Below are 111,948 nucleotides of genomic sequence, written 5' to 3' on the forward strand. Positions count from 1 at the left end.
CCCTGAACCAACACCTTGCGCGCGACGACAAGGGCCGCTTCTACTTGGTTCGCATCAACCCTTACCGGGACAAAGGCGGCAGCATCCAGGGCGTGGTCGTGACCCTGATCGACGTGACGACGCTGGCGCAGGCTGAAGAGCGTCAGCAGGTGCTCATCTCGGAGCTGAACCATCGTGTCAAGAACATGCTGGCGGTCGTCGCCAGCATCACCAACCGGACGCGTGAAAACTCGGCCTCGAAAGACGAGTTCGCCGAAGCCTTGATCGGCCGGCTGCAGGCGATGTCACGAGCCTACAGTCTGCTCTCGCGAGAAAGCTGGACGGAAGCCTCCGTCGAGGAACTGCTGCGCCATGAACTCGATCCCTTTGGGGCCGAACGGTTCGAGCTCGATGGCAAGCGGGTAAGCCTCAAGCCTGTGCAAGGGCTCTCCTTCGGCATGGCAATTCATGAGCTGGCGACGAATGCCGCCAAATATGGCGCACTGTCGAAACCTGCCGGGCGGATAGTTGTCAAATGGTCGGTGGCGGATGGCACCTTCAAGCTCGTCTGGCGCGAGAAGGGCGGCCCCCGCATCAAGGAGCCAACCGACAGCGGCTTCGGCCTTACCCTTCTGCGTGGAGAAATCGGTTACAGGCTGGGCGGAAAAGTTGAAACAAGTTTCCGCTCAAATGGTTTGGAGGTGGAAATTGCATTCCCTCTGACCCGCGAGGGCTCGTCGTGACCGGAAAGGTGCGTGTGCTGATCGTCGAGGATGAATGGCTGATCGCCGACGACGCGGCGGCTTACCTGCGCAAGGCCGGCCATCAGGTGGTTGGGCCGGTTTCGTCGGTGACGGCGGCCCTCCGGCTCGTTGGCGAAGGCGGGATCGACGCGGCGCTATTGGATATCCAGTTGAACGATGAAACCAGTTATCCGGTCGCGGAGGCATTGCGGGGGCGAGGCGTGCCGTTCGCTTTCCTCTCCGGGTATGGCGAACGCGAGATTCCGGCCGGGTTCCGCGCTTGCAGGATCGTGCAGAAGCCGGCGAGCCAGAGTGCGATCCTGAATGCCGTGGATGAACTCGCGCGAGCCGGCTGAGGTCATGATTTGAACCAAGCCACATCCGCATAGTGCGTGCCTGCCGCGAACAACGAACGCCTAGGCAACAATCCGCACCGGTACCGATTTGGCGGCCGGGACATGAGCCTTCTCGGCTCTGTGCCAGAGAGGAATCAGCGGGTTGAGCTCGGGATAATAACCGGCGCAATTTCCCTCCGGCACTGAGAAAGGCGTGATGCGCAGCCCGCGCACGCGGCGCTCCACGCCATCCTGCGCATTGGCTTCGAGATCGACCTCCTGTCCCGCGCTCAAGCCGAGGCGCTGGATATCCTTCTCGTTCATCAACAGCACCATGCGTGTGCCGCTGATGCCGCGCAGCCGGTCGTTGTAGCCGTAGACGGTCGTGTTGAACTGATCGTTGGAGCGGACCGTGATCAGTGTCAGCACATCGCGGCCGACGACATCGATGTCAGGATCGGTTTCAAGGCCAGTTGGCAGCTTGAAATTGGCCTTCTTGTTCGGCGTCTCCCACACCCGCTTGCTCGCCTTGATGTCGCGATGGAAGCCGCCGGGCGTCAGGAAGCGCTTGTTGAAGTCGCGGAAATGCTGGGGGTAGCAGCGCTCGATCTCGTCACGGATGCGGGAGTAGTCGCCAACCCATTCATCCCAAGGGATCGAACTCCTGCCCGGCACCGTCGCCTTGGCAAGTTCGGCGACGATCCTGGGCTCGGAAAGCAGATGCGGCGAAGCCGGAGGTCGCGATCCGAACGAACCATGGATACAGGCAGTGGAATCCTCTATCGACACCCTTTGATCGCCACTCGCCTGATGATCTCTTTCCAGCCGTGACAGGCAAGGCAGCAGATAGGTTGTCCGGCCGGCGATGAGGTGGCTGCGGTTGAGCTTGGTCGCGATCTCGACATGCAGGTCGAGCCCACGCCAGGCTTTCTCGACCAGGCCGGTTTCCGGCACGGCCCGCACGAAATTGCCGCCGAGCCCGACGAAGCCCTTGACCGATCCGTCCATGACGCCTTCGCAGGTCTCGACCGTATCGAGACCTTTCTCACGCTTCGGTTCAAAGGCGTAGAATTCGGCGAACTTGTCGAGCGGGACGAGCTCGGGTTTTTCCGATATGCCGACGGTGCGCTGTCCCTGGACATTGGAATGGCCGCGCAGCGGCGAAATACCGGCGCCGGGTTTTCCGATATTGCCGCGCATCATCAAAAGGTTGCACAGCATCTGGACGTTCTCGGTGCCGTGCCGATGCTGGGTCAGGCCCATGCCGTAATTGCCGATCACCGCGTTGGCATGGCTGTAGACCTCGGCGACATGCTCCAGATCGGCCTGCGCAATGCCCGATCGGGCGACGATATCGCTCCACTGGGTGTTGCGCAGGAAGGCTTCGAACTCGGCGAAGCCATGCGTGTGCTCGGCGATGAAAGCCGTATCGAGGGCACGCGTCCTGCCGCTTTCGCGGGCGGCATCGTCGAGCGCCAGCAACGCTTTGGCGATACCCGTTATCGTGGCGATGTCGCCGCCCGAACGGACCTGGAAGAAGTCGCTGGACATTTTGGTGCCCGGTCCGGGCGATAGCATGTCGATGGGGTTTTGCGGATTCTTGAAGCGCTTCAGTCCCCGCTCGGGCAAGGGATTGAAAGTGAAGACGGGCACGTTGCGTTGACGTGCCTCTTGCAGCGGATGCAACAGGCGCGGCGCCGTCACCCCGGTGTTGTGCCCGAAGAAGAACATCATGTCGCATTTCGCAAAGTCTTCGAGCTGCACGGTCCCGACCGGCGAGCCGATCGATTCCGGCAAGCCGACCGAGGTCGATTCATGACACATGTTGGACGAATCGGGCAGGTTCGAAGACCCGTAGATCCGCGCAAAAAGCTGATACATGAACGAGGCCTCGAGCGAGGCGCGGCCGGACGTGTAAAATACCACCGATTTGGGATCGAGCCGTCGCAATTCGGCAGCTATGTCGCGGAATGCATCGTCCCAGGAAACCGGTTCGTAACGGTCGACGGCGGCATTGTAGCGCATGGGCTCCGTAAGCCTGCCCTGTTTCTCCAGATCGTGGTCCGGCCAATCGAGCAATTCCGCCACCGAATGCTCGGCGAAGAAAGCGGGTTCGCAGCGCAGCTTGGTCTGGTCCCACATCGTCGCCTTGGCGCCGTTTTCACAGAATTCGAAAGGCCTCGGCTGAGCTGGCTTCGCCCATGAGCAAGACACGCACATATAGCCGTCGGCCTTGTTCTGCTTGAGCAGCGTGCTCCATATCCCGGACAATAGCAGGCCTTCGCCACGCGCCTTGCGGACCAGCGATTTGAGCGATCCCCAGCCGCCTGTCGGGTGGTCGTATTTCTTGGTTTCAATGCGATCGGTTACCGCGGGTTTCATGCAAGCCACTCCCTGTAGAAGAGCACTCACTTACGAACCCGCCGTGAGGCTGAATGTTCCCGGCCGGCTCCGTCCCGTCACGCAGTCCGTCTAACCGGAACCATTTCCGCCATCGTTTGTTCGGCTCAAAGAAAGGAGCCGTGCGAAATGGAGCGACGTAACGCGTTAATTGCAATGGTGATTTCGGCCATCATCATCGTCGGCTTCCTCATAGGCTTTTTGTACGGCGATATGGGCTGGCAGACTTCGCCGCTCAAAAGAGCCGCTGAACAGAACCAGGGTGGCAATGCTCCGGCCGATACCTCGCCTGCCGCCGGCATCAAGAAGAACCCCAAGGAAAATACCGAAATGCCGGGCCAGCAGTGAAGGCGAGTCCAGCCATGAAGTTAGCCAATGCCACGAACTGAAACGGGTTCCTGTTTTTGCGGCGCCATAACGGCGCAAATGCGCGGCGAGCCGTTCTGGGTTTGCTCCGATCACGACGACGACTGTCGCAAGGCGATAGGAAGCCCGCTAACGGTGTGGGTCGGTTATCGGCCTTCTGAATTCACCTTGCTCACCGGCATACCGAAGACCTTTTCGAAAACCCCCGGTGTGCTCCGGTCCTTCTGCGCGGATTGCGGAACATCGATCGGCTATGTCGACCAGGGCCTGCCCGACGAACTCTATCTGGCGATCGGCTTTCTCGATCACCCCGAACGGTTTCCGCCACAGGCCCACGCATACTGGGACATGAGGTTACCCTGGGTCGACTTTCCAGACGAGCTGCCGCGGGTGGGGATGTATTCGAGGCGGCGAGATCCAGCCTTCGGAAATCCGGCGGAACGCTAGCTTTCGATCCCCTTGCTGGTTGGAAAACGCGCCATTCGGGCTTCGTACGAAAACAACAATTGGCGCGCGGCTGAAAACGCGCGATCATGTGTCAATGGGCCGCCGTTTGGATGACAAGCTCGATTGCAAGGCGTGCGGGACGATCCTGATGGAGATTCCCGACAACCCGAAGGATTCCACACCGATCTATTGCAGCAATTGCGGCGCCTATCTCGGCGAATGGGGCGATCTGCAGGAGGACTTCTTCAGGCAGGCGTTCGGTGCCCAGGCCTTCGATCTGAACAACGGAAACATCATCAAGAAATAATCCTGGATTGTGCGGGCACCCCGCCGGCCCCAAGCCACGGCCTGTGGACCCGGCTCGTTGCGGCAATCGCCGTTCGTATCGGACCCTCGGGAACCTTTCTCCCGAGCCGCTTGTTTGGGTGGCGGAAGGAGAAACGCCATGAGCACGAAACCTCCCCCTGTGCCGCCGAAGAATCTGAGCCCAAAGGGCGCCGGTGACAAAAAATCGGTAGCAGCCGACCAGGCACCGCAATCCACCGTCCCCGATCCCGACAAGCAGGGTCAGCAAGGCAATACGAAGGTCAACACCACTCATCAAGGCAACGTCCAGGATCGCTAGGCCATGTCCACGTCGAAGAAAACTCCTGCCAGCATCCGCCAGGGCGGTCCCGGCGCCGCGCACGAAAACGCCAAGAAGCCGCTGAGCGTCGAAAAGCCGCCGGCCGATTCAGACCTGCGCAGCCACAGCAAGGTCTCCGGCGGCGGCGGCGAACGCGACAGCCACCATACCCATGACCCCGAAAAGAAAGGCGACACTCGGCCGGCGCATCAGGACAAGTGAAGTCGGGCGGCGACGCGACTACCGATGGGGCTCGAGCGAAATGTCAGCGGGGACGGCGCGCCAAGGCAATCGGCACGACGTCGTCGACATTGATCACCGGCAAATCGAACAGCATCGGAAGCCCCCGCGTCGCGGCCATTTCCACGATCAGCTCCTCGATGGAGTGATCGGTCAGAAGGGTTTCGACGCCCAGCCGGATCATCGCCGCCAGCTTGTGCACCGGCACCGGCACGGACTTCGCCCGGTCGTCGAGCAACTTGCTGATTTCGATCACGACGTCGGCGTCGATATTCCTGGGCAAGTCTCGCATAAGCGCCTCCCCGCCAAACGAAACGAAAAGCCCGCCGCACCTTTCGATACGGCGGGCGATCCAGTAATGCGCACCGGCGAGGGGATCGGGGGTGGGCGTGCCGGCGCGCGCAGATCGCAAGTAATTTTAGTTAAATCCGCCAACTTCGATGTGTCACGGAAAAACGTCTGTACGTTTTTTACCGAACCGCGCGGATCGTTAGCTGTCCCCGCCGTCGCGCGGCGCGGCAGCACAGACGGCGCGATCCTCTGCCCTCCGGACAGCGAGCTCAAACAGTATACATTATAGACTTGAAATATCTTGCCAGGTGATCCAGCCTGTGCTCCACTTGAGCCGGGAACATGGCTGACAGGTCGATTTCTGCCGATATATGGCTGCATTTCAACGGCACGACTGCGAGATCACAGCCTCAAACGATATACGAAATCTTCGCATGGGAAGGCGTGGATGACGGAAACGATAGAGCTCAAACGGGTTGGCGATGGCAATCTGCGTGCCCAGGTCTATCAACAAGTCCGGCTGACGATACAGCATGGCGAATTGGCGCCTGGCCAGAAGCTGGTCGATGTCGATATTGCCGCCCGGCTCGGCATTTCCAGAATGCCTGTCCGGGACGCCTTGATGCAGTTGGTGCATGAGGGCTATCTCGTCGGCACCACACGCGGCTTCACGCTGCCCACGCTTACCGCAACGGATGTCGCCGACATCTTCGAGGTCCGCCGGTTGCTCGAGCCGCGGGCCGCCGCGCACGCCGCACGGACACTTGACGCCGCTGGCCTCAAGACCCTGGCAGCCGCGCTCCGGGAGGCAGAGGCTGCGGCCGCAGATGGCGATGCCGACCGCTTTTTCCAGGCCAATTCGGCATTCAGGAATTGTTGGCTTGGCGCGGTCGCGAACGAGCGTCTTTCACAAACGATTGCCCGCTTCGCCGACCATGTACTCGTCGTCCGTTTAAGGACGCTGTCGCACCAGCCGACGCAGGCCGTGATCGTGGCCGGCATGCGCGCCATCTACGAGGCATTCGTCAAACGCGACGCCGTCGCCGCTTACGACTGCATGACGCACTTCATTCAGAACGCCGAGGAGCGTTTCATGAAGCTGAGCCCACCGTTTCAAAACTCCGACGGCGAGGGCAAGAGCATGTCACGGCGGGGGAAATCATGATCAGGAAGCAGCACCCGCTGAAAGGGCCGAACAGGTTCAAGCTCGGCGTCTTTTCCATGAACGCCGATGGCGGCCTGGCAATGACCACCGTCCCCGAGCGCTGGCGTGCCCGCTGGGAAGACAACCTCAACTCCGCCTGCATCGCCGATCGCGCCGGCCTCGAGTTTCTGCTGCCGATCGCCCGCTGGCGCGGCTTCGGCGGTTTGACGCATGTGCGGGAATGGTCGTTCGAGACGTTCACCTGGGCGGCGGGTCTTGCTGTCGCCACCGAAAACATCGGCCTGTTCATGACGGTGCATGTGCCGCTGGTTCATCCGCTGCAGGCTGCAAAAGCGCTGGCGACGGTCGACCACATCTCCAACGGGCGTGCCGGCTTGAACATCGTCTGCGGCTGGAACCCGGACGAGTTCGCCATGTTCGGGCAGACGGTCGGCGAGCGGACCTACGATCAGGCCGAGGAATGGATCAACATCATCGTGCGTGCCTATCAATCGAGGGAGCCGTTCGACTTCAGCGGCGAGTTCTACGATCTGAAGGGGGTCGTCAGCCGCCCGCCAAGCCTGCAGGCGCCGCGACCGGTGACCATGAACGCCGCCTTCGGCGCGCCGGGGCGCAACTATGCGGCGCGCCACTGCGACTACCTGTTTTCGACTTTTTCCGAAATTGCCGACGGCCGTGTGCATGTGGTCGACATCACCAACCGAGCGGCCGAAGTCGGACGCGAAGTCGGCGTCTATACGGTTTGTCACGTCGTCTGCCGGGAAACCCAGCAGGAAGCCGAGGATTATTACCGGCATTACGCGCTGGAATGCGCGGACGAGGGCGCCGTCAACGAGCATATGCGCAAGAAGAAGGAATTCGCGAACTCGCATGATGCGAAGGCCTTCACCGAATATCGGCAAAGGTTCGCCGGCGGTGCTGGAACTTTCCCGCTCATCGGCACGCCGGAAAAGATCGTCGACGACCTCACTGCGATCATGGACCAGGGTTATTCCGGCGCCGCCCTCACATTCGTCAACTATACCTACGAATTGCCCTTCTTCTGCGACCGCGTGCTGCCGCTGATGCGCCAGGCCGGGCTTCGAGTAAATTGATGCCGGCGGCCGCCATTCCGACGCCATGGGTGGATGGACACGACGCCATCAATCCGCGCGCCTTCAAGCAGGCAATGCGGGCCGTGGCGGGCTCGGTCGCCATCCTCGCGTCGGAACATGACGAGATCGGCTTTTGCGGCATCACGGCGACGGCACTCTGCTCGTTCAGTGCCGAGCCGCCTTCGCTGCTGGCCTGCGTCAACCGCAGCAGCACCTTTGCCTCGGCCATTCGCGAAGGCTTGCCCTTTTCGGTCAATCTGCCAGCCGGCGACCAGGAGAACGTTGTGCGTGCCTTTGGCGGCATGACCAAAGCCAAGGGGGCCGCGCGGTTCTCGTCCGGATCATGGGTGCGTGGCGAAACCGGCGCGCCCTTGCTTGTCGGCGCGCGGGCAATGTTCGAATGCCGGGTGGCCGAAATCATTGTGCGGGCGTCGCACATGATCGTCATCGGCATCGTCTCAGGCGTCGCGCTGGACCGCGCTGACCGATCGCCGGTCTTCTACGCACATGGACGGTTCCTGACAGTAGGAGATGATGCCAGTTAACCGCCGTTCGCGTGGCGGCGCAGCGATTGTAATTTTCAGATCGGCCCGATCATGGGCGAACTATCAAAGGGAACACGGCAATGCGCATTTGGAAATCCCTTGTTCTGGCTGCACTCCTGTCGGGTGTGGTGGGTATCGCCGCGGCCGAGGAGGTCGTCCTCAACGCCGTGCATTTCACGCCGACGCAGAACGGCTACGCCCAGAGCTTCCTGAAGTTCGTTCAGAAGGTGAACGAAAAGGGAAAGGGCGTGGTCCAGATCAACGTGCGTGGCGGGCCGGAGGTCATTCCGCCGATCCAGCAGGGCGCGGCGCTCAGGAGCGGCCTGATCGACGTGATCGACACGCCGGCAGGGCAGTTCCTCGAACTCGTGCCCGAAGGCGAGGTGTTCTCCGCATCGACAAAGACGCCGTGGGAGGTTCGCGAGAATGGCGGCTGGGACTTCATCAGCGGAATTTTCGAGAAGAAGGCCAATGCCCATCTGCTGGCGCATGTCGACGCGGGCTCGGGCTTCAACGTCTTCACCATCGACGAACCCAAGCTCAACAGCGAAGGCAGCATCGACTGGAGCAGCCTGAAGATCCGCTCGTCGCCGCTCTATCGCGATTTCCTTGAATCCCTGGGCGCAACGGTGATCGTGCAAGCGCCAGGGGACGTCTACACCTCGCTCGAGCGCGGCGTCGTCAATGCCAACGCCTATACCGTGTTTGGCTATGCGTCGTTCGGCTGGGACAAGTTCACCAAATACCGTGTCGACCCGCAATTCTTCAAAACCGACGTGCTGATCTCGATCAACAAGGCCAAATGGGACACGCTGTCGCCCGAGGCGCAGAAGCTGCTTGCCGACACGGCCGTCGAATACGAGCGCGCGAGCTATGACGCCAATCTTGCCGAGTCGGAAAAGCAGGCACAGGCGATGATCGACGGCGGGCAGAAGGTGATCAGCTTGACCGGTGCCGGCCGCGACAAATTCCTGGCGGCTGCCACGCAGGCGAGCTGGGCGAGAATGGCCAAACGCGATCCCACCAACATCGATCAGTTGAAGAAATTCTTCCAGTAGCCGAGCGGAGGCTGCCTTGTAAGCCCTCCATCAAAGCTGGGCAAAAGCGGGGCAACGGTGGACATGAGGGTCGTCGGACATGGACAGATTGTTTGCAGCGATTGCGAAGCTGAGCCTTGCGTTGGCGGCGACGGCAAAAGTGGTGCTTGGCCTCATCATCGTCGCGGTGGTTGCTGATGTATGCGTCCGCAATCTGGGCCTGAGGCCGCTTGCCTGGGCAGTATCGGCGACGGAATACGGCCTGCTTTACGCGGCATTCCTGCCGATGCCCTGGCTGGTCCACAGCAAGGGCCATGTCTTCGTCGAGTTCCTGCGCAAGGCGCTGCCGATGCGGGCTCGGGCGGTGCTTGAAAAACTGGTCTATCTCGCCTGCATCGGCGTCAGCCTCTACCTTGGCAGCGTCGCCTTGTTTTCCCTGACAAGCGCCGTGGCGGGCGGCGAATATGAAACGCGCAGTTTCGACATGCCGAAATGGCTGGTCTTTCTGCCCATCATGCTCGCCTTCTACCTCTCTGCGCTGGAATGGCTCAGATATCTCCTCGGCCGTGACACGCTGTACACGCTCGATCCGCTGGAAATGGAAGGGCTCTGACCGGTGGCCTGGCTGTTTCCATTCGCCGTGCTTGTTGGCACCATCCTCGTGTTGATGGGGCTTGGGCTGCCGGTCGCCTTCGCTTTCTTCGTCACCAATGTGATCGGGCTGTACCTGTTCTTCGGCGGTTCGATCGGCGTGACGCAGATGGTCGCCAACTTCTCCGACGCCGTCTCGACCTATGCGCTCGCTCCGCTGCCGATGTTTCTTGTCATGGGCAGCCTGTTCTTCCGCTCCGGCCTCGGCGAGAAGGTCATCTACGCGCTCGACCTGTGCATCGGCAATCTGCGCGGACGCCTCGCTTATGTCGTTCTCGCCGCCGGCACCATCTTTTCCGCGCTGTCGGGCTCGAGCCTCGCCAATACCGGCATGATGGGTTCGCTGATGGTGCCGGAGATGCTGAAGCGGGGCTACAAGCCGCATATGGCCTACGGCCCGGTGCTTGGCGCCGGAAGCCTTGCCGTCATCATCCCGCCATCCTCGCTGGCCGTCTTGCTCGGCTCGCTGGCCCAGATCGACGTAGGCGCGCTGCTCATAGCGGGGGCTTTGCCCGGGCTGCTCCTCGTTGTCATGTACGCGGCGCTGATCTTCGCACAGACGAAGATCGATCCGGACGCCGCTCCGCACTATCCGGTGCCCGCCGTTCCTGCGGCCGAGAAGGTGAGGGCAGTTGCCGTCAACATCATTCCGATGAGCGTCATCGTGTTCATGGTGGTTGGCACGATCATCCTTGGAATAGCGACGCCGACGGAATCGGCGGGGCTCGGCTGTGCCGCCGTGTTCGCCTTGTTGTTTGTCTACCGGCGGTTCAGCTGGTCGGTTGTCTGGAAGTCGCTGGACGATGCGATGAAGGTCACCGGCATGACCTTCCTGATCATCTCGGCTTCGACGACGTTTTCGCAGATATTCGCCTTCTCCGGCGCCTCCAACGGCTTTATCCAGTTCATCGTCGGCTATGATCTTGGACCGTATCCCATGCTGCTCATGATGGTGCTCGTCATCCTGCTGCTCGGCATGTTCATGGATCAGGTCTCGATGATGCTGATCACGCTGCCGATCTTCCTGCCGATCGCCCACCAATTCGGCTACGAGCCGGTATGGTTCGGGCTGATCCTGCTGCTCGCCTACGAGGTCGGCTTCACCACGCCGCCGTTTGGTCTGCTGCTGTTCATCATGATCGGTGTTGCGCCGAAAGGCACATCGCTCAAGACGGTTGCCATGTCAGCGGCACCCTACATCGCGCTGACGCTTTTGCTGATCCTGCTGATTGTCCTCTTTCCGCAGATCGCTCTCTTTCTTCCGAATTTGATCTAGTCGAACTCGATCCAGCAGGTGTCCAAATGCGCTTTGCCTATCTTGCTTTCTTCCATGATGACCGCGAGGCAAATTTGGCCATCGCCGGTGAAGACGTTGATGCCGTGCGGCGGGTGATTGCATCGACGCCGGGCCTTGCGCTTGCAAACATCTATCTGCCCGAAGTGGCGACGGACATGTTCAACAAGGATGGCCCACCGCCGGTCTTTGGCTTCCAGCTCTATTTCGACGAATTGGCGGACATGGAGGCGGCGCTGGCGCCGTCCGGCCATCTGCAGGCGCTTGCCGCACCGGGTATGCTGTCGAGCGTCGCCGGTTCGAGGCCGACGCAACAGGCTATGTGCGTGCGTCCGTTTCCCGTCGACGACGCTGGCGTCCAGACGTCGGGGCTCCCCTGCAGCTATCTTGTCCACTATCCCGGGCCGGCCGAAGACATGAATGTCTGGCTCTACCACTATGTGACGCATCATCCGCAATTGATGCGGGGCTTCCCCGGCATTCGCCACATCGAGGTTCTGTCGCGACTGGATTGGTGCGGCTCGCTGCCCTGGCCGCGCATCGACCATATGCAGCGCAACCGGGTCATGTTCGACAGTCCCGCGGCATTGACGCACGCGCTGCAATCGCCGGCGCGGCTGGAGATGCGCGCCGACTACAAGACTTTCCCGCCGTTTTCAGGCGGCAGCCGGCATTTCCCGATGTCGACGGAAGCCGTGCATCCTTTGCCGCGGGCCACATAGCGCAAACAGGTTTTGCCGACGTCGAAAAATCTCTGGAGATTTCATGTACGACTTTCGCAAGAAATGTGTCTCTCTCGATCGCCTCATCGGCACGTTCTGCGCCATCCCGCACCCGGTGGCGGTCGAAGTGGCGGCCGCCAGCGGGGTCGATTTCCTGTGCATCGACTGGGAGCATTCGCAGATCGGCCGCGAACGGCTCGAGGATCTGGTTCGCGCCGCCGATGTCCACAAGGTTCCCGCGATGGTGCGCGTTCCCGGCCACACGCCGGAATGGATGGCGGCCGCGCTCGACGCCGGCGCGTCGGGCGTCCTGGTACCCCGCGTCTCGACGGCCGAGCAAGCCCGCATGGTGGTCATGGCCTGCCGTTACCCGCCGGTCGGCGCACGCGGTGTCGGCCCGGGCCGCGCCGCCGGCTATGGCTACAGGATTCCGGACTACCTCAAATCGGCCAACGAGGTCCTGACGGTCGCCATCCAGGTCGAGACGGCAGAGGGCCTCGCCAACATCGACGACATCGTCCAGGTCGACGGCGTCGACGTGGTCTTCATTGGCCCCGGCGACCTGTCGGTCTCGATCGACGCCATGGGGCCGGCCGGCCAGGACAAGCTCAATGCCGCTATCGTCAGGATTGCGGCCGTTGCGCGCGCGGCCCGCAAGGCCGTCGGCATCTTTCGCCCTTCGGCGGATGATGTCGGCAAATGGTCGCGGCACGGCATCAGCTTCTACATGCTCGCCAGCGACACGATGTTTCTCGGCGCCGGCCTTGCCGCCGGTGTCGTCTCGGCGCGCAACGCCTCATAGCAAGAGTCCGGCATGAAGATCATCAAGACCGACGGCGTATTGTCAGTCGAGGAAGAGCAGCTACGCTACCTCGACGGCTTGAACGCCGAGTTTGTCGAAAAGACGCTGCTCACGGAAGATGCCCTGATCGAACACTGCCGCGACGCCGATGCATTGATGGTATTGCGGGAGCCGATCACGGCTCGCGTTTTGGCCGAACTGAAGAACCTCAAGGTCATCGGGCGGTTCGGCGTAGGGCTCGACTCGATCGATGTCGAGGCCGCCAGCCGTGCCGGTGTTCAGGTAACCTACGTGCCGGATGCCAATCTGGTGGAAGTCAGCACCCACGCCATGGCCCTGATCCTGGCCTTGGCGCGCAGGCTGAAGCAGTTCGACAGCGCGGTGCGCGCCGGCCGCTGGGCGGCGATGACCGACGGTGCCGGCATCACGCGGCCGGACAGGCAGATTCTCGGGCTGATCGGCTTCGGCCAGATCGGGCGCCTGACTGCCGAGCGGGCGCGGGTCTTCGGCTATCATATCATCGCCTACGACCCGCATATGCCGGCAGAGCGCATCACGGCCGGCGGTGCCGAACCGGTCGGCTTCGACGAGCTGCTGGCCAGGGCCGACATCGTCTCGCTGCACGTTCCAGCGACACCGGAGACCAGAAACATCATGTCGGCGGATGCCCTGTCGCGGATGAAGGAAGGAGCGATATTCATTAACGTGTCCCGCGGTGGCCTCGTCGACGAGGTCGCGTTGGCGGATCTGATCCGGCGCGGCCATCTGGCAGGCGCGGGCATCGACACGTTCGAGCAGGAGCCGCCTTCGCCCGACAATCCGCTGCTGGCGCTGGACACCGTCCTGGTCAGTCCACACGCGGCGCACTACTCGACGCAGTCTTACGCGGAGGTTCGCAACAAGGTGTTTGCCGACGTCGCAGCGGTCCTGCGCGGCGGCAAGGCGGTATATCCGGTCAACCGGGTGTGACCAATTCCCGATGCCGGCACCATCCGCTGCCTGCCGACAGTTCCACCTTAACGTTCCGGGGCAGGCAGCCTTGAGCGCGACCTCGGCAAGCGGATAAAGACGGGAACGGGTGAAGTGAATTCGCATTTTTTTGCGGACAGCGCCACATTTTGTTCTTGCTTTGTGCCGGCAGCTATGCTACTAACTTGCGTATGGTGCCGATTCGCACCGAGGACCCGCCGCAAGGCGGTTTTTTTGTTTCAGGTTTCGGGGCCGTCCGTCGAGGCCCTGCTCGGCTTGTCGCGACGCTCGACGATGTAGATGTGGTCGGCGACCAGCACCACGTTGCCATGCTGGTTGATCACCTCGCAGCGCTCGACGACCCGGCCTGAATCGGGCCGCTTCGGGTCGTCTTCCTTGGCCGAGATGGTGGCGCGGGTCCTGATCGTATCGCCGATGAACACCGGCTTGATGAAGCGCAGCCGGTCGTAGCCATAGGAGAAGGCGACCGGGTTGACGACGCTCGCCGTCAGCCCGACGCCGACCGAAAAGACCAGCGTGCCGTGGGCGATGCGCTGGCCGAACGGCGTCGTCTTCATGAACTCGGCGTCCATGTGGTGGGGAAAGAAATCGCCGGTATGGCCGGCATGGACGACGAAGTCGGTCTCGGTGATGGTGCGCCCGCTGGTCATGCGCGACGAGCCGATCTGGTAGTCCTCGAAATAGACAGTCTGCTCCATGTCAGGGCCTCGCCGCTATCGGTGTTGCCGGCGCCGCGCTCGATTGGTAGGCGGCTTCGACCAGCGCCATAGTGTTCCAACCGTCCTCGACGGAACTGACAAACTCGGCGTCCTCGCCCGATGCGTAGCGCTGGACATTGGCCATGCGGCCGACAAAGGCGTCCGGAAACCATGCGCCGACGAGTGGAACCGCAATCCAGTCCTTGCCGCCTTTGGGGTAGATTTCGAGGATGTCCGGCTCGCCGCGCGGATAGTCGAGGTTGACGCCTAATTTGAGGTAAGCGGCGCCCTCGGTGCCGCAGATGCGGAATTCGCAGGCCTGGTGTTTTCGGCCGAATTTGTGATCGTGGTTGATTGACAGCGCACAGCGCACCGTGTCGCCATAGTCGAGGATCGCGCTGGTGCGCGTTTGCGCAACCTTGTGGCCGGGGTGGCCGAGCGTCTTGGCGTGAACCCCCTTGGGGTCGCCGAGTAATTGCCGGATCAGGTCGAGATAATGGATCGAATGCATGGCTATCTCGACGCGCGGCGCCTGCAACAGGAATTCCCAGAGCTGCCAGGGTGTCGCCAGCGCCAGCCATGCGTCGAAATCGACCACGTCGCCCAACCAGCCCTTGGCGATCGCATCCCTGAGCGCCAGCATCATCGGTGCAAAGCGGAGCTGGAAGTTCACCGCCGCTTTGAGGTCTTTGGAGCGGCAGATTTCGAGGATCTCTGTCGCCTCGCTGAGATTGCTGCCCATCGGCTTCTGGATCAGTGCCACCGCACCATCCGGCAGCGCCCTGAGCACGCCGGCATGATAGGCCGGCGGTGTCGCCAGATCGAAGACGGCGTCCTTGATTGACGCAGCTTCCTCGACCGACCGGTAAGCGGTGACGCCCCATTTCTGCGCCAGTTTTTCCGCCTTGGCCAGGTCGGGGTCGAACAGCCCGGCAACCGGGAAGCCGGCTTTCCTATAGGCCGGGAAATGCGCATCGCCGACGATCGAGCCGGCGCCGAAAATCACGATCGGCCGGGGCTTTGACGGCTGTGCCCAGGCCTGGGAAAGCGAGGCAGGATCGAAAATGTCATCAGTCATAATGGAAGACTTCGTCCATCGACGCCCACCACTCGCCCTCCTTGCGGGTCGGCAGCGGCTCCTGGCACGGCATGCAGAGCGCCCACCATTCCTGCGTCGTGGGATCGGCGGCCATCTTCGCCATGTCGGCGGCATAGTCGGTGCCGTGGTACTCGAAGGTGCTGAACAAAAGGTGCTCCGGCTCCCTCAGATAAATCGAATAATTCTTGATGTTGCAGGCGGAAATCCTCTTGAGGACGTCCGGCCAGACGGCGGCGTGAAGCCGCACATACTCGGCGACCTTCTCCGGCTTGAGGCCGAGCACCATTCCCATTCGCTGCATGTCCGCCTCCTATTTCACTATCGTCGTGGTGAATTCCGCGATGCTCTTCGCCTTGATCGCATCCCAGTCCCAGTCGATGCCGATGCCGGGCTCGTCCGGCGCCAATGCATGCCCGTCCTCGATACGCATTTTCTTGCCGGTCAGCTCGTCGAGCTGGGGAATATACTCGACATATCTGCCGTTCTGAACGGCGCATGTCAGGCTGACATGCAGTTCCATCAGGAAATGCGGGCAGACGGGGATGTCGAACGCCTCGGCCGCGTGCGCCACCTTCAGCCACGGCGTGATGCCGCCGATGCGGCCGACATCGACCTGCACGATCGAGCAAGCGCCCTTCTGCATATATTCGCGGAAATGCCGGATCGAATAGAGCGACTCGCCGACCGCGATCGGCGTCGACGTCGCACTCGACAGCCGCACGTGGCCGTCAATGTCGTCGGCCGGCAGCGGCTCCTCGATCCAGGCGAGGTCGAGGTCGCGAAAGCGTTCGGCCCGGCGGATTGCCTCGTCGACCGAAAAGCCCTGGTTGCAGTCGGTCATGATCTCGTAGGAGTCTCCGACCGCCCGGCGCACCGCCGTCAGCCGAGCAAGATCCTCGGAACCGTGCGGCTTGCCGATCTTGACTTTCGAGCCGCGAAAACCCTTGGCCTTGGCGGCCAGCGCATCCGCGACCAGCGCCTCGGTCTCGATATGCAGCCAGCCGCCTTCGGTCGTGTAAAGCGGGCAGCGGTCCTTGGCGCCGCCGGCCAGCTTCCACAGCGGCAGCCTCTGTTTCTTCGCCCGCAGATCCCAAAGGGCAGTGTCGATGGCCGCCAGCGCGATTGCCGTGATCGCGCCGATCGTCGTGGCATGGGTGGCGAACTCCAACTCGCGCCAGACCGCCTCGATCATGTCGGCGTCGCGGCCGATCAGCCGCGGCGCAAGGTGGTCGGCCAGCAGTCGCATCACCGACGAGCCGCCGGTGCCGATCGTGTAGCTGTAGCCGGAGCCGACCGCGCCGTCGGCATCGGTGATGGTGACGATCGGTGTTTCCTGGCTGACAAAACTCTGGATGGCATCGGTGCGCTTGACCTTAGGCACCAAGTCGACCATGCGCAGTTCGACTTTCTCGATCTTTGCCATGATTTTAACCTCGCAATGTCTTGCCCGTTTCAGCAGAAAACAGATGGGCCTGCGACAGGTCCAGGCTCATCTTGACCCGGTCGCCGGCTTTGAGCGGCTTTGGATTGAGCATCCGTGATACCCAGTCGCTGCCGTTGAATTCGGCGAACACCAGCGTCTCATTGCCGAGCGGCTCGGTGACGGTCACCGGCAACTCCACCTGATGGACGTCGACTTCTTCGCCGGAGCTGATGCCGTGTCCGGTCGGATAGATGTCGTCGGGCCTGAGGCCGAACACGACCTTGTCGCCGGCCTCGACGTTTGCCTTGAACTGGCTGGGCAGAGGCAATCTCTCGCCGCTGGCGAACAGCAGCTGTCCGTCGTCGACGACCGCCTCATGCAGGTTCATCGGCGGCGAGCCGATGAAGCCGGCCACGAAGCGTGTCTGCGGCCGGCGGAAGACCTCGTCGGGTGTGCCGACCTGCTCGATGAAGCCGTCGCGCATGATGACGATGCGGTCGGCCAATGTCATCGCTTCGACCTGGTCATGGGTGACGTAGATCACCGTCGACTTGACCTTGGCGTGCAGCTTCTTGATCTCGGTGCGCATCTGCGTCCGAAGCTTGGCGTCGAGATTGGAAAGTGGCTCGTCGAACAGGAAGACATCGGGATCGCGCACGATGGCGCGGCCCATGGCGACACGCTGGCGCTGACCGCCGGACAGCTGCGACGGCCGGCGGTCGAGCAATTGGTCGAGGCCGAGAATGCCGGACGCTTCGGCGACGCGACGGTCCATTTCTTCTTTCGCGGCGCCCGCGATCTTGAGCGAGAAGCCGAGGTTTTCGCGCACCGTCATATGCGGATAGAGCGCGTAGGACTGGAACACCATCGAGATGTTGCGCGAGCGCGGCGGCAGGTCGTTGACCATGCGGCCGCCGATCTCGATGACGCCGTCGCTGATCGCCTCGAGGCCGGCGATCATGCGCAGGGTTGTCGACTTGCCGCAACCGGACGGCCCGACCAGCGCGATGAACTCGCGGTCGGCGACCTCGAGATCGATGCCGTGCACCACCGCCACCGGGCCGTAGCTTTTGGTGAGATTCTTGAGCGATACGGTTGCCATGTCAGCCTTTCACCGCGCCGGAAGTGAGGCCGCCGACGAGGTGTTTCTGGACGATGAAGGTAAGCGTGAGCGCCGGTATGACCATGACCACGGCGAGCGCGCACATGCCGCGCCAGTCGATGGTGAATTCGGCCGTATAGTCGAGCAGGCCAACCGGCAGGGTCTTGGAGTTAATCGAGCGTGTCAGCTGCGAGGCCAGCGCGAACTCGTTCCACGAGGTGAGGAAGGCAAAGATTCCGGCCGAGGCGATGCCGGGCCCGGCGAGCGGAAACTCGACCTGCCAGAAGGCCTGCCAGCGCGTGCAGCCGTCGATCTGCGCCGCCTCGGCAAGGTCTTTCGGTACCTGGCGGAAAAAGCCGTCGATCAGCCAGATGGTGAAGGGCACATTGAGCGCGACATAGACCAGGATCAGCCCGAAATGCGTGTCGATGATGCCGAGCCGCGCAAAGACGAAGAACAGCGGCAGGGACAGTGCGATGCCGGGCACCGTGCGCGTCAGCATCAGGCCGAGAAACATCGCCGACTTGGCGTGGAAGCGATAGCGCGCAAAGGCATAGCCGCCCGCCATGCCGATGGCGATGGCGATCAGCGTCGAGGTCACCGAGATGATCAGCGAATTGCGGAAATAGTCGAGCACCGGAATGCCGCCCTTGCCGACGCCGCTGAACATGGCGACGTAGGCATCGAGCGAGAGTTGCTGCGGAATCCACACCGGCGGCTTGGCCATGATCTCGACAGTCGGCCGCAGCGACGACAGCACGATCCAGATGCCGGGCAGGCAGATGACCAGCATGGCCAGGAACAGCCCGATGCCATGGACGATCCGAAGCGCTTTGTTGCCGGCGCGATGCAGGCTGTTCTGGTCCATCCTCACCACTCCGCCGCGATCTGCGTGCGCGCCGCGGCGAGCTTGCGGTAGAAATAGACGGTGAACAGGATCGACAGCAGGATCGAGAAATAGGCCATGGCATTGGCCATGCCCATTCTGGCATCGCCATAGGCGGTGCGGGCGACCAGCGTCCAGACCAGCTCGGTGCGGCCGGCAGGGCCGCCGTCGGTCATGATCTTGACGATGTCGTAGGCGCGCGCGACGTCGAGCGAGCGGATGGTCATGGCGATGAAGGCAAACGGCATGATGAACGGCCAGGTGACATAGCGGAATGTCTGCCATGGCGTGCAGCCGTCGACGCGGGCCGCCTCGACCGGTTCGCGCGGCATCGCCAGCAGCCCGGCCAGGATGAGGATCGCGAACACCGAAGTCGACGACCAGATCTCGGCGGTCAGGATGGCGATGAAGGCGAGATTGCCGTCGATCAGCCACGGGATGGCGCGATCGGTCAGGCCGAGCGCCTGCAGGGCGTTGTTCACCAGGCCGATATTGTCGTTGAACATGAATTTGAACTGGAAGCCGACGAGGATCGGCGAAAACATCATCGGAAACATCATGATGGTGCGCAGGACCCGCTGGCCGCGCGAGGCTTTTTCCACCAGCAGGGCCAGCCCGAGCCCGATCAGCATTTCCAGGTTGAGCGCCACCGTCAGCAGCACCACAGTACGGGCAAAGGCGATCCAGAAATCGCGGCTGGTCAGGATGGTGACGTAGTTGCGGGCGCCGATGAAGACCCAGAACGTCTCAGGCCTGGTCAGCCGGAACGGCGTGAAGCTGGAGTAGAGCGACAGCAGCAACGGCACCACCACCACGGCCGCCAGCACGATCACCGCCGGCAGCAGGAGCAGCAATGGTGGCGAGGGTCTCCAGCCTTTCATGGCGATCCGGTTCTGGTTGGTGCCCGGACACCGAAGCCCGCCATCGGCGAGCTGGGATCAAGACAAAGCGGGTTGCGCATGGTTCGAAAAAAGTTCGGGGGCGCCGCTCTTCAATGAGCGCGGCGCCCCCTTGGGAGAATGGTCAAAGCTTGCCGGCGTCCTCGAGGATCTGGGTGGCCTTGGCGGCAGCGTCGTCCAGCGCCTGCTTGGAGGTCTTGTCGCCAAGGATGGCGGCCTGCAATTCGGGATAGACGGCGTTGGAGATTTCGATCCATTCAGGTGTCTGCGGCACGGCGAAAGCGTGCTTTGCCTCTTCCTGGAAAGCCGCCAGCACTTCCTTCTTGTAAGGATCGTTTGCCGCCTGCTGGATGTCCCAGTCCCACACCGCCGTGCGGGTCGGCAGAGGTCCGCTTGCCGCCTCGAGCTTCTGGCTGTCCTCATTGGTCAGGAACCAGACCAGCGAAGCGGCCGCTTCCTTGCTGGCGCAGTTTTCGGTGACCGAAAACCCGTGGTGCCCCGACCAGCCGGTGCGAATGCCGGCCGATCCCTTCGGCGCCACTTTCACGCCGACATTGCCGGCGACCTTCGACGACTTTGGATCGTTGAAGAAGCCTGCCCAGCCAGGCCAATCGAGGTTGATGGCGACGGTGCCCGAGGCAAAACCCTGGCCGAGATCGTCCCACAGATAGTTGGTGGTGCCGGCCGGCACCGCCTTGGCCTTGTAGAGATTGACGAACCAGTCGAGCGCGTGCACGCCGGCCTCCGAGTTGAAAGCGGGCCTGCCGTCCTTGTCGAGGTACTCGCCACCGTCGGCGATGAGCATCTCGTAAAAACGGCCGTTGATCGCCTCTTCCTTGCCGGCGAACTGGGTGCCATAGAAATCGGGCGGGCTGGCGAAGAATTCCGCCTGCTGGGCGACCTCGTCCCAGGTGTCGGGTGGTGTCAGCTCCTTGCCGTACTTGGCCTTGTAGGCGGCCTTCTTGGCTTCGTCCTGGTAGAGGCTCTTCTGGTAATAGAGCGCCGAGACGTCGAATTGCGCGCGCGGCAGCATGACCAGCTTGCCCTCGAGCGTCGAGGCCTTGATCGTCGACGGCACGAAGGCGTCGATCTCCTCCTTCGGCAGCAGCTTGTTGAGATCGGTGTAGATATCAGGATATTGCGGCGCGAAGGACGAGTGGTTCGAGCCGACGCACCAGTTGATGCTGCCGGAGGCGATGTCCGACTTGATCTCCTTGTCGAGCTCGAAGTGGTTCTTCTTCGAGATCACGTTGACCTTGGCGCCGGTCAGTTTTTCCCATTCGCCGATCCGCGCGTAGAGCCCTTCATATTGCTGGCCGCCGATCAGCTTGGCGTCGATGGTGACGCCGTCAAATTTGCCGGGCAGTTCGGCAGCAAGGGCAGCACTAGCACCAAATGCGAGTAGCGTTACGCCGGCCGACAGGCCGCAAAACAGTTTCGTCATTGGTATCCTCCCAAAGAGCCTGCATCGATCGCGTAGCGAGGTCGATCGGCAGCTTCATTCATATACAAACAAAACATTTATAGGATCGTCAAGCCGAAAGTTCTTTCGGAAGCAAGGCTGTTGCGTATATGAAAAGTGAAATTCACTGGAGAGGCGCAATGGCAGAGGACGAGGAAGACGACCGGTATCGAGCCCCGGCGCTGGACAAGGGGCTCGACATCCTCGAGCTGCTGGCCGGCGTCGACGGCGGCTTGACGCAGGCGGAAATCGCCAAGAAACTCGACCGCAGCCCGAATGAGTTCTATCGCATGCTGGATCGGCTGGTGCGGCGCGGCTACGTCACGCGGCCGGATGGCGACCGTTATTCGCTGACGCTCAAGCTGTTTGGCCTGGCGCAGCTGCACGCGCCGGTGCGCCGGCTGGTTTCCTATGCGACGCCGCTGATGCGCGATCTGGCCGAAACCTCACAGCAGGCAAACCAGCTCGTCGTTTTCGATCGCGGCTCCGCCGTGGTGATCGCACAGCAGGAAGCGCCGGATTACTGGGGCATCTCCATCCGCGTCGGCTCGCATATCAGCCTGTTCGACACCGGCTCCGGCCATGTGTTGCTGGCGTTCCGCCCGCCGGAAGAGCGGCAGATGATGATTTCCGAACATCTGCGCAGCACCGACAAGCCGCCGCAATCGCCGGAGTTTTTCGCCCGCCTCGACCAGATTCGTGAACGCGGCTACGAGATGATGGCGTCGATGCAGACGGCCGGCGTGTTCAACCTGTCGACGCCCGTTCTCGGCTCGGACGGCAAGGCAATCGCCGCACTGTCGATCCCGTACATAACCCTGGTCAACGCACCCAAGGCGCCCGACATCACCAGGACGATAGAGCTGTTGCTGGCAGCGACCGAAAAGCTGTCGCAACTGGCGGGATCGACTGTCAAGCAATCGAGATGAATTCTTATTTGAATGAAGAATTTCTCCGTGAGATGATCTCGAGTCGCCAAGGAGGAGCGCGCCACCATGATCTTTGACACCCATCTGCACCTGATCGACCAGTCCGCCCTGCGCTACCCCTGGCTGGCCGGCGTGCCGGCGCTCAACCGCGATTTCTCCTACGACGAATATGCAGTCCAGGCCCGTCGCGCTGGCATCGAGGCGGCGCTGCACATGGAAGTCGATGTCGATCCAGCCGACATCGAGGCCGAAACCGGCCATGTCAAAGCGCTGTCGCGGCAAAAGGGCAGTTTGTTGAGGGGAGCGATTGCCTCCTGCCGTCCGGAAGAGCCCGGCTTTGCCGCTTATCTGGAAACGCAGCGCGCAGATCCTTTCGTCAAAGGCTTTCGCCGCGTGCTGCACGTCATGCCGGATGAGCTGTCGGAGGGCGCGCTGTTTCGTGAAAACATCAAGCGGCTAGCCGGCACCGGCCTGACCTTCGATCTTGTCGTTCTGCCCCACCAGATCCCCAAGGCGATCGCACTCGCCGATCTCGCGCCGGATGTGCAGTTCGTGCTCGACCATTGCGGCGTGCCCGACATCAAGGGCGGTGCCGAGCACCCCTGGCGCGAGCACATGGCGGAGATCGCGCGGCGCCCGAACGTCGTCGGCAAAATTTCCGGTGTGGTCGCGTATGCGGATGCCGGATCCTGGACTGTCGAAACGCTGCGTTCCTACGTCGAGCACACCATCGAATGCTTCGGCTGGGACCGCGTCGTGTGGGGCAGCGACTGGCCGGTCTGCACGCTCGGCGGCGGGCTTGCGACCTGGATTGCGGCAACGCACGCGCTGCTCAGCGGTGCCAGCGCCGATGAGCGGCAAAAACTGCTGTTAGGCAACGCCAAGCGGCTGTGGAGGTTGTAAGCGGCTCAGATCGTCGCCGACACGTGCCGCTCGCGGCCGTAGAGCGAAACCAGGAGCACGATGACCAGGCCAAGTGCCGCCTGCACGGTCGAAGGCCGGAAGCCGAGCCCGATCAGCAGCGTGTTGATCTCCGTCAGCACCAGCACGCCGGCAATGGTGCCGAAATAGCTGCCGCGGCCGCCGACAAGGGCGGCGCCGCCGACCACCACTGCCGCGATCGTCTGGAACAGATAGGGCTGGCCGACATCGCCATAGGCAGAGCCGGTGAAGCCGAGCAGCAGCACGCCGGCCGCGGCGGCGAAGAAGGCGCTCGCGGCATAGGTCGCGGTCCACATTCGGACCGGATCGATCAACGCCAGCGGCGCAGCACCTGGATTGCTGCCGAGCGCGTAGAGACGGCGGCCGTATGGCGTGCGCGCCAGCACCAGCGCCACCAGCAAGGTCAGCACCGCGACGCATGGCACCAGCCCCGGCACCGGCAGCGGTCCGACCGAACCGCCGATCGAAACGAAGGCGGAAACCGCTTGCGGCGCCGATCCGGACGGAAAGCCACCGGTCCACAACAGGACGGCACCTTGCACGATCATGCCGGTGCCGAGCGTGACGATCAGCGGGTGGATGTCGAGCCCGCGCGAGATCAGGCCGTTCAGCGCCCCGATCAGTATGGCGAGCGCGCCGACGACCGCGCAGACAAGAGCAAAATTCCAGCCGCCGCCGTAGAGCTGTGCGGCAACGACATTGGCAAAGCCGATGATGAACGGGATCGACAGATCGATACCGCCGAGGATGACGACGAGGGTCTGGCCGATCGATGCCACCGCCAGCAGCGAGGCGATCACCAGCAGCGCCCGGATGGCGAACGGCTGGGAGTAACCCGGGATGAGCAAGGTGCCAAGGAGATGCAAGGCGGCAGCGACGGCAAAGGCACCGGCGACACGGGCATTGGTGGATTGGAACCAGGTCTGGCGCATGCTTCTCAGCCTTTCCGTCCCGAGAGCCGCTCCTGCAGCGCCGTCATGATGACGGCCACAACCAGGATCGCGCCATAGGCGATCTGCAGCACATAGGTGGAGACGTTGAAGGCGGTCAGCACGCTCTGCAGCAGGAAGATGTCGACAGCGCCGATGGCGGCACCGGCGAGCCCGCCGCGTCCGCCGGCAAGGCTGACGCCGCCGAGCGCCACCGCGGCAATCGCGATCAGCGTGTAGGTTGGCCCGATATTAGGGTCGGCCGAACCGATCAGCGCGGTCAGCATGAGGCCGGCACAGGCGGCAAGTATGCCGGTCATGACATAGGCTATGAAACGTACTTTCGTCACCGGAATGCCGGCCGTGTAGGCGGCGCGGTCGTCGCTGCCCACCGCCATCAGCTGGTCGTAATAAGGCGTCTGCCGCACCAGCCACCAGAACAGCAAGATCAGCGCCAGCGGCAGCGCCGACCAAGGTCCGGCCATTGCCTTCAGCCAGCCAGGCGCCGGGCCGATCGGCGCCGGCAGGACGGTCAGCGTCATGCCGGTGAGGATCAGATAGGTGCCGAGCGTTGCGACGATCGGCTGGATGCGGACGATGGTCGCCAGAAAGCCGTTGGCGGCGCCGACGATCGCGCCGATCAGAAGTGCCGCCGGCACGATGACCAGCGGCGAAGATATGCCGAGCTTGAGAAACAGCAGCTGGATCATCATCGCATTGACGAAGCCCATCAATGGCCCGACGGAAATGTCGATGCCGCCGCGCCCGGCGAGGATCACCGGAGCCGAGGCGACCGCTGCGCCGATCAGCGGCGCGGCGAGCCCGATCAGCGCGCCCCAGGCGGCAGGATGGAAGCGCGCCGGATTGAGCAGCAGATTGACCGCGATCAGGATGGCCAGCAGCACTGCCGCAAAGCCCGCGCCGCGCCATCGCGCCGCCATGCGCCGAAACCCGCTCATGCCGCGCGCCCGAACATGGCGGCGATCACCGTATCGCTTTTCATTTCGTCTCCGGTGATTTCGGCCGCGACCTGCTGTTCGCGAAATACCAGCACGCGATGGCAAAGCAGGAGGATCTCCTCGATCTCGCTCGACAGGATGACCAGAGCCATGCCGTCCGCCGCCAGTCCACGAAACACATCGTAGAGGACATGGCGCGTCGCCACGTCGACACCGCGCGTCGGATCGTTGAGGAGCAGGATTGCCGGTTCCAGCGCCAATGCGCGGGCCAGCAGCACCTTCTGCTGATTGCCGCCGGAAAGCGTGGTGATCGGCGCGTCCGGTCGCGGCGCGATGATGGACAACTTGTCTCGGTAGCTCTCATAGCGCTGCCGCCGCCCGGCGAAGCTGAGCAGGCCGTACCGCATGTCGCGCGACAATGTCGAAACGGCAAAATTGTCGAGGACGGATTGGGTCGGAAAAATGCCGGTAGTGCGCCGGTCGCGCGGCAAATAGGCGATGCCGCCGGCGACCGCCTTGCGGAAATTGGTGATCGCGCGCGCGCCGGTTGGCGCCTCGACGGTCACCTCGCCGCCAGCCGGGCTTTCCAGACCGGCCAGCACTTTCAGGAACCGCTCCTGTCCATGGCCGTCGAGACCGGCAAGGCCGACGATCTCGCCTGGCGCAATGGTTTGCGTCATGGGGCTTGCGCCCGGCGCGATCACCAGGCCCCGCACCAAAAGGCTGGCGCGCTCAGCCATGCGCCAGCTCCGCCGCCGTACGAGGCGCCATCGCCCTGAGAAGTTCGGATGCGGTGGACGTGCCGCGCTCCTCAGTCGTCACCACGCTGCCACCGCGCAGCACGGAAATCCGATCGGACAGCGCCATCACCTCGTCCATGCGATGCGTGATGAACAGGATCAGGCAGCCTTCCGAAGCAAGCTTGCGCATCATGGCGAAAACCGCCTCGCGATCGGCAAAGTCGAGCGCCGCCGTCACCTCGTCGAGAATGAGAATGAGCGGGTTGCGGACCACGGCGCGGGCGAGCACTATCAATTGCTGAACCGCCAGCGGCAATTGCCCGGCCAACTGGTCGAGCGGGATCTCGGTCACCGCGAATTGTTTCAGCACCGCTTGGGCGCGTTGCCGCCGCTCGGCGCGCGGCACGGTGCGCGTCAGCAAGCCGTCGAGGCCGAGCAGGATGTTGTCCGTCACCGAACGGTCAGGCGCGATCAGCACTTCCTGGAATACGGTGGCCAACCCGGCGGCCTGGAACGCCGCCGGCGAGAGGCCGGCAAAGGGCGCTCCGTCGAGCAGGATCGCGCCGCTGTCCGGCTGGACGATCCCGGACAGCAGCTTGACCAGGGTACTCTTGCCCGAGCCGTTCTCGCCCAGGATGGTGTGGATCGTGCCGGCGCGGAACGCGATGGAGGCATTGGCCAGCGCAATCGTTTCGCCGTAGCGTTTCGAGATGGCCTGGACTTCCAGCATGAGCAATCCTGATGGAGAAAGCCGGCACCGCTGGTGCGGAGCCGGCCCTCATAAATGCTACTTGGCGCAGGCGTCCGGCACCTTCGAATAGTCCCAGCCCTTGGTCGGTGCCGGATTGGCGAAGTAGGCATCGAGCCATTCCTCCGGCATCGGATCCTTCGGCGGGACCGGGAAGATCGAGACGGCGTCCGGCGTCATGCAGTCCTTGTACCAGGCCCCGAGGTCGGCATTGTGCACCGGCGGAATCGGGATCAGCAGCGTGTTGAGCTTCGGCTTCTGCCCATCGAGCATGCGCACGCCGACACGAAACAGCGTCTCGGCCGTCCAGTGCGGCAGAACCGCATGGCCTTCGAAGCGGTATTTGTCGGGATTGGCCTTCCAGTAGCCGAGCGCATCGCCGGTGATCGAGCCGGTGATCAGCGGGGCAGGGCGGCCGGCTTCGGCAAAGGCCTCGGCGACGACTCGGCTTTCGCTGCCGGTCGTCCACACCGCATCGATCGGCGCCGGATTGGTGGCGATCGCCTGCAGCACCGCGGTCTTGGTGACATTGGCCGTCCAGTTGCCGTTGACGCTGCGCGAGACCTTGAGCTTTGAATTTTCGGCCAGCGCCTTGTCGCCGCCCTGGCGCTCCTGCACGACGATCGGATGGCCGGCGATGCCTTCGACCATAAGCACGCTGCCGCCGTCCGGCATCGCCTTGCCGATCGCGGTCATCATGTCGTAGCCCCAGCGGGCATAGTTGGAATCGACATTGATGGCATTCGGGCTGGTCACCGAGCCAGCCGCCGTGATGAACGGGATGCCGGCTTTGGCTGCGGCATCGATGGCATCGTCCAACGCCGTCGCCGAGCCGGGGATCGAGGTGATGATCGAGCATTTCTTATCGATGAAGGCGCGGATCTGGTTGATCTGCTGACTGGCGTCGTTGTTGGAATCCGACACTTCGAAACTCGCCACCGTGCCGTCGGCGATCAGCCCGTCGACCAGCCGCTTCAACTCCTTGGTGACGGTGACGCGCCACGGATTGCCCTGGTAGGACTCGGAGTGGCACCATTTCCACGGCTTTGGCGGCGGCGTGAAATTGTCCCAGGCCGACGGCAGCATCTTCTGCGGCGCGCCGTCATATTGCGCCTTCAGTTCGGTCGGCAATCCAGCAATCACGCCCGAAACGTCTTGAGCGCAGGCTATGGTCGTGAGCGATGCAAGTGCGGTTGCGGCCATAAGGCCGCGGATCAGGCTGTTCATGTTCTCCTCCGTTCGGTTGTTTTCAGGCTCCTCCGCCGGCAACGCCGGACACCTGCGTCGAAAGGCTTTCCCGAAACAGGCGATTGAGATCGGCAACGACGCGAGCGGCATTGTGCCTTTCGCTCAGGCCGAGATTGATGCGATCTGACGCCGCCTGCTGGAAGGACATGTAGCCGTCGTGCCGCGGCCTGACCCAGGCACCTTCGAGCGTGGCTCGGGTGTCCTTGTAGAAATTGCCGGTGGCAGCGTTGACAGCGGCATCCTCCCAGGCTGCCGCATGGCCGGGCTGGCCGCCGGCCGAGGCGTAAGGGCCGCGCTGCACGTCACCGCTGGCGATCCAGTAGGCGAAGTCGATGGCCGCCTGCCTGGCCTTCGAAAAAGCTGACACCGCAATGCCGGTCCCGCCGAGCGCCGAGCCTTTGGGGCCGGCATTGCCCGCGGCCGGGATATCCGCGAAAGCCAGGCGGTTGGGTCGAAACCCGGCGATGGCATAGGAGACATAGCCATAGATCAGCGGTGCACAGGCGATCCGTGATCCCGATCCGGCCATTTGCTCCAGAACCGCAATCGGATCCATGCCAAGGCATGCCGGATCGACGAGGGCCGCGATCTCGCGCATCATCTCGAAAACCTGCTTGCCCGTTGCCGGATCCACATGGTCGCCGGGGCCTTCGCCGGCGGGCCGGCCGAGATTGCCGGCAAGCGTGTAGAACACCATCAGCGCATGCGGCGGCCTGAGCGGCAACAGCACGTGGCCTTGCCGGGCCAGATCGAGCGCATCGGCCCAGTTCGCCGGTGCAGCCGAAAGCATGTCCGGCCGCCAGGCCTCCACCTGGCTGGCCGCGTCGATCGGAAACGCCCACTGCCTGCCTTGCCAGTTGTAGCTCGGATAGGACCGGCCGACGCTGCCCGTCGCAAGTGCTGCACGTTCGGCGTCCCGGCCGGCCGCATCGAGCGGCGTCAAACAATTCTCGGCGGTGATCTGGCCGACATGCGGATGGTCGATGACGATCAGATCATAGGCACGGGCCAATTCCTCGACCGGGAAGGATTCGAAATCCTGCAGCGAGCGCTTGTCCCATTCGATGGCGACGCCGGTGCGTTCCGTCCACAGCGCCGAACAGGCGACCATCGGATCATAGCCGCGCGGATGGCTCCAGGTCATGCCTTTGAGCGTCACGTCGCTCACAGCCCGAACTCCTCGCGGATTTTTGCGCTGTGCTCGCCGATGCGTGGCGCGGCCCGCTCGACCTTGGCGCGGATGCCGTCGACCCTGAGCGGCGAGCGCGTGGTGAGGATCGAAACGTCATCCTCGCGCGTCACCGTCTGCAGCATGTCGAGAACTTGGAAGCCTTCGCTGGCCATCATCTCCGGCCAGGTCAAAACCTTGGCGCACCAGATATCGGCGGGCTCGAGGATCGTAAGCCACTCATCGACCGTTTTCGTCGCGATCTTTTGCGCGATGATCGCCTTGATCTCGTCGCGGGCGGTGAACCAGGTCGACGGCTGGTCGCGATAGGGCGCAAGCTCCTCGAGCCCGAGGAGATCGGCGAGTTTCGAGATCGGCGTCATGGCGATCGCCAGATAGCCGTCCTTGGCCGGATAGACGCCGTAGGGCGCCGAGAGATAGGCGTGCGCGCTGCGGAAGCTCGACCGCCGCGGCAGCCGGCGCCCGTCATTGAGATGCGTCGTCAGCACCTCGAACTGGAAGTCGACCAGCGCTTCGAGCAGGCTGGTCTCGACATGGCTGCCCTTGCCGGTCACGCCGCGCCGCACCAGTGCGGCGAGGATGCCTTGCGCGGCGGCGGAACCCGCCAGCATGTCGGCGATCGCCAGGCCGAAGGGCACCGGCCCTTGGTCCTCGTCGCCGTTCAGCCACATCACGCCGGAGCGGGCCTGCGCCAGCAGATCCTGCCCGGGCCGCTTGACCCACGGGCCTTCCTCGCCATAGCCGCTGATCGAGGCATAGACCAGGCGCGGATTGATCTTGCGCACCGCCTCGTAATCGAAGCCCAGGCGTTCGATGACGCCGGGCCTGAAATTCTGGATCAGCACGTCGGCCTTGGCCAGCAGGCCGCGCAGCGCCGCAAGATCGGCCTCGTCCTTCAGGTCGATGGCAAGGCTTTCCTTAGCGCGGTTGATCGCGTGGAAAATTGTGGAATCGCCGCCGATCTCGGTGTCGCTGAGATAAAGCCGGCGCGACAGGTCGCCGCCATCCGGCCGTTCTATCTTGATGACGCGGGCGCCGAGGTCGAGCAGTCTGAGCGAGCAGTAAGGCCCGGACAGGAACTGGCTCATATCGACGACGATGAGCCCGATCAGCGGCAGTTCGGCAATGGCAGCCATTGCCTATTTCTCCGTCTTGCCGGCGAAGTCGGCCGGATTGCGGTACTTCACCGTCTGCAGGTGCTCGCAATAAAGCACGAGTTCGCCTTCGCCCTTGAAGACTTCATAGCTGGCGCGGATCAGCCCCATTTCCTTGTATTTCGGCTTCTTGTCGAGGTTGGAGCGGATCGAATAAATCGTGTCGCCGATGAACACCGGCTTGATGAAGCGCAATTTGTCGTAGCCATACGAAAAGGCGTTGATGCAATTGGTGGCGACGAGCCCGAGCCCGGCCGAGAACACGAAAGCGCCGGCGACCAGCCGCTTGCCGAAGATGCCTTCCGTTTCGGCGAACATCTGGTCCTGCACGTATGGATGGATGTCGAGCACCAGCGTGTTGAAGAGATGGCTGTCGCCCTCGGCAATGGTCCGGCGCAGCGTACGGATCTTCTGGCCGACCGGCCAGTCTTCGTAGAACCAGTTCTCCGCGTTCCAGACGGGAAGGTCGGCGTGTTCCCTCGGCATGTTGGCGGGGTGTGTCGATGCCACGCCAACGGTTGGCGCGAAGCCGCTCATGACGACTTCCCCGGGCAGCGGGAATCGTCCATCAGGGCGCGCCGCAGACCAGCGAAATGCATGATCGATCCTCCCGTCAATCTTCTTTTGTGAATAGTATTTTCACATATGGGGTTGTGTTGCAAGCGAGTCTCGGCGAAATTTTGCTGCGATCCGCGGCGGCCAACGCCGGCGGAACAGGAGGAAATGATGCAGAATGCCTGTCTGGTTTTCGTCGGCAGCCTCAACCGCGACGCCCCATATTTTCAGGGCGCGCGCGGTGTCGGGCTGGGCGTCTATAGTTTCGACGAGGGGACGCTGGAGACGAAGAAACTGGCCGAGACGGGAGGCATCGACAATCCGACCTTCCTGTCGGTGACGCCGGATGGCTCCTACATCTACGCCAATTCCGAAGTGTTCACCTGGCGCGAAGGCGTGGTCTCGGCCTACCGTTTCGACAGGCAGGCCGCCACGCTGTCCTACATCAACAAGCAGCCGACGCTGGGCAGCATCACGGCGCACAACACCATCACGCGCGACCGGACGAAGCTGCTGGTTGCCAATTACGGCATGGGCGATGGCGGCCCCGACCGCTCGGTCGTGGTCTTCGGGCTGCGCGACGATGGCGGCCTGACCGCGCCATTGTCGAGCGTCGCCCATAGCGGGACCGGACCAGACCTCGCACGCCAGGAGCGGCCGCATGCCCATAGCGTAACCGAGACGGTTGCCGGCGGTGTTGCGATCGTCGCCGACCTCGGCATCGACCGGCTGGTGTCCTATCGCATCGGCTCAGACGGCAGCCTGACCAAACTGGCCGAGTCGGCGCTTGCGCCGGGTGCTGGTCCGCGCCATCTCGCGCTGCATCCGGGCGGCCGCTTCGTGTTCGTCATGAACGAGCTGGATTCGACGGTCGTCTCGCTGGCGCTGGACGAAGCATCAGGCAAGCTTACAGTGGTCGACAGCAAGCCGGCCGTGCCGCCCGAGGCACGCGACGGCAATCACTGCGCCGATATCCAGATCTCGCCCGACGGCCGCTTCCTCTACGGCTCCAACCGCGGCCATGACAGCATCGTGGTGTTTTCGATCGACCAGCAAACCGGCAGGCTTGCCCTTGTCGACTATACGCCTTGCGGCGGCGCCACGCCGCGCAATCTGGCACTGACGCCCTCGGGCGGCCATCTGTTCTCGGCCAACCAGAATGCCGACCGCATCTCGATTTTCGCCCGTGATGCCGCAACCGGCCGGCTGACCGACACCGGCCGATCCATCGGCATTGGCACGCCGATGTGCGTGAGGATCGTGCGTTGACGTGATCTCAGAACTCGAGCGCCTGCCTGAGTGCCGGGCCGCTCCTGACGCGCAGATCGAGGTCGGCCTCGATATGGTCGATGTGGTGCAGCATCAGCGCGCTGGCGCGTTCGGCATTGCCATTTTCCAGCGCATCGAGGATCTGCGTGTGCTCGTTGTGGCCGCAGCTCGAGATACCCGAGCGGCCATAGAGCGCGATCACCAGAGATGAACGAGCGACCAATTCCTCCATGAAGCGCTGCAGGATGACGTTTCCCGCGACCGACGCCAGAAGCAGGTGAAAATCCCCCGACGCCTTGATCTCCGATCGCCTTGCGTTCGGTCCGCGTTCGGCGATGAAACGGCCTTCTTCGTCGAGCTGGGCTTTGAACGCGGCGACATGCGCCGGCGTCATCCGCCCGGCGGCGGCAATCGCGATGCCGGGTTCGATCAGCCGGCGCGAAGCAAAGACCTGCCGCGCTTCCTCCGGCGACGGATTGGCGACGAAGGCGCCGCGATTGCGCTCGGTGCGCACCAATCCCTCGAAGGAGAGCATCTGCAGTGCGGCGCGCGCCACGGTGCGGCTGACATCGAACAGCGTGCCGACTTCGCCTTCGGAAAGCTTGGTTCCGGGCGCCAGCCGGCGATCGACGATCGCGTCGCGCAACTGGTCGCGGATCGCCTGCGCGCGATCCTCGTTGGCGGCCTCGATAGCAGGGAAAGTCTGGTCGGCAATGTTCATGGCGGTGATCCTGCGTCCTTCTACCCTGAATCGCATCGCTTGGACGAGAGACAAAGTGAATACAGGGATGAAAAAGATTGCATGCGATTTTTGCGAGGATCGGCGGCAATCGCCTATAATTTGTGCATTGCACAAGGATGCCATATCGGCAGCCATGTCGATGCAGCCCTGATTTCTTCGAGGATTCAGTCGGTTGGTGCGGCGGCGCGCAACTGGCACGCATGATGCTTTGGCTAATCCGACCAAAGGGGAAGCTGGATGTCCAAAGCCGCCGAAATCGACATTGTGTCCGTTTCGAAAGTCTATGGCGCGACGACTGCCGTCGAAGGCATCAGCCTGAAAATCCCTGCGGGAACCTATTGCTGCCTGCTCGGTCCGTCCGGCTGTGGCAAGACCTCGACGCTGCGCATGATCGCCGGGCACGAGAGCATATCGAGCGGCGATGTGCGGCTCGGCAACACAGTGGTCACCGACCTGCCGCCGGCCAGGCGCGGCACTGCCATGATGTTCCAATCCTACGCGCTGTTTCCGCATCTCGACCTGATCGACAATGTCGCGTTCAGCCTGAAGATGAAAGGCGTCGGCAAGGAGGAGCGCCGCGCCAAGGCACTCGACATGCTGAAGCTGATGCAGATGGAGGCATATGCCAGCCGCCGTCCGGCGCAGCTTTCGGGCGGCCAGCAGCAGCGCGTTGCTCTTGCGCGCGCACTGATCACCGATCCCGAGGCGCTGTTGCTCGACGAACCGCTTTCGGCGCTCGATCCGTTCCTGAAGATCCGTATGCGGGCCGAACTGAAGAAGCTGCAGACGTCGCTCGGCATCACGTTCGTCCACGTCACCCACAGCCAGGAAGAGGCGATGGCGCTGGCCGACCTGATCGTGGTCATGAACGACGGCCGTATCGAGCAGGCGGCGCACCCTCGCACGGTGTTCGAGCGGCCGGCCACGGCCTTCGTCGCTCGTTTCATGGGCGACCACAATGTCATCTCCGGCCGCGTCACCGGTAGTCGTGACGGCATGGTTGTTTTCGATGTGCCCGGCGGTGTCACGCTCGCCGCCAGCGGGCAGGGCAGGGAGATCGGCCAGCCGATCGATATCGCCATTCGCACCGACCATGTGCGGATCGGCGACCCGCCGGCCGCAGGGCTCGGGTTCACCGGCATCATCGCAAATGTCGAATACCGCGGTTCGACCGTGAAACTCTCGGTCAACGGCGCCGGCATCGAGGATTTCACGGTGATCGTCAACGACACCAGCTTCTTCGCCAAACCGGTTGCCGTCGGCGACGCAGTGCCGATCGCCTGGGACGCCGAGGACGCGATCGTCCTTGGCCGTCTCGATTCCTGAAATCCAGCATAACCAACCAAAACAGGGGAACTGAACATGACCAACACCACAGACAAGAAGACTGGAATATCGCGCCGCTCGCTGCTCAAGACAGGCGCCGCCGCCGTCGGTTTTGCCGCCGGTTCCGGCGCCATATCAGGCTTTCCGACCATCTGGGCGCAATCGAACATCACGTTGCGCCAGTTCGGCACCGGCGTGTCCAACCTCAATGCCATCGCCGACAAGTGCAAGGCGGATCTCGGCATCACGCTGGAGATGACGGCAACCGATTCCGATGCCGCCGCCCAGCGCGCGGTAACGCAACCCGACAGCTACGACATCGCCGATATCGAATACTGGATCTGCAAGAAGGTGTTTCCGACAGGCGTCCTGCAGCCGATGGATGTCACCAAGCTGAAATACTACGACGAGCTCGTGCCGCTGTTCAAAACCGGCAAGCTGACGCCGGACAGCGTCATCGCCCAGGGCACCGCGCCGCACACGGTCGGTTACGTCGAGGCGCAGGACAGCAAGGTATTCGCCAAGGCGCCGACCAATTGGTTCACCATGGTGCCGACGATCTACAATGCCGATACGCTCGGCATCCGCCCCGACCTCGTCGGCCGTGACATCACCACCTGGGCCGACATCATGGATCCGGCCTTCAAGGGCAAGACAGCCATCCTCAACATCCCGTCGATCGGCATCATGGATGCGGCGATGATCATGGAAGCCACTGGCAATATCAAATATGCCGACAAGGGCAACATGACCAAGGAGGAGATCGACAAGACGATCGATTTCCTCATCAAGGCCAAGCAGGACGGCCAGTTCCGTGCCTTCTGGAAGTCCTTCGACGAAAGCGTCAACCTGATGGCTTCAGGCGAAGTGGTGATCCAGTCGATGTGGTCGCCGGCCGTGGCCGCGGTCCGCTCCAAGGGCATCGCGTGCCGGTTCCAGCCGCTCAAGGAAGGCTACCGGTCCTGGGGTGGCGGGCTTGGCCTGGCAGCCCATCTCTCCGGCGCCGAACTCGATGCCGCCTATGAATACATCAACTGGTACACGTCCGGTTGGGTGGGCGGCTACCTCAATCGCCAGGGCTACTACTCGGCCAACATGGTGTCGGCCAAGAAGTTCATGTCCGAGGACGAATGGGGCTACTGGATCGAAGGTAAGCCAGCAAAGGGCGATATCCTGTCGCCGGACGGCAAGGTCATGGAAAAGGCAGGCGCCGTGCGTGACGGCGGCTCGTTCGAAGAGCGCATGGGCAAGGTCGCCTGCTGGAACTCGGTCATGGACGAGGACCGCTATATGGTAAAGCGCTGGAACGAGTTCATCGCTGCTTGATGCCCTCTGCCTTCTCCCCTTGTGGGAGAAGGTGGATTGGCGCGCAGCGCCAAGACGGTTGAGGGGTGCTGGACGGAGCACTGTTGGTGCCAAGCTGGAACACCCCTCATCCGACCGAGCTTCGCTCGGCCACCTTCTCCCACACGGGGAGAAGGGAACACCCCTCAGTCGCATCGCCGACTTGGACCGAGAGATAGATGGCAGTAGCGCTCGAACAATCCACGCACGTTACGTCTGCGAAGCCGGCCAGACCTAGGCGCTCCTTTGCCGGCGTCGCACCCTATCTCCAGGCGGCACCGCTGGCGCTGATCCTCGGCGCGTTCCTCCTGTTGCCGATCCTGATGATCGCCGTGGTCTCATTCTGGGACTACGATTTCGCGGCGATGTATCCGGATTTCCTGACCACCAACTATGCCGACACGCTCGGCTCCTGGGTCACCTGGAAAACCTATCTGAACACGCTGAAATACGCCGCCATCGTTTGGGCGCTGACGCTGTTCATCGGTTTCTGGGTCGCCTATTTCCTCGCCTTCCACATCAGAACCACAGCCATGCAGATGGTGCTGTTCCTCGTCTGCACCGTGCCGTTCCTGACCTCCAACATCATCCGCATGATCTCGTGGATTCCAGTGCTTGGCCGCAATGGCCTGGTCAACTCGACGCTGGTGCAGATGGGGCTGATCCCGAAGCCGATCGAATGGTTGCTCTATTCCGAATTCGCCGTGGTGCTGGCCATGGTGCATCTCTATACGCTGTTCATGGTGACGCCGATCTTCAACACGCTGATGCGCATCGACAAATCGCTGATCGAGGCCGCGCGCGACGCCGGCGCTTCCGGCTGGCAGGTTCTGTGGAACGTCGTCATCCCGCTTGCCAAGCCCGGCATGGCGATCGGCACCATCTTCGTCGTCACCCTGGTGATGGCCGACTTTTCGACGGTGCAGGTGATGTCCGGCGGCCAGAGCGCCTCTGTCGCGCTGATGATGAAAAACCAGATGTCGCTGCTGCAATATCCGGCAGCCGCCGCCAACGCCGTCGTGCTGCTGGTGCTGGTGCTGTTGATGGTCGCGGGCATCCTGCGCATCGTCGATATTCGCAAGGAGCTGTGAGGCGATGAGCCACGACAAGCGCACCTTCGAATTCTACGTGCTGGCGGCCTTCTTCGCGCTTTTCGTGCTATTCCTATACGGCCCGCTTTCGGCGATCCTTATCCTGTCCTTCCAGGGCGAGAATGGCGGTCTGACGTTTCCGTTGAACGGCGTTTCGCTGCACTGGTTCGCCAATCTGTTCGAGCGCCAGGCGGTCGGCGATTTCGGCGGCAGTTTCAAACGCTCGCTCGTCCTTGGCCTGATGGTGATGATCGTCACGGTCGTCGTGTCGCTGCTTGCCGGCCTTGCCTTCCGGCAGAAATTTCGCGGCGCAACTGCCTTGTTCTATCTGGCCGTCGCCAGCCTCGTCGTGCCGTCGATCATTATCAGCCTCGGCATCGGCGTCGTCTTTCAGCAGGTCGGCTTCCGCCCCGCCTGGTACACGTCTGCTTTCGGCGCCCATCTGACCTGGACCTTGCCTTTCGGCGTGCTGATCATGTTCGCGGTCTTCAACCGGTTCTCGCCGGCCTATGAGGAAGCCGCGCGGGATCTCGGAGCATCGTCGTGGCAGACCTTCGCCCATGTCGTTCTGCCGATGATCGCGCCCAGCCTGATCGGTGTCGGCCTGTTCGGCTTCACTCTGTCATATGACGAGTTCGCCCGCACGCTGATGACCTCGGGGACCTTCAACACGCTGCCGCTCGAAATCTACGGCATGACGACGAATGTGACGACGCCGGTGCTCTATGCGCTCGGTACAGTGACGACCGTGTTTTCCTTTCTGGTGATCCTGCTGACGCTCGGCGCAATCGTCTATGTCGGCCGCCGCCGGGAGCGTGCCTGACAGTGCAGATCCTCGTCGTCAATCCAAACACCACCGCCAGCATGACCGAGACTATTGCGGCGGCGGCCCGATCGGTCGCTGGTCAATCGACGAAGATCGTTGCCGTCACCTCGACGATGGGCCCGGTTTCGATCGAAGGCTATTACGATGAAGCGCTTGCCGTACCCGGCCTGCTGGTCGAGATCGCTGCCGGCGAGCGCTCAGGCGCGCAGGCTGCGATCATCGCCTGTTTCGACGACACCGGCCTCGACGCCGCACGCGCCATGGCCAACATTCCGGTCATCGGCATTTGCGAGGCAGCGCTCAGCACGGCCTCGTTCATCGCCCAGCGCTTCACCGTCGTCACCACCACCGGACGCTCGCACGTGCCGGTCGAAGGGTTGGTGCAGCGCTATGGCATGGCGGGGCGCGCGCGCGTGCGCGCTGCCGATATCCCGGTTCTTGCCCTCGAAGATCCGGCATCCGATGCGCTCCTGAAGCTGCGCAACGAGATTGCGCGCGCCATCGACGAGGATCGCGCCGAAGCGATCGTGCTCGGCTGTGCCGGCATGGCCGACTTGGCGGCCGCGCTGCAGCGGGAATTCGGGCTTCCGGTCATCGACGGCGTCGGCGCCGCAGTCAAGCAGGCCGAGGCCTTGATAACGCTTGGCCTGACGACATCCAAGCGCGGCGCCTATGCAAGCCCATTGGCAAAGCCCTATCATGGTGCGTTGAAGTCCTTCGCGCCTGATGCCGCCGAGTGATCGCAATGCCCCGAACGATCCGAACGCTCGCACGTGAAGAAATGCAAACCCTTGTCGATTGGGCGGCGGCGGAAGGCTGGAACCCCGGCCTCAGCGACGCAGCGCTGTTCCAGACAGCCGACCCGCAGGGCTTCATCGGCGCCTTTATCGACGGCGAGATGGCGGCCGGCATTTCAGCCGTTGCCTATGGCGAGGAATTCGGCTTCATCGGCCTGTATATCTGCCGGCCGGACAGGCGTGGCCAAGGCCATGGTAAGGCCGTTTGGGATGCCGGCATGGCGCGGCTCGACAACCGCACGATCGGCCTCGACGGCGTCGTCGAACAACAGGCCAACTACCGCAGCATGGGTTTTGCGCCGGCCTACCGGACGATACGGCTCATGGGGTCGTCGAATGCCCCGGCAGCCGCCGGCAGCGACATTCGCGCCGTAGGGCCGGAACTCGTGCCGGACATACTGGACTATGACCGCCGCTTCTTTCCCGGCCCGAGGCGATCCTTCCTGGAGCACTGGCTGCGCCCGCCGCATATGGCCCAGGCGATCGTCAAGCACGGCGCCATTGCAGGATATGGCGTCGCGCGCCAATGCCGGGACGGCTGCAAGATCGGCCCGCTCTTTGCCGACAGCCTGGATGCAGCGAGCCGTCTCTTCGCCGCACTCGCGCACATGTCCGGTCCCGGAAACGTCCATCTCGACGTGCCCGAGACCAGCGGGCAATTTGCAGATTTGCTGTCGTCCGCCGGCCTTCAACCCGGCTTCGAGACAGCTCGGATGTACAAGGGAAGGGCGCCGCAGCTCATGCAGTCCGGGGTTTTTGCGATAACGACGTTGGAGCTTGGCTGAAACGGTGCAAGCCGACGTCTAGCGTAAAGTCGGGCAACACGAATATCTGGTCTATTTTTCCTGAACCGAAATGCCGGAATCGTCGATACGAAGTTCCACGCCTTTCGGCTTAGTCTCCTCGCGATAAACATAGATGCCCAAGGCAATGACGGCGACGGCCAAAGCGCCGATGATGAGATAAAGATAGTTCTGCTTCATCCGCTGTCGTTAACAACATGATGTGAGCGAGTCTAGCAGTTCGGGTATCAGGACGACGGACGGACACGCGCGTCGATCAGCCATCCAGCCGGTCGCGCAGCATGCTCCAGGGGAGCACCATGTTTGGTGCATGCCGCATCAGGCTGTGGAACGGGATCGGCGACGACGGTCCAAACGGCAGCGGCAAATCCTGAGGCTTTGTTCCATCAGCCCAGTCGGCAAGCACCTTGCCCATGGCAGTCGTCATGGCGATGCCGCGCCCATTGCAGGCAAAGCCCGCAACCAGGTCGGGGCCGAGATCGACGAGGCGCGGCAGGAAGTCGGGCTCGACTGCAGCCATGCCCGACCAGCTGTAGTCGATCGGCGGCATTCCCGGGAGATCGAGATGCCTGGCAAGCCGTCGCCAGATCGCCCGCGGCACCCGCGTGTCGGCACCGGGGCCAAAAACATGCATGCCGCCGGTTATCAGCCTGTTTTCGCCATCGAAGCGGAAGGTGAAAAGATTGCGCCTGGTGTCGCCGACGCCTTGCCCGCCCGGAAGCAACCGGGTGCGGTATTCGCGCGGCAGCGGCGCCGTCGCGATCTGGAAGATCTTCAGTGGGAAGTAGGTTCGCTGGAGCGTACGCTCGAGCTGTCCGCCATAGGCGTTGGTGGCGACCAGCACTTTTTCGGCACGGACCGAACCGGAGGCCGTCTTCAGAGTCCAGCCACCCCCTGTCCGCTCGATCGATTTAACCCGCGTATGTTCGAAGATGCGCGCACCGGCCTTTTCCGCCGCGTCGGCCAATCCGCGCGCATATTCGACCGGATTGAGGACGCCACCCGATCTGTCGATCCAGCCACCGAGATAACCGCGAACCCCGGTCAGCTCTTCGACCGCCTGTCTGTCCAGCGCGACAGTCTGTCTTCCGCGTTGTGCCCATTGTTCGGCGCGCGATCTGGTCTTTTGCAAAGCGGCCGGTGAATGGGCTGGTTGTATCCAGCCGCTCTGGACGGCATCGCATTCGATGGCATGCCGCTTGATCAGGGCAAAGACGAGGTCGGCGCTGCCGGCGGCGAAATCGACAAGGCGTTCGCCGCGTTCGGGCCCAAGCTGGGCAATGATATCGTCGGGGTCTCTTTTCGCGAAATTCGGCACGACGAAGCCGGCGTTCCTGCCGGTTGCCCCCCAGGCGATGATTTCCGCCTCGAGGACGGCCACCGAGATGCCTCTTTCGGCGGTGTGCAGCGCGGTTGAAAGGCCCGAAAATCCGCCGCCGACTATCGCCAGATCGACATCGAGTGCACCTTCGAGCGCCGGCCGGTCGCGGCGGTTGCGGCCGACGGCGTGCCATAGCGAAAGGCCGCGTGGCACGGCAACGTTGCTCATGACCGTGCAGCGCTCTCGTCCGGAGCCGCTTTCGCGCCCTTGCCGAACCTTGCGCGTCGCGGCCTGTCGCCGAACAGGCCGTTCGGCCTGACCAGAAGGATGACGCACAGCATCACGCCGATGGCGACGATCTGCAGTGAGGCGGCGCGGGCCTGCTGTTCGGGCGAGAACAACACACTCGTCAAGGCTCCTGATCCGGCCCAGATCGCCCAGACCAGGATACTGCCGATGACGGCGCCGATATTGCTGCCCGAGCCGCCGACGATCAGCATCACCCAGACCTGGAAAGTCAGCGCCGGCAAATAATTGTCCGGGGCGATGAAGCCGGTGAAATGCGCCTGCAGCGCACCGGCCAGCCCCATGATGGCGCCGCCGACGGCAAAGGCCTGGACCCGGTAGAACCGCGCGCTTTTTCCCAGGGATATCGCGGCCCGCTCATCCTCGCGAAGCGCCTTCAACACGCGCCCCCACGGGCTGCGCGACAGATGCTCCAGCGCGAGATAGACGATCAGCGTCACCACCGAGACGACGGCAAGATTCGACAGGTTGAACAGTAATGGGGTTTCGGCAAGACCGCCGAACGGACGCGGAATGAAGCCGATGCCGAACGGGCCGCCGGTCAGCGTCTGGGCATTGAGAGCCACCAATTGCACGACGACGGCGACGCCAAAGGTGGTGATCGCCAGATAGTCCGATCTCAGGCGCAGCGTGGCGATGCCGGTGATGGCGGCGGCGACACCGCCCACCAGCATGGCGCCGAGCCAGCCGACAAGGATCGGCAGATCGAAGCCGCCGAGTCGCGCGGCATCGTCGGGCGTGGTCAGCAGTGCCGAGGTGTAGGCGCCGATGGCAACGAAGCCGGCGACCCCGACATTGAAAAGCCCGGTCAGCCCCCATTGCAAATTGAGCCCGAGCGTGACGAGCGAAAAAATCAGCGCGGTGGTCAGGAAGAAAGCGCCGTAGCCGAGCAGATCCATCAGCGTTCCCCCACTCCGAAAAGGCCGATAGGCCGCACGAACAGCACCGCCATCAGGATGATGAAGGAGATGGCCGCCCGCCATTCGGCGCCGATCAATTGCACCGCGCCGGCTTCGGCCAAACCGATGATCAAGCCGCCGAGAACGGCGCCGGGCACACTGCCGATGCCGCCGAGGATGGCGGCCGCGAACATCGGCAGCAGCATCTCGAAACCCATGAACGGGCGGATCTGAATGAGAATGCCGATCATGACGCCGGCGACACAGGCCAGCCCCCCGCCGATGATCCAGGTGACGCGCACGACTTTGGCGACGTCGATACCGACAATGCGGGCAAGTGCCGCGTTCTGGCTCAACGCCTGCATCGAGCGGCCGGTCTGGGTACGCGTCATCAAAAGATGTACGCCGAGCACCAGAACGGCGGTCAGCAGCAGCAGCGCGATTTGGTCCGGGGTGATGCGAATGCCGAAGCCTATCGGCATGGCGATCTGGATCGCCCGGCTGAAATAGGTCGGACGCGAGGTGAAGATGAATTCGAGCAGGCTTCTCAGCGCCATCGAGGCGCCGAAGCTCGCCATCACCACGATGATCGCCTGGCCCTTGGCGCGCAGCCGCGCGAACAGCACCATTTCGAGCGCCAGCGCCAGCAGGCCGGTGGCCGCCATGCCGATGATGAGCGCGACGATCAGCGGCCAGCCGAAGGAGAGGGGTGCGATCGGCGCGATCTTGCCGAACATCGCGCCGATAGCGCCAACCACGGCGAGCGTCGCATAGGCGCCCCAGGCCATGAAGTCGCCATGGGCGAAGTTCGAGAAGCGCAGGATTGAATAGGTGAGCGTCACGCCGATGGCGCCGAGGCCGATCATCGAGCCTGCCAGCAGCCCGTCGGCGACGAATTGCAGGTTCATGCCGCGCCTCCTTTTCCAAGGTCGGGGCGGCGCTGGCCAAGATAGAGCTCGGCGACGACAGGATCGTTCCAGAGCTCGGAGGCGATGCCCTGGTGCCGGTCCTTGCCCTCGACCAGCACGTAGGCGCGATCGCCGATCGCAAGCGCTGCCTTGGCGTTCTGTTCGACCAGCAGAATGGTGACGCCGGATTTGCGGATACCGGCCAGCATCTCGAACACCATCGCCACGAATTTCGGTGACAGGCCGGCCGACGGTTCGTCGAGCACCAGCACCGTGGGATGGACGATCAACGCCCGGGCGACGGCCAGCATCTGCCGCTGTCCGCCCGAGAGATTGCCCGCGGCCGTTCTGCGCTGACGGGCGAGATCGGGAAAGGCCGCATACATTTCCTCGATGCGGGCAGGGATCTCGCGCGGCCTCAGGATGCCGCAGGCGACCTTCAAATTGTCCTCGACCGACATCAGCGGGAAGATGTTTTCGGTCTGCGGCACGAACGCAAGGCCAAGGCGGACCATGGTGTGGGCGGGCGCCGCCGTGATGTCCTTGCCGTCCAGCAGCACGGTGCCGCCGGTGATCGGGACAAGGCCGGCGATGGCCTTGATAAGGCTCGACTTGCCGGCGCCGTTGGGACCGAGGACGACGACGATCTCGCCCTGGTCGACGGTGATCGAAGCGCCGCGCACGATCGGCACGCCGGGCTCATAGCCGGCTTCGAGACCGCGGACGTCGAGTACCGTTTGGCTCATGCAGCGCCTCCGAGATAGGCCTCGATGACGCGCGGGTCGCGCGCAACCTCGTCCGGAGTGCCCTCGCACAGCAGCTGGCCGCTTGCCATGACCAGCACCCGGTGGCAGAGCCGCGTCACCATGTCGATATTGTGCTCGATCAGCAGGAAGGTGATGCCGCTTCTGTTGATATCGCGGATGCGGTCGATGATGACTTCAAGAAGCGTCGCATTGACGCCGGCCGCAGGTTCGTCGAGCAGGATGATTGCCGGATCGGCCATCATGACGCGGGCCAGCTCGAGCAGCTTGCGCTGGCCGCCCGAAAGCACGCGCGCCGGCTCGTGCGCCAGGCGGGCGAGCGTGACGAGCTCAAGCAATTCGATGGCTCTCGTCTCGGCCGCCCGCTCTTCGGTGGCGACCCGCCGCGGCGTCAGGAAATTGGCGAGCAGTCTTTCTCCGGCCTGCCCCTGCGCGGCCAGCATGACGTTTTCGATCAGTGTCAGATTGGGCAAGGGCCGGGGGATCTGGAACGTGCGGCCAAGGCCGCGGCCGATGCGGCGATGGGCAGCTTCCCCCGACACCGATACGCCGTTGAGAAGGATTTCGCCGCTGGTCGGCAGGATGCTGCCGGCCAGCAGGTCGAACATCGTGGTCTTGCCGGCGCCGTTCGGACCGATAAGGCCAAGTATTTCGCCTGGCTGGACGTCGAACGAGACATTGTTGACCGCGACAAGGCCGCCGAAGCGTCTGACGACGTTCCTGGCCGTCAGAACCGGCGTGCGGATCTCCTCCTGCCGTTCCGTCGTGTCGCTCATCAATCCCTCTGGCCGAAAGCGATCTTCGGTTGCCTATGATTTGATTTGTGATCACACTTGCTTTGATCACGCTATTCGGCTTTAATTTCTTCCGCAAGCCGAAAACGGGCCAAGACCGGGACTGCCCATGCAGAAGGCCGCCATCGAACGGAATAACGAAACGATCGCAGCCCAGCTTACGCCGGTCGGCCGCGAAACCGTGCAGGATCGCGTCTATTCGGAGTTGCGCCGTGCCTTAATCGGCGGCCTTTTTGAGCCGAGTCAGGTGCTGACCATCCGTGGCCTCGCCGACGCGCTGATCACCAGTACCATGCCGGTGCGTGAGGCGCTCGGGCGGTTGATCACCGAGAAGGCGCTGGAGGCGCTTCCCAACCGCTCGGTGCGCGTGCCGCCTATCACGCTGGAGCGTATCGACGACCTCTTGCGCGCCCGCTCCCTCATAGAGGGCGAAGCGATAGCACTTGCCGCTACACGCATGAATTCGCGCCAGATAGCCACGGTCGAAGCCATGCTGGGCCAATGGGACGAGATGCGGGCGCTGAAGCACAAGAAGGATATCGACCGCGAGGCGACGCTCAACCAGAGCTTCCACTTCGAGATCTACCGATGCTGTGGCTCCGCCGTGCTGATCCCGATGATCGAGAGCCTGTGGCTGCAATCCGGGCCGTGCATTCGCGTGGCCATTTACGCATTTTCCGATGCCGGTGAAGTCGATACCGCCCACTACCATCGTAGTATCGTCGCAGCGCTTTCCAGGCAGGATGCCCAGGCAGCGCGCGAGGCGCTGGTGGCGGACATCAGCCGGCCCTTCGCCTTCCTGCGCGACAAGCTCCAATCCGCAAGCAAAGAAGGATTGAGGGCATGACGACGCCTGGCATCAGGATCACCGAGCCACGCTCGAAGCTTTCCGTGACCGCGCTGCTGTTGCCTGAAAAGGCGCCCGACAACGCCGCCTTCCTGCTGGCCTATCTCGAGCAGCCGCGCGTCGTTGCCGGCATCCATGCGATGTGGACCGGGCCGGAAATCTCCTGCCCGGTTCCATCAGCCGAACTTGAGGGCCAAACCTATGCCAGGCCCTTGCCGGCGGAGAACGCAACGCTAACGCCGCAGCCGGGTGACATCGTGTTGTCCTACGTGCCGCCGCGCATGTGGGGCGGCAACCCGAATGCCATCTTCGACATCGGCTTGTTTTATGGACCGGGCGCGCGCTTGCTGTTCCCGATCGGCTGGCTTGCCGGAAGCGTCGTCGCGCAGGTGCGTCCCGAAGAGCGCGATCAATTCGCTGCCGCCTGTGGCGCGATCCGCCGCAACGGCGCCTGTGACATCACCTTCACCCGGGTGGAGATCTGAATGGCCGACGACAGTTTCGAACTCTTCGACCTTCGCGTCGAGGCGGTCGTCCCCGAGGGCAAGCCGATCTATTGCGGTGCCAAGGCCGGCGACTATTTCGAGTTGAAGGGCGAGATGCTGTCGATGCCGACGGGGCAGGGCTTCTCGATCTATTCCATTGCGGCAGTGTTGCCGCTTCTGGCCGCAAAGCAACGCCCGACCCACAGGAACGACTGGATGACTTCGGATGCCGAGATCGCCTGTCCAGATCCCAATTGCGCCAGCCGGCTCAGGATCGTCAGGACCGGCAAGCGGTGGTTCAGTCATTCAGAAACCACGGCTGTGCCGCTGCCCAAGGAGACTGACCAGAGATGACCGCCAAGGCGTTCGAGCTCAGCCCCGGCTACACGATCTCGCGCGTCATTCGTGGCGGCTGGCAGCTTGCCGGCGGGCACGGCGCGATCGACCGCCAACAGGCGGTAACCGACCTGATCGCCACGTTCGACGCCGGCATCGGGACCTATGACTGTGCCGACATCTATACCGGCGTCGAGGAACTGATCGGTGCCGCGCGCCTGCGGCTTGCCAATGAGCGCGGCCTCGACGCCGCCGCCAAGATGAAGGTGCACACCAAGCTGGTGCCTGACCTCGAAAGGCTTTCCAGCATCAGCCGCGACTACATCAGCAGCATCGTCGACCAGTCGCTGCGGCGGCTGAAGACCGAGCGGCTCGATCTCGTTCAGTTCCATTGGTGGGACTATGCGCTGCCGGGCTACGTCGATGCGATGGGCTGGCTCAACGACCTGCGTCTCCGAGGCAAGGTGCGCAACATCGGCACCACCAATTTCGACACGCCGCGGCTGGCCGAGATCCTGGCCGCCGGCGTGCCGCTGGTCAGCCAACAGCTGCAATACTCGGTACTCGACCAGCGGCCGGCCAACAGCCTTGCGGCGCTCGCCAGCCAGCACGGCGTCAGTTTCCTCTGCTACGGTTCGGTGGCGGGCGGCTTCCTCAGCGAAAAATGGCTAGGCGTTGCCGAGCCTCAAACGCCACTCGAAAACCGGTCGCTGGTCAAATACAAGCTGATCATCGACGACTTTGGCGGTTGGGAGCTTTTCCAGGAGTTGCTTCGCACACTGAAGGCCGTCGCCGACCACCACGGCGTCGACATCGCCACCATCGCCAGCGCCTGGGTGCTGGAGCAGCCGCAAGTGGCGGCCGTCATCGTCGGCGCCCGCAACCAGGCGCACGCCCTTGCCAATGCCAGAATCATGGACATCGCGCTCGATGCCGACGACCGGGCGAGGATCGCTGCCGTGATCGCGCAAAGCCGTGGGCCGCTGGGCGACGTCTACACATTGGAACGCGACCGTCACGGCCGCCACGGCTCGATCATGCATTACAATTTGAATGCAGGCAGGAAATGAGCGCGGCCATGGACGAGAAGCCCTCCTTGCTTTCCCGCGCCAGTGCCGAAGTGGTCGATCTCCACCGCTTCTTCGTCGACTGGTTCAATGCGGCGAGTGCGGACAATGCAGATTTCAGCCGCTTCGAACGCGTCATGGGCGAAGGCTTCTGCATGGTTGCGCCGGACGGTCAGGTCCTCGATCGTGACGCGGTGCTCGACCATGTCAGGGCAAGCCGCGCCACCTCTGATGGCGATTTCAGTATCTCGATCGAGGATATCCGGGCCGGCTGGCAGTCAGACGACACGATCGTCGTCTGTTACATCGAAGCACAGCAGCGCGGGGGCAAGCACAGCCGCCGCCGCTCGAGTGCGGTCTTCACCACCAGCTCATCGGCGCCCAACGGCGTCGAATGGCGACATCTGCATGAAACCTGGCTGCAGATGCCGGAAGACTGAACAGGCTCAAGGCGTCAATGAGAGTCGTGTAACGAAAGGGGAACAACAATGAAAAAGACCATACTTCAGATCACCACTGCGCTGGCTCTGGTGACAGCGGCCGGTGCAGCGCAGGCCGCGGATTGCAAGATCACGGTCGGCCTCGTCATGGAACTGACCGGTCCCGCCGGCGAATACGGCCAGGCCGGCGCAAAATCGGTCGAAATGGCCTTCCGCGATATCAACGAGGCGGGCGGCGTGCGCGGCTGCGACCTAGCAACCGACACCCGCGACAGCCAGAGCCAAGGCAACATCGCGGTCGATGCCGCGACACAACTCGTGCAGGTCAAGAAGGTGCCGGTGATCATCGGCGGCATCATTTCCTCGGTGTCGATCCCGATCCTGACCTCGGTCACCGCTCCGGCCAAGATCGTCCAGGTGTCGCCTGCTTCCTCGTCGCCGACGCTGACGGCGCTTGGGCGCGACGGCAAGACCAACGGCATCTTCTTCCGCACCATCACATCTGATGCGCTGCAGGGTGTCGCTGCCGCCAAATACGCCATCGACAAGGGTTTCAAGAAGCTGTCGGTCATCCACGTCAACAACGACTTCGGCGTTAACATGGTGGCGGAATTCTCACGCGCCTATAAGGCGCTCGGCGGCACCATCGTCTCCGACACGCCCTACAATGAAAAGCAGTCGAGCTATGCCTCGGAAGTGACCGCGGCGATGGCCGGCGAACCGGACGGGCTTTATCTCGTCAGCACGCCTGTCGACGGCGCGACCATCGCCCGCACCTGGATTTCGCAGGGCGGTGTCCAGAAGTTCCTGCTCAATGACGGCATGAACAGCCCGGACTTCATCGAATCCGTTGGCGCGGATTACCTGAAGGATGCGTACGGCACTTCCTCCGGCACCAGCCCGACCGCATCGACCGAGTATTTCACCAAAAACTACAAGGAATTTTCGGGCATCGAACCCTCGAACCCGGCGGCCGATCGATCCTATGATGCCGGCGCCATCGTCGGCTTGGCCATCGCCATTGCCGGCTCTGAGGATCCGGCCAAGATCAAGGACGCGATGTACAAGGCGGTCGACCCGGCCGGCACGCCGATCTATGCCGGCAAGGACGAGTTCGCCAAGGCGCTCGGCCTGATCAAGGAGGGCAAGCCGATCCGCTACGAAGGCGTCATCGGTCCGGTCGCCTTCGATAAGTATGGCGACATCACCGGCCCGTTCCGGCTCTGGAAGATCATCGACGGCAAGGTGACGACCGACGGCGAAATGACGACGGATGACGTCAACGCCTTGCAGGCGAAACTTCAGTAAGCGCCTATGCCCCGTCCGGCATCGATCCCATTTCATTGAGGTCGATGCCGGACACTTGCAGGTCCTGCTGCCGGTTAGGCCGGCCCGGAAACGACCACCGCACCAGCGGCCGGCATGATCCAGGGGCAGGCATAGTAATCGGTGACGCGATTTATGATCCCGCCAGCGGCTTCGATCCGAACCGGATGGGCCGGCTTCCAACCGTCTTCGCCATGGTGAAGCACGAGCAGCACCGCCTCGCTATCGATTATGCCAATCGCCATTTTCCAGGTCGTCGAGGCTCTTTCGTATTCAACGAAGTAAGGTGATTCCGATAGCCTTCCCTTGAAGCAATCCGCGACTTGCAATTGGGCATCCGCGCTGGTCAGCGCCCGTACCCCGTCCCAGTCGCGGCGATTGAACAGTTCGACATAGCGGCTGAGCAATTCCAGAAGTTCCGGATCGCGCTGGGGCTCCGAACGGACGATTGGCTCGCCTGACAAGGCGGCCAATTTGGAGCGGCCACGGCTCAACGCGGCCTTGACGCCACCCACGGTCGAGCCGACGAGATCGGCGATCTCTTCCAGCGAATAGTCGAAGACATCCTTGAGCAGGACGCAGGCGCGTTCCTTGGGCGGCAGGTGGATAACCAGCCGTTCGATCGCGCGATCCGCGCCGTTGCCCACCGGCTCGACCGGCAGGATGATCTCGTCTTCGACGAAATTGGCCTCCGCATGCTGACGCACCTGCCGGCTTCGCAGGAAATCGATGCAGCGATTATGTGCAATGCGAAACAGCCAGGGGCGAAGAGCACTCGCATCGTCCAGCTTCTCGATCTTCCGATAGGCCTCGAACAGCGCCTCTTGCATCACGTCTTCGGCGTCGAGCGTCGAACCGGTCATGCGTGCACAGTAGCGGTGCAGCCGCCCACGCAAATGCGCGACTGTCTCCAGGAAGCCGGCGTAGCGGACGTCGAAAAGCCCGGTCGGGTCAAGTCTTGGCTGCATCTTCATGGGCATTCAATTCGGCGGCGGATCACAGCGGGACATAGGTCAGCGTAATGACGCCGTTCTTGAAACGGTGCGTATCTATAAGCTCCAGCTTGACCAGGGATGGGTCGACATCCTGGAAAGCGCGTTTGCCATGCCCGACGCGGGTCGGCACGATCGAGAGTTGATACTCGTCGACAAGCCTGTTGGCGAGCAGCGTCTGGTCGAGATTGCTCACTCCATACTTCAGTATGTTGCCGCCGGCCTGTTGCTTGATCCTGGCAATTTCGGCAGCGACGTCGCCTTCGATCAGCGATGCGTTCCAGCTCACCTCCTTGAGGCTGCGCGACGCAACGAGCTTCTTCAGTCCGTTCATGCGGTCCATGTACTTGCTGCCTTTGACCTGCGGCCAGCGCGCCGAAAACATTTCATAGGTGATGCGGCCGAGCAGGAAAAAATCGGCCTCGCCGGCCTTTTCATAGGAGTGCTCCTTCATCTCCTCGTCGAAGAAGGGCGAGGCCCATTCCATTGGCGCTTCGATGACGCCGTCCAGCGAAATGAAGCTGCCCACTATCAATTTTCTCATCGCATATCTCCGGTTGCGCACAGGCGTCCCGTGAGACCCAAGAACCGACGAAAACGAAACGGCCCGATGGATAACCACAGGATGCAGTCTCTAGGACGTTCCCGGTTCGACTTTGGATACGCGTGAGGATCGTTTGAGTTAATAGAGCGGCTTGGCCATGTGCCGGGGCGTCGGCCACTCCGTCGTAATCCCCGGCTGCACTGGCCGCTCCAGATAGGTCGATAGCACCACGTAACTTCGCGTCGAGGTGACGCCGGGTGTTTCGTAGAGGCGCGACAGCAGGCCTTCGAGCGCCCGCGTGTCCTCGGTGCGGACCTTGATCAGCATGCATGTGTCGCCGGCCACCGAATGGATCTCCTCGACTTCGGGATGTTCGGAAATCGCCATCAGCTCCGGCGTCTTTCCCCACCCCTTGGTATCGATATGGACGAAGGCGAGCAGCGGCTTGTGTACCGCCTTGGGATCGATGATGGCCGCGGTGTTGCGGATGGCGCCACTCCGCCGCAGGCGCTTGACGCGTTCATGGACTGCCGGCGGCGAAAGGCCGACGCGGTCGCCGAGCTCGGCATAGCTGATCGTCGCGTCGTCGACCAGGACGCCTAATATTTTTCGGTCGATTGCATCGATATCGCGGGCGGCAGGCCTGTTCTGCGGAATGCCATCTGTTTCTTCATCCATATTAAAATTCCCGATTGAAGCAGAATTTAATACGGCCATTATTGCCATATGTCGAACAGTGATCAAGTCGCCACATTCGCAGCGGCCCCCAAGCCGCCAATCCCGGCACTCGCTTACCTGCTGACCGGGTGCATTGCCGTGATCGGCTCGAACTCGCTTGTGCTCGGTCCGATTGCACCGGCGGTGGCCGCGTCGTTCGGCACAAGCGTGCCGGCGGTCATGATCGCGTCCGCCGCGTTCGGGCTCGGTACGTCGGCAAGCGCCTTGTTCCTGGCGCGCTACATCGACCGGCTCGGCGCCCGCCGCATGCTGCAGGGAGCGTTGCTGCTGCTGGCAATAGCGCTCGTCGCCAGCGCTGCGGCGCCGACGGTGACGGCGCTGGTCGCGGCCCAGCTTCTCGCCGGCATTGCTGCGGGTGTCGCCATGCCGGCAATCTATGCCAGCTCCGCCGCGATTGCGCCGCCCGGTCGTGAAAGCGGGACCATCGGCGTCGTGCTGACCGGCTGGACGCTGAGCATGGTCGCCGGCGTTTCGCTGTCGGCCGTACTTGCCGACCTGGTGCATTGGCGCGCCGTGTTCGCGGCGGTCGCGGTGCTCGCAACACTCGCATTGGCCAGCCTCACGTTGACGTTGCTCAGCGACGTCAGGAAGAGCGGTCCGGCACCGACGCCGCTGGGCGCCTTGGGTATTCCCGGCATAGTGCCGCTTCTGGTCGCCTGCGCCGCCTTCATGACGGCGTTTTATGGCGTCTATGGCTATCTCGGCGATCACCTTCACAACGGCCTGGGACGGCCGGTCAGTGCCAACGGGCTGGCCGCGCTCGCCTATGGCGCCGGCTTTGGCACGGCGGCACTTCTTGACGGCGTCATCGATCGTCTGGGCGCGCGGCGGGTCATGCCGTTTGCCTATCTGCTCGTCGCGCTCGTCTATGTCGCGATTGCTGCGGCAAGTGGCAGCTTCGGCCTGACCATAGCGATGATAGCCGTCTGGGGCCTTGCCAATCATTTCGGGCTGAACGTCCTGGTGATGCGCCTATCGGCGCTCGACCCTGCGCGCCGCGGCACGATCATGGGTTTGAACAGCGCGGTGACCTATCTCGCGGTGTTCGTCGGCACCACGGCGTTCGGGCCGCTTTATTCCACGTTCGGGTTTGCGGCATCGGCGGTGGTTGCAGCCTTGCTCATGCTGATCGCTGCTGCGGCAGTGGCGTGGCGTTCGCCGAAGCTATAGCGCAGCAAGGCTTGCGTCTCGGCCCGGTCCTTCGATAGATGCTCGTTGGATGGACAATACAACGCTTGAGACAACCGCCAATCCCTTGCCGCACGAGCTGGCTTTTCTTGGAGAGCGGCTTGCGGCGTTCAACGACAGCGATGTCGGCGCCTCCGGCAGGAAGACATTGGCCGTGTTCGTGCGCGATGAGCACGGCGCGATTGTCGCCGGCATCTCGGGATACACCGCCTGGGGCTGGCTCTATGTGCAATGGCTCTGGGTCGATGAAAAGCTGCGCGGCCAGCGCATGGCCGGCCGGATGCTCGAGGCAGCCGAGAGGGAGGCGATGGCGCGCGGCTGTCACGGCGCCTGGATCGACACGTTCAATCCCAAGGCCGCCAAGGCCTATGAGCGCCAAGGTTATCGACCGTTCGGTGCGCTCGCCGACTTTCCCATTGGCCGAAGCCGTATCTTCCTGCAGAAGAAATTGGTGGCTTAACTAGCCGGCAAGGCGTCCGCCGCACATCGGCTGTGGCACGCCGGTCGTGCTGGGGAAGCTGATCGGCAAGCCCCTAAGCACGCGCACAGCCAGGAAGGCAAAACACTCCGCCTCCACCGCGTCGCCCTTCCAGCCAAGCGCCTCCGCCGGCACGGCTTCGACGCCGGCGCGGCTGGCAAGCATGGCCATGATCGTTGGGTTGTGGCGACCGCCACCGCTGACCACCAGCCGCTTCGGCCGGCGCGGCAGAAGATCGAGCGCCTTGCCGACCGCGGCCGCGGTGAAGGCCGTCAGCAGGGCAGCGCCATCCTCGGCATTCATCCCTTCCGCCATCGAGGCGCCGAAATCGAAACGGTCCAGCGATTTCGGGTATGGCTTGGTCAAGTACGGGTGCTGCAGGAGCTTGGCCAACCGTGCCTCATCGACCGTCCCGACGCGAGCCAGCGCGCCGTCGCGGTCCATTTCGCCAAGCCCCTTCGACTTGATGAAGTCGTTCAGCGGCGCGTTGGCGGGTCCGGTATCGAAAGCGATGACATTGTCCTTGCCGTCCCACCAGGTGATGTTGGCGACGCCGCCGAGATTGAGCACCGCCGTGTCGCCGCTGGCGTCGGCTTCGCGCAGCAGCGCGGCGTGATAGGCCGCCGACAGCGGCGCGCCCTGGCCGCCGGCGCGCATGTCGGCCGAGCGGAAGTCATAGGCGACCTTGGTGCCCAGGATGGCATGCATCAGCTCGCCATCACCGAGCTGGCGACTCTGGCCCAGTCGGCCTACTTGCGGGGCACGGTGCAGCACGGTCTGGCCATGAAAGCCGACGACGCCGATGTCGGCCATGGTCAGGCCGTGGCTTTCGACAAGATCCTTGACCGCCGCAGACTGGGCGCGCGTCAGCGCCTCCTCTGCCTCGTGGAAGATTGCCGGTTCCGGCCCGGTGAAATTCCAGTTCCTTGCCTGCCTAAGCGTCTCTTCCAGCAAGGTCCGGATCGACTGCGGGTAGGGGGCCAGCGTGTAGGTGCCGAAATCCGCGATCCGCTCGCCGTCGGTCTTGATCAGCGCGACGTCGATATTGCCGTCCAGCACGGTGCCGGTCATCAAGCCGACGGCCCACATTGGTTCGCCATTTTTCATGATTGTCAGGCTCCGTTGACGAGATCGCCGACCGCTTGGCGAAGCGCTGCGATCCCGCTGTTGAAATGACGTGTCGGATGGATCCGGTTGGTGAGCAAGGTCCACGCTCTGCTTTTGTCGAAGTCGACCCAAAGCCCGGTGCCGGTGAAGCCGGTATGCCCGATGGTTTCGGGGCTGCACAGCCGGCCGCCGGACCAGCCTTCGTAGGGTCGCTCCCAGCCATGGGTGCGGGTTGCCGACAAGGGCGTGCGCATCAGCGCTATCGAACGCTGCGACGCGCCGGTCCCGTCCAGCAGCCCTCGCGCAAAGTCGAGGACCGAAGCTGCCGTTCCGAACAGCCCGGCGTGACCGGCCCCTTGCAATGCCGAGCAATTGTCGTCGTGGACCTCGCCTGACAGCACGCGATGGCGCCATGTGCAATCTTCTGTGGCCGCCGCTTGACCCGGTTCGGCGGAGAACGCGAAGCCAGGACCGGGATCCATGTCGCGAATGGTCTTGCCGGACAGGCGCTCCAGGACGAAGCCGAGCAGAATGAAGTTGATATCGGAATAGACCGGCTCCCCGACCTGCCACTCGCGCTGCAAGACAAAGGCGCGCAACAGCTCGGGGTCACGCCCATAGGTGTAGATCGGCGCGACGGCGGGAAACGGTGTCTGATGGCCGAGGCACTGGCGAAACGTCACCGTCCGCTCCCAGGCCTTTTCGTCATATTGGCGAAGATCGGTCAGGACCGAAATCAGCGGCGCGTCGAGGTCGATGACCCCCTCTTCCGCCAGCGCCAAAATGCGCGGTGTGGTGAAGATGATTTTTGTCAGGGATGCCAGATCGAACCATGTCCCGACATGCATCGGCCTTATCTTCGGCACGACTTGGGCTGAGCCGATTGCCCGGACGATGCGTTCGCCGTCCCGGTCGACCATGCCGAGCACGCCGCCCGGAATGCGCGCCGCAGCCACTGCCGCTTCGAGAGGGGCGAATGCGCGGGAGAAGAGATCGGGATCGATCAATTGCGGCGTCCGTCTGAAAGGCAGCGAGGGAGCTGTCCGTCTGCCTCTGCATGCTTTCGGGCGACAATCATCACACTTCCACCCGTACTCTATGATCCGGCCCGAACTGCTGCCATTTTGCCGGGCCCGGCTCAAATCCCAGCGGACGCACGAGCGAGGGAACCTGGCGCGTGTCCAGCTCGAAACGTTCATGCCGCCGGTCTATGGTGGGAACGGCCGCGATAAGCTGTTTGGTATAGGAGTGCTTCGGCTCCGAGAGCACCAATCTGGCATCGCCGATCTCGACGATCTGGCCGGCATAGATGACCGCGATGCGATGGGCGATCCGCTCGACCACAGCCATGTCATGCGAGATGAACAGATAGGCCAGCCCGAATTCACTCTGCAGCTCGATCAAAAGCTCCAGCACTCTGGCCTGCACCGATACGTCGAGCGCCGAAACCGCTTCGTCGAGGACGACAACGGAGGGATTGAGCATCAGCGCACGGGCAATGCACAGCCGTTGGCGTTGGCCGCCGGAGAATTCGTGCGGATAACGCTGCAGGCTGTTTTCCGGCAGGCCGACGCGGTTCAGCAGCGCGGCCATTTTCGCTCGCGTCTCAGCAGTTATCCGCCCGCCCGTGGCGATCACCGGTTCCGCAAGAATGCTTTCGATGGCGAGCCTGGGATTAAGCGAGCCATAGGGATTCTGGAACACCATCTGCACGGGAAGGGCGCTCTGCCCGGCGGCGGCCTTGCGCGTGCTGGCCAAGATTGTGCCGCGCGTCGAGCGCACCAGCCCCAGAATCGCACGGGCGGCGGTGGATTTTCCGGAACCGCTCTCGCCGACGACGGCCAATGTTTCGCCCGGCATCAAGTCGAAATCCACACCGTCCACCGCATGCACGGCACCGCTGGCGCGGCTGAAAAAGCCACCCTTGACGGGAAATCGCACCACGAGGCCATCGACCTTCAGCGCCGGCTCGGTAGCTTTTTGCTTTTCGCGTTGCATGTCTTTGCGTGTCGCACTGCCGCCGGCGAAATGCGGCACCGCATGAAGCAGATGCCGCGTATAGGGATGCTGCGGATCGTCCAATATCTGGTTCAGCGCGCCTTGCTCGACAGCTTCTCCGCTTTGCATCACCATCACCTTGTCGGCGATACCTGCAACCAAGCCGATGTCGTGGGTGATGAAGATCATCGACATCCCGGTTTCCTGCTTCAACTCGGCGAGCAACGCCATGATCTGCGCCTGCACCGTAACATCCAGCGCCGTCGTTGGCTCGTCGGCAATGAGCAGGCGCGGGTTGCAGGCGAGCGCCATGGCGATCATCACCCGCTGCAGCATGCCGCCCGAAAGCTGGTTGGGCGTGTATTTCAGCCGCCGTGCTGCGTCGGGAATGCGCACACGGTCGAGCGCGTCCTTGGCCGCCGCCGTCGCTTGCCGGCCGGTCAGGCCGCGATGCAGGCGAAACGACTCCTCGATCTGCCTGCCGATGGTCAGCACCGGATTGAGCGAGGTCATCGGCTCCTGGAAGATCATGCCGATTTCGCCGCCGCGGATCTTCGTCAGCTGCGGCTCGGCCGCGGCGGTCAGGTCGAACATGCTGCCGTCGGCCCGCTTCAGCTTGATCGAGCCCGCGGTGATGCGGCCGCCGCCATAATCGACAAGGCGATTGATCGAGAGCGCCGTCACCGATTTGCCCGAGCCGCTTTCGCCGACGATGGCCAGCGTTTCGCCGTCAGCGAGATCGAAGCTGACGCCGCGCACGACCTCATTGGCTGACGGCTTTCGGCCGAAGCCGACGCGCAAACCGCTGACGGACAGCAGCGGGATCATGCGATCGATCTCCGCGTCTTCGGGTCGAGCACATCGCGCAACGCATCGCCGAGCAGGTTGAAACCGAGGATGCTGATCATGATCGCCACCCCCGGGAAGATCATCAACCAGGGAGCTGTCTCCATCAGGTTGCGGCTGTCGCTCAGCATCAGGCCGAGCGACGCGGCGGGCGGCTGCGTGCCGAGCCCGAGGAAGCTCAAGCCGGCTTCGGTGAGCAGTGCCCAGGCCAGCGCCAGCGTCACCTGAACGGTCAACGGCGCGACCAGATTGAGCAGCAGATGCCGTGTCACGATGTAGCTCGAGCTGCTGCCGAACGTGCGGGCCGCGTCGACGAACTCACGCGCCTTGAGCGACAGAGCCGGGCCGCGCACCACGCGCGTGAAGATCGGCGTGTAGACGATGGCAATGGCGACGACACTGGTCCAGGTTCCCGGTCCCGCAACCGCGACGATCAGCAGCGCCAGCAGGATCGCCGGGAATGCCAGCAGCACATCCATGATGCGCATCACCAGGCCGTCCCAGCGGCGCCCGAACCAGGCTGCCGCCAGCCCGAGCACGGTGCCGGCCAGTGTCGCGAAGGCGACCGAAAAGAAGGCCACGAGGAAGGACTGGCCGATCCCGGTCATCAGCCGGCTTGCGACATCGCGGCCGAACAGGTCCGTGCCCATCCAGTAAGTGCTGTCAGGCGCATGCAGCCGCTCGACCCGGTGCTGCGTCAGCGGATTGTCCGGCGTCAGCCCCAGCATGCCAAGTACGGCAAGCAGCAGATAAAGCGCAACGATGGCACCGCCGATGCGGCCGCTGGTGTGCGCAAGTATGGCCCGCAATGTCGCCATCAGTGCTCGCTTAGCCGAATACGCGGGTCGAGCGCGACATAGGCGAGGTCGACGAGGAGATTGACGATCATGAAGTTGAAGGCGATGAACAGCACGCTTCCCTGCACCAGCGCATAGTCGCGCTGCAGGATGGCGTCCAGCACCATGCGGCCGAGACCGGGCAGCGCATAGATCTGCTCGACGATGACTGCCCCGCCCAGGAGATAGCCGAACTCTATGCCGCTCAGCGTCACGACCGGGATGAGCGCATTGGGCAAAGCATGCCGCCAGATGACGCCGCGCGCCGAGACGCCCTTGCTGCGCGCGGTCCTGACGTAATCGTCGCTCAGCACGTCGAGCATCGCCGAACGCGATATACGGGTGACCGACGCCGCGAAGGCGAAACCGAGCGTGACGGCCGGCAGCAACAGCTGGCTGAGATTGCGCAGCGGATCCCGCCACAGCGGCGAAAACTCGCCCATCGCCGGCAAAACGCCAAACCCCGCCGACAGCGTGTAGATGATCAGCAGTGCAAGGACGAAGTTCGGCGTCGATTGTCCGATCATTGCGACAACGCGCACGCCGAGATCGGAAAGCTTCTCATTGTGGGTGGCGGCAAAGATCCCGGCCGGCATGCCGACGACAAGGGCGATGATCATCGACAGCAGCGCAAGCTCCAGCGTCAGCGGGAAGCGTTCGAGAATAACGCCGAGCACCGGCCTGCCATAGGTGGACGAAATGCCGAGATTGCCTTGGAAAAGACCAAGCAGCCAACGCCAGTACTGGATGAACCAGGGCTGGTCGATGCCGAAATAGGCCGCAAGCGCGTCGCGCTGAGGAGGCGTCAGCAGGCCGGCTTCGCTTCCCAGCATCGCCGTGATCGAATCGCCCGGAACCATCCGGATTGCCAGGAACACCACGATGGACACGCCAAGCAGGACGAGAGGGAAGGTCGCCAGTCGCCGCATCAGATAGTTCACGCGAAGAATATCCTCTCGTCCGGCATCGAAGCAGCTACTGGATCGTCACCTTGGCGAGGCTGAACAGCGAACCTGTCGGCACCGGTTCGAATCCCGCGATATTCTTCTGCTGGGCCGTGTAGCTGTAGGACGTGTAGAGCCATATCCAGGGCGACATCTCAGTGATGTGCTTCTCGAAGTCGGCGAAGATCGCTTTGCGCGCCGCCGGGTCGGTCTCGGTGCGGCCCTTCTGCATCAGGCCGTCCAGCGTATCGTCGATATAGTTCGCCACCTTCTGCAGATTGCCGGTCTTGGTCCAGTAGCGATTATACATAGTGTAGGGATCGGCCCTGCCGCCGTTCAGCGCGACGGCCATGTCGAAATCGCCCTTCAGCCATGCATCGACATAGACGTTGAGCTCCATCATTTTGATGTCGAGCTTGACGCCGATTTCGGCGAGCTGCGACTGGATGACCTGGGCTTCCGCCGCTGCTGTCGGCGGCTCGCCGGTGGCGCCGATCACGGTCGCCGAAAAGCCGTCGGCATAGCCGGCTTCAGTCATCAGTTGCTTGGCCTTCTCGACGTCGCGCTTGTAGCAGAACAACTGGCTCGGATCGGTCGCCAGCGCCGGGATGGTCAGCGGGCCGGTGACCTTGCCTTCGCCGAGCGAGGCGGTGTCCAGCACTTCCTGCCGGTCGATGGCGCAGGAGATCGCCTGACGCACCTTGAGTTCGGTCATCGGCTTGCGGGACGGATTGAGCTGCAGCACGTGGTAGGCAAGCACCGGCACGCGGTTCAACTGCAGGCTGGCCTCCTTGGGCACCAGCGTGGCGACAAGTGGATCGTTGAGCAGGGCGAAGTCGATCTGCTTGGTGCGCATCGCCGCCAGGATCGCCGTTTCGTCCGGCAGCACGCTGATCTCGATGCCGTCGACACCGGTCGCGCCGCCCGCCCAATCCTTGTTGGCGACAAGCACTTCCTTGGAATTAGGATCCCACTTTTCGAGCTTGAACGGACCCGAGCCGACCGTCGTCGTGCCGATCGAGCCGGCCGTGATTTCGCTTGCCGGGACGATCGCGGCATTGACGTCGCTCATCGCCGTCAGGATCGGCACATCCGGCTGCGAGAGGTGGAACACGACGGTGGCTGGATCGGGCGTGTCGATGCTGGCGATCGAGAGAAAGTTGGCGCGGGCGGCCGCACCGGTCTTCTCGTCGAGTATGCGCTCGAAAGATGCCTTGACGTCGGCCGAGGTCACGGCGGCGCCGTTCTGGAATTTTGCTTTCGGATTGAGCCTGAAGCTCAGCTCCTTGCCGTCCGCCGAGAACTGCCAGGAGTCGGCAATCGCGGGCGTGATCTGCAGATTGGCGTCGAGCCGTACCAGCGGTTCATAGATCAGCTCCAGCAACCGCAGCGAGGAGAATGCCGTCTGCTTGTGCGGATCAAGACCGGTGGCGTCCTGCGACCAGGCCATGTGCAGCGTCGCCGCACTCGCCTGCACCGGTGCCGCGGCAATGGCCAGCATTGCCGCAAGCGTCATCCCGGAAAGCAGTTTCTTGCCAATGTGCCGTACCATTGTCGTCTCCCATTATTGTTAAACCTGATGCCTTGCAGTTCCCCGGACCGCTTCAAAGGGACACACGCCCCGGAACATCGGCCCAGCATCCATGCGGTCTTACACCGTCTTTTCGCCTATCGCCTTGCGCAGGAAACCTCCCGCATTGGCAAGCGCCTTACGTGCTTCTTCGACGCCCATGCCGGTGATCGTCACCAGGATTGCCAGTTTTACGTCATTGCCGGTCTGGTCGAGTGCCTGTCGTGCCTGCTGCGCCGCGCAGCCGGTCGTCTGCATCACGATCCTGACCGCCCTGGCGATCAGCTTCTTGTTGCTTGGATTGAGGTCAACCATCAGGTTCTGATAGCTCTTGCCGATGCGGATCATGCTGGCGGTCGACAGCATGTTGAGCACCAGCTTTTGCGCGGTTCCCGATTTCAGCCGGGTCGAGCCGGTGAGGACCTCCGGTCCAACCACCGGAGAGATGGCAATATCGGCAATTCCGGCAATGGTCGATCGCGGATTGCAGGACAGCGCCACGGTGGTGGCTCCCACCTGCTTGGCATAGGTCAAGCCGCCGATGACATAGGGTGTGCGTCCGCTGACAGCGATGCCGACCACCACGTCGCCGGCGGTCAGCTTGATGTCCTGCAGCGCCTTTATTCCCTGCTTCGGATCGTCCTCCGCGCCTTCCGCGGAGTGCACCAGCGCGTCGACGCCGCCGGCGATCAGGCCCATCACCATGTCCTCGGGCACGCCGAAGGTCGGCGGACATTCCGAGGCGTCGAGGACGCCAAGCCGGCCGCTCGTGCCCGCGCCCATATAGACAAGGCGTGCACCTTTCTGGAACGCGCTCACGATCCGGTCCACGGCCGCAGCAATGTCGGGGATGACCTTCTCGACGGCTGCCGCAACGCCTTTGTCCTCGTCATTGATCTTGCGCAGCACCTCGAGGGTCGGCAACAGATCGATGTCCATCGTCTTCGGATTCCGGTCCTCGGAAACCAATCGCTCCAGCTCCGACATCAACCCGTGTTCGACCACTTGCTTGCTTTCAATCTGCTGTGAGCAGGAATGTGATGCGGTGCCAGCCGACGTCCAGTGCCCGCAGCCGGCGACCGGCAACTTGCTTCTGCTTGGTTAACTTTTTAGAATTCGATATTCCTCGTGTCAACGGATTCTAGGAATATAATATTCCTTAAGGCAGGAGCACTATCGCTGACACAGGGATTTCCTAGCCAGGATTATGGCTCCCGAAACCGCATCGCCATCGGCCGGCTTCAGACGTCGGCGGACGTCGGGAGCGAGCCATGGCTCTAGCGGGCTGGACAGACCGCCGAGCAGCGTAACCCGCGGCGCGCCCTTTTCGAACAGCACCCGCACGAACGTGTCGACCTGCTCGGCAGCACCTTGCACGATGCGCCGTCCGGCCGGATCGCCCTGGTCGGCGTGGCGGATCACCATCGGCGCCAAGGCGGCATAGTCGGTCGCGCTGGCGCGGTCCATCCAGGCCACCGCCTCGAACGGATCGTCCCTGAAGCGCTGCATCACCTCGGTCAGCAGCGCCGTCCGCTCATGCCGGCCGTCATGGGCACGCAAGGCAAGCTGCACTGCCTTTAGTCCGAGATCGGCGCCGCTGCCCTCGTCGGAAATCGGAAAACCGTAGCCGCCGACGCGCAGGTCGCGCCCTTCGACAAAGCCGAGCCCGATCGAACCGGTCCCGGCTATGACGATGGCGCCGTCTTGACCCGAATGAGCGCCAAGGCAAGCCGCGACGCCGTCGCTGACGAAGTCGATGCTCGCAAAGCGATGTTCGATGCCACGAAACGCCTCGAGCACACCCTTGCGGCCGATGCCGGCAAGACCGATGCCGGCGCGGATCCTGGCGATTTCCACCGCCGCGAACCCTGCCTCTTCGATCGCCGCGCCAAAGGCTTTGGCAATCGAGGCCCAGGCCGCCTCTATACCGAGCCGCGTTGTCGCCGGGCCCGACAGGCCTTGCCCGAGCACAGTTCCTGCCTCGTCTTCGATACGCGCCCGGCAGCCGGTTCCGCCGCCATCGACGCCCAGGAAATAATGCGGAGACACCGCGCCGGCACTCATCCACTTATCCGCTCGATCTGGGCGCCACACAGGCGGAGCTTGCGGTCCAGCTGCTCATAGCCACGGTCGAGGTGGTACACCCGGTTGATCGTTGTCTCGCCTTCGGACACCAGCGCCGCCAGCACCAGCGAGACGGAGGCGCGCAGGTCGGTCGCCATCACTTGCGCGCCCTTCAGCTTCTCGCCTCCGCGCACCAGCGCCATGGTGCCTTGCAGCTTGATATTGGCGCCGAGCCGCATCAGTTCGGGCACATGCATGAAACGGTTCTCGAAGATCGTCTCGCGCAACAGCGAAGCGCCCTCGGCACAGCACATCAACGCCATGAACTGCGCCTGAAGATCGGTCGGAAAGCCCGGATAGGGCTCCGTCGTCACGTCGACCGCCTCGAGTGGCCCGTCTCTCGACACGATCAGCCCGCGGTCGCCCGGCCATATTTTCACACCGGCTGCTTCGAGCAGCTGGACGACGGATGCCATGTGCTCGAGCCGCGCGTGGGTCAGCTCGAGCTGACCGCCGGTGATAGCCGCTGCGACGGCATAGGTGCCGGCCTCTATCCGGTCCGGGATGATGTCGTGCGTGGCGGCGCGCCAGTCTGTGCGGCCCGCGATCAGGATGCGGTGCGTGCCGGCGCCCTCGATCCGCGCGCCCATGGCGTTCAGGCAGGCGGCAAGATCGGCCACCTCCGGCTCGCGGGCCGCGTTGAGGATCTCGGTCTCGCCGTGTGCAGTCGTCGCCGCCATCATCGCAGTTTCGGTCGCGCCGACCGACGGCGAGCTCAAAACGATGCGCGCGCCTTTCAGTCCGCCCGGCGCAGACGCGACGATCAGCCCGTTTTCGATGGCAATGTCGGCGCCAAGTGCCGCAAGCGCGGCGACATGCATGTCGACCGGCCGTGCGCCGATCGCGCATCCGCCAGGCAGCGAGACCCGGGCATGGCCGAAGCGGGCAAGCAGCGGACCGAGAACCAGCACCGTCGCGCGCATGCGCCTGACTGTGTCGTAGCTTGTCTCCCTAGAGACGGCAGCACTGGCATCGATTGTGGCGGCATGCGCCGATCTGGTGACTTCAGCCCCATGAAGGCCGACGACGCCAAGCATGTTGTCGACATCGGTCACCTCAGGCAGGTTGGTCAGCTGCAGCGGGTGGGGGCTGAGCAAAGCTGCCGCTATTTGCGGCAAGGCCGCGTTCTTGGCGCCGGAGATCGTCACCGCGCCCTCAAGCCTGTGCCCGCCGACGATCCGCAATCTATCCATGGCTCTGCCCTAATCCAAGGTGTCGGCGAGTCTACGCGCTTGCAGGCGATCTTTCATGTCCGAATTCCCGTGCATGTCCGAATCGTTGGTGTGGGCGAAAGGCCAGGCCGAAACCGCACGGGTCGAGATTTGATAGATCATTCTTGGCTGTCAATCAGGAACGGAATAATTTATTCCTTGGCTTGGCATTGTCGATGACTGGCAACAGGGGAACGCATGTCCGTCCTGAAGAAGATCGAGGCCAAGCTCGAGATCATGGCGCCCGGCGATCGCGAGATCGGGCGGTACATCGTCGACAATCCCGACCAGATGCTGCGCCTGTCGACGGCGGCGCTCGCCGCCGAAATCGGCCGCAGTCAGTCGAGCGTCGTCAAGTTCAGCCAGAAGCTCGGCTATGCCAGCTATCAGGAGCTCAAGCTCGCCGTCAGCGAGGCCAAGTCGCAGGAATGGCACGTGCCGGCCGGCATGATCCACGGTTCGATCGAGGTCGGCGACAGCTATCTGGTCATCTTGCGCAAGCTGATCGGCAGCAAGCTCTTGTCGATGCAACAGACCGTCGCAGCCAACACCGAGCAGGAAATCGGCAAAGCCCTCGAAGCGTTGAACGGGGCGCGCCGCATTCATCTGGCCGGCGTCGGCGCATCCTCGCTCGTGGCGCGCGATTTCTCCTACAAGCTGATGAAGCTCGGCCGCAACGTGCTGCACGACAGCGACAGCCATGTGCAAATGGCCAATGTCTCGACGCTTGGACGAGGCGACGTGCTGTTCGCGCTCTCCTATTCCGGGGCGAGCATCGAAACCCTGCGGATAGCCGAACTGGCTCGCAAACGTGGCACCACCGTGATCGCCGTCACTGGACTTCGCGACAATCCGCTGAGCCGCGTTGCCGACATTCGCCTCCACACGATCGCCGATGAAGAGCGCGCGCGCTCTTCGTCGATAACCGCGCGCGACGCACAACTGACGCTCACCGACCTGCTGTTCATCCTGCTCGTGCAGAAGCAGCCTGACGCCAACGAATACGTCCACAACAGCGAACTGGCCGTCTCGGTACTGAAGGCTTAGTCGTTGGACGCATCTCACCCGCTCTCCTTGAGCCGCGCGTCTATTAGCGGCCCAGAAGGTTGCGCTCGACTGTCTTGAGATGGGCGAGCATCGCCTGGTTGGCGCTTTCCGGGTCGCGGCGCAGCAATGCGTCCAATATTGTCTGATGCTCGTCGCAATAAACGCGCCTGCGCTCCTCCGAGAATGAGCGCTTTTTCATTTCGAACCACGGCGATTGGTTGCGGATCGTGCGCATGAGATTGTGAATCTCTTTCAGGAAGTCATTGCGGCAGCAGGCGAAGACGCAGTGATGGAACTCGGCGTCCCAATGCTCGAAGTCCGGCATGTCCTCGGCAGCGCATGCGGTCTGATGCGCTTCGCGAACCGCGTTTAGTTCCGCCATGCTGGCATTTGTGGCGGCGAAGGCCGCCGCCGCTGGCTCCAGCAACTGCCTGATCTCCATCATGTCGGCGGGGCTGGTGCCTTCCATCCGCGTGACCGTCGCCGCGATGGAATCGGGATTGGTCGCAGTCAGAAAAGTGCCGCGCCCGACATGCCGGACAACCGTTCCGTCCTCCTCCAGGAAGCCGACGGCACGACGCACCGTATTGCGCGCCACGCCGAACTCGGCCGCAAGGTCGCGCTCGGGCGGCATCCGCCCGTCCTGAAGCCACTCGCCGGCCGAAATCCGTTTTTTCAGCACAGTGGCGATGTCGTTAGCGACGAGCTTGGGCATTTGTTGAGAGCTTTTAATCTGATCCAATGTTGAACCAATACTATCAGCCGGCGCCCTGCCGGTCCAGTACCTGATGAGGTCAAGGCCCGATTTACCGCGACAAGTGACGAAAACCCTCTTGCAGCCTAAACCAATCGGCGATAGCGTGTAACGAAAGAGCTTATATTGGCTCATAAAAGGTTCAGGGAGGAACGAATGAAGGTCGCGACGTTTTCGATTGCAGGCGAACGTCGCGTCGGCGTTGTCGATGTCGACAATCAGTCGGTCGCCCCCTTCGATATCCCTGTTGACCAGGCGCTGTCTGGCGTGCTGGCGCTGTTGCGGCGCAACGGCCCCGGGATGCCGCGCACGCTGTCGCCGGTTCCGCTGGCGCAGGTCGAGATCGAGGCGCCGATACCTTTGCCTGCCCGCAACATCTTTTGCGTCGGCAAGAATTATTATGAACACGCCCACGAGTTTGCCCGCAGCGGCTTCGATTCGAGCGCCGGTGCCGGCGCCATTCCGCAACATCCGATCATTTTCTCGAAGGTCCCCGAATCGGTCGTTGCAACACATTCGAACGTGCTGATCGACCCTTCCATATCGATTGCGATCGATTATGAGGCGGAACTGGCGGTCATTATCGGCAAGGGCGGACGCGGCATTTCGAAAGCCGAGGCTTACGATCACGTCTGGGGTTATACGATTGTCAACGACGTCACTGCCCGCGACCTGCAGGGAAAATATAGCCAATGGCTAATCGGTAAGTCGCAGGATACGTTTTGCCCGATGGGGCCATGGGCGATCACCAAGGATGAGCTCGACCTGGAAAACGCTTCGGTACGTTGTTTCGTCAATGACGACCTCCGCCAGAATTCCAAAATATCGCTGCTCATCTTCGATATTCCGACGATCATATCGACGCTTTCGCAAGGCATCACCTTGAAGCCGGGCGACATCATCGCCACCGGCACGCCGGTCGGTGTCGGCATCGGCTTTGATCCGCCGAAATATCTCAAAGCCGGCGACATTGTGCGGGTCGAGATCGACGGCATCGGGACGCTGGAGAACCGGATCGTGGAGCGGGTGCAATGACAACTGTCACCGTCGGTCCGATTGTCGCGGAAGTCGCCGGCGAGGGCGAGCCGGTGGTGATGATCCACGGTCTCGGCGGAACCTCGAACATGTTCCAGCCGCAGCTGGAGGCGCTCTCGGCCTACCGGGTCATCCGCCTCGACCTGCCTGGATCCGGCCGCTCGCCGCGGCCGCTCGATCCATTGACGATCGAGCTAATGAGCGACGCCGTCATCCGCGCCATGGCGGGCATGGGCGTCACCCGGGCGCATTTCGTCGGCCACTCCATGGGCACGATCGTCTGTCAGTTGGTCGCAGCGATGCAGCCGTCGCTGGTCAGGTCGCTGGTTTTGTTCGGTGCTCTCGCCGAGCCGGCCGAGGCGACGCGGCAAGGCCTTGCCAACCGGGCGCGATTGGCGCGATCGGGCGGTATCGCCGACATCGCCGACCAGATCGTCACCAATGCGCTGTCGGCACATACCAGGGAAACCTCGCTGGCCGCCGTCGCCTTCGTGCGCGAATCCATCACCAGGCAGGACCCGGAAGCCTATGCCCGCAGCTGCGAAGCCCTGGCCAAGGCGACGGCTGTGGATACGCGCCGGATTTCAGCGCCGACCCTTTTGGTTACCGGCGACGCCGATACGGTCAATCCGATGAGCGTCGGCCAGGCGCTTGCCGACAGGATAAAGGGAGCGATATTCTTGTCTCTCGATCGGTGCGGACATTGGGCCACGGTGGAGTGCCCCCGCGAAAGCAGCCAAAGGCTCGCCGATTTTTTGAGACGCGTTGATAGGTGAGGATCGGAATTCGGGCGTAAAAACAGTGCGCCCGACAGTTTGGGAGGTTTTCTGATGGCAGACGACGGCTGGAACGGAAACGGTCCGGGCAGCACGCTCTTTACCAATGTGCGCGTGCTCGATGCGACCGGCGAATACCCCTACACCGGCGAAGTGCTGGTTCAGGGCAACCGTATCAAGCAGATCACCAAGGGCTCGTCGCGTTTCGGCTCGCCGGCTGTGTCGTCCTCCTACAGCGGCTTGTCAGGCGGTGTCACAACGATCGACGGCATGGGCGCGACGCTGATGCCGGGCATGATCGACGCGCATCTGCATCTCTCCTGGAACAACGCGCCCGGCATCGACCCGATCCAGATGATGGAGGTGGAAGAGCACATGCTGGTCACCATGGAGATGGCCAAGCTGGTACTCGACGCCGGCTTCACTGCCGGCCGCGGCGCCGCAGCCGCCAAGCCGCGGCTCGACGTGGTGTGCAAGAAATTCATCAATCAGGGGCGTTTTCCCGGACCGCGTTACCTCGCCGCCGGTCCCGAGATCACGACGGTCGGCGGCCTCGGCGATTCCGCGCCTTCGCACATTCCGCATGAAGGCCTCAATCTCGGCATCGTCGTCTCAGGTCCCGAGGAAATCCGCCGCACGGTGCGCCAGCTGATCAAATACGGTGTCGATTCCATCAAGCTCAATCTGTCAGGCGAAAGCATCACCGGCATGGGCGCCGAAGAAACGCCAATGTCGGAGGAAGAGGTCGCCATGGCCGCCTCCGAGGCGCGGTGCCGCAACAAGGTGCTGTCGGCACATGCGCGCTCATCCGGCTCGGTCAAGCAGTGCGTCCGTCATGGCATCCAGAACATCTACCACGCTTCGTTTGCCGACGAGGAAGCTCTGGACATGCTCGAGGCGGCCAAGGACAAGCATTTCGTGGCCCCCGGCATCGCCTGGCTGATCAACACCGCGCGCCATGCCGAGCAATGGGGCATCAAGCCTGGTTCGCCGCTTTCGCTCGAATATGAGCGTGAGCTCGAAATGTGCATCGAGACGATGAAGAAGATGCATCGACGCGGCATCCGCGTCTGCATCGGTGGCGACTACGGTTTTGCCTGGACGCCGCAAGGCACCAACGCCAAGGACATCCAGACCTTCGTCGAGATGCTTGGCTTCTCGCCGATGGAGGCAATCCAGGCCGGGACCAAATATGGCGGACAGATCATGGGGATGGGCGACGAGCTCGGCATGATCAAGGAAGGTTATCTCGCCGATCTGCTGTTGATCGACGGCGACCCGATATCGGACGTGCGCATCCTGCAGGACAAGAACCGCATCCTCGCCATCATGAAGGACGGCAAGTTCCACAAGGCGCCGCGCTTGAATGAGCAGCGCCGCCGGCTGACCGCATGAGCATTCTGGACCGGCCATCTTCGCCCGACATTTCGCGGCCTAAGACTTCGGGGCTCGAGATTTCTGGCGGCGGCATGACGCGCAGACAGGCGTGGGGTCTTTTCTGGCTCCTCGCAGCTGCCGTCATTGCATGGCTGGTCTTTGCCGTCTGGCCGGACTGGCTGAACGCCATCCTGATTTCCAAGAAGGCATTCGTCAGCGCCATCCTCAACGGCATCACCCTGGCTGGCCTTTATTTCCTGGTCGCCAGCGGCTTTACCCTGATCTTCGGCCTGATGCGCAACGTCAACCTGGCGCATGGCTCGCTCTATCTGCTTGGCGCCTATATCGGCTATGAGGTGGCGAACCGCACCGGCTACTGGCTGCTGGGTGTCGCCGCGGGCTTTATCGTTCTGGCCCTTGTCGGCGTCGTCATGCAGATCTTCGTCTTCCGGCGACTGGAAGGCGACGACCTTCGCCAGACCCTGGTCAGCATCGGTATCTCGATCGTCGCCGCCGACCTGATGCTGGCGGTCTGGGCCGGCGGCACCTATCAGATCCCGGTGCCGGAATGGCTCGACGGTGCACTGACCTTACCGGTGGTCACGGCCGTGCGGTCTAACGGCGTCTCGGTGTTTCTCACCTACCCGCTTTATCGCGTCGTCGTGCTGGCGGCTGCGATCGTTATCGGCATCGGCCTTTGGCTGATGCTGCACAAGACGCGCGTCGGCATGATGGTCCGCGCCGGCGTCGACGACCGCGCCATGCTGTCGGCCTCGGGCGTCAACGTACACGCGGTCTTTGCTATCGTCTTTGCCGTCGGCGCCGGGCTTGCCGGCTTTGCCGGCGTCGTCGGCGGCTCGGCATTGTCGGTTGCGCCCGGCGAGGACGTCCGCTATCTCCTGGCCTCGCTCGTCGTCGTCATCGTCGGCGGCATGGGTTCGATTACCGGTGCTGCAATCGGCGCGCTGCTGATCGGCCTCGCCGAACAGATCGGCCTCGTCTATTTCCCGACCTACGGCATCGTGCTCACCTTCGTCATCATGGTGGTAGTGCTGTCGGTGCGGCCGCAAGGCATCATGGGGAAAGCGCGATGAGCCTGACCGTCGCCGTAGGCGCCGCGCCTCGACAGAACTGGCTGGAGAAGCTCGGCGCCGGTCACATCATCCTTGCCGTAGCATTGGTTCTCTACCCGCTGGTGGCATCCGATTTCTTCCTGACGCAGATCGGCGGTTATTCGCTGATCTTCGGCATGCTCGCACTGTCGCTGATGATGCTGGCCGGCTATGGCGGTATGGTCAGCCTTGCCCAGATCACTGTCGCCGGCATCGCCGCCTATGCCATCGCCATCCTCGGCGAGAACAATTCGAACGTGCTCGGCCTCGGCTGGCCGTGGTGGATCGCAGCACCCTTCGCCATTCTGGCAGCTGCGGTGGCATCGGCGCTGATCGGCTGGATCTCGGTGCGCACCGAAGGCATCTATACCATCATGATCACGTTGGCGATCGCCACCGCGACCTTCTATTTCGCCCAGCAAAACTACGCGATCTTCAACGGCCATTCCGGCTATGCCGGCATTCGCGCGCCGGTGTTCTGGGGCGTCAACTGGCGCGACCCGAAGGCCTTCTATTATCTCTGCCTGGGTTCGGCGGTGCTGTCCTACGCGGGGATACTCTACGGCGCCCGCTCGACCTTCGGCATGACCGTGCAGGCAATCCGCGACAATCCGCGTCGCATGCGCGCGCTCGGCTATCACGTCACCGCACACAAGGTCTTCGCATGGTTCCTGGCTGGAATCATTGCCGGTGTCGCAGGCGTGCTTTTGGTCTGGTTCAATGGGCGCGTTTCACCCGGCACGATCGGCGTCGATGCAGCCATCGACGTGCTGATCATCGCCGTCATCGGCGGTTTGCGCCACCCGATCGGGCCTTTTCTCGGCGCGCTCGTCGTTGTCCTGATGCAGACCTTTGCCATCGACCTTGTCGGAGCCGAGCGTTTCAACACGCTGATCGGGCTGATGTTCCTGGTGATCGTCTTCATCTCGCCGGATGGAATTCTTGGGTTGTGGGGGAGGATCAGACCGCAGCTAGCTCAGGAGTCCTTGCGTTCCGGTCCGTGACGCCGGAGCGGAATGAACTGCATCAATCAATCAAAGGGAGGAAAAAATGAGAATACATCGACGCACACTGCTTGCGCTGGCGCTTGCCACCGGGCTGACAGCTCCGTCTCTGGCGCTAGCCGCCGACGACACGATCAAGATCGGCCTGCTCGCCACTTTCGAGGGACCGTTCACGGTGCTCGGCGAAGACGGCGAGCGCGGCGCGAAGACGGCGCTCGATGAGGTCAGCGGCATGGTTGCCGGCAAGAAGATCGAAATCGTCAAAGGCTCGTCCGACGCTTCACCTGATAGCGCCGTGCGCGCTGCGCGCAAGCTGGTCGAGCAGGATGGTGTCAAGGTTTTGGTCGGCCCGCTTTCGGGCGATGAGGGCCTCGCCGTCAAGGACTATGCCAAGACCCAGCCGACCGTGACCTTCATCAATGGCACCTCGGCGGCGCAGGACACGACGCTGCGCAATCCGGCGGAAAACTTCTTCCGCTTCTCGACCGACGGCGCGCAGTGGATGGCGGGTCTCGGCACCTATGCCTTCAACGACAAAGGCTACAAGCGGGTCGCTACGGTCGCCGAGGACTATTCTTTCCCGTATACGCAGGTCTTCGGCTTCATGGCCGAGTTCTGCAAGGCAGGCGGCAAGGTGCCGTCCAAATCCTGGGTGCCGATCGGCAACAAGGATTTTTCGTCGGTTATCGCGGCCATTCCCGATGACGTCGATGCAATCTACGTCGCGCTTGGCGGCGCCGACGCCGTGAACTTCCTGACCCAGTATCAGCAGGGCGGCGGCGCGGCCCCCTTGATTGGTGGCTCGATCACCGTCGACCAGACGGTGCTGACCTCGAAGGGCAAGCTGCGCGACGTGCTGGTCGGCACGCCTTCCGCCGGACCAACCGCCGACACCAACGACGCGCCTAGTTGGAAAACTTTCGTCGAAGCCTACAAGAAGCAGCCAGGTGCCTTTCCCTCGCCGTCGCTCTTCGCCCACGGCTATTACGTCAACATGAAGGCGACATTGCTCGGTCTCGAACAGGTCGGCGGCGATGTCTCCGATGGCGGCGCCAAACTGCGTGACGCACTCTCGAAACTGTCTTTCGACACGCCGACCGGCAAGGTGTCACTGGACAAGAACCGCAACGCGATTGCCGACATCTACCTGACCGAGGTGACCGAGGGGCCGGACGGCAATCTTTTGAACAAGCTCGTCAAAGTCGTGTCGCAGGTCAACCAGACGCTGGGCATTCCCGAAGACGAGTTCACCAAGCTTGGGGCTGTCAGCCGCGACAATCCGAGCTGCCCGTAACCGCGTGGCTTGCGAGTATATCCGCCCGTGACCGAAACTCTTGCCGCGAACCGTCTCCAAAGCTCCGGCGCCTTTGCGCTGGAACTCGATGGCGTTGCGCGGCATTTCGGCGCTTTGGTGGCGCTCTCCGGCATTGATATGAGGATCGCGGCTGGCGAGCGGCGCGCGGTTCTCGGCTCTAACGGCGCCGGCAAGACCACGCTGTTCAATGCAGTGACCGGCGATTTCCTGCCGACGGCTGGCCGCATCCGCTTCTTCGGTGAGGACATCACCGACTTGCCGCCGCATGAACGCATCCGGCGGGGCTTGCGGCGGACCTACCAGATCTCGCAGCTGTTCAAAGGCTTGTCGGTTCTCGACTCGATCTTTCTCGCTTGCCGCGGCGTCTCACGCCGACGGTTCTCGCTGCTCCGCCCAAAGGCCACCGACGTCAACATGGTGCAGGCGGAATCGATCCTCAATGCCGTGCATCTCGAGGCCTATCGCGACCTGCTGGTGGCGACACTCAGCCATGGCCAGCAGCGGCAGTTGGAGATCGCGCTGGCGCTGGCCGGCGCGCCACGCTTCATCCTGTTCGACGAGCCGGCGGCCGGCCTGTCGCCGACCGAGCGCCGCGACTTGGTGGCGATCCTCAATGCGCTGCCCAAGCATATCGGCTATATTATCATCGAGCACGATCTGGATGTCGCGCTGCGCGTTTCGGAATATGTGTCGATGATGCACAACGGCCGTCTGTTCAAGGAAGGCACGCCGCAAGAGATCGAGGCCGACCCGGAGGTCCAGGAGATCTATCTCGGGGGCAAGCATGGCTGAGCGCCCCGTTCCCCTCGGCCGAACGCTCCCTTCTGGCCCAGCCTCTTCCGGCAAAATAGGCAAGGCGATCCTCAAAATAGAGGATCTGCAGGTCTATTACGGCGAAAGCCATGCCCTTCAGGGCGTCTCGCTGGCGCTGGAAAGCGGCGTGCTGTCGGTGGTCGGCCGCAACGGCATGGGCAAGTCGACGCTCTGCAACACCATCGTCGGCCTGAAGCGCGCGCGCTCCGGCTCGATCCGCGTCGACGGCCGCGAGATCACTGCGCTCGAACCGCACGAGATCCATCGCCTCGGCGTCGGTTATGTGCCGCAAGGGCGGCGCGTCTGGCCAAGCCTGAGCGTTGATGAGCATCTCCGTCTCGCTGCCGGCAATCGGCGCGATGCGAGTTGGACCGTCGAACGCATCTACCAGACATTTCCGCGCCTCGCCGAGCGCCGCACCAATGGCGGCTCGCAGCTCTCCGGCGGCGAACAGCAGATGCTGGCGATCTCGCGTGCCCTGCTCAGCGACCCGAAGCTGCTGGTCATGGACGAGCCGACCGAAGGCCTTGCGCCGATCATTGTCGACCAGGTTGAGCGGATGCTGGTCACCTTGGCCGAGGAAGGTGAGATGGCGATCCTCGTCATCGAGCAGAATATCGGCGTGGCGACCGCGGTTTCCAACCAGGTCGCCATCATGGTCAACGGCCGCATCAATCGGCTGATGGACGCGGCAGCGCTCGCGGCAGACCGGGAATTGCAGCAACGGCTGCTTGGTGTCGGACGCCATGCCGACGAGACGTCCGTCACGCCGGCAGCCGCGGCACAGGCGAAGGACCAGTTGGCTGAAGTCTACCGCATCGACCGGACGGCTACCGGTTCCGAACCGATGACCCAGAATGGAACCTACCTTCCGGTCACCGAACTGCCCAACCGCTGGAACGTGCCGGTCACGGCCATGCGGCAAGCGGCTATCGAGAGGGCCGCGCCACAGGACGATTTGAAGAAGGTCTTTGCAATTCCTTTCGCCGAACGCATTGGAAGAACAGTGCTCGTCGCCGGCACTTTCGATACCAAGGGCAAGGAATTGCGGTTCGTCGCCGACCGGCTGAAGTCCCTCGGCATTCCGGTTCGCACCGTCGACCTCTCCACCTCCGGAAAACCGTCGAGCGCCGACGTTCCTGCCATGCAGGTAGCCGGAATGCATATGCGGGGATCGGCGGCCGTTTTCACCAATGATCGCGGCGGCTCGGTGAGCGCTATGGCGGAAGCCTTCGCGCGCTGGATCGAGCGCGAGCCGCGCATTGGCGGCGTCATCTCGGCCGGCGGCTCCGGCGGCACCACGCTGGCAACAGCAGGCATGCGCGTGCTGCCCGTCGGCATCCCTAAACTGATGGTGTCGACCGTGGCAGCCGGCGACGTCGCCAAATATGTCGGCGGTGCCGATATCATGATGTTCCATTCGGTCGCCGACGTTCAGGGGTTGAATTCGATCACCGAACAGGTGCTGTCGAACGCCGCGCATGCGATGGCGGGCATGGTCGCGCAGCTGCCCAATGCCGAAGCCTGGGAGGCCAGGCGCAAGCTGGCGCGCCCCGCAGTCGGCATCACCATGTTCGGCGTAACAACGCCAGCAGTGCAGGCGGTGACCAGACTGCTCGAGGCCGACTACGACTGTCTCGTTTTCCACGCCACCGGCATCGGCGGGCGGGCAATGGAGAAGCTCGGCGATTCGCGGCTGCTCTCGGCCTTCCTCGACCTGACCACGACGGAAGTGGCCGACATGATCGTCGGCGGTGTTTTTCCGGCGACTGAAGACCGCTTTGGCGCCGCAATCCGCACCGGCTTGCCCTATGTCGGCTCGACCGGCGCGCTTGACATGGTCAATTTCGGCCCGCGCGACAGCGTGCCGGAGAAATTTCGAAGCCGCAAATTCGTCATCCATAATCCGAACGTCACGCTGATGCGGACAACCCGCGACGAGAACCGCGCCTTTGGCGAATGGATCGGTGCGCGGCTCAATGCCATGAATGGCCCGGTGCGGTTCCTGTTGCCGGAGGGCGGTGTCTCGACGCTCGATGCACCAGGCCAGCCGTTTCACGATCCGGAGGCCGACCACGCCCTGTTCGAGGCGATCGAGAAGACCGTTCGCCAGACGCCGCAGCGCCATCTCGAGCGTGTGGGTGCGAACATCAATGACGCGCTCTTCGTCGATGCGGCGGTCAATGCGTTCCGCGCGATCACGCCGAAACTGCAGAGGCGAGCATAATGGCTTCGAGCACGCGCAATTGTAAAATCGGTGCCGGTAGCCTGTGGCTGACCGCATTCTATTTGGGAGGGTAGAAAAGATGGCCGCGCAGACCTTGGGCGCTTTCCTTTTGTGGCTAATCATTGCCGCGATCGTCGTGGTGATCGCCGTCTACATACTGCGATGGCTTTATCGCCGGTCGACCAAGGAGACGGCATTCGTGCGCACCGGCTTCATGGGCGAGAAGGTGGTGGTGAACGGCGGCGCTTTCGTCATTCCGGTGCTGCACGAGATCACGCCGGTCAACATGAACGTCCTGCGCATCGAAGTGCGCCGCGAGGATGCCTTTGCGCTGATCACCAAGAACCGCATGCGCGTTGATCTGGTCGCAGAGTTCTTCGTCCGTGTCGGCGCCGGCCGCGATCTGGTCGCCGCCGCAGCCCAGACGCTCGGGCGCCGCACGCTGCAGCCCGACAGCCTGCGCGAATTGCTGGAGGGCAAGTTCGCCGGTGCCATGCGCACCGTTGCCGCCCAGATGACGCTGGAAGAGATGCACGAGCTGCGCGGCGACTATGCGGCCAGGGTCCGGCAGCTTGCCTCGGAATCGCTCGCCGCCAACGGGCTGGAGCTGGAAAGCGTCGCCATCGTCGACCTCGACCAGACCAGCCTCGAATATTTCGATCCGTCCAATGCCTTCGACGCCGAAGGCCTCACCCAACTGACGGAATCGATCGAGACGCGCCGCAGGATGCGCAACGAGATCGAGCAGCGCACGCTGGTCGACATCCGCAACCAGAACCTCGACACCCAGCGCAAGGTGCTGGAGATCGACCGCGACACCGAATACGCCCGCCTCGAGCAGGAGCGCGAGGTCGAGATACGTCGCGCCTCGCAGCGCTCCGAACTCGCCAGGGAGCGGGCGATCCGCGACCAGGAGGCCGAGCAGGCGCAACTGTCGGCGCGCGAGGCCGTCGAGAAATCGCGCCTCAACCAGGAGCGCAACATTACCGAGGAGCGCATCAAGAGCGAGGAAGACACGCAGCGCCGCGAGATTGCGCGCCGCCGCGCCCTCGATGAGACGGAAATGAAAATGCGCGAACTGACCGAGCGCGAGCAGATCGCGCTAGAGCTCGCCCTGGAAAAGGCCAGGATCGAACGCGAAGGCACGCAGAGCGAGCTCGAGATCGAGCGCAGGAAAGCCCTCGAAATCGCCGAGCTCGAACGCCAGATCGCGCTGGCGGAAAAGGCATTGGAGGTTACCAGGGCCGAGGCAGAAAAGCGCCGCGCCGAAATTGTCGAGAACCAGGCGACCGAAACAGCGCGGATCGGGCAGGAGCGTGCCATCGACGAGGTCAGGATTGCACGCGAGCGTCACCTCGAGGCGCTGCAAGTCGCCAAGCGCCAGGCTTTCGAGGAAGCCGAAATATCGGCCGGCGAAGAGGTCGAGCGCGCTCGCATCACCACCGAGCGCGGCATCGAGGAGGCGCGGCTGATCAAGGACCGCGACATCCGCCAGCTCGGCGTCGAGCGCGACCAGAAGATCGAGATAGCCGAAATCCAGAAGGCCATCGACATCGCCAAAAAGACGCAGGAGCGTTCCTCCGCTATCGCGGCATCCGAGGCGGTGCGCGCCAAGGCCATCCAGGCTGAGGAGCAGGCCTTCACAGCGCGCGAGCGCGAGATCGCCGAGCGCCGCAAGCTGACCGACTTGATCGGTGCGGCTCGTGAGGCCGAGCGCGAGGCCTTGCGCATAACCGCGGCCGCAGATGCCGAGATGAAGGCGGCCAAGAGCCTGGCCGAAGCGCAGAAGATCGCCGCTGTTGCCGCGGCCGAGGCGGAGAAGATCCACGCCCTTGCGGCGGCCCAGCGCTACGAGGTTGATGCCGCCGGCCATCGTCAGCTCAACGAGGCCGACAATCTGCTCTCCAACGAGGCTCGTGCCGGTCGCCTGCGCGGCAAGTTGCTCGACCACATGGAAGGCATCATCCGCGAAAGCGTCAAGCCGATGGAGAAAATCGACGGCATCAAGATCCTGCACGTCGACGGCATCAATGGCGGGCAGGGCGGCAACCGCAACGTCACCGACGAGGTGATCGATTCGGCGCTGCGCTACCGGGTCCAGGCGCCGATGATCGATAATCTGATGAAGGAGATCGGCATCGAGGGCGGCTCGCTCGGCCGCATGACCGACGTGCTGCGCGATGCCAAGGACATATCGAGCCTGACCCGCGACAAGAAAGGCAAAGGCAAGGTCAGCAAGGACGACGATGACGACCGCGACCGCTGACCAGGTCCGGTGGGCGGTGTGCTGTGCGAATGAGTGGCGATGCCTCGGCACCGGCCGCTCGTTCGATGCGGGCGGTGGGGCATGACCAAGGTCTATGTGTCCTCGGTCATCCCTGCGCCGGCTGCGGAAGTCTGGAAGCTCGTGCGCAACTTCAACGGCCTTCCCGCCTGGGCGCCATTCGTTGCGGAGAGCCGCGTCGAACAGAACGCACCGGCCGACCAGATCGGCTGCATCCGCAACTTTGTGCTCAGGGATGGCGGGCGGATTCGCGAAAAATTGCTGGCACTGTCCGACTACGATCTGTCGTGCAGTTACGCTATCCTGGAAAGCCCGATGGCGGTGGAGAATTATATCGCCACGCTGTCGCTGACGCCGATCACCGACGGCAATCTCACTCTGGCCGAATGGGAGGCGGAGTTCGACTGTGCGCCTGAGCGCGAAGCAGCACTTATGCATCAGATCGGCACCGGCGTCTTCCAGGCGGCGTTGAGCGCACTCAAGCAGCGCTTCGGGCGCTGACATTCCCGCGATGGTTCAAGTCCGCCAGAGCACCATCATCGATGCGCCGATCGATGATGTCTGGTCGATTCTGCGCGATTTCAACGGCCATGAACGCTGGCACCCGGCGATCTCGTTCAGCGAAATCGAAGGTGGCGACCCGGTCGACGCGGTCGGTTCGGTTCGTCGTTTCCGCCTGGCCGATGGCGGCGAGTTGCGCGAACAGCTGCTGGCGCTGTCCGACAAGGACTTTCGGCTCGCCTATTGCCTGCTCGAAGCGCCGCTGCCGCTGATGGGTTATGTCGCATCGATCCAGCTGAAGCCGGTGACCGACGGCAACGCGACCTTCTGGGAATGGCGTTCCGAATTCCATCCACCTACGCACCGCCGCGACGAACTGGTCAAGCTCGTCTCCGAAGGCATTTATCAGGCCGGCTTCGCGGCGATCCGTAGCCTTTTGCGAGGAAGGGTTCTGACTGCCAAGGCAAGAGCGCCAACGCCGGCACCTCCGTCAGCCCCGCCGCTGATCGCTTCGCCGGTCTCTTCCGCAACAACATCGTTCGGCCAGTCAGCAACAACCAGGGCTATTGTGGTCGAGCGCTATGGCGGTCCGGAGGTGCTGCAACTCAAGGAGATCGGCTTGCCGCCGCCGGCGCCGAACGAGGTGCGGATCCGCCATACTGTGATCGGCGTCAACTTCATCGACGTCTATTGCCGCACCGGCTATTTCGACCTTTTGCAACCACCGGGCGTGCCTGGCATGGAGGCAGCCGGCGTCGTCGAAGCGGTCGGTTTGGAGATTGCCGGTTTCTCGGTCGGCGACCGCATCGCCTATGCCTGCCCGCCGGTCGGCGCTTATACCGAGCGGCGCAACGTGGCGCCCGATCTGCTGGTTCGCCTGTCCGACGATATTCCCGACGAGATTGCGGCCGCGGGTCTGCTCAAGGGCGTCAGTGCGAGTTTTTTGCTGCATGATGTCCATGCGGTGCAGCCGGGCTCCGTCGTTCTCGTCCATGCCGGCGCCGGCGGCATCGGCCAGCTTCTGGTGCAATGGGCACGCCATCTCGGCGCAACGGTCATTGCAACGGTGTCGAGCGACGACAAGGCGCGCATCGTCGAACGCCTCGGTGCCCATCATGTCATCGTCTACTCGCGTGAGAATTTCACTGAGGCCGTCATGCGGCTGACGGGAGGCGTCGGCGCCGATGTGGTCTACGATGCGATCGGCCAGGATACGTTCGGCGGCTCGCTGGCGGCGCTCCGCATTCGCGGTCACCTCGTCAGTTTCGGTCAGGCGTCAGGGCCGATCGGCAATTGGGACATCGACCGCTTTGCATCGAAGTCGATCACCGTATCGCGTCCCAACTATGCGCATTACACCGACACGCCGGAAAAACTAGCCCCGCACGTCGAGCGTTTCTTTGCCGCGCTGCGACAGCGCGTCGTCAGGATCGAACCGCCCAAGCGCTATAACCTATCCGACGCCGGCGATGCTCACCGCGACCTTGAGGCCAGGCGGACAATAGGCGCATTGGTGCTGGTGCCATAGCCGACACTCGTCGAAACAGATGTTGACAATGTCATCTGTTGTTGCGAAAGCGTTCAGCCTCGAATTTGACGGCCGGGCGGGACAATGGACGACCTTGGAGCACAGGAACAAGCGGTTCTCGACCTCATTGCGGCGAACCCGTTCGCCGGCCAGCAGGACATAGCAACGGCGCTCGGCATCGCCCGCTCGACGGTCGCGGCCCACATCGTGCAACTCGTCAACAAGGGCTATATTCTCGGCCGTGGTTACGTCTTGCCGACGTCCAAGCGCATGGTCTGCGTCGGCGGCGCGGTGCTCGACCGCAAATACCACGCCAAGAAGGATCTGATTTTCGAGACGTCGAACCCGGTCGACGGTTATCGCAGCTTCGGAGGGGTCGCCCGCAACGTAGCCGAAAACCTTGCCCGCCTCGGCGTCGACATAAGCTTCGTCTCGATCGTCGGCGACGATGAAACCGGCCGCTCGCTGGTGCGGCACCTGCGCGATCTTGGCGCCGATGTCAGCCAGGTCATCACCACCACGGAACGGCCGACGGCGGAATATGCCGCCATCCTCGACCGCAACAATGATCTGGTGCTCGGCATTGCCGACATGGAGATCTTCGATCTGTTTTCGTCGTCCTATCTCGACCGCTTCTGGCCGCATCTGGCTTCGGCGACATGGGTGTTCATCGACTGCAATCTGCCGGCTTCGACCATCGCAGCACTGATCTCGCGCAAGCAGGGCGCGCGCTTCAAGCTCGCCGTCGACACAGTCTCGTCGCCGAAATCAGCGCGCCTGCCTAAGGATCTGACCGGCATCGACCTTCTGTTCACCAACCATGACGAGGCCAATACGATGCTCGGCATGACGGATGCCGACAAGCGGCTAACGCCGAAGGAAGCAGCAGCAGCGCTGCGCGCGGCCGGCGCCAGCACGGTGATCGTAACCGCAGGCGCGCATGGATTTGCCGTTGCGACCGAGAGCGGTGTTACGACGATGCGCTCCGTCCCGGCGCAGGCCGTCGACATCACCGGCGCCGGTGACGCGATGATCGCTGGCACTTTGTACAAGGTGCTTTCGGATGATCCGGTAGCTCATGCCGTCCGCACCGGCGCACTGCTCGCCACGCTGACCACGGAGAGCGAATCCAGCGTCCACCCCGATCTATCGCCGCGCTTCCTTGCCGCCGGCATGTACCGCATTCCTGCCTGAAAGCGAGATGATGAAACCTTCCCTTGTCCACCTGAACGATGAAGTCGCTGCTGCGCTTGATAAAGGCCGCGCGGTGGTGGCGCTGGAATCGACGATCATCACCCACGGCATGCCCTATCCGGCCAATCTGGAGACTGCTCGTGGTGTCGAGACCGTGGTGCGTGAAAACGGCGCTGTGCCCGCCACGATCGCGGTGGTCGCCGGCAAGATCAAGGTTGGCCTCGACGACCGTGAACTGGAAGAGCTGGCAGCGGCAAAGGGCGTGGTCAAGGCTTCCGGGCGCGATCTCGCCGCCATCATGGTGCACGGCGGCTCGGCCGGAACCACCGTCTCGGCGACGATGCGGATCGCGGCACTCGCCGGCATCGGCATTTTTGCGACCGGCGGCGTCGGCGGCGTGCATCGCGGCGCCGAAGCGACTTTCGACATCTCGGCCGACCTGACCGAACTCGGCCAAACCGGCACGACTGTCGTCTGCGCCGGAGTCAAGTCGATCCTCGATATTGCGAAGACGCTGGAATATCTGGAAACCCAGCGTGTGCCGGTGATCGCCTATGGGAGTGATGATTTTCCGGCTTTCTACACCCGCTCCAGCGGGCTCAAGGCCGATCATCGCCTCGATACCCCCGACGAGATCGCGCGAGCCATGCTGCTGCATGACGAGATGGAATCCGGCACCGGCATTCTCGTCGCCAACCCTATCCCCGAAGCGGACGCGCTCGATCCGGCATTCATCGACGGCACGATCGCAGCGGCGGTAGCCGAAGCGGAGCAGCGCGGCATCGGGCGCAAGGAACTGACGCCGTTTCTGCTCGCCCGCATCAACGAGCTTTCGCAAGGCCGCAGCCTGAAGGCCAACATCGCGCTGGTCCGCAACAACGCCGCGCTCGCCGCCCGCATCGCGGTGGTGCATGCGAAATTGAAAGGCGTGACCAGATAGAGGCAGCACCCGGCCAGCGCTACCGGCCTTCGATTTCAGCCCGTCGCAAGGTCGAAGATGCGCCCGGCATTGAGGATGTTGTTCGGGTCGAAGGCTGCTTTCAGGCGCCGCATGGCCGCAATCTCTGCATCGCTGCGCACCAGATGCAGCCACTCCTTCTTGTCAAGGCCGATGCCATGTTCGGCCGAAACGCCGCCGCCGGCGGCGGCCACACCGCGGTAGACGGTGCCGTATGCGGCTGCCGGATCCACCGTGCGGATCTGGTAATGCAGATTGCCATCGCCGAGATGGCCGAAGACGTAGATGTCGGCGCCGGGGTCGACGGCCTTGATGGCGGCTTCTGTTTCGTCCAGGAAAGTCGCCATTCTCGCCAGTGGGATGCTGATATCGACGCCAATCAGGCCTGCCATCGAAAACAGGAAACGGTTGGCCTCCTCCCGCACCGCCCAGAGCGCCCGGAATTCGCGCGGCGATTGCGAGACGACCACGTCGTCGATCACGCCCTCCTCGACCGCCTGCATCAGCGTCGCGGCAAAGCGTTCGCCGTCGCGGTCGGGCTCGCTGCCCTGTATCTCGGCAAGCACATAGACGGGCGAGCCCGCGGGCAGCGGCGCCGGCGCGTCCATGCCGGCGATCATGGCGCCATAGAGCGGGGCGAAATTCACCTCATAGGCCGAGAGCGAGGGCCCGAGTTTCTGCCTGAGCAGCGCCAGCAGCGCGATTGCAGCGTCGAGCGAAGCAAGCGCGCAGAAGGCGTTGATCTCGGTGGCCGGCTTCGGGTGCAGCCGCAGGCATGCGCGGGTGACCACGCCGAGCGTGCCCTCACTGCCGATGAACAATTGGCTGAGGTCATAGCCGGAATTGTCCTTCGCCAAACCCTTGAGCGAGGTCAGGATGCCGCCGTCGGCAAGCACCGCTTCCAGGCCAAGCACCTGCGCCCGGTACATGCCGTAGCGCAGCACGCGGATGCCGCCGGCATTGGTGGCGACATTACCGCCGACGGTCGCCGCGCCGCGCGCTCCGATGTCGACGCCGAACAGTAAGCCGGCCGCATCGGCGGCTTCCTGCACCGTTTGCAGCGGCGCGCCGGCCTCGGCGATGATGGTTGCCGCTTCACGGTCGAGGGCTTCAACGGAAGTCATACACTCCAGCGACAGCACCGCTTCGCCGGGTTGGACGCGAGCGCCGCCGGCGAGCCCGGTCCGGCCACCCTGGATGACAAGCCTCTGTCCGGCCTCGTTGCACAGGCGAAGTATGTCCGACACCTCGCCGGCCGTACGTGGACGCAGCACGAACTCCGGCGATACGCCGGCTTTGCCGTCGGGGTCTTCCCTGTAACGCGGCCCGGCCTCATCGGCCGAAACGATCGCCGACCGGTCCAGCCGCTTCTCCAGCCGCGACAGGAGTTCGCCGGTCAGTGGGGACAGAGCGCTCACGGATGGTGTCGTCATGCGCCGCTCCTGTAACAGGCAGGACGATAGACACGGACTGCTGTTTGTCAAACCCACGCGGGACTGCCAGTCGTGGCCGGCCTTCAGCCTCGACCCTTCAAAAACTCGATCACCATTGCCGCGGTCCAGGTGAAACGGTTACCGCCGAGCGGCTCGCCGCTGAGGGGATCGTAATATTCGGCAAAGCCGCTCTCGGCGATCAGGTCGAGACTGGACTGGGTGATCCGTTGTGCGATTTGGCTGTGGCCGGCGGCGGCAAGGCCATTAGCGATCATGTAGTTGACCACCAGCCAGACCGGGCCGCGCCAGTAGCGCTTGGCGTCGAAGCGCGCATCGCCAGGATCGTGCGAGGGGACGATGTAACGCGCTTTGCCGGCGATGCGCTCGATCGTTGCGGCGATGGCCGCTGCCCGGCTTTCCGGAATAGCCGAAAACACCGGCAGAATGCCGCCGACCGACGCGCTGTCAACGTGCTTTCCGGCCACTCGGTCGAAACAAATGTACTGGCTATGTGTGTCGCTCCACAGCCGTTCCATCGTCGAAAGCCCGTTTTCGGCACGGGCGCGGTTGGCTTTTGCGATTTCGGTTTCGCCAAGTGCCTCGGCGAGATCGGCAAGATCGGCGGCGGAACGGATCAGAATGGCATTGAAGCCGGGATCGACGACCTGGAACGGCGAGGCATCGTGCAGCCTGGCATTATCCCAGCCAAGCCCGCGGAAATGCTGCAGCAGCCAGATATAGCGGTCATACTGTGCCTTGGTTGGACGATGCGCCGGATCGGCGTGCAGGATGTCGCGGCGGGTGTAGGGCTCGACGCCTTCGGTCGGCACGTGCTCAAACGCCTCGTCCCAGTCGATCGAGTTGTCGCGACCGGACTCCCATGGGTGGATTATGGCGACCAGCCCTTCGCCGTTCGGGTCGCGGTTTTCGTAGAACCAGCGGTGCCAGGCATCGATTTTCGGCAGCAACACCCGGGCACGCTCGGCCGCCAGCGTCTTGTCCTTGGCCTGGTCAAACAAGCGGCGCACGGCAAAGCCGGCGACCGCCGGCTGGGTGATGCCCGAGGTGGCGGTCGGGCGGTCCGTCCGCCAGACCTCCGGTCCCGGGAAATAGCCGTCGCTCCAGACATGGAAGACGATGTGCGGTACCATGCCGTCCGGCCACTGGTGGGCGAACAGCGTGTCGATCTCGGTCCAGGCTCGAGCCTCATCGTAGTGGGCAAGACCGAGCGCGGTCAGGCAGGAATCCCAGTTCCACTGGAACGGGTAGAGGCCCTTGGTCGGTATGGTGTAGGTGCCTTGGTCGTTTTCCCTGAGCACCTCTACGGCGCGGGCGATGGTTTCGTCGACAGCAAGAGATATCATGGGGCGGTCGTACTTTCAGGATCGAAGGGCGTTTGGATCAAAGCGCGTTGGTGGTTTCGGGGTCGAACCAGCGGATGCGGTCGGGTTTGGGCAAGAGCCGCAGGTGATCGCCGACGGCGACCGTGGCATTCGATTCGAGGATGGCGCGGAACAGGCCGCCCTCGACATCGCAGGTGACCAGCGTGTGCGGTCCGAGCGGCTCGACAACGCGCACGGTGGCGTGCAGCCCTTCGGTGCCGGTGTCGACATCCTCGGGGCGAATGGCGAATTCTATCGTCTGCTTGTCCGATTTGGGGCCGGGCAGCGTCAGCCCGGCGACGGTCCAGCTGCCGTCTGCCGCCTTCGTCGCCAGGATGAAATTCATCGGCGGGTTGCCGATGAAGGAGCCGACGAAGCGTGCGGCCGGATTGCGATAGACCTCTACCGGCGAGGCGGCCTGGACGATATGGCCCTGATGCATGACGGCGATGCGGTCGGCGAGGCTCATCGCCTCGACCTGATCGTGAGTGACATAGATGGTGGTGGTCTTGGACGCGGCGAGCACGCCCTTGAGCTCGGCGCGCATTTCGAGCCGCAGCAGCGCATCGAGGTTCGACAGCGGCTCGTCCATCAGGATCACGTCCGGCTCCATCGCAAGTGCCCGAGCGACTGCCACGCGCTGGCGCTGGCCGCCGGAAAGCTGGCCCGAATAGCGCTTCAAAAGCTGCTCGATGTGCATGAGCTCCGCGGTGCGGTTGACGCGCCCCTCGACCTCCTGCTGCGGCAGCTTCTTCATGCGCAGGCCGAAGGCGATGTTCTCGAACACGGTCAGGTGCGGAAACACGGCGTAATTCTGGAACACCATGGCGATGCCGCGTTCGCGCGGCGGCAGATGGTCGACGCGACGGCCGCCGATCCAGACCTCGCCCTGGCTTGGCGTTTCCAGCCCGGCGACCATCCTCAGCAGCGTGGTCTTGCCGCAACCCGAGGCGCCAAGCAGCACCATGAATTCCTGGTCGGCGATGGTCAGGTCGATCGAATGCAGCGCGGTGAAGCCACCGAAACGTTTTGCGACCTGCTTGATGGCGATCTCAGCCATCGGCGTTCTCTTTTGTGCGCGTCATCGGTTGGCGATCCCCCACATGGCGAACAGATATTTGCGAACGGCGAAGATGAAGATCAGCGCCGGGATGACCAGTGCCGCGCCACCGGCGAATTTGAGGTAGAGCGGCGATTCGCCGAGGCTCTGCAGCAGGAAGGCGGTCAGCGTCCGGTTCTCGATGGTGAGCACGGCGGCGGCAAACACTTCGTTCCAGGAGATGGTGAAGGCAAATACCGCCGACGCCGCGATGCCCGGCAGCGCCAGCGGTAGAATGATTTTTCGGAATGCCTGCAATCTCGTGCAGCCGAGCGTCCAGGCCGCTTCCTCCAGCTCGACTGGAATGCCGGAGAAGAGCGAGAACGTGATCAGCACCGCGAATGGCAGCGCCAGCGTGGTGTGGACCAGCGCCAGCCCGATCGCGGTGTCGTCGAGGCCGGTGCGGATGAACATCACCGCCAGCGGTAGCGCCAGCAGCGGCAGTGGGAAGGCGCGGGTCATCAGCACGAGGAAACGGAACGTTTCCTTGCCCGGGAATTCGAAGCGCGACAGCGCGTAGCCCGCGGGTGCGCCGAAGCCGATCGAGAGGAGCATCGTCAGCGTGGCGACGAGAACGGAGTTCCACAGCGCCCTGGCGACGCCGGCGAAATTGATGAAGAAAGAAAGGCTGCCGAAATCGAATGACGGGAAGAAGCGCTTGGGAAAGGCGGTCACCTCTTCCGGCGACGACAGCGCGTTGACGATCAACAGATAGATCGGCAGCAGCACCCAGATGCAAAGCAGGATGACGGTGGCGACCAGCAACCAGTTGCCGGCTTTGCGGGCCTCAGGCGCGGCGATCGACAGCTCCACCGTGCTCATATCCGCGCCTCCTTCGGCACACGCAGCACCCGCAGGAAGAACAGCGTGAAACCGATCGATATGGCGAGGATGAACAGCGCCATGGCGGCGGCGACATTGCGGTCCTGCAGCGTGAACTGCCAATTGTAGGTCTCGCCCATCAGCACCGGCAGATTGGTGCCGCCGAGTGCTGCAACCACCGCAAAGACCTCAAAGGCAAGGATGACGCGCAGGATGATCGCCGTCTGCAGGCTGGGGCGCAGCAGAGGCAGCGTGATCTTGATGAAGCGCTTCCACGGACTAGCGCCAAAAACCTCCGCCGCCTCGTAATATTCCCGGGGGATGAGCCCCATGCCGGCGACCAGAATGACCATCATGATGGCGGTCGCACGCCAGATCTCGGCCAGCGCCACGGCGATGAAGATCGTCAGCTTGCTCTGGTAGCCGAGGAACATGACCGGCCTGTCGATGACGCCGAGATTGGAGAGCAAGGTGTTGAGGAAGCCGGACTGGTCGAAGATGGCGAGCCAGATCAGCCCAGCGGCGAGATCGGAGATGCCGAGCGGAATAGCGAAGATATAAAGCGCGGCGCTGCGCCCGGCCGCAAGTCGCGACACCATCGTTGCCATCAGCAGCGCCATGACCAGCTGGATGGGCACGACGACGGCGCTGAGAAGCAGCGTGTTGCGAACCGTGACCGGAAATTTCCAGCTGCTGGTCATGGTGCGGAAATTGTCGAGCGTAAAGCCGCCGTCGCGGGTGAACGCCTCGAAGGCGACCAGCGCAAACGGATAGAGGAAGAAGACGCAAAGGAACAGCGTCGCCGGCGTCAGCAGCAGATAGGGCAGGGCCTTGCCGTGCATGGAGCTCTCTCTATTCGAAGCTTCAAAAGGGGTGGGCGCCCGGCGCGCTGGAAATCCGGACGCCCGGGGAGGATTCTTAATCGACGGGACAGGCGCCTTGCGATGGTTTGTCGGGCGCCCAGCACGGCGCTTTCGCCTGGTCGATGATCGCCTTCAGCGCCGTCGCCTGTTCGTCGAGCACGCCGTGCACATCCTCGCCGCCGAGCACGATGCGCTCGAAGCTGTCGGTGTAGATCTGATTGAACTTGCCGCCGAGGCCGCCAAGTCCCATCGGCAGCAGCGCCGGCAGCGCATCCGGGGCTCCGGTCATGGTGGCGATCACTGGGCTGAAGGCCTTCACCGAGGCCGGCATGTCGTCGGGCAGCTTGACGTCGACGATGGGGAAGAAGTTTGTCGCCTTGAGCGTCGCGATCTGGGTTTCCGGTTTCAGCATATAGGCGACCAGTGCCTTGGCCTTGTCCATGTCGGGCGAGGTCTTCGGGATAGCGACGCCGGCGACCACCGGCATGTAGCCGCGGCCTGCCGGGCCGGCCGGCGCCGGGAAGGCGACGAAGTCATCGGGTTTCTGGTTGAAGGCGTCGGCGAGGCGCGCCACGTGATCGAATGCCACCCAGACTTCGCCGGTCAACAGCGGCTCCTGCATGAAGGCATAGTTGGTCGAATTCGGGTTGGTGTATTGCCACAATTCCTTGAACTTGTTCCACGCCGTCTCGGCCTCCGCCGAGCGGAACTTGGTCACCATCGAGCCGGTATACGATGGAAGGAGAAAACCCTCGAAGAAACGGTGCTTCAGCCCTTTCGGGCCGGCCGGAAAACCGAATTTGGGCGAACCGGTCTTTTCAGCGATGTTTTTCGCCCACTCGATCAGTTGGTCACAAGTGATGGTGTTGAGATCGGTGCCGGCCGGCAGATATTGCAGCGCCTGCTTGCTGGCCGCCATCAGAAAGGTGGCCTGCATCCATGGCAGGTACTTCTGCTCGCCGGTGCCGAGCATGCCGAGCTTCTTGTAGGTCTCGTTGACCTTGACGCCACCGAGATCGACGCCAGAGAGATCGACAAGGTCCGCGCCGACGGTGGAGAAGTCTCCGTGCAGGCCGCCGAGCACGCCTATGGTGCCGGAGCCGGCCTGCAGTTCGGCCTGAAGGCGGGTGAGCCAGGGCCCGTCCTCGGCGACCTGATAGTCGACCTGGCCGTCAAACCCCTTCAGCACTTCGCTGCGCATCTTCTGTGTCTCTTCCACTGGTCGCGCCTGTGTCGACCAGAACAACACCTGCTGGGCTTGCGCTGCGCCGGCAGCGAGCGACAGCGCCAGCACGGCGCCGGCCAATATCCGCAAAGCATTCATCGTCATCTTCCTCCCTGGGTTGCGCCGCGAAGCGGGCGTCAGTTCTGTCTTGTGGGTGCCGGGCCATGGCTTGCCCGCGAGACAAGTGTCGGCCGGACCAGCCGCGTCAGTGGCGCGTCCGGCCTGTTGCCGATGACGGTCAGCAGCATCTCGCCGATCTCGCGCGCGCACTGGCGGATCGAGGCGTCGAAAGTGGTTAGCCCCGGCGGCGCATAGGCTGAGGCGGCTATGTTGTCGAAGCCGATCACCGAAAGGTCGCGAGGAATGGCAAGGCCGGCTCGGGCAGCCTCTTCCATCACCGTCAGCGCCAGCTCGTCGAACAGCGCGACAATGGCCGTCGGCCGCTCGGTGGCGTGCAGTAGCCGGTTGATTGCATGGATGCGGGCACCGCGATCGAACCGCGGTGCCGTCGCCACATCGAGCCTGACCGTCGGATCGCCTCGGCGGGCGATCGCGGCAGCGAGCCCATCCTGCCTGAGATGGCGAAACGTCATCGGCTCGGAAATCGTCACCAGGCCGAAATGGCGGTGTCCGAGATCGTAGAGCATGTCGAAGGCCTCGCCGAATGCGTGCGCGCCATCGGTATCGAGCCAATGATAGGCAAAGTCACCGTCGAGCAGCCGGCCATGCGCGACGAACGGAAAATTGCGTTGACGCAGATAGGTAAGCCGCTCGTCGACCTCGGCGATGCGGGTGACGACGACCCCATCGGCGCGTCCGGATTCGACAACATGGCGAAGCACGGAAAGTTCCGACTGGCCCTGCGCCGCTGCGGCCAGGATCAGGTCGGAACCGTGCGAAACCAACCCTTCGCCGAGCCCGGTGACGAATTCGCCGAGGAAGGAATCGACCAGATTGGGGCCGCGGATCGGCAGCACCATGCCGACAAAACCGCTGCGGCCGGAGACTAGCGTGCGGGCTGCCGTGTTCGGCACATAGCCGGCCCGGCGCGCGGCCTCGGTGACACGTTGGCGCGTTTTCAATGCGATCTGCTCGTGGCCGGCAAGGGCGCGCGAAACGGTGGTGATCGACAGGCCGAGCTGTGCGGCTAGTTCCTTGAGGGTGGTAACGCGGCCCGGCATCGTTCCTCCCGAACGAAGTTTGAAACGTTTGTAATCAGTCCAAGCGAAATTGCAAACGTTTTAAATGCGCGCGATCGGTGTTGCTTCTTGCCCGTTGGTTCGCGCGGCCCTGTTCGGCCCCGGGCCGGCAAGCTCCCGGACGGAGATTTAAACGCAGCGGTTGCTTGACTCGGGCGACGCCTTGTGAAAAATTTTGCAGCAACTGATAAAAATATCAAGGGCGGATATGGTTGGTTTTGGCAACGGCCTGCTGCGCGACGACGAGACCGGGATGGCAGCCCGCGCTGCCTGGCTTCACTATGCCGGCGGCCTGACCCAGTCGGAAGTCGCCAAGCGGCTCGGCCTGACCAGCCTCAAGGCGCATCGCCTCATCACCAAGGCCAATCAGGAAGGCCTGGTCAAAGTCTATATCGACGGCGAAGTCTCAGAATGCGTGGAGCTCGAGGACGAGTTGTCCGGCCGTTACGGCCTCGACTATTGCGAGGTGGTCCCGGACTTCGATGCCGAGGACCTGCCGCTCAAGGCGCTCGGCATTGCCGGCGCGCAGTTTCTCAAGCGCGAGATCGAACGCGGCGAAGAGGCGCTGATCGGCGTCGGCCACGGCCGCACGCTTGCCGCCTGCGTGGAATATCTGCCGCGCATATCGGCCGGCAGGATCCGTTTCGTCTCGCTGCTTGGCGGCCTGACGCGCAAGTTCTCGGCCAATCCGCATGACGTCATCCACCGCGTCGCCGAGCGGACTGGTGCGGAAGCCTATGTGATGCCCGTACCGATGTTCGCCAACACGGTCGAGGATCGAACCGTGTTGCTCGGGCAGAAAGGCGTCAGCGATGTCTTCGACCTCGCCAAGTCCGCCGACTTGCTCATCGCCGGCATCGGCACCGCCGAACGTGAGGCCTCGCTTGTCGCTACCGGTATGATCGAGAAGGGCGAGATGGAGGAGATCCGCCGCAATGGCGGCGTCGGCGAACTGCTCGGCCATTTCTTCGACGATGCCGGAAAGGCCGTTGCGACGACGCTTTCCGACCGGGCGCTGGCACTGGCGCGCGAAGACATCAGCAACCGCAGGATTGTCGCCGTCGCCGGCGGCAAGGTGAAGGTTCGCGCCATCAAGTCAGTGCTGGAGGGCCGCTATCTCAAAGGCTTGATAACCGACGAGCGGACGGCGCGATCGCTCGTGGAACAGACGCCGGTCGGGTAGCCGGCAACCATTTCGTTGAAACTACCCTGTGGAGGAGAAGAGAAATGCATGAGAAAGAGAAAGACCTCATCGACGCATTCCTGCGTGGACAAGTCGACCGCCGTGGGCTGATCAAGGGCCTCGGTGCAATGGGCCTTGCCGCCAGCACCGCCGGTACACTGCTCAATTTCGGGCAGACCCGTGCCCTCGCAGCTGATTTCGACTGGCAGGCGCATAAGGGCAAGACCATCAAGCTGTTGCTCAACAAGCATCCTTACGCCGATGCGATGATTGCCAACCTCGACAATTTCAAGAAGCTGACCGGCATGGAAGTCGTCTATGACGTGTTCCCCGAAGACGTCTATTTCGACAAGGTTACCGCCGCGCTGTCGGCCAGCTCGCCCGAATACGATGCCTTCATGACCGGCGCCTACATGACTTGGACCTACGGCCCGGCCGGCTGGATCACCGATCTCAACGAATGGATCAAGGATCCGGCCAAGACCAACCCGAAATATGCCTGGGACGACTTCCTGCCCGGCGTCAAGAATTCTTGCGCCTGGAACGGCCAGCCGGGCGGCGCGCTCGGTTCGGAAGACGCCAAGCAATGGTGCATTCCGTGGGGCTTCGAGCAGAACAACATCACCTACAACAAGGGCATGTTCGACAAGGTCGGCGTCAGCGTTCCCGGCAATATGGATGAAATGGTCGCTACGGCGGCGAAGCTTACCAAGGATGTTGGTGGCGGCGTCTACGGCATCGGCGTGCGCGGCTCGCGCTCCTGGGCAACGATCCACCCGGGCTTCCTGTCGGCTTACGCTAATTTCGACCAGAAGGACCTGAACGTCTCGGCTGACGGCAAGCTGTCGGCCGCGATGAGCACCGCCGAATCCAAGGCTTTCCACAAGCAGTGGGTGCAGATGATCCAGGAGAGCGGCCCCAAGGACTGGTCGACCTACACCTGGTATCAGGTCGGCACCGATCTCGGTGCAGGTGCGTCGGCGACGATTTTCGACGCCGATATCCTCGGCTATTTCATGAATGGCGGCGACAACAAGATGGCCGGCAAGCTCGCCTTTTCGGCGTTCAAGGCCAACCCGGCCGCCAAGGCGCCGACGCCCAATATCTGGATCTGGTCGCTGTCGATGTCCAACTTCTCGAAGGACAAGGACGCCACCTGGTACTTCATGCAATGGGCATCCGGACCCGAGCATGCATTGTTCGGTGCGACCAAGATGGACTTCGTCAATCCGGTTCGTCAGTCGGTCTGGAACGACGAGATGTTCCGCGAGAAGCTGAACAAGAGCTATCCGGGCTACGTCGAGATGTTCGACGTCTCGGCGCCGGGCGCCAGCATCAAGTTCACACCGCAGCCGCTGTTCTTCGATCTCACCACCGAATGGGCGGCGACGCTGCAGAAGATGGTGGCCAAGGAAGTGCCGGTCGACGAAGGCCTCGACAAGTTGGCCGAGAGCATCAACAGCCAGCTCAAGGAAGCCGGGCTCGGCTAAAGCCGCGGCCAAGGCTGGCCCGTCCGCGGGTCAGCCTTTGAGATGTGATACGTTTGCGACGCGGTGCCGAGCGGTACCGCCTGCTCGCCCGACCGGCCGCCTTGCTCCCTTGGGCGGCCGGGACGGCGAAGCAACAGAATGACGGAGCAGCAGATGACTGCGGCGACAATACAAAGAAACAGGCCGTCGGGCTTCAGGATCAGCAAGCGGGTGCTGCCCTATCTCCTTAGCTTGCCGGCCTTGCTGGTCTGCATCGGCATCCTGATCCCGTTCTTCACATCGGTGGTCTATTCTTTCCAGCGCTACCGATTGAGCCAGCCTTGGGCGCGGCAATTCAACTGGGGCGACAACTATATCTCGTTCTTCACCGACCCGAAGTTCTGGAACACGCTGCAGGTGTCGCTGCTCTACGCCGGCATCACCGTCGTGCTCGAGTTGCTTCTCGGTCTCGGCATCGCCATGCTGCTGCAAAAGCGCTCGACGCTGAACAACTTCATCTCGATCATGCTGTTGATGCCGCTGATGACGGCGCCAGCGCTCGCCGCGCTGATGTGGAAGCTGATGACCAATCCCGGCTTTGGCGTGCTCAGCTATCTCGCCAGCCTGATCGGGCTGCAGGATTTCCGCTGGGCCTCGTCGCCCTCGACGGCACTGCTCACCGTCGTGCTTGTCGACATCTGGGTCTACACGCCCTTCATCATGATCCTGCTGCTTGCCGGTCTGCGCAGCCTGCCGACGCAGCCCTTCGAGGCGGCAGCACTCGACGGCGTGCCGCGCAGCTTCGTGTTCTTCCGCATCACCCTGCCGATGCTAACCCCCTATATCCTGACGGCGACATTGTTCCGCCTGCTCGATTCCATCCAGCAGTTCGACATCATCTACGCCATGACCCAGGGTGGTCCGGGCGACACGCTGACCGTGTTCCAGGTCGAGGCCTATCTCAACTTCTTCCAGTCGACCAATGTCGGCCGCTCGGCGGCGCTGATGATCATCCTGTGGGCGATCACCTATTTCCTCTCGAACATCTTCATCAAGAACTGGCTGCGGCTGCGCGAACGCGCCCGCGGCCAGGCATAGGAGGCTGGCATGGAACATACCTCCCTTCTCGAACGCATCCTGCGCGGCATAGCCCTGGCGCTGGTCGTGATCTTCTTCATGTTCCCGATCGTCTGGATCCTGATGATGTCATTCCAGACCAACGAGACAATCCTGCGGATTCCGCCACAGCTTGTCTTCGAGCCGACGCTCGCCAACTACACCGCCTTGATCACCGGCAAGCTGATGACGGCGGCCGGCACGCTCGACATCGCCTTCATGCGCAATCTCTGGAATTCCGTCTTCCTGTCGGTCACCTCGGTTGCCGTCGCGTTGCTGCTCGGCGTGCCGGCCGCCTATGCGTTTGCGCGGCATAAGTTTCGCGGCTCGGAGGACATTGCCTTCACGCTGCTGTCGTTCCGTTTCGCGCCGGCGCTGCTGGTGCTTTTGCCGCTCACCCTCTATTTCCAGAAGCTCGGGCTGGCCAATACCTATATCGGGCTGATCTGGGTCTACCAGCTGATCTGCCTGCCGCTGATCCTGTGGATCGTGCGCGGCTATTTCGAGGATATACCGGCCGACATCGAATACGCCTACCGCATTGCCGGACATTCCTGGTTTGCTACCTTCCGCAAGATCGCGCTGCCGCTCGCCGGCCCAGGCATTGCCGCTGCCGGCCTGCTCGCCTTTATCTTTGCCTGGAACAATTTCGTTTTTGCGCTGGTGCTCGCCTCGGCCGACAAGCAGCCGGTGACGGTCGGCGCGCTCGCCTTCATCACGTCCTCCGGCATCCAGTATGGCCAGATTTCGGCGGCGATCGTGCTGTCGATCACGCCGACCCTGGCGCTCGCTCTCTATGCGCAACGCTATCTGGTCGAAGGCCTGTCGCTTGGCGCGGTGAAAGGATAGTCCGATGGCAAGCCTCGAACTGCGAAACATCGTCAAGCGCTATAAAAGCCAGACCGTTCTCGACAATCTGTCGCTGACCGTCGCCGACGGCGAAACGCTGGTCCTGTTCGGACCGTCCGGCGCCGGCAAGACGGTGCTGTTGCGGCTGGTGGCCGGGGTCATCGACCCCGACGAGGGAAAGATCCTCATCGGCGGCGAGGACATGACCGATCTCGACGCCGAGTTCCGCGGCGTCGGCATGGCATTCCAGAACTTCGCGCTGTTCCCGCATATGACGGCGTTCGACAACATAGCCACGCCTCTGCAGGCGAAGCACTCATCGCAGGGCACGATAAAGACCGGCGTCGAGAGCGTCGCTAAGCTGTTGAAAATCGGCCATGTGCTCAGCCACAAGCCGCGGGCGCTGTCCAACGGCCAGAAGCAACGCACCGCGCTTGCCCGCGCGTTGGTCGGCTCGCCGCCGCTGCTGCTGCTCGATGATCCCTTGCGCAACGTCGATGCCAAATTGCGCTTCGAAATGCGCCTCGAGCTGCCAAGGCTGCTCGCCGATCGTGGCGCGACCGTCATCTACGTCACCCAAGACTACAAGGAAGCGATGGCGCTCGGCGACCGCATCGCGGTGATGTCGCAAGGCGTCGTCAAACAGCTCGGCACGCCCGAGCAGATCTATCGCGAGCCGGCCAATGTCGAGATTGCCCGGCTGTTCGGCGACCCGACCATCAACCTTCTGGACGTCAAGCCGTCGCGGGACGCCAAGGGCATCTATGTCGGCCTGTCCAACGTCCAGGTCCATCTTGCCGGCGCGCATGAGGCGGCGGTCGGCCGTGATTGCGTGATCGGCCTGCGGCCGGAGGCTCTGGCGTTTGTTGATGAAGGCACGCCCGGCGCCATCCCGGTGACGGTCGAGGCTGAGACGCCGCTCAACGAGAAGATCGTCACCCTGGCGCGAACCGTGCGCGGCCGTGAAATCTTGGTCTCGCGTCCGTCCGGGACACCTGGCCAATCCGAGGGCAGGGCGCATATAGCCGTCGACAGCAAAAGCGCCCTGCTGTTCGATCGCGCGAGCGGCGAGCGCATTGGCTCGAAAAACGTCGTCAATTTGCGCAGTGGAGAAGCGGCATGAGCCCAAGCGCAATCACCCTCTCAGGCGTCGACAAGTTCTACGGTCCGATCGACCGCGGTGTGCATGCGGTCAAGAACCTGACGATGGAAATCGCCAAGGGCGAGATCGTGGCGCTGCTCGGCTCGTCCGGTTGCGGCAAGACCTCGACATTGCGTATGATCGCAGGCTTCGAAGAGGTCTCGCGTGGCACCATCGCGGTTGCCGGCCGCAAGGTGCACACGTTGCCGCCGGTCAGGCGCAACGTCGCAATGGCCTTCGAGGGCTATTCGCTCTATCCGCCCCTGACCGTGCGCGAGAACATGGCCTTCGCCCTCAAGGCGGCCAGGCTGGCGAAGAGTGCGGTCGATGCAAAGGTTGCCAACATCGCCAAGCTGCTCGAGATCGAGGACATTCTCGAGCGCTATCCGAGCTCGATCTCCGGTGGCCAGCAGCAGCGCGCCAGCCTCGGCCGGGCGCTGATCCGCGAGGCCGACCTGCATCTGCTGGACGAGCCGATGGGCCAGCTCGAGCCGCAGCTTCGCGCCGTGCTGCGCGGCCGCATCAAGCATTTCATCAAGGAGCGTGGCCTGACCGCGATCCTGGTCACGCACGACCAGACCGAGGCCAATGCGCTGGCCGATCGCATCGCCGTCATGGAGGGCGGCGTGCTGCAGCAGTTCGATACGCCTGACAGGCTCAAGGAACGGCCGGCAAACCTGTTCACCGGCACCTTCGTCGGCGAGCCGCCGATGAATGTCTTCGAGGCCTATGTCGGCACGGCTGCCGACAAGATCAGTCTCAAGCTGCCCGACGGGCTTTCGCTCGACTACGACAAGGACGCGTTCAGCGGCCCAGTTCGCGATGAATTGCTCAACCGGCAACGCGTCGTCATCGGTGTCAGGCCCTATGCCGTCCGCCGCTCCAAGGACGGTGTGCCGGCCACGGTTTCGGCCAATCAATGGCTCGGCGACCAGACCCATATCGCCGCCGACTTCGCCGGCGGCTCGCTGGTTCTGGTCGAACATGACCGGACTCGCCTGGAACTCGGGGCGCCTATCAAGGTCAGCATCGATCCAAAAAACCTGCACGTCTTCGATCAGGCGAGCGGCGACGCCATTTCGCACGGCACGGAGCTTGCCTGATGCGGGATGTGCTGATCGGCATCGACGCCGGCACGTCTGTTATCAAATCCGTCGCCTTCGACACGGCGGGCAGGCAGATCGCGGCAGCCGCGCTGCCGAACAGATACGAGACACTGCCGGGTGGCGGCGCCGAGCAGGACCTAGTCCGCACCTGGGCCGATACCGCGACGACCTTGCGCCAACTGGCCGACAAGGTGCCGGATCTCGCCAGCCGGACCATTGCCATCGCCGTGACCGGGCAGGGCGACGGCACCTGGCTGATCGACAAGGATGGCGAGCCGGTGGCCAAGGGCTGGCTGTGGCTCGACGCGCGCGCTGCCGCCGTCGTCGAGGAGATCCGCGCGCGGCCCGAAGACCGGCTGCGCTTCGAAAAGACCGGCAGCGGGCTCGCTGCCTGCCAGCAGGGGTCGCAATTCGTCTTCATGAAGCGCCACATGCCCGCGATGCTTGCCAATGCAGCGACGGCGTTCCACTGCAAGGACTGGCTTTATTTCAAGTTGACCGGCCAACGCGCCACCGACCCGTCCGAAGGCACCTTCACCTTCGGCGACTTCCGCACGCGCAGCTATTGCGACGATGTTCTTGAGGTGCTCGGCGTCACCGATCTCAGGCATCTGCTGCCGCCCATCGTCGATGGCACCAGGCAAAGCACCGCACTGTCGGCGACAGCAGCCGATGCGACCGGCCTGCTTGCCGGCACGCCGGTCGTTCTGGCCTATGTCGATGTCGCCTGCACGGCGCTCGGCGCCGGCCTGTTCGATCGCGAGCGCAAGCCGGGATGCTCGATAATCGGCTCCACCGGAATGCATATGCGGCTTGCCGAGACGCCGGACGAGGTTCTGCTCAACGAAGCTGCAACCGGCTACACGATGACCATGCCGGCACCGGGCGTCTTTGCGCAGATGCAGTCGAACATGGCGGCAACGCTCAACATCGACTGGGTCCTCGGCCTCGCCTCCGGCATTCTCGCCTCGCAAGGTATCACGCGGACCAATGGCGAGATGATCGCGCTGGTCGACCAGTGGATATCGTCGTCCGAGCCAGGCTCGCTGCTCTACCAGCCCTATGTCTCCGAGGCGGGCGAGCGCGGCCCGTTCGTCGATGCCAATGCCAGGGCCGGTTTCGTCGGCATTTCGTCCAGGCACGGCTATGCCGACATGGTTCGTGCGGTGTTCGAAGGGCTGGCTTTCGCGGCACGCGATTGCTACGCCGCCATGGGGCCGCTGCCCGAGGAAATCCGCCTGACTGGTGGAGCGGCCAGGAGCCCGGCTCTGCGCAAGATCCTGGGTGCTGCGGTCGGCGCCGACATTCGCACCAGCGAGCGCGAGGAGGCCGGTGCTGCGGGCGCTGCGATGATTGCTGCGGTCTGCGTCGGCCAGTACGCATCAATGGACGATTGCGTCAGTGAATGGGTCACGCCTTTGCTCCGTGCGGCCGAACCTAGCGACCGAAAACTTGCCGCTGCCTACGAGGCGATTGTTCCGTCCTACACATTGGCGCATGAGGCGCTGCGGCCGGTCTGGCGTTCGCTGGCCGCATCCAGACAAACTGACGTGAATTGAGAAGAGCATGCCCAACAAAATTGCGATCATCGGCGACCGCTTCATGCTTCCGGAAGTGTTTCGCGAGAAAATCGAAGCGGCCTGCGGCGATAATCTCGACATCCGCACCATTGAGACCGCATGGCCCGACGAGCCGATGGAATTCGGCAATGCGGCGCTCGGCCTCGACAAGGTCAAGGAATATTTCGGTGATCCGGACGAGGTGGTCGATTTTATCGGCGATGCCGAAATCTTCGTCACCCAGCTTGCGCCGCTTTCCGAAACCATGATGCAGCGCTTGCCGGCGCTCAGGCTGGTTGCGGTGTCGCGCGGCGGGCCGATCAACATCGACATGGCTGCCGCCAACGCCCATGGCATCACCGTGGTCAATGTGCCCGGCCGCAACGCCAGCGCGGTGGCCGAGTTCACCATCGGCGCCATTCTCGCCGAGACGCGGCTGATCCGCGTCGGCCACGAAGCCTTGCGCAAGGGCGAGTGGCGCGGCGATCTCTACCGCGCCGACCGCACCGGCCGCGAGCTCAATGAAATGACCGTTGGCGTCATCGGCTATGGCAATATCGGCACCAGGCTGGTTCGGCTGCTGCGCGCATTCGGCTGCCGCATCCTGGTCTCCGATCCCTATGTGCAATTGAGCGTCGAGGACCGCAATGCCGGCGTCGAGCTGGTTGCGCTGGACGATCTCCTGTCGCGCTCCGACGTGGTCACGCTGCATTCCCGGGTCACCGAGGAGACGCGCGGCCTGATCGGCAAGGACGCCATCGCCCGGATGAAGCCCGGCGTGATCTTCGTCAATACCGCGCGCGGACCGCTGGTCGACTACGATGCGCTCTACGAGGCGCTCGTCTCGGGGCAGATCGGCAGTGCCATGCTGGAGACGTTCGCCGTCGAGCCGGTGCCCGTCGACTGGCCGCTGCTGCAGCTCCCGAATGTGACGCTGACGCCGCATATCGCCGGCGCGTCGGTACGCACCGTGACCTACGCAGCCGAGCAGGCGGCCGAGGAAGTGCGCCGCTTCATCGCCGGTCTGCCGCCGGCCAATCCATGCTGACGACAGGGCATAGAGCGAGATGAGCGGTGACAGCGAAATCGTCGACCTCTTCGTCATCGGCGGCGGCGTCAATGGCGCCGGCATCGCGCGCGATGCGGCAGGCCGGGGGCTGTCGGTCATTCTTTGCGAAAAAGACGATCTCGCCGAAGGCACCAGTTCTAGATCAGGAAAGCTCGTCCATGGCGGTTTGCGCTATCTCGAATATTACGAGTTCCGCCTGGTGCGCGAGGCGCTGATCGAGCGCGAGGTACTGCTGGAATCCGCACCGCACATCATCTGGCCGATGCGCTTCGTGCTGCCGCACAGCCCGGATGATCGGCCGGCCTGGCTGGTCCGGCTCGGCCTGTTCCTCTACGACCATCTTGGCGGCCGCAAGCGGCTGCCGGCCACTCGCACGCTTGACCTGCGCACCGCACCCGAGGGCGCGCCGATCAAGGACAGCTTCAAACGCGGCTTCGAATATTCCGACTGCTGGGTCGACGACGCCCGCCTGGTCGTCATCAACGCGCTCGACGCCGCGGAGCGTGGGACCAGGATATTCACCCGCACTGCCTGCACCGCCGCCCGCCGCGAAAACGGCCTGTGGTCGGTGGAGATGCGCGACGGTCGAACCGGCGTCAGGACCACGGTTCGGGCACGGGCGCTGGTCAACGGCGCCGGCCCCTGGGTCAATGACATCATCAATCGCGTCGCTGGCCAGAATTCCAGGCGCAACGTGCGCCTGGTCAAGGGCAGCCACATCGTCGTGCCGAAATTCTGGGAAGGCCGGCAAGCCTATCTCGTCCAGAACAGCGACAAGCGCGTGATCTTCATCAATCCCTACCAGAACGATCTGGCGCTGATCGGCACCACCGACATTCCTTATGACGGGCGGCCGGAAGACGTGACCGCCGACGCCAGCGAGGTCGACTACCTGATTAAGGTGGTCAACCGCTACTTCAAGCGCCAGCTTGCGCGCAGCGACGTCGTCTACTCGTTTTCCGGCGTCAGGCCGCTTTATGACGACAATGCCGACAATCCGAGCGCGGTCACCCGCGACTATATTTTCGAGCTCGACGTGGCGGCGGGACAGGCGCCGCTGCTTTCCGTCTTCGGTGGCAAGATCACCACCTTCCGCAAGCTGGCCGAGCACGCGCTCGACCGCATCGCCCCGTTCTTCCCGAAGATGGGCAAGCCGTGGACCTCGAAAGGACATCTGCCAGGCGGCGATATCGCCAATGCCGATTTCGAGCAGTTCCTCGGTGACCTCGGCCACGAATATCCCTGGATGCCGGCCTCGCTGGTCAAGCATTATGGCCGGCTCTACGGCACAAGGACGCGTGATCTGGTCGGCGCGGCCGGTTCGCTCGCTGAACTGGGGCGGCGCTTCGGCAAGGATTTGTTCGAGCGCGAAGCCAATTACCTGTTCGAGCATGAATGGGCCGAGACGGCCGCCGATATTCTCGAACGGCGCACCAAACACGGACTGCATCTGTCCGCCGCAGAAAGAACCGCCTTCGAAGACTGGTGCTCGAGCCGGCTGGCGAAGGCAGGCTGATGGCCTTTACGCTGTCCCTCAACACCAACCCGCTGGTCAATCGTTTCGCCGAACCGGACGATCTGATCGATGCGATCGCCTACGACATCGGCATCCGCGACGTGCAGCTCACGCATGAATTCGTCAATCCCGGTTGGCCGGCGGCGACGATCGCCAAATTCATCCGCCTGTTCCGCTCCGCTCTCAACCGCACCGGCGTGCGTGTGACCTCCGCGATGACCGGCCCCTACGGCCGGCTCAATCATTTCGGCCATCCCGATGCCGACGTGCGGCGCTATTATGTCGACTGGTTCAAGACCTTTGCCGAAATTTCGGCCGAGCTCGGCGCCCGCGGCATGGGCACGCAATTCGCGATCTTCACTCATCGTGACTATGACGATCCCGAGCGTCGCGCGCGGCTTTTCGAGATCGCGCTGGAATGCTGGCGCGCGGTCGCCGAGCACGCCAAAGCGGCCGGCTTGACCTACCTGTTCTGGGAGCCGATGTCGGTCGGCCGCGAGTTCGGCCATACGATCGAAAGCTGCCGGACGCTGCAGAGCGAGATCGATGCGGCCGGCATGGCGATCCCGCTCAAGATGATGGTCGATATCGACCATGGCGACGTGACGTCGAGCAATCCGGACGACATCGACCCCTATGCCTGGGCCGAAGCCTTTCCAAAGGAATCGCCGATCATCCACGTCAAGCAATCCTCAATGAACAAGGGTGGCCATTGGCCGTTCATTGCCGCCTACAACAAGGACGGCCGCATCACGCCGGAAAAGCTGCTGGACACTGTTCGCCGTGGCGGCGGCGTCGACAATGAGATCTGCCTCGAATTGTCGTTCCGCGAACGCGAGCCCGTCGACCACCAGGTCGTCGCCATGATCCGCGAATCGGTCGACTATTGGGCGCCCTTCATCGAGGCCGGCAGGGCCGGTCTTTTGCCGAAAGCATGATGGATGAGCAGGTGCCGACGCGGCTCCTGCTCAGAACCGGAATATGTCAGCCGAATTTCGGATCGAGACTGCCCGACTTGTAGCGCTTGGCCATTTCCGAGACCGGCAGCGGCTTGATCCTCGGTGCGTTGCCGGCAGTGCCGAACTGCTCGAAACGCTCCTTGCACAGCTTCCGCATGGCGGCCATCGCCGGCGTCAGATATTTGCGCGGATCGAATTCGCTCGGGTTCTCGGTCAGCACCTTGCGGATCGCGCCGGTCAGCGCCATGCGGTTGTCGGTATCGATATTGATCTTGCGCACGCCATGCTTGATGCCGCGCTGGATTTCCTCGACCGGCACCCCCCATGTCGGCTTCATCTGGCCGCCATATTTGTTGATGATCTCCTGCAGCTCCTCCGGCACCGAGGACGAGCCGTGCATGACGAGGTGCATGTTCGGCAAGCGGCGGTGGATTTCCTCGATGACGTTCATGGCAAGCACCGCGCCGTCCGGCTTGCGGCTGAACTTGTAGGCGCCGTGGCTGGTGCCCATGGCGACGGCCAGCGCATCGACACGGGTGTCGCGCACGAACTGTTCGGCCTGAACCGGGTCGGTCAGCAGCTGATCGTGGCTGATGACGCCCTCGACGCCATGGCCGTCCTCCTGTTCGCCGCCGCCCATCTCCAGCGATCCGAGAACGCCGATCTCGCCCTCCACCGACACGCCGCCCCAATGCGCCATATCGACGACGCGGCGGGTGATATCGGAATTATAGCCGTAGTCGGCCGGCGTCTTGCCGTCTTCCTTCAGCGATCCGTCCATCATCACCGAGGTGAAGCCGTACTGGATTGCGGTAACGCAGGTCGCTTCGTTGTTGCCATGGTCGAGATGCATGCAGACCGGGATATCAGGATGGATTTCGACCAGCGCGTCGATCAGCTTGGCCAGCACGACATCGTTGGCGTAGGCCCGCGCGCCGCGGCTCGCCTGCAGGATGACCGGCGATTTGGTCTCCTCGGCTGCCTCCATGATGGCGAGGCCCTGTTCCATATTGTTCATGTTGAAGGCAGGCACGCCATAACCGTATTCGGCGGCATGATCGAGCAATTGTCTCAGTGTGATGCGAGCCACTCAGTAGTCTCCCGTATCCGGTTTCGAGCCAGTGTTTGCGGGCTGTTCGGCTATTGTCGAGCCCGCTAAAGCTTCTGGCCGGATTTCCGCTGCACCGCAACCGCTGGACGCCCGGCCGACAGCAATTCTTGTTACGGCACGCCGTCAGAAACGTCATGATATCCCAGGCAGATATAACATTATCACAAAAATACTGGTGGCTATGCGACGTTTCCTGTTATATCTCGGAACGTGGTTCGGATTGCACGAGGAAGCCGCGGAAATGAAGAGCGACGGCCGTCGGCAAGGCATCATGGATTTTCTGATGGACACCGGCACCGCCAGTGTCGACGATCTTGCCTCGCGCTTCGGCGTCTCCAAGATGACCGTCCACCGCGACCTCGACGAGCTCGAGGAGGGCGGCTTCCTGCGCAAGGTACGCGGCGGCGCCTCGATTCAGCCGAGCAGCCTTTTCGAGAGCGATTTCCGCTACCGCCAGAGACTGGCCGGCGACGAGAAAAAGCGCATCGCCGCCGCTGCCGTGACGATGATCGAACCGGGTCAGACGGTGATCATCGACGACGGCTCGACCGCGGGCGGCGTTGCTCGGCATCTCGTCGATCTGCGTCCGCTGACGGTGATCTCGAACAATCTGGCTGCCATCCAGGATTTGGCGGGCGTTGCCGGCATCAACCTGATTGCGCTCGGCGGCCAGTACAGCAAGAAGTTTCACGGCTTCTTCGGCCTGCTCGCCGAAGATACACTGAAATCATTGCGCGCCGATGTCGCCTTCCTGTCGTCATCGGCTATCCACGGCGCTTCCGCCTTTCACCAGGATCAGGAAGTGGTCCAGACCAAACGGCTGATGATGGCCGCTGCGGCGCGCAAATATCTGCTGGTCGATCACGGCAAGTTCGGCCGCACAGCCTTGCATTTCCTGACCGATCTCAAGGCTTTCGATACCGTCTTCACCGGCCGCGAGCCGCAGCCGCAGATGCGTGCGGCGCTGGATGGTGACGGCGTGTCGCTGACAGTGGTCGCAGAGTAGGAGGAGCACGCATGGTTTACTGGGTCGGCACCAGCTGGAAAATGAACAAGACGCTCGCCGAGGCGATGGCTTTCACGAGGGCATTGGCCGAGTTCGTCCCCGGTTTCGACGAGCGCATCCAGCCCTTCGTCATCCCACCCTTCACGGCGGTCCGCGAGGTCAAGAAAGCGCTGTCGCCGACGCGCATCAAGGTCGGCGCGCAGAACATGCATTGGGCTGACGCCGGCGCCTGGACCGGCGAGATCTCGCCGGTAATGCTGAAAGACTGCGAACTTGATATGGTAGAGTTGGGCCACAGCGAACGGCGCGAGTATTTCGGCGAGACCGACAAGGCTGTCGGGCTGAAGACCGCAGCGGCGGTGAAGCACGGTCTCGTGCCACTGATCTGCGTCGGCGAGACTTTGGCTCAACGCGACAGCGGGCAGGCGGATACGGTGCTGGCCTTGCAGGTGCACGGCGCGCTGCAGTTTCTCGAAGGCGCGGCCAGGGCGGCGACGATCCTGTTTGCCTATGAGCCGGTCTGGGCGATCGGCGACAAGGGCGTGCCGGCAAGCTCGGACTATGCCGGCAGACAGCAGGCGCTGATCAAGAAAATCGCGCGCGACCTGCTGCCGGCCGTGCCGCCGGTGCTTTATGGCGGCAGCGTCAATCCGCAAAATGCCGCCGAACTGATCGGACAGTCTCATATAGACGGCTTGTTCATCGGCCGTTCCGCCTGGCAGGCGGACGGCTATATAGACATCCTCAAACGCGCCTCAGCGGCGATCTGAACCATCGAACAGGAAGGAAACCGAACATGAAAATAGCCATTGGAGCCGACAGCGCCGGCAAACCGCTGCTCGATGTCATCGCCGCTCACCTCGCCACCAAGCCCGGCCTCACGGTCAGCGATCTCAGCCAGACGGGCTTCTACGCCGACCTGTCACAGAAGCTCGCCCAGACCATCCTGGACGGCGAGAACGATCGCGGCATCCTGTTTTGCGGCACCGGCATCGGCGTATCCATTTCCGCCAACAAGGTTCCCGGCATTCGCGCCGCACTCACCCACGACACCTATTCGGCCGAGCGCGCTGCAAAATCCAACAACGCCCAGATCATCACCATGGGCGCGCGCGTCATCGGCCCGGAATTGGCCAAGTCGATCGTCGATGCATGGCTTGCCTCGGAATTCGATGAGATGGGACCGTCGGCCGGCAATGTCCAGGCGATCGACAGGCTCGATGCAGCGAAGGTCCGTTAAGCCAGACTGTCCCGTATCGCTTTGATGATCGTGACGGCCGAGGCAGCGCCGGGATCCATATGCCCGAGCGATCGTTCGCCGAGCCGCGAGGAGCGGCCCTTCGCGGCGATCATATCCTTGGTTGCCTCGGCGCCCCGTTCGGCTGCGGCGAGTGCAGTTTCCAAGCTCTCCAACAGGGTCTTGCCGGCTTCCTGCGCGGCGCCCGCTGCCTGTGCTGCCGGCAGCCAGGCGTCGACCATGGTCTTTTCGCCGAGCTCGGCCTTGCCGCGATCCTGGATGCCTTGCGCCATCGCCCGGAGCATGGCGATGATGTCAGCATCCTCCAGAATTGCCTTGCCTTTGACGGCGGCGGCAGCGCGCATGAAGGCGGTCGCATAGAGTGGGCCTGACGACGCGCCGACGGCGTTGAGGAACGACTTTGCCGCGGTATTGAGCAGCGCCGTCGGTCCGGTCGCCGCGAGGTCGAGTTGCGCCAGCGCCTCGCGTACCGCGCCGAAGCCAAGCGCCATGGCGATGCCGTGGTCGGCGTCGCCGATGACGCCGTCGAGTTGGCAGAGCCTGTCCTTGTCGGCGTCGATCGCCGCCGCGATCTCATCGAACATTCTTTTCAAGCCGGCTGAGTCGATCGAGGTCATGATGCTTTCTCAGCCGGCGCGGAACATGGCGCAGTCGCAGGGATGGTCGAGCATCTCCTGCAATTCGCCGTCGAGATGCATCAGCGTCACTGAGGCGCCGGCCATTTCGAGCGAGGTGCAATAATTGCCGACCCAGGTCGCGTGGACGGAAACGCCGATGTCGTCGAGCCTCTGCTTGACCCGCCGGTTCATGATGTAGAGCTCCATCAGCGGCGTCGAACCGAGCGAATTGACCAGCACGGCGACCTTGTCGCTGCGCGTCGGCGCCATTTTTCGTCGAGGATCTTGTCCAGCATCTCGTCGGTGATCTCGTCGGCCGTCTTTAGTTTTCCGCGTGCGATGCCCGGCTCGCCATGGATGCCCATGCCGATCTCCATCTCGTCCGGTCCGATTTCGAAATTCGGCCGGCGGGTCTGCGGCAGCGAACAGGGCGAAAGCGCCACGCCCATAGTGAAGGTCTGATCGTTGGCCTTCCTGGCGATACGCTCGCATTCATCGAATGTCAGCATCCGGTCGCATGCGGCACCGACAGCCTTGAAGATGAAGAAATTGCCGGCGACGCCGCGCCGCTTCTGTCTCTGGTCGCGCGGCGCCGAGGCGACATCGTCGGTGGTCAGAACGGTGCGCACTTCGATGTTGTCCATTGCCGCTATTTCGGCGGCCATGTCGAAATTCATCACGTCGCCGGCATAGTTGCCGTACATGAATAGCACGCCAGCACCGCCGCTGGCCGCCTTGGCGCATTCAAGAATCGGGTCCGGCGGCGGCGAGGCAAAAACGTTGCCGATCGCGGCCGCGTCGGCAAGCCCCTTGCCGACGAAGCCGAGGAAGGTCGGCTCGTGGCCCGAGCCACCACCGATGACGAGGCCGACCTTGCCGGGGCGTGGCCCGTCGCGGGCGACGATGGAGCGGGGGCTGCCGTCCGCACGTCTGAGATGGCGCGGATGCGCGGCCAGAATGCCCTCCAGCATCTCGTCGACGGAGCGGTTGCCGTCATTGATGATCTTCTTGGTCTGCACCGGCATCCTCCCTGGTTTTCGTGAGATACTACAGCGCCTTACCGGGATTTCCACCCGGCGGCGGAGATTTCACGCCGCGATGCGTTCGCGTGTCGCCAGCAGTTGCACGCAGGCGCTGGCCGCCTCTTTGCCCTTGACCCTGAAATGCTCGAAGAAGAAGCGGTGATGGTCAGCGCTGTCATGGTAGTTGTGCGGCGTCAGCACCGCCGACAGCACCGGCACGCCAGTCGACAATTGCACGTTCATCATGCCGTCGATGACCGCGCTCGCCACGAACTCATGCCGGTAGATGCCGCCATTGACGACGAACGCGGCGCCGAGGATAGCGGCATAGCGGCCGGTCTCGGCAAGCGTTTTTGCATGCAGGGGAATCTCAAAGGCGCCCGGCACATCGAAGACATCGACGGCAAAGCGTTTCTCCCCGACAACCGCCAGTTCCGCCTCGAATGCTTCAACGCATTGGTCGACGATATCGGCGTGCCAGCGCGCCCGAATGACGGCAACGCGGATCGTTTCATAGTCGTTCTGGGAATGCTGATTCATGGGTCCATCCTTCCGTTTCGAACCAGAATCAGGACGCACGATACGGAGTCCGAACCGCGAAGGCGGACCGTCTTCCATTCGTTCTCTTTCATCCGGACTGTAACCGTCGGCTCCGGAATCACACCGAATCTGCTGACCTTTCCGGTAGTCCGGAAAGCGCTCGCGGGCTTGGCCGAGACCCTTACCGCCGGTGGGGACTTTCACCCCGCCCTGAGAACATTGACGGCGTTTGTATGGAAGGGCCGGATAACGCTGTCAACCACCGACGTCGTCGCGGATGGCGCAGAAATGGCCATCCGTTCCGACTTGGTCACCCTTGAGGGCGAGGGAGGCGCTGATACGTCGCAGCGTCAAATGGCGATCACGGGCAAGGCAGGCAGCACCTTGTCCAAGGTGATGGGAAATTCACGCACACGCACTCCGGTCGCGTTGTAAATGGCGTTGGCGACGGCAGCCCCCGCACCGCAGACGCCGAGCTCGCCGAGACCCTTCGCGCCAAGTGGATTGGCCTTGTCGTCATCTTCCTCGAGGAAGACGACTTCCATCTCGGGGACGTCGCCATTGACCGGGACGTGATATTCGGCAAGATCGTGATTGACGAAGTGGCCATAGCGCGGATCGAGCACCGTCTGCTCCATCAGCGCCGCACCGATCCCCCAGGTCATGCCGCCGATGATTTGCGAGCGTGCAGTCTTGGGGTTGAGGATACGGCCCGCGCCGACCACAGTCAGCATCCGGCGCATGCGGATTTCACCGGTGTCGCAATCGACAGCGACCTTGGCGAAATGCGCTCCGTACGAATGCTGCGAATAAGTCTTGTACGACTCGGTGGTGGCGCCTGCGGCTACGGAGCCTTCGGCCTCGAACCCGTCGGGAGCGATCCTCCCGATGAGATCGGCCAGGCTCGCCGATCGCTGGCCGATCCTGACCTCGCTGTCGGCAAAGTTTGCCTCGGTGGCGTTCGCGCCGCGCAACGGTGACGCTTCGCTCGACTGCGCCGCGTCCAGGATCCGTCCTTTGAGGGCGTTGCACGCATTATACAGGGCCGAACCCGCGCTCGCCGCGCCCCAGGACCCGCCGGAGCCGGCGGTACGCGGGAAGCGGCTGTCGCCGAGCTCCACCTTGACGGACGAGATCGGCACGCCGAGGCTCTCGGCAGCAATCTGGGTCAGGATCGTATAGGTGCCGGTCCCAATGTCGGTCATGTCGAGCCGCGCCGTCACCCGACCGTCCCGGTCGATCGCAACCCGCGCCGTCGCCGCGCCGATGTAGTTCGGACGGATCGCCGCCGCCATGCCGTAGCCGATGAGCTTCCGGCCCTCCCGGGTGCGGCCCGGTGTCGGGTTTCTCCGCTCCCAACCGAAACGGCGGGCGCCTTCCTCCATGCAGGCGACGAGATTGCGGGTGGAGAACGGCACTTCGCGCTCGGGATCCTGAGCCGGTTCGTTGCGGATCCTGAGTTCGATCGGGTCCAGGCCGACCCGCTCGGCGAGCTCATCCACTGCGCATTCGAAAGCCAGCATGCCGGGCGCTTCGCCCGGCGAGCGCATCCATTCGCCGCGGTTGATGTCCAGCGGAACCAGGCGATGGCGGGTGAGACGGTTCGGCGCCGCATAGAGCGAGCGCGCAAAAACTGCCGTTTGTTCGCAGTACTCCTCGAAGCTGGACGTCGCGGACCAGACATCGTGCGCGATCCCGGTGAGCCGCCCATCGGTATCCGCGCCGAGACGTACCTGTTGGATCATCTCTGCACGGTGACCGGCATTGGCGAACATCTGTTGCCGCGTCAGCGCGATTTTCACGGGGCGCTGCAGGGCCTGCGCTGCAAGCGCGGCCAGGATCGTATCGGCATGGACAATCAGCTTGGACCCGAAGCCTCCGCCGATGAAGGGGCCCACGATGCGCACCCGCTCGGGCGGGATGCGAAGCGTGCTGGCGACGCCGGCCCGGAAGTTCGCGAGGGTCTGCGCCGATGTATGGATCGTCAGCCCGTTGCCTGACCAGGCGGCGAGCGTCGCATGCGGCTCCATCGGATTGTGATGTTCGAAGGGGGTCCGGTAAGCGGCATCGATCTTGACCGGGGCGGCCGCAAAGGCGCTCTCGAAGTCGCCGACCACGCTGTCGGTCTCGAAGCCGGCATTTGTCCGCTTTGGTGCATAGGCGTCGGCCTTATGCCCCGTCAGATCGTAGAGGCCCGGCTCCTTGTCGTAGCGTATTCTGATGAGGCCCGCAGCAGCGCGTGCAGCCTCGAACGTCTCCGCAACGACCAGCGCGACGGGCTCGTCGTAATACCGCACCCGATCGCTGTTGAGCGCGGGCCGGGCGCGGGTGAAGACCTCCGGCACCGTCGGCGTGACCGCCGTGCCGAAATCCGGCTGGGCCGGCGCATTCCGGTGCGTCATGACGAGCAACACCGCCGGCGCCCGTTCGGCTTCGGCCGTGTCGATCTCGGCGATGCGCCCCTTGCCGACGGCGGCACCGAGAACATAGCCATAGGCTGTACCTTCCAGCACATTCTCGTAGGCGTAGGTGGCATTGCCCGTCACTTTGAGCGGACCGTCGATGCGGTCGATCGGCCGCCCGATGATGCCAGCATCGGGACGAGGTTTCACCCTTGAATGGGCGGCAGAGCCGGGCAGTCCGGGTATGGTCTCGTTCATAAGTCACCTAAAGATTTTCATTTGGAGTTCGGAAGCATCGAGGCCGCGACGACGCCTCTTCCTCGCACCTTCATGTTCGTCGCGCGGCGGCCGGAGCTCACGCGGCGATCTCGCCGAAATACTCGCGAAACTCGACCAGCCTCCCTGTCGGGCCGGCTCGCATGAAGATCGCATGCAGGCCAGTGTAGGGCGCGCCGCTGATTGTCCCGCTCCCGCGATCGCATACGATGACCCAGTCGGCGGCAAAGAGCTTGAGATCGACGGTCGATTTCGTGATCCTGTTTCCCTGCGCTTGATGCGCGGCGGTCCAGGCTGCGAGTGCCCGTTTGCCCTCTGGCGGTCCGTGTCGGCCTCGTTGCTCGCCGACAGGGAATTGGAAGGTCATCGTCTCATCGCAACAATCGAGGAATGCCGTCCAGTCGCCGGAGGCCCAGCCAGCAAAGAAGGCGTCGACGGCGGCCTCAAGCACGTGACGAGCTCCCGGATCGGATGGGGCGCCCCAAGCTGCGGCGGCAGAAACAAAAAGGCCGCCACCAGCGGCGGCAACGGCGCGTCGCGTGAGTTTCATATCGATCTCCTGCTCGTCGCCTGCATCTGGGAACCGCTGTTCGGGGTCGTCGTCTCTGTCATCGTGTCGCCTCACGCACTCTCGACGGCAGCAGCGAGTGTGTGCCGCACCGTTCGTTTCGCCAGCGGGATCTTGAAATCATTGCCGCCATGCCCGACGGCTACGGCGAGCGCGGCTTCGGCCGCGTCGGTAAAGGCACCGTCGGACGCTGGCGCTCCGATGAGCTCGCGCTCCGCCTCCGTCGCGCGCCAGGGCTTCGCGGCCACGCCGCCAATGGCGATCCGAGCGCTTCGAATACGGTCGCCGCTTTTTTCGACGATTGCTGCCACCGACACCAGTGCGAAGGCGTAGGAAGCACGGTCGCGCACCTTGCGGTAAAGCTGCCGGCCCGGTGGTGGCGGCGGCAGGGTAACCGCGACGACCATTTCGCCGTGGCCGAGCACCGTCTCCACGTCGGGCATCGCCTCGGGCAATCGATGGAAATCGCCGATCGGGATCGTGCGGCTCTCCCCGCCGGCCGATATAGTCTCGATCCTGGCGTCGAGCCCGGACATGGCGACCGCCATGTCGGAGGGATGGACCGCGATGCAGGCTTCGCTCGCGCCGAGTACGGCGTGCATGCGGTTGAACCCTTGAAGCGCCGCGCAGCCTGAACCCGGCTGGCGCTTGTTGCATGGCATGTTGCGGTCGTAGAAATAGGGGCAGCGCGTGCGCTGCAGCAGATTGCCGCTGGTCGAGGCCTTGTTGCGTATCTGGCCGGACGCTCCCGCCAGCAGCGCCTGCGTGAGCATCGGGTAGCGCGACCTTACCCGCGGGTCGGCGGCGAGATCGCTGTTGCGGACCTGGGCTCCGACCCGAAGCCCGCCTGCCGCCGTCTCCTCGATCCGATCAAGCGGCAGCCGGCTGATGTCGACGAGATGCGCTGGGCGCTCGATCTCGAGCTTCATCAGGTCGAGCAGGTTGGTGCCGCCGCTGATGAACTGGGCGTCCGGCCGGGCCGCGACCGCGGCGGCCGCCTGCTGGGCACTCGTTGCACGTTCATAAGTGAAGGACTGCATTGCTCATGCCTCCTCTGCCGCGTCGCGGATTGCAGCGACGATGTTCGGATAAGCGGCACAACGGCAGATGTTGCCGCTCATCCGCTCGCGGATCTCGGCATCGCTGAGAGCGACGGAAGCCGCTGCCACGTCGGCGCTCGCATGGCTCGGCCAGCCGGCCTTGGCTTCGCCCAGCATACCGACCGCCGAGCAGATCTGGCCTGGCGTACAGTAGCCGCACTGGAAACCGTCGCGGGCGATGAAGGCGGCCTGCACCGGATGCAGCCGGTCACCCTCGGCAAGGCCCTCGACCGTGGTGATCTCGTCGCCATCATGCATTGCGGCAAGCGTCAGGCAGGAATTGATCCGGCGTCCATCGACAAGCACCGTGCATGCGCCGCACTGGCCGTGATCGCAGCCCTTCTTCGAGCCGGTGAGGCCGAGATGGTTGCGCAGGGCATCGAGCAGCGTCGTCCGCGGGTCGAGTTCGACGGCAAGGTCCTTCGCGTTGATCCGCAACGATATCGGCATCGTCGGTACCGGCGTGCCAGATGCCGTCGCCGTGACGGTGTCGGCCGGCTCGGCGCCGACCGGTATCCCGGTAGCCAGGAGCACCCCGGTCGCCACCCCGCCCTCCAACACGGTTCGACGCGTTGGCCCCCTCCTGTTGTCTGTTTTGGCCATGCAAGATCTCCCAGTCGCAATGAAGGACGCAGACGGCAATTTGACCCCGACAGCGGACCCTCGGGTTCGGTCATCGACACTGGAGGTGGGGGCGCACGCAGCGGCTTTCTTTCAAGAAACCGGCGGCACTATCAGGATTCTGGAGAAGAATTCACCCGATAGGCACGAGGCGTCATGCCCCTGAGACGCCGGAACGTCGTGGTGAAGTGGCTCTGGCTTGAAAAGCCGAGCCGAAAGGCAATGGTACTGATCGACAAACCCGTTTCGCGCAACAGTGCCTCCGCTCGCCGCACCCGTTCCTCGATTACATAGGCATAGGGGGCAAGACCGGTCGTCGCCTTGAAGCGCCGCGCAAAACTGTCGACGGCCAAGTCGGCGACAGCTGCAAGCTCGCTTAGCGAAATGTCGGAATTCATACGTGCATCGATATAATCCCGAACTCGACCAAGTGCTCGGCGGCTGAGACAGCCGTGACGTACGAGCGGCTGTTGCTCGCGGCTCAGGTTGGCCACGCGGAGGCTGACGAGGGCCACCAGATGCTCGACATAGGCAGTGTCCGGCTTGTGACCGAGGGC

General features: G+C 63.2%; 114 protein-coding genes, 1 pseudogene and 1 riboswitch (2 of these 116 cut by a window edge). Of the genes and pseudogenes, 60 read left to right on the plus strand and 55 right to left on the minus strand.

Features of this window, described 5'->3' with window-relative positions; all coding sequences use genetic code 11:
- Both NKJ09_RS04520 and NKJ09_RS04525 read left to right on the plus strand, forming a co-directional pair.
- Positions 1–722 carry the 3' end of a CheR family methyltransferase gene (locus NKJ09_RS04520; RefSeq protein WP_352493916.1) on the plus strand. The gene continues 2,383 nt to the left of window position 1, outside the view, so 722 of the gene's 3,105 nt are visible here — the last part of the coding sequence; its start codon lies beyond the left edge, outside the window; the stop codon is at positions 720–722.
- Positions 719–1,078, plus strand: a complete 360-nt coding sequence (locus NKJ09_RS04525; protein WP_352493917.1) for a response regulator — start codon at positions 719–721, stop codon at positions 1,076–1,078. The genes NKJ09_RS04520 and NKJ09_RS04525 overlap by 4 nt, the downstream gene beginning before the upstream one ends.
- Positions 1,079–1,138: 60 nt before the next feature.
- On the opposite strand, the gene NKJ09_RS04530 is transcribed toward NKJ09_RS04525, so the two are convergent.
- The gene (locus tag NKJ09_RS04530; protein ID WP_352493918.1) at positions 1,139–3,439 is read right to left on the minus strand and encodes an FdhF/YdeP family oxidoreductase; all 2,301 of its coding nucleotides are present in this window, start codon (positions 3,437–3,439) and stop codon (positions 1,139–1,141) included.
- A 147-nt stretch (positions 3,440–3,586) separates the two neighbouring features.
- On the opposite strand from NKJ09_RS04530, the gene NKJ09_RS04535 reads away from it, so the two are divergent.
- The 5 genes from NKJ09_RS04535 (at position 3,587) to NKJ09_RS04555 (ending at position 5,117) form a co-directional block, all read left to right on the plus strand.
- On the plus strand, positions 3,587–3,805 hold the full coding sequence (locus NKJ09_RS04535) for a hypothetical protein (RefSeq protein WP_352482798.1): 219 nt from the start codon (positions 3,587–3,589) through the stop codon (positions 3,803–3,805).
- A 27-nt stretch (positions 3,806–3,832) separates the two neighbouring features.
- Positions 3,833–4,270 (plus strand): GFA family protein, encoded by a 438-nt coding sequence (locus NKJ09_RS04540; protein WP_352482796.1) that lies wholly within the window; start codon positions 3,833–3,835, stop codon positions 4,268–4,270.
- Between the two features lie 19 nt (positions 4,271–4,289).
- Positions 4,290–4,577: a hypothetical protein gene (locus tag NKJ09_RS04545; protein WP_352482795.1), complete on the plus strand. Its 288-nt coding sequence runs from the start codon at positions 4,290–4,292 to the stop codon at positions 4,575–4,577.
- Positions 4,578–4,715: 138 nt separating this feature from the next.
- Positions 4,716–4,895 (plus strand): hypothetical protein, encoded by a 180-nt coding sequence (locus tag NKJ09_RS04550; RefSeq protein ID WP_031193315.1) that lies wholly within the window; start codon positions 4,716–4,718, stop codon positions 4,893–4,895.
- A gap of 3 nt (positions 4,896–4,898) precedes the next feature.
- The gene (locus NKJ09_RS04555; protein WP_352482793.1) at positions 4,899–5,117 is read left to right on the plus strand and encodes a hypothetical protein; all 219 of its coding nucleotides are present in this window, start codon (positions 4,899–4,901) and stop codon (positions 5,115–5,117) included.
- A gap of 43 nt (positions 5,118–5,160) precedes the next feature.
- Here the strand turns inward: NKJ09_RS04555 and NKJ09_RS04560 are convergent, their stop codons facing one another.
- Positions 5,161–5,391: a hypothetical protein gene (locus NKJ09_RS04560; RefSeq protein WP_352482792.1), complete on the minus strand. Its 231-nt coding sequence runs from the start codon at positions 5,389–5,391 to the stop codon at positions 5,161–5,163.
- Between the two features lie 417 nt (positions 5,392–5,808).
- Positions 5,809–6,063 (minus strand): hypothetical protein, encoded by a 255-nt coding sequence (locus NKJ09_RS04565; protein ID WP_352494033.1) that lies wholly within the window; start codon positions 6,061–6,063, stop codon positions 5,809–5,811.
- Between NKJ09_RS04565 and NKJ09_RS04570 the strand changes: the two genes are divergently transcribed.
- The 9 genes from NKJ09_RS04570 (at position 5,968) to NKJ09_RS04610 (ending at position 13,705) form a co-directional block, all read left to right on the plus strand.
- Complete coding sequence (locus NKJ09_RS04570; protein WP_352494028.1) at positions 5,968–6,591, plus strand: GntR family transcriptional regulator; 624 nt, start codon at positions 5,968–5,970, stop codon at positions 6,589–6,591. The two genes, NKJ09_RS04565 and NKJ09_RS04570, sit on opposite strands and share 96 nt — an antisense overlap.
- Entirely contained in the window at positions 6,591–7,685 is a 1,095-nt protein-coding gene (locus NKJ09_RS04575) for an LLM class flavin-dependent oxidoreductase (protein WP_352494029.1), read from the plus strand. The genes NKJ09_RS04570 and NKJ09_RS04575 overlap by 1 nt, the downstream gene beginning before the upstream one ends.
- Positions 7,685–8,230 (plus strand): flavin reductase family protein, encoded by a 546-nt coding sequence (locus NKJ09_RS04580; RefSeq protein WP_352493919.1) that lies wholly within the window; start codon positions 7,685–7,687, stop codon positions 8,228–8,230. The genes NKJ09_RS04575 and NKJ09_RS04580 overlap by 1 nt, the downstream gene beginning before the upstream one ends.
- 80 nt (positions 8,231–8,310) lie before the next feature.
- Positions 8,311–9,288, plus strand: coding sequence for a TRAP transporter substrate-binding protein DctP (gene dctP, locus NKJ09_RS04585; protein WP_352547442.1), 978 nt, complete (start codon positions 8,311–8,313; stop codon positions 9,286–9,288).
- Between the two features lie 79 nt (positions 9,289–9,367).
- On the plus strand, positions 9,368–9,880 hold the full coding sequence (locus NKJ09_RS04590; RefSeq protein ID WP_023716647.1) for a TRAP transporter small permease: 513 nt from the start codon (positions 9,368–9,370) through the stop codon (positions 9,878–9,880).
- A gap of 3 nt (positions 9,881–9,883) precedes the next feature.
- On the plus strand, positions 9,884–11,194 hold the full coding sequence (locus tag NKJ09_RS04595; protein ID WP_352482787.1) for a TRAP transporter large permease: 1,311 nt from the start codon (positions 9,884–9,886) through the stop codon (positions 11,192–11,194).
- Between the two features lie 26 nt (positions 11,195–11,220).
- A complete protein-coding gene (locus tag NKJ09_RS04600; RefSeq protein ID WP_023716649.1) occupies positions 11,221–11,934 on the plus strand; it encodes a hypothetical protein in 714 nt (237 codons plus the stop codon).
- 43 nt (positions 11,935–11,977) lie between these two features.
- The gene (locus NKJ09_RS04605) at positions 11,978–12,736 is read left to right on the plus strand and encodes an HpcH/HpaI aldolase family protein (RefSeq protein ID WP_352493921.1); all 759 of its coding nucleotides are present in this window, start codon (positions 11,978–11,980) and stop codon (positions 12,734–12,736) included.
- 12 nt (positions 12,737–12,748) lie between these two features.
- Positions 12,749–13,705, plus strand: coding sequence for a C-terminal binding protein (locus NKJ09_RS04610; protein ID WP_352493922.1), 957 nt, complete (start codon positions 12,749–12,751; stop codon positions 13,703–13,705).
- A gap of 239 nt (positions 13,706–13,944) precedes the next feature.
- Here NKJ09_RS04610 and NKJ09_RS04615 read toward each other — a convergent pair whose 3' ends face one another.
- The 8 genes from NKJ09_RS04615 to NKJ09_RS04650 all read right to left on the minus strand — a co-directional run bounded on the left by NKJ09_RS04615 (position 13,945) and on the right by NKJ09_RS04650 (position 21,277).
- Positions 13,945–14,424, minus strand: a complete 480-nt coding sequence (locus NKJ09_RS04615) for a MaoC/PaaZ C-terminal domain-containing protein (RefSeq protein ID WP_352493923.1) — start codon at positions 14,422–14,424, stop codon at positions 13,945–13,947.
- A gap of 1 nt (position 14,425) precedes the next feature.
- Positions 14,426–15,502: a Gfo/Idh/MocA family protein gene (locus NKJ09_RS04620; protein WP_352493924.1), complete on the minus strand. Its 1,077-nt coding sequence runs from the start codon at positions 15,500–15,502 to the stop codon at positions 14,426–14,428.
- Positions 15,495–15,824 carry an L-rhamnose mutarotase gene (locus NKJ09_RS04625; RefSeq protein WP_352493925.1) on the minus strand — a complete coding sequence of 110 codons (330 nt, stop codon included), beginning with the start codon at positions 15,822–15,824 and terminating at the stop codon, positions 15,495–15,497. The genes NKJ09_RS04620 and NKJ09_RS04625 overlap by 8 nt, the downstream gene beginning before the upstream one ends.
- 9 nt (positions 15,825–15,833) lie before the next feature.
- Complete coding sequence (locus NKJ09_RS04630; RefSeq protein ID WP_352493926.1) at positions 15,834–16,946, minus strand: mandelate racemase/muconate lactonizing enzyme family protein; 1,113 nt, start codon at positions 16,944–16,946, stop codon at positions 15,834–15,836.
- Positions 16,947–16,950: 4 nt separating this feature from the next.
- Positions 16,951–18,048, minus strand: a complete 1,098-nt coding sequence (locus NKJ09_RS04635) for an ABC transporter ATP-binding protein (protein ID WP_352493927.1) — start codon at positions 18,046–18,048, stop codon at positions 16,951–16,953.
- Between the two features lies 1 nt (position 18,049).
- On the minus strand, positions 18,050–18,916 hold the full coding sequence (locus tag NKJ09_RS04640; protein WP_023716656.1) for a carbohydrate ABC transporter permease: 867 nt from the start codon (positions 18,914–18,916) through the stop codon (positions 18,050–18,052).
- A gap of 2 nt (positions 18,917–18,918) precedes the next feature.
- Positions 18,919–19,815, minus strand: a complete 897-nt coding sequence (locus NKJ09_RS04645; RefSeq protein ID WP_352482776.1) for a carbohydrate ABC transporter permease — start codon at positions 19,813–19,815, stop codon at positions 18,919–18,921.
- A gap of 142 nt (positions 19,816–19,957) precedes the next feature.
- Positions 19,958–21,277 carry an ABC transporter substrate-binding protein gene (locus tag NKJ09_RS04650; RefSeq protein WP_352493928.1) on the minus strand — a complete coding sequence of 440 codons (1,320 nt, stop codon included), beginning with the start codon at positions 21,275–21,277 and terminating at the stop codon, positions 19,958–19,960.
- Between the two features lie 158 nt (positions 21,278–21,435).
- On the opposite strand from NKJ09_RS04650, the gene NKJ09_RS04655 reads away from it, so the two are divergent.
- Positions 21,436–22,224, plus strand: coding sequence for an IclR family transcriptional regulator (locus NKJ09_RS04655; protein WP_352493929.1), 789 nt, complete (start codon positions 21,436–21,438; stop codon positions 22,222–22,224).
- Positions 22,225–22,290: 66 nt separating this feature from the next.
- A complete protein-coding gene (locus NKJ09_RS04660; RefSeq protein WP_352493930.1) occupies positions 22,291–23,127 on the plus strand; it encodes an amidohydrolase family protein in 837 nt (278 codons plus the stop codon).
- Positions 23,128–23,132: 5 nt separating this feature from the next.
- Here the strand turns inward: NKJ09_RS04660 and NKJ09_RS04665 are convergent, their stop codons facing one another.
- The 8 genes from NKJ09_RS04665 to NKJ09_RS04700 are packed head-to-tail and all read right to left on the minus strand — an operon-like array spanning position 23,133 to position 30,670.
- Positions 23,133–24,098: an ABC transporter permease gene (locus NKJ09_RS04665; protein WP_352493931.1), complete on the minus strand. Its 966-nt coding sequence runs from the start codon at positions 24,096–24,098 to the stop codon at positions 23,133–23,135.
- Between the two features lie 5 nt (positions 24,099–24,103).
- The gene (locus NKJ09_RS04670) at positions 24,104–25,054 is read right to left on the minus strand and encodes an ABC transporter permease (protein ID WP_352493932.1); all 951 of its coding nucleotides are present in this window, start codon (positions 25,052–25,054) and stop codon (positions 24,104–24,106) included.
- The gene (locus NKJ09_RS04675; RefSeq protein ID WP_352493933.1) at positions 25,051–25,794 is read right to left on the minus strand and encodes an ATP-binding cassette domain-containing protein; all 744 of its coding nucleotides are present in this window, start codon (positions 25,792–25,794) and stop codon (positions 25,051–25,053) included. The genes NKJ09_RS04670 and NKJ09_RS04675 overlap by 4 nt, the downstream gene beginning before the upstream one ends.
- On the minus strand, positions 25,787–26,524 hold the full coding sequence (locus NKJ09_RS04680; RefSeq protein ID WP_352493934.1) for an ATP-binding cassette domain-containing protein: 738 nt from the start codon (positions 26,522–26,524) through the stop codon (positions 25,787–25,789). Before NKJ09_RS04680 ends, NKJ09_RS04675 begins: the two co-directional genes overlap by 8 nt.
- 57 nt (positions 26,525–26,581) lie before the next feature.
- A complete protein-coding gene (locus tag NKJ09_RS04685) occupies positions 26,582–27,769 on the minus strand; it encodes an ABC transporter substrate-binding protein (RefSeq protein WP_352493935.1) in 1,188 nt (395 codons plus the stop codon).
- 22 nt (positions 27,770–27,791) lie between these two features.
- Entirely contained in the window at positions 27,792–28,934 is a 1,143-nt protein-coding gene (locus NKJ09_RS04690) for an extracellular solute-binding protein (protein ID WP_352494030.1), read from the minus strand.
- A gap of 20 nt (positions 28,935–28,954) precedes the next feature.
- Positions 28,955–30,115 carry a CaiB/BaiF CoA transferase family protein gene (locus NKJ09_RS04695; RefSeq protein ID WP_352493936.1) on the minus strand — a complete coding sequence of 387 codons (1,161 nt, stop codon included), beginning with the start codon at positions 30,113–30,115 and terminating at the stop codon, positions 28,955–28,957.
- A 3-nt stretch (positions 30,116–30,118) separates the two neighbouring features.
- Complete coding sequence (locus NKJ09_RS04700) at positions 30,119–30,670, minus strand: MaoC family dehydratase (protein WP_352493937.1); 552 nt, start codon at positions 30,668–30,670, stop codon at positions 30,119–30,121.
- Between the two features lie 189 nt (positions 30,671–30,859).
- Between NKJ09_RS04700 and NKJ09_RS04705 the strand changes: the two genes are divergently transcribed.
- Complete coding sequence (locus NKJ09_RS04705; protein WP_352493938.1) at positions 30,860–31,957, plus strand: lactonase family protein; 1,098 nt, start codon at positions 30,860–30,862, stop codon at positions 31,955–31,957.
- 7 nt (positions 31,958–31,964) lie between these two features.
- Here the strand turns inward: NKJ09_RS04705 and NKJ09_RS04710 are convergent, their stop codons facing one another.
- Positions 31,965–32,678 (minus strand): GntR family transcriptional regulator, encoded by a 714-nt coding sequence (locus NKJ09_RS04710; protein ID WP_352493939.1) that lies wholly within the window; start codon positions 32,676–32,678, stop codon positions 31,965–31,967.
- Between the two features lie 258 nt (positions 32,679–32,936).
- Here NKJ09_RS04710 and NKJ09_RS04715 point away from each other — a divergent pair, with 258 nt between their 5' ends.
- The 6 genes from NKJ09_RS04715 (at position 32,937) to NKJ09_RS04740 (ending at position 38,868) form a co-directional block, all read left to right on the plus strand.
- On the plus strand, positions 32,937–34,025 hold the full coding sequence (locus NKJ09_RS04715) for an ABC transporter ATP-binding protein (protein WP_352493940.1): 1,089 nt from the start codon (positions 32,937–32,939) through the stop codon (positions 34,023–34,025).
- A 36-nt stretch (positions 34,026–34,061) separates the two neighbouring features.
- A complete protein-coding gene (locus NKJ09_RS04720) occupies positions 34,062–35,351 on the plus strand; it encodes an ABC transporter substrate-binding protein (RefSeq protein WP_023716671.1) in 1,290 nt (429 codons plus the stop codon).
- 197 nt (positions 35,352–35,548) lie between these two features.
- Positions 35,549–36,460: an ABC transporter permease gene (locus NKJ09_RS04725; protein ID WP_352482763.1), complete on the plus strand. Its 912-nt coding sequence runs from the start codon at positions 35,549–35,551 to the stop codon at positions 36,458–36,460.
- Between the two features lie 4 nt (positions 36,461–36,464).
- Complete coding sequence (locus NKJ09_RS04730) at positions 36,465–37,283, plus strand: ABC transporter permease (RefSeq protein ID WP_023716673.1); 819 nt, start codon at positions 36,465–36,467, stop codon at positions 37,281–37,283.
- A gap of 2 nt (positions 37,284–37,285) precedes the next feature.
- Positions 37,286–38,026, plus strand: coding sequence for an aspartate/glutamate racemase family protein (locus NKJ09_RS04735; RefSeq protein WP_023716674.1), 741 nt, complete (start codon positions 37,286–37,288; stop codon positions 38,024–38,026).
- Between the two features lie 5 nt (positions 38,027–38,031).
- A complete protein-coding gene (locus tag NKJ09_RS04740) occupies positions 38,032–38,868 on the plus strand; it encodes a GNAT family N-acetyltransferase (RefSeq protein WP_352493941.1) in 837 nt (278 codons plus the stop codon).
- Positions 38,869–38,919: 51 nt separating this feature from the next.
- Here the strand turns inward: NKJ09_RS04740 and NKJ09_RS04745 are convergent, their stop codons facing one another.
- The 6 genes from NKJ09_RS04745 to NKJ09_RS04770 all read right to left on the minus strand — a co-directional run bounded on the left by NKJ09_RS04745 (position 38,920) and on the right by NKJ09_RS04770 (position 43,860).
- Complete coding sequence (locus NKJ09_RS04745; protein ID WP_352465989.1) at positions 38,920–39,066, minus strand: hypothetical protein; 147 nt, start codon at positions 39,064–39,066, stop codon at positions 38,920–38,922.
- A gap of 76 nt (positions 39,067–39,142) precedes the next feature.
- Entirely contained in the window at positions 39,143–40,435 is a 1,293-nt protein-coding gene (locus NKJ09_RS04750) for an NAD(P)/FAD-dependent oxidoreductase (protein WP_352493942.1), read from the minus strand.
- Positions 40,432–41,415, minus strand: a complete 984-nt coding sequence (locus NKJ09_RS04755) for a branched-chain amino acid ABC transporter permease (RefSeq protein ID WP_352482888.1) — start codon at positions 41,413–41,415, stop codon at positions 40,432–40,434. Before NKJ09_RS04755 ends, NKJ09_RS04750 begins: the two co-directional genes overlap by 4 nt.
- Positions 41,412–42,320: a branched-chain amino acid ABC transporter permease gene (locus NKJ09_RS04760; protein ID WP_352493943.1), complete on the minus strand. Its 909-nt coding sequence runs from the start codon at positions 42,318–42,320 to the stop codon at positions 41,412–41,414. The genes NKJ09_RS04755 and NKJ09_RS04760 overlap by 4 nt, the downstream gene beginning before the upstream one ends.
- Complete coding sequence (locus tag NKJ09_RS04765; protein ID WP_023716680.1) at positions 42,317–43,066, minus strand: ABC transporter ATP-binding protein; 750 nt, start codon at positions 43,064–43,066, stop codon at positions 42,317–42,319. Before NKJ09_RS04765 ends, NKJ09_RS04760 begins: the two co-directional genes overlap by 4 nt.
- On the minus strand, positions 43,063–43,860 hold the full coding sequence (locus tag NKJ09_RS04770) for an ABC transporter ATP-binding protein (RefSeq protein ID WP_352493944.1): 798 nt from the start codon (positions 43,858–43,860) through the stop codon (positions 43,063–43,065). The genes NKJ09_RS04765 and NKJ09_RS04770 overlap by 4 nt, the downstream gene beginning before the upstream one ends.
- A gap of 127 nt (positions 43,861–43,987) precedes the next feature.
- On the opposite strand from NKJ09_RS04770, the gene NKJ09_RS04775 reads away from it, so the two are divergent.
- The 6 genes from NKJ09_RS04775 to NKJ09_RS04800 are packed head-to-tail and all read left to right on the plus strand — an operon-like array spanning position 43,988 to position 48,361.
- Positions 43,988–44,725: a GntR family transcriptional regulator gene (locus tag NKJ09_RS04775; RefSeq protein WP_084642406.1), complete on the plus strand. Its 738-nt coding sequence runs from the start codon at positions 43,988–43,990 to the stop codon at positions 44,723–44,725.
- Positions 44,722–45,210, plus strand: coding sequence for a DUF3830 family protein (locus NKJ09_RS04780; protein ID WP_352482754.1), 489 nt, complete (start codon positions 44,722–44,724; stop codon positions 45,208–45,210). Before NKJ09_RS04775 ends, NKJ09_RS04780 begins: the two co-directional genes overlap by 4 nt.
- Positions 45,211–45,564: a TIGR04076 family protein gene (locus tag NKJ09_RS04785; protein WP_352482752.1), complete on the plus strand. Its 354-nt coding sequence runs from the start codon at positions 45,211–45,213 to the stop codon at positions 45,562–45,564.
- Positions 45,561–46,616 carry an aldo/keto reductase gene (locus tag NKJ09_RS04790; RefSeq protein ID WP_352482750.1) on the plus strand — a complete coding sequence of 352 codons (1,056 nt, stop codon included), beginning with the start codon at positions 45,561–45,563 and terminating at the stop codon, positions 46,614–46,616. The genes NKJ09_RS04785 and NKJ09_RS04790 overlap by 4 nt, the downstream gene beginning before the upstream one ends.
- Before the next feature lie 8 nt (positions 46,617–46,624).
- Positions 46,625–47,053, plus strand: a complete 429-nt coding sequence (locus tag NKJ09_RS04795; protein ID WP_023716686.1) for a DUF4440 domain-containing protein — start codon at positions 46,625–46,627, stop codon at positions 47,051–47,053.
- Positions 47,054–47,101: 48 nt separating this feature from the next.
- A complete protein-coding gene (locus NKJ09_RS04800; protein ID WP_352482748.1) occupies positions 47,102–48,361 on the plus strand; it encodes an ABC transporter substrate-binding protein in 1,260 nt (419 codons plus the stop codon).
- Between the two features lie 74 nt (positions 48,362–48,435).
- Here the strand turns inward: NKJ09_RS04800 and NKJ09_RS04805 are convergent, their stop codons facing one another.
- From NKJ09_RS04805 to NKJ09_RS04815, 3 genes are all read right to left on the minus strand, one after another.
- Positions 48,436–49,353 carry a sigma-70 family RNA polymerase sigma factor gene (locus tag NKJ09_RS04805; protein ID WP_352482747.1) on the minus strand — a complete coding sequence of 306 codons (918 nt, stop codon included), beginning with the start codon at positions 49,351–49,353 and terminating at the stop codon, positions 48,436–48,438.
- 22 nt (positions 49,354–49,375) lie between these two features.
- Positions 49,376–49,915, minus strand: coding sequence for a dihydrofolate reductase family protein (locus NKJ09_RS04810; protein WP_023716688.1), 540 nt, complete (start codon positions 49,913–49,915; stop codon positions 49,376–49,378).
- 138 nt (positions 49,916–50,053) lie between these two features.
- On the minus strand, positions 50,054–50,593 hold the full coding sequence (locus NKJ09_RS04815; protein ID WP_352482745.1) for an Lrp/AsnC family transcriptional regulator: 540 nt from the start codon (positions 50,591–50,593) through the stop codon (positions 50,054–50,056).
- A 48-nt stretch (positions 50,594–50,641) separates the two neighbouring features.
- On the opposite strand from NKJ09_RS04815, the gene NKJ09_RS04820 reads away from it, so the two are divergent.
- Both NKJ09_RS04820 and NKJ09_RS04825 read left to right on the plus strand, forming a co-directional pair.
- Positions 50,642–51,823 carry an MFS transporter gene (locus NKJ09_RS04820; RefSeq protein WP_352493945.1) on the plus strand — a complete coding sequence of 394 codons (1,182 nt, stop codon included), beginning with the start codon at positions 50,642–50,644 and terminating at the stop codon, positions 51,821–51,823.
- Between the two features lie 49 nt (positions 51,824–51,872).
- The gene (locus tag NKJ09_RS04825; RefSeq protein ID WP_352482743.1) at positions 51,873–52,301 is read left to right on the plus strand and encodes a GNAT family N-acetyltransferase; all 429 of its coding nucleotides are present in this window, start codon (positions 51,873–51,875) and stop codon (positions 52,299–52,301) included.
- On the opposite strand, the gene NKJ09_RS04830 is transcribed toward NKJ09_RS04825, so the two are convergent.
- The 9 genes from NKJ09_RS04830 to murA form a co-directional block, all read right to left on the minus strand.
- Positions 52,302–53,426, minus strand: coding sequence for an anhydro-N-acetylmuramic acid kinase (locus NKJ09_RS04830; RefSeq protein WP_352482741.1), 1,125 nt, complete (start codon positions 53,424–53,426; stop codon positions 52,302–52,304).
- 5 nt (positions 53,427–53,431) lie between these two features.
- On the minus strand, positions 53,432–54,433 hold the full coding sequence (locus tag NKJ09_RS04835) for a serine hydrolase domain-containing protein (RefSeq protein ID WP_352482740.1): 1,002 nt from the start codon (positions 54,431–54,433) through the stop codon (positions 53,432–53,434).
- A 70-nt stretch (positions 54,434–54,503) separates the two neighbouring features.
- Positions 54,504–56,252 (minus strand): ABC transporter ATP-binding protein, encoded by a 1,749-nt coding sequence (locus tag NKJ09_RS04840; protein ID WP_352493946.1) that lies wholly within the window; start codon positions 56,250–56,252, stop codon positions 54,504–54,506.
- On the minus strand, positions 56,249–57,088 hold the full coding sequence (locus NKJ09_RS04845) for an ABC transporter permease (RefSeq protein WP_023716694.1): 840 nt from the start codon (positions 57,086–57,088) through the stop codon (positions 56,249–56,251). Before NKJ09_RS04845 ends, NKJ09_RS04840 begins: the two co-directional genes overlap by 4 nt.
- Positions 57,088–58,047, minus strand: a complete 960-nt coding sequence (locus NKJ09_RS04850; RefSeq protein ID WP_352482735.1) for an ABC transporter permease — start codon at positions 58,045–58,047, stop codon at positions 57,088–57,090. Before NKJ09_RS04850 ends, NKJ09_RS04845 begins: the two co-directional genes overlap by 1 nt.
- Before the next feature lie 34 nt (positions 58,048–58,081).
- Positions 58,082–59,602 carry an ABC transporter substrate-binding protein gene (locus tag NKJ09_RS04855; protein ID WP_352493947.1) on the minus strand — a complete coding sequence of 507 codons (1,521 nt, stop codon included), beginning with the start codon at positions 59,600–59,602 and terminating at the stop codon, positions 58,082–58,084.
- Between the two features lie 99 nt (positions 59,603–59,701).
- A complete protein-coding gene (murQ, locus tag NKJ09_RS04860) occupies positions 59,702–60,607 on the minus strand; it encodes an N-acetylmuramic acid 6-phosphate etherase (protein WP_502896899.1) in 906 nt (301 codons plus the stop codon).
- Positions 60,608–60,793: 186 nt separating this feature from the next.
- A complete protein-coding gene (locus NKJ09_RS04865) occupies positions 60,794–61,684 on the minus strand; it encodes a glucosamine kinase nucleotide-binding domain-containing protein (protein ID WP_352493948.1) in 891 nt (296 codons plus the stop codon).
- Positions 61,681–62,937 carry a UDP-N-acetylglucosamine 1-carboxyvinyltransferase gene (gene murA / locus NKJ09_RS04870; protein ID WP_352493949.1) on the minus strand — a complete coding sequence of 419 codons (1,257 nt, stop codon included), beginning with the start codon at positions 62,935–62,937 and terminating at the stop codon, positions 61,681–61,683. Before murA ends, NKJ09_RS04865 begins: the two co-directional genes overlap by 4 nt.
- A 216-nt stretch (positions 62,938–63,153) precedes the next feature.
- Here murA and NKJ09_RS04875 point away from each other — a divergent pair, with 216 nt between their 5' ends.
- Positions 63,154–64,002: a MurR/RpiR family transcriptional regulator gene (locus tag NKJ09_RS04875; protein ID WP_023716700.1), complete on the plus strand. Its 849-nt coding sequence runs from the start codon at positions 63,154–63,156 to the stop codon at positions 64,000–64,002.
- 43 nt (positions 64,003–64,045) lie between these two features.
- On the opposite strand, the gene NKJ09_RS04880 is transcribed toward NKJ09_RS04875, so the two are convergent.
- Positions 64,046–64,891, minus strand: coding sequence for a FadR/GntR family transcriptional regulator (locus NKJ09_RS04880; protein WP_245278491.1), 846 nt, complete (start codon positions 64,889–64,891; stop codon positions 64,046–64,048).
- A 21-nt stretch (positions 64,892–64,912) separates the two neighbouring features.
- Between NKJ09_RS04880 and NKJ09_RS04885 the strand changes: the two genes are divergently transcribed.
- The 13 genes from NKJ09_RS04885 (at position 64,913) to NKJ09_RS04945 (ending at position 80,862) form a co-directional block, all read left to right on the plus strand.
- Positions 64,913–65,791, plus strand: coding sequence for a fumarylacetoacetate hydrolase family protein (locus NKJ09_RS04885; RefSeq protein WP_352762395.1), 879 nt, complete (start codon positions 64,913–64,915; stop codon positions 65,789–65,791).
- Positions 65,788–66,567 (plus strand): alpha/beta fold hydrolase, encoded by a 780-nt coding sequence (locus NKJ09_RS04890; protein WP_352493951.1) that lies wholly within the window; start codon positions 65,788–65,790, stop codon positions 66,565–66,567. The genes NKJ09_RS04885 and NKJ09_RS04890 overlap by 4 nt, the downstream gene beginning before the upstream one ends.
- A gap of 54 nt (positions 66,568–66,621) precedes the next feature.
- Positions 66,622–67,962: a metal-dependent hydrolase family protein gene (locus NKJ09_RS04895; RefSeq protein ID WP_352493952.1), complete on the plus strand. Its 1,341-nt coding sequence runs from the start codon at positions 66,622–66,624 to the stop codon at positions 67,960–67,962.
- A 74-nt stretch (positions 67,963–68,036) separates the two neighbouring features.
- Entirely contained in the window at positions 68,037–69,038 is a 1,002-nt protein-coding gene (locus NKJ09_RS04900; protein WP_023716705.1) for a branched-chain amino acid ABC transporter permease, read from the plus strand.
- Positions 69,035–70,060, plus strand: coding sequence for a branched-chain amino acid ABC transporter permease (locus tag NKJ09_RS04905; protein ID WP_352493953.1), 1,026 nt, complete (start codon positions 69,035–69,037; stop codon positions 70,058–70,060). Before NKJ09_RS04900 ends, NKJ09_RS04905 begins: the two co-directional genes overlap by 4 nt.
- A gap of 46 nt (positions 70,061–70,106) precedes the next feature.
- Positions 70,107–71,354 (plus strand): ABC transporter substrate-binding protein, encoded by a 1,248-nt coding sequence (locus tag NKJ09_RS04910; protein WP_352493954.1) that lies wholly within the window; start codon positions 70,107–70,109, stop codon positions 71,352–71,354.
- 27 nt (positions 71,355–71,381) lie between these two features.
- The gene (locus tag NKJ09_RS04915) at positions 71,382–72,167 is read left to right on the plus strand and encodes an ABC transporter ATP-binding protein (protein WP_352493955.1); all 786 of its coding nucleotides are present in this window, start codon (positions 71,382–71,384) and stop codon (positions 72,165–72,167) included.
- On the plus strand, positions 72,160–74,415 hold the full coding sequence (locus tag NKJ09_RS04920; protein ID WP_352493956.1) for an ABC transporter permease: 2,256 nt from the start codon (positions 72,160–72,162) through the stop codon (positions 74,413–74,415). Before NKJ09_RS04915 ends, NKJ09_RS04920 begins: the two co-directional genes overlap by 8 nt.
- Positions 74,416–74,494: 79 nt before the next feature.
- Positions 74,495–76,681, plus strand: coding sequence for a flotillin family protein (locus NKJ09_RS04925; protein WP_352493957.1), 2,187 nt, complete (start codon positions 74,495–74,497; stop codon positions 76,679–76,681).
- A gap of 81 nt (positions 76,682–76,762) precedes the next feature.
- Entirely contained in the window at positions 76,763–77,200 is a 438-nt protein-coding gene (locus NKJ09_RS04930) for an SRPBCC family protein (RefSeq protein WP_023716711.1), read from the plus strand.
- Positions 77,201–77,210: 10 nt separating this feature from the next.
- A complete protein-coding gene (locus NKJ09_RS04935; protein WP_352493958.1) occupies positions 77,211–78,728 on the plus strand; it encodes a zinc-binding dehydrogenase in 1,518 nt (505 codons plus the stop codon).
- A gap of 84 nt (positions 78,729–78,812) precedes the next feature.
- Positions 78,813–79,922 (plus strand): carbohydrate kinase, encoded by a 1,110-nt coding sequence (locus NKJ09_RS04940; RefSeq protein WP_352515636.1) that lies wholly within the window; start codon positions 78,813–78,815, stop codon positions 79,920–79,922.
- 10 nt (positions 79,923–79,932) lie between these two features.
- On the plus strand, positions 79,933–80,862 hold the full coding sequence (locus NKJ09_RS04945) for a pseudouridine-5'-phosphate glycosidase (RefSeq protein WP_352494031.1): 930 nt from the start codon (positions 79,933–79,935) through the stop codon (positions 80,860–80,862).
- Positions 80,863–80,897: 35 nt separating this feature from the next.
- On the opposite strand, the gene NKJ09_RS04950 is transcribed toward NKJ09_RS04945, so the two are convergent.
- From NKJ09_RS04950 to NKJ09_RS04980, 7 genes are all read right to left on the minus strand, one after another.
- Positions 80,898–82,313, minus strand: a complete 1,416-nt coding sequence (locus NKJ09_RS04950) for an FAD-binding oxidoreductase (protein WP_352493960.1) — start codon at positions 82,311–82,313, stop codon at positions 80,898–80,900.
- A gap of 83 nt (positions 82,314–82,396) precedes the next feature.
- The gene (locus NKJ09_RS04955; RefSeq protein WP_023716716.1) at positions 82,397–83,677 is read right to left on the minus strand and encodes an amylo-alpha-1,6-glucosidase; all 1,281 of its coding nucleotides are present in this window, start codon (positions 83,675–83,677) and stop codon (positions 82,397–82,399) included.
- 37 nt (positions 83,678–83,714) lie between these two features.
- A complete protein-coding gene (locus tag NKJ09_RS04960) occupies positions 83,715–84,755 on the minus strand; it encodes an ABC transporter ATP-binding protein (protein WP_352482714.1) in 1,041 nt (346 codons plus the stop codon).
- 21 nt (positions 84,756–84,776) lie between these two features.
- A complete protein-coding gene (locus NKJ09_RS04965; RefSeq protein ID WP_352493961.1) occupies positions 84,777–85,616 on the minus strand; it encodes a carbohydrate ABC transporter permease in 840 nt (279 codons plus the stop codon).
- Positions 85,613–86,458: a carbohydrate ABC transporter permease gene (locus tag NKJ09_RS04970; RefSeq protein WP_023716719.1), complete on the minus strand. Its 846-nt coding sequence runs from the start codon at positions 86,456–86,458 to the stop codon at positions 85,613–85,615. The genes NKJ09_RS04965 and NKJ09_RS04970 overlap by 4 nt, the downstream gene beginning before the upstream one ends.
- Positions 86,459–86,534: 76 nt before the next feature.
- Complete coding sequence (locus NKJ09_RS04975; RefSeq protein WP_352493962.1) at positions 86,535–87,803, minus strand: ABC transporter substrate-binding protein; 1,269 nt, start codon at positions 87,801–87,803, stop codon at positions 86,535–86,537.
- A gap of 38 nt (positions 87,804–87,841) precedes the next feature.
- A complete protein-coding gene (locus NKJ09_RS04980) occupies positions 87,842–88,885 on the minus strand; it encodes a LacI family DNA-binding transcriptional regulator (protein WP_352493963.1) in 1,044 nt (347 codons plus the stop codon).
- 226 nt (positions 88,886–89,111) lie between these two features.
- Here NKJ09_RS04980 and NKJ09_RS04985 point away from each other — a divergent pair, with 226 nt between their 5' ends.
- The 10 genes from NKJ09_RS04985 (at position 89,112) to NKJ09_RS05030 (ending at position 100,849) form a co-directional block, all read left to right on the plus strand.
- Positions 89,112–90,086: a sugar-binding transcriptional regulator gene (locus tag NKJ09_RS04985; RefSeq protein ID WP_023676028.1), complete on the plus strand. Its 975-nt coding sequence runs from the start codon at positions 89,112–89,114 to the stop codon at positions 90,084–90,086.
- Between the two features lie 44 nt (positions 90,087–90,130).
- Positions 90,131–91,576: an ABC transporter substrate-binding protein gene (locus tag NKJ09_RS04990; protein ID WP_352762403.1), complete on the plus strand. Its 1,446-nt coding sequence runs from the start codon at positions 90,131–90,133 to the stop codon at positions 91,574–91,576.
- Between the two features lie 153 nt (positions 91,577–91,729).
- Positions 91,730–92,653 carry a carbohydrate ABC transporter permease gene (locus NKJ09_RS04995; protein WP_023716724.1) on the plus strand — a complete coding sequence of 308 codons (924 nt, stop codon included), beginning with the start codon at positions 91,730–91,732 and terminating at the stop codon, positions 92,651–92,653.
- Between the two features lie 9 nt (positions 92,654–92,662).
- The gene (locus tag NKJ09_RS05000) at positions 92,663–93,520 is read left to right on the plus strand and encodes a carbohydrate ABC transporter permease (RefSeq protein WP_023676025.1); all 858 of its coding nucleotides are present in this window, start codon (positions 92,663–92,665) and stop codon (positions 93,518–93,520) included.
- A gap of 4 nt (positions 93,521–93,524) precedes the next feature.
- Positions 93,525–94,643, plus strand: coding sequence for an ABC transporter ATP-binding protein (locus tag NKJ09_RS05005; protein WP_023716726.1), 1,119 nt, complete (start codon positions 93,525–93,527; stop codon positions 94,641–94,643).
- Positions 94,640–95,764, plus strand: coding sequence for an ABC transporter ATP-binding protein (locus tag NKJ09_RS05010; protein WP_023716727.1), 1,125 nt, complete (start codon positions 94,640–94,642; stop codon positions 95,762–95,764). The genes NKJ09_RS05005 and NKJ09_RS05010 overlap by 4 nt, the downstream gene beginning before the upstream one ends.
- A complete protein-coding gene (locus NKJ09_RS05015; protein ID WP_023716728.1) occupies positions 95,764–97,326 on the plus strand; it encodes an FGGY-family carbohydrate kinase in 1,563 nt (520 codons plus the stop codon). Before NKJ09_RS05010 ends, NKJ09_RS05015 begins: the two co-directional genes overlap by 1 nt.
- Before the next feature lie 7 nt (positions 97,327–97,333).
- Positions 97,334–98,374, plus strand: a complete 1,041-nt coding sequence (locus NKJ09_RS05020) for a 2-hydroxyacid dehydrogenase (RefSeq protein WP_352493965.1) — start codon at positions 97,334–97,336, stop codon at positions 98,372–98,374.
- Between the two features lie 19 nt (positions 98,375–98,393).
- On the plus strand, positions 98,394–99,911 hold the full coding sequence (locus NKJ09_RS05025) for a glycerol-3-phosphate dehydrogenase (RefSeq protein WP_352493966.1): 1,518 nt from the start codon (positions 98,394–98,396) through the stop codon (positions 99,909–99,911).
- Positions 99,911–100,849 (plus strand): sugar phosphate isomerase/epimerase family protein, encoded by a 939-nt coding sequence (locus NKJ09_RS05030; RefSeq protein WP_023716731.1) that lies wholly within the window; start codon positions 99,911–99,913, stop codon positions 100,847–100,849. The genes NKJ09_RS05025 and NKJ09_RS05030 overlap by 1 nt, the downstream gene beginning before the upstream one ends.
- 46 nt (positions 100,850–100,895) lie before the next feature.
- Here NKJ09_RS05030 and fba read toward each other — a convergent pair whose 3' ends face one another.
- A complete protein-coding gene (gene fba / locus NKJ09_RS05035) occupies positions 100,896–101,960 on the minus strand; it encodes a class II fructose-bisphosphate aldolase (RefSeq protein WP_352493967.1) in 1,065 nt (354 codons plus the stop codon).
- A 262-nt stretch (positions 101,961–102,222) separates the two neighbouring features.
- On the opposite strand from fba, the gene NKJ09_RS05040 reads away from it, so the two are divergent.
- The 3 genes from NKJ09_RS05040 to derI are packed head-to-tail and all read left to right on the plus strand — an operon-like array spanning position 102,223 to position 104,227.
- On the plus strand, positions 102,223–102,987 hold the full coding sequence (locus NKJ09_RS05040) for a DeoR/GlpR family DNA-binding transcription regulator (protein ID WP_352493968.1): 765 nt from the start codon (positions 102,223–102,225) through the stop codon (positions 102,985–102,987).
- A gap of 11 nt (positions 102,988–102,998) precedes the next feature.
- Positions 102,999–103,757: a triose-phosphate isomerase gene (locus tag NKJ09_RS05045; RefSeq protein ID WP_352482707.1), complete on the plus strand. Its 759-nt coding sequence runs from the start codon at positions 102,999–103,001 to the stop codon at positions 103,755–103,757.
- Positions 103,758–103,783: 26 nt separating this feature from the next.
- Complete coding sequence (gene derI, locus NKJ09_RS05050; protein WP_352482706.1) at positions 103,784–104,227, plus strand: D-erythrulose-4-phosphate isomerase; 444 nt, start codon at positions 103,784–103,786, stop codon at positions 104,225–104,227.
- Here derI and dhaL read toward each other — a convergent pair.
- From dhaL to NKJ09_RS05090, 8 genes and pseudogenes are all read right to left on the minus strand, one after another.
- Complete coding sequence (gene dhaL, locus NKJ09_RS05055) at positions 104,224–104,862, minus strand: dihydroxyacetone kinase subunit DhaL (protein ID WP_352482704.1); 639 nt, start codon at positions 104,860–104,862, stop codon at positions 104,224–104,226. The two genes, derI and dhaL, sit on opposite strands and share 4 nt — an antisense overlap.
- 9 nt (positions 104,863–104,871) lie before the next feature.
- A pseudogene (locus tag NKJ09_RS05060) lies at positions 104,872–105,881 on the minus strand (dihydroxyacetone kinase subunit DhaK).
- A 69-nt stretch (positions 105,882–105,950) separates the two neighbouring features.
- Complete coding sequence (locus NKJ09_RS05065; protein WP_023716737.1) at positions 105,951–106,424, minus strand: 6,7-dimethyl-8-ribityllumazine synthase; 474 nt, start codon at positions 106,422–106,424, stop codon at positions 105,951–105,953.
- 76 nt (positions 106,425–106,500) lie between these two features.
- Positions 106,501–106,646, minus strand: a riboswitch (FMN riboswitch).
- A gap of 128 nt (positions 106,647–106,774) precedes the next feature.
- Complete coding sequence (locus NKJ09_RS05070; protein WP_352493969.1) at positions 106,775–109,084, minus strand: xanthine dehydrogenase family protein molybdopterin-binding subunit; 2,310 nt, start codon at positions 109,082–109,084, stop codon at positions 106,775–106,777.
- A gap of 97 nt (positions 109,085–109,181) precedes the next feature.
- Positions 109,182–109,652, minus strand: coding sequence for a nuclear transport factor 2 family protein (locus tag NKJ09_RS05075; protein ID WP_352493970.1), 471 nt, complete (start codon positions 109,650–109,652; stop codon positions 109,182–109,184).
- A 71-nt stretch (positions 109,653–109,723) separates the two neighbouring features.
- Positions 109,724–110,710 carry an FAD binding domain-containing protein gene (locus tag NKJ09_RS05080; RefSeq protein ID WP_352493971.1) on the minus strand — a complete coding sequence of 329 codons (987 nt, stop codon included), beginning with the start codon at positions 110,708–110,710 and terminating at the stop codon, positions 109,724–109,726.
- A 3-nt stretch (positions 110,711–110,713) separates the two neighbouring features.
- On the minus strand, positions 110,714–111,373 hold the full coding sequence (locus tag NKJ09_RS05085; RefSeq protein WP_352493972.1) for a 2Fe-2S iron-sulfur cluster-binding protein: 660 nt from the start codon (positions 111,371–111,373) through the stop codon (positions 110,714–110,716).
- A gap of 131 nt (positions 111,374–111,504) precedes the next feature.
- Positions 111,505–111,948, minus strand: partial view of a helix-turn-helix domain-containing protein gene (locus NKJ09_RS05090; protein WP_352762448.1) — the 3' portion only. It continues 441 nt past the right edge of the window; 444 of the gene's 885 nt are visible here — the last part of the coding sequence; its start codon lies off the right edge, out of view; it ends in the stop codon at positions 111,505–111,507.

Origin of the sequence: Mesorhizobium sp. M0189, assembly GCF_040322135.1 — a bacterium.
Classification (GTDB): Bacteria; Pseudomonadota; Alphaproteobacteria; order Rhizobiales; family Rhizobiaceae; genus Mesorhizobium.

Excerpts from the sequence above, each read along its gene's own strand:
- NKJ09_RS04565 (WP_352494033.1), bottom strand. The coding sequence starts at position 6,063 with ATGCACCAACTGCATCAAGGCGTCCCGGACAGGCATTCTGGAAATGCC.
- NKJ09_RS04920 (WP_352493956.1), top strand. The coding sequence starts at position 72,160 with ATGGCTGAGCGCCCCGTTCCCCTCGGCCGAACGCTCCCTTCTGGCCCA.
- NKJ09_RS04825 (WP_352482743.1), top strand. The coding sequence starts at position 51,873 with ATGGACAATACAACGCTTGAGACAACCGCCAATCCCTTGCCGCACGAG.
- NKJ09_RS04645 (WP_352482776.1), bottom strand. The coding sequence starts at position 19,815 with ATGAAAGGCTGGAGACCCTCGCCACCATTGCTGCTCCTGCTGCCGGCG.
- NKJ09_RS04925 (WP_352493957.1), top strand. The coding sequence starts at position 74,495 with ATGGCCGCGCAGACCTTGGGCGCTTTCCTTTTGTGGCTAATCATTGCC.
- NKJ09_RS04775 (WP_084642406.1), top strand. The coding sequence starts at position 43,988 with ATGCAGAAGGCCGCCATCGAACGGAATAACGAAACGATCGCAGCCCAG.
- NKJ09_RS04815 (WP_352482745.1), bottom strand. The coding sequence starts at position 50,593 with ATGGATGAAGAAACAGATGGCATTCCGCAGAACAGGCCTGCCGCCCGC.
- NKJ09_RS04805 (WP_352482747.1), bottom strand. The coding sequence starts at position 49,353 with ATGAAGATGCAGCCAAGACTTGACCCGACCGGGCTTTTCGACGTCCGC.
- NKJ09_RS04980 (WP_352493963.1), bottom strand. The coding sequence starts at position 88,885 with ATGCCGGGCCGCGTTACCACCCTCAAGGAACTAGCCGCACAGCTCGGC.
- NKJ09_RS04800 (WP_352482748.1), top strand. The coding sequence starts at position 47,102 with ATGAAAAAGACCATACTTCAGATCACCACTGCGCTGGCTCTGGTGACA.
- NKJ09_RS05045 (WP_352482707.1), top strand. The coding sequence starts at position 102,999 with ATGGTTTACTGGGTCGGCACCAGCTGGAAAATGAACAAGACGCTCGCC.
- NKJ09_RS04680 (WP_352493934.1), bottom strand. The coding sequence starts at position 26,524 with ATGCTGGAAGTCCAGGCCATCTCGAAACGCTACGGCGAAACGATTGCG.
- NKJ09_RS05015 (WP_023716728.1), top strand. The coding sequence starts at position 95,764 with ATGCGGGATGTGCTGATCGGCATCGACGCCGGCACGTCTGTTATCAAA.
- NKJ09_RS04590 (WP_023716647.1), top strand. The coding sequence starts at position 9,368 with ATGGACAGATTGTTTGCAGCGATTGCGAAGCTGAGCCTTGCGTTGGCG.
- NKJ09_RS05005 (WP_023716726.1), top strand. The coding sequence starts at position 93,525 with ATGGCAAGCCTCGAACTGCGAAACATCGTCAAGCGCTATAAAAGCCAG.
- NKJ09_RS04855 (WP_352493947.1), bottom strand. The coding sequence starts at position 59,602 with ATGGTACGGCACATTGGCAAGAAACTGCTTTCCGGGATGACGCTTGCG.
- NKJ09_RS05075 (WP_352493970.1), bottom strand. The coding sequence starts at position 109,652 with ATGAAACTCACGCGACGCGCCGTTGCCGCCGCTGGTGGCGGCCTTTTT.
- NKJ09_RS04700 (WP_352493937.1), bottom strand. The coding sequence starts at position 30,670 with ATGAGCGGCTTCGCGCCAACCGTTGGCGTGGCATCGACACACCCCGCC.
- NKJ09_RS04670 (WP_352493932.1), bottom strand. The coding sequence starts at position 25,054 with ATGAGCGGGTTTCGGCGCATGGCGGCGCGATGGCGCGGCGCGGGCTTT.
- NKJ09_RS04970 (WP_023716719.1), bottom strand. The coding sequence starts at position 86,458 with ATGCACGGCAAGGCCCTGCCCTATCTGCTGCTGACGCCGGCGACGCTG.
- NKJ09_RS04730 (WP_023716673.1), top strand. The coding sequence starts at position 36,465 with ATGAGCCACGACAAGCGCACCTTCGAATTCTACGTGCTGGCGGCCTTC.
- NKJ09_RS04820 (WP_352493945.1), top strand. The coding sequence starts at position 50,642 with ATGTCGAACAGTGATCAAGTCGCCACATTCGCAGCGGCCCCCAAGCCG.
- NKJ09_RS04975 (WP_352493962.1), bottom strand. The coding sequence starts at position 87,803 with ATGAATGCTTTGCGGATATTGGCCGGCGCCGTGCTGGCGCTGTCGCTC.
- NKJ09_RS04760 (WP_352493943.1), bottom strand. The coding sequence starts at position 42,320 with ATGAACCTGCAATTCGTCGCCGACGGGCTGCTGGCAGGCTCGATGATC.
- NKJ09_RS04530 (WP_352493918.1), bottom strand. The coding sequence starts at position 3,439 with ATGAAACCCGCGGTAACCGATCGCATTGAAACCAAGAAATACGACCAC.
- NKJ09_RS04785 (WP_352482752.1), top strand. The coding sequence starts at position 45,211 with ATGGCCGACGACAGTTTCGAACTCTTCGACCTTCGCGTCGAGGCGGTC.
- NKJ09_RS04940 (WP_352515636.1), top strand. The coding sequence starts at position 78,813 with ATGGACGACCTTGGAGCACAGGAACAAGCGGTTCTCGACCTCATTGCG.
- NKJ09_RS04900 (WP_023716705.1), top strand. The coding sequence starts at position 68,037 with ATGACGCGCAGACAGGCGTGGGGTCTTTTCTGGCTCCTCGCAGCTGCC.
- NKJ09_RS04740 (WP_352493941.1), top strand. The coding sequence starts at position 38,032 with ATGCCCCGAACGATCCGAACGCTCGCACGTGAAGAAATGCAAACCCTT.
- NKJ09_RS05020 (WP_352493965.1), top strand. The coding sequence starts at position 97,334 with ATGCCCAACAAAATTGCGATCATCGGCGACCGCTTCATGCTTCCGGAA.
- NKJ09_RS04555 (WP_352482793.1), top strand. The coding sequence starts at position 4,899 with ATGTCCACGTCGAAGAAAACTCCTGCCAGCATCCGCCAGGGCGGTCCC.
- NKJ09_RS04655 (WP_352493929.1), top strand. The coding sequence starts at position 21,436 with ATGGCAGAGGACGAGGAAGACGACCGGTATCGAGCCCCGGCGCTGGAC.
- NKJ09_RS04930 (WP_023716711.1), top strand. The coding sequence starts at position 76,763 with ATGACCAAGGTCTATGTGTCCTCGGTCATCCCTGCGCCGGCTGCGGAA.
- murA (WP_352493949.1), bottom strand. The coding sequence starts at position 62,937 with ATGGATAGATTGCGGATCGTCGGCGGGCACAGGCTTGAGGGCGCGGTG.
- NKJ09_RS04950 (WP_352493960.1), bottom strand. The coding sequence starts at position 82,313 with ATGACGACACCATCCGTGAGCGCTCTGTCCCCACTGACCGGCGAACTC.
- NKJ09_RS04540 (WP_352482796.1), top strand. The coding sequence starts at position 3,833 with ATGCCACGAACTGAAACGGGTTCCTGTTTTTGCGGCGCCATAACGGCG.
- NKJ09_RS04610 (WP_352493922.1), top strand. The coding sequence starts at position 12,749 with ATGAAGATCATCAAGACCGACGGCGTATTGTCAGTCGAGGAAGAGCAG.
- NKJ09_RS04720 (WP_023716671.1), top strand. The coding sequence starts at position 34,062 with ATGACCAACACCACAGACAAGAAGACTGGAATATCGCGCCGCTCGCTG.
- murQ (WP_502896899.1), bottom strand. The coding sequence starts at position 60,607 with ATGTCGGAGCTGGAGCGATTGGTTTCCGAGGACCGGAATCCGAAGACG.
- NKJ09_RS04840 (WP_352493946.1), bottom strand. The coding sequence starts at position 56,252 with ATGATCCCGCTGCTGTCCGTCAGCGGTTTGCGCGTCGGCTTCGGCCGA.
- dhaL (WP_352482704.1), bottom strand. The coding sequence starts at position 104,862 with ATGACCTCGATCGACTCAGCCGGCTTGAAAAGAATGTTCGATGAGATC.
- derI (WP_352482706.1), top strand. The coding sequence starts at position 103,784 with ATGAAAATAGCCATTGGAGCCGACAGCGCCGGCAAACCGCTGCTCGAT.
- NKJ09_RS04960 (WP_352482714.1), bottom strand. The coding sequence starts at position 84,755 with ATGGCTGAGATCGCCATCAAGCAGGTCGCAAAACGTTTCGGTGGCTTC.
- NKJ09_RS04885 (WP_352762395.1), top strand. The coding sequence starts at position 64,913 with ATGAAGGTCGCGACGTTTTCGATTGCAGGCGAACGTCGCGTCGGCGTT.
- NKJ09_RS04665 (WP_352493931.1), bottom strand. The coding sequence starts at position 24,098 with ATGCGCCAGACCTGGTTCCAATCCACCAATGCCCGTGTCGCCGGTGCC.
- NKJ09_RS04965 (WP_352493961.1), bottom strand. The coding sequence starts at position 85,616 with ATGAGCACGGTGGAGCTGTCGATCGCCGCGCCTGAGGCCCGCAAAGCC.
- NKJ09_RS04945 (WP_352494031.1), top strand. The coding sequence starts at position 79,933 with ATGAAACCTTCCCTTGTCCACCTGAACGATGAAGTCGCTGCTGCGCTT.
- NKJ09_RS04905 (WP_352493953.1), top strand. The coding sequence starts at position 69,035 with ATGAGCCTGACCGTCGCCGTAGGCGCCGCGCCTCGACAGAACTGGCTG.
- NKJ09_RS04600 (WP_023716649.1), top strand. The coding sequence starts at position 11,221 with ATGCGCTTTGCCTATCTTGCTTTCTTCCATGATGACCGCGAGGCAAAT.
- NKJ09_RS04715 (WP_352493940.1), top strand. The coding sequence starts at position 32,937 with ATGTCCAAAGCCGCCGAAATCGACATTGTGTCCGTTTCGAAAGTCTAT.
- NKJ09_RS04635 (WP_352493927.1), bottom strand. The coding sequence starts at position 18,048 with ATGGCAACCGTATCGCTCAAGAATCTCACCAAAAGCTACGGCCCGGTG.
- NKJ09_RS04865 (WP_352493948.1), bottom strand. The coding sequence starts at position 61,684 with ATGAGTGCCGGCGCGGTGTCTCCGCATTATTTCCTGGGCGTCGATGGC.
- NKJ09_RS04845 (WP_023716694.1), bottom strand. The coding sequence starts at position 57,088 with ATGGCGACATTGCGGGCCATACTTGCGCACACCAGCGGCCGCATCGGC.
- NKJ09_RS04675 (WP_352493933.1), bottom strand. The coding sequence starts at position 25,794 with ATGGCTGAGCGCGCCAGCCTTTTGGTGCGGGGCCTGGTGATCGCGCCG.
- NKJ09_RS05030 (WP_023716731.1), top strand. The coding sequence starts at position 99,911 with ATGGCCTTTACGCTGTCCCTCAACACCAACCCGCTGGTCAATCGTTTC.
- NKJ09_RS04890 (WP_352493951.1), top strand. The coding sequence starts at position 65,788 with ATGACAACTGTCACCGTCGGTCCGATTGTCGCGGAAGTCGCCGGCGAG.
- NKJ09_RS04795 (WP_023716686.1), top strand. The coding sequence starts at position 46,625 with ATGGACGAGAAGCCCTCCTTGCTTTCCCGCGCCAGTGCCGAAGTGGTC.
- NKJ09_RS04990 (WP_352762403.1), top strand. The coding sequence starts at position 90,131 with ATGCATGAGAAAGAGAAAGACCTCATCGACGCATTCCTGCGTGGACAA.
- NKJ09_RS04690 (WP_352494030.1), bottom strand. The coding sequence starts at position 28,934 with ATGACCTGGAGCCATCCGCGCGGCTATGATCCGATGGTCGCCTGTTCG.
- NKJ09_RS05010 (WP_023716727.1), top strand. The coding sequence starts at position 94,640 with ATGAGCCCAAGCGCAATCACCCTCTCAGGCGTCGACAAGTTCTACGGT.
- NKJ09_RS04605 (WP_352493921.1), top strand. The coding sequence starts at position 11,978 with ATGTACGACTTTCGCAAGAAATGTGTCTCTCTCGATCGCCTCATCGGC.
- NKJ09_RS04830 (WP_352482741.1), bottom strand. The coding sequence starts at position 53,426 with ATGAAAAATGGCGAACCAATGTGGGCCGTCGGCTTGATGACCGGCACC.
- NKJ09_RS04750 (WP_352493942.1), bottom strand. The coding sequence starts at position 40,435 with ATGAGCAACGTTGCCGTGCCACGCGGCCTTTCGCTATGGCACGCCGTC.
- NKJ09_RS04895 (WP_352493952.1), top strand. The coding sequence starts at position 66,622 with ATGGCAGACGACGGCTGGAACGGAAACGGTCCGGGCAGCACGCTCTTT.
- NKJ09_RS04695 (WP_352493936.1), bottom strand. The coding sequence starts at position 30,115 with ATGGCTGCCATTGCCGAACTGCCGCTGATCGGGCTCATCGTCGTCGAT.
- NKJ09_RS04790 (WP_352482750.1), top strand. The coding sequence starts at position 45,561 with ATGACCGCCAAGGCGTTCGAGCTCAGCCCCGGCTACACGATCTCGCGC.
- NKJ09_RS04725 (WP_352482763.1), top strand. The coding sequence starts at position 35,549 with ATGGCAGTAGCGCTCGAACAATCCACGCACGTTACGTCTGCGAAGCCG.
- NKJ09_RS04910 (WP_352493954.1), top strand. The coding sequence starts at position 70,107 with ATGAGAATACATCGACGCACACTGCTTGCGCTGGCGCTTGCCACCGGG.
- NKJ09_RS04685 (WP_352493935.1), bottom strand. The coding sequence starts at position 27,769 with ATGAACAGCCTGATCCGCGGCCTTATGGCCGCAACCGCACTTGCATCG.
- NKJ09_RS04745 (WP_352465989.1), bottom strand. The coding sequence starts at position 39,066 with ATGAAGCAGAACTATCTTTATCTCATCATCGGCGCTTTGGCCGTCGCC.
- NKJ09_RS04770 (WP_352493944.1), bottom strand. The coding sequence starts at position 43,860 with ATGAGCGACACGACGGAACGGCAGGAGGAGATCCGCACGCCGGTTCTG.
- NKJ09_RS04985 (WP_023676028.1), top strand. The coding sequence starts at position 89,112 with ATGGTTGGTTTTGGCAACGGCCTGCTGCGCGACGACGAGACCGGGATG.
- NKJ09_RS04780 (WP_352482754.1), top strand. The coding sequence starts at position 44,722 with ATGACGACGCCTGGCATCAGGATCACCGAGCCACGCTCGAAGCTTTCC.
- NKJ09_RS04955 (WP_023716716.1), bottom strand. The coding sequence starts at position 83,677 with ATGATATCTCTTGCTGTCGACGAAACCATCGCCCGCGCCGTAGAGGTG.
- NKJ09_RS04580 (WP_352493919.1), top strand. The coding sequence starts at position 7,685 with ATGCCGGCGGCCGCCATTCCGACGCCATGGGTGGATGGACACGACGCC.
- NKJ09_RS04550 (WP_031193315.1), top strand. The coding sequence starts at position 4,716 with ATGAGCACGAAACCTCCCCCTGTGCCGCCGAAGAATCTGAGCCCAAAG.
- NKJ09_RS05085 (WP_352493972.1), bottom strand. The coding sequence starts at position 111,373 with ATGGCCAAAACAGACAACAGGAGGGGGCCAACGCGTCGAACCGTGTTG.
- NKJ09_RS05080 (WP_352493971.1), bottom strand. The coding sequence starts at position 110,710 with ATGCAGTCCTTCACTTATGAACGTGCAACGAGTGCCCAGCAGGCGGCC.
- dctP (WP_352547442.1), top strand. The coding sequence starts at position 8,311 with ATGCGCATTTGGAAATCCCTTGTTCTGGCTGCACTCCTGTCGGGTGTG.
- NKJ09_RS04710 (WP_352493939.1), bottom strand. The coding sequence starts at position 32,678 with ATGAACATTGCCGACCAGACTTTCCCTGCTATCGAGGCCGCCAACGAG.
- NKJ09_RS04995 (WP_023716724.1), top strand. The coding sequence starts at position 91,730 with ATGACTGCGGCGACAATACAAAGAAACAGGCCGTCGGGCTTCAGGATC.
- NKJ09_RS04880 (WP_245278491.1), bottom strand. The coding sequence starts at position 64,891 with ATGAGCCAATATAAGCTCTTTCGTTACACGCTATCGCCGATTGGTTTA.
- NKJ09_RS04935 (WP_352493958.1), top strand. The coding sequence starts at position 77,211 with ATGGTTCAAGTCCGCCAGAGCACCATCATCGATGCGCCGATCGATGAT.
- NKJ09_RS04620 (WP_352493924.1), bottom strand. The coding sequence starts at position 15,502 with ATGACTGATGACATTTTCGATCCTGCCTCGCTTTCCCAGGCCTGGGCA.
- NKJ09_RS04875 (WP_023716700.1), top strand. The coding sequence starts at position 63,154 with ATGTCCGTCCTGAAGAAGATCGAGGCCAAGCTCGAGATCATGGCGCCC.
- NKJ09_RS04630 (WP_352493926.1), bottom strand. The coding sequence starts at position 16,946 with ATGGCAAAGATCGAGAAAGTCGAACTGCGCATGGTCGACTTGGTGCCT.
- NKJ09_RS04660 (WP_352493930.1), top strand. The coding sequence starts at position 22,291 with ATGATCTTTGACACCCATCTGCACCTGATCGACCAGTCCGCCCTGCGC.
- NKJ09_RS05040 (WP_352493968.1), top strand. The coding sequence starts at position 102,223 with ATGAAGAGCGACGGCCGTCGGCAAGGCATCATGGATTTTCTGATGGAC.
- NKJ09_RS05070 (WP_352493969.1), bottom strand. The coding sequence starts at position 109,084 with ATGAACGAGACCATACCCGGACTGCCCGGCTCTGCCGCCCATTCAAGG.
- NKJ09_RS04615 (WP_352493923.1), bottom strand. The coding sequence starts at position 14,424 with ATGGAGCAGACTGTCTATTTCGAGGACTACCAGATCGGCTCGTCGCGC.
- NKJ09_RS04705 (WP_352493938.1), top strand. The coding sequence starts at position 30,860 with ATGCAGAATGCCTGTCTGGTTTTCGTCGGCAGCCTCAACCGCGACGCC.
- NKJ09_RS04640 (WP_023716656.1), bottom strand. The coding sequence starts at position 18,916 with ATGGACCAGAACAGCCTGCATCGCGCCGGCAACAAAGCGCTTCGGATC.
- NKJ09_RS04535 (WP_352482798.1), top strand. The coding sequence starts at position 3,587 with ATGGAGCGACGTAACGCGTTAATTGCAATGGTGATTTCGGCCATCATC.
- NKJ09_RS04650 (WP_352493928.1), bottom strand. The coding sequence starts at position 21,277 with ATGACGAAACTGTTTTGCGGCCTGTCGGCCGGCGTAACGCTACTCGCA.
- NKJ09_RS05065 (WP_023716737.1), bottom strand. The coding sequence starts at position 106,424 with ATGAATCAGCATTCCCAGAACGACTATGAAACGATCCGCGTTGCCGTC.
- NKJ09_RS05025 (WP_352493966.1), top strand. The coding sequence starts at position 98,394 with ATGAGCGGTGACAGCGAAATCGTCGACCTCTTCGTCATCGGCGGCGGC.
- NKJ09_RS05000 (WP_023676025.1), top strand. The coding sequence starts at position 92,663 with ATGGAACATACCTCCCTTCTCGAACGCATCCTGCGCGGCATAGCCCTG.
- NKJ09_RS04625 (WP_352493925.1), bottom strand. The coding sequence starts at position 15,824 with ATGCAGCGAATGGGAATGGTGCTCGGCCTCAAGCCGGAGAAGGTCGCC.
- NKJ09_RS04765 (WP_023716680.1), bottom strand. The coding sequence starts at position 43,066 with ATGAGCCAAACGGTACTCGACGTCCGCGGTCTCGAAGCCGGCTATGAG.
- NKJ09_RS04810 (WP_023716688.1), bottom strand. The coding sequence starts at position 49,915 with ATGAGAAAATTGATAGTGGGCAGCTTCATTTCGCTGGACGGCGTCATC.